Source organism: Mesorhizobium sp. Cs1299R1N3, from assembly GCF_037179625.1.
GTDB classification, from domain to species: domain Bacteria; phylum Pseudomonadota; class Alphaproteobacteria; order Rhizobiales; family Rhizobiaceae; genus Mesorhizobium; species Mesorhizobium salmacidum.
Genome location: NZ_JAPYKQ010000003.1, coordinates 108,106 through 220,545 on the forward strand (window position 1 = coordinate 108,106; position 112,440 = coordinate 220,545).

A 112,440-nucleotide genomic window follows, 5' to 3' on the forward strand; every position below is an offset into this window, starting at 1 on the left:
CTTCTGCTTCAGCCCTATTTGAGGCGCCTTTGCCGCCGTTGCCACGGCGTCAACGGGTCTTCTGCTTCAGCCCTATTTGAGGCGCCTTTGCCGCCGTTGCCACGGCGTCAACGGGTCTTCTGCTTCAGCCCTATTTGAGGCGCCTTTGCCGCCGTTGCCACGGCGTCAACGGGTCTTCTGCTTCAACCCTATTTGAGGCGCCTTCGCTGCCGTTGCCACGGCGTCAGCGGGTGTTCTGCCGCAACCCTATTTGAGGCGCCTTCGCTGCCGTTGCCACGGCGTCAGCGGGTGTTCTGCCGCAACCATTTATTCCAGGCGGCTTCCGAGCCGTTGAAGACGTTGATGTCGGACTTGCCGGTCATGCCGGGGACGATGCCGGTTCCGGTGTACTGCCAGAAGGTGAAGGGGTGGCTGCCATATTTCTCGCGCGGGTGCCCGGCGACGGAGCGCAGCCAGTAGGGATAGCCGCGGAAGCTCGACAGTTCGTTGTCCTCGAAGAAATCGACCGAGGTGTAGATGATCGGCTTCTTGCCGTAACGCCGCTCGACGATCTCAAGGAAGGTGGTCATCTCAGTGCGCACCGTGGCCGCGTCGGGGCGCAGGTGGCAGGTCGGCGAGTTCGGGTTCCATTCCATGTCGAGAACCGGAGGCAATGCGGAGCGGTCGACGGGGACATTCTGGATGAACCAGCGCGCCTGCACGGCGGCGGGCGTGCAGAAATAGAAGAAATGATATGCCGCGCGTGGAATTCCGTTGGCTTTCGTGCGCGCCCAGTGCTCGCTGAAATATTCATCGAATCGGTCGCCGCCTTCGGTCGCCTTGATGAAGGCGAAGGAGATACCGCTGGCCTTGGCGGTCGGCCAGTCGATAGATGTCTGGTATTTGGAGACGTCGGTGCCGTGGACTGCATAGTTCCACGGCGCGCCGCTGTCCCACTCATGCGGCTTGGAATCGGCAAAGCGCGGCGCGCGCACGGCCACCGTCGGACTGCTCGACGCGGACGGCGACAGCGGCGAGAGATCGTCCACGGTCGAGCAGGCGCCGAGCAGCGTCAGCATGAAAAGGACCGCAAGACGGCGCATCGCAACTTCCAAGCCGGAATCAGCCGGTCGCTGATGGGTCTGTGCACTTGATGGCCGAAGTTGGTCTGGCCCCCTCCAGGCGATCGCCCCACGCATCGCCCAGCCTATTCGCTTTTCGTGCATGTCGTTGTCGCAAAAATGCTGCGCACTTTTGGGCGACATGCATCCCTGTGATCGCCGATCATGGTTGATATCTGGTTTATGGCGCTCGACAAGAAGCCCGATTTTGCGGAAGCAATGGCGGCAATTCGATGACATAAACGTCAGGCGAGTGCCTGGGAGGCAATGGATGCGGATCATCGTCAAGATCGTCAAATGGCTGCTTGGCCTGATCGTGCTGGCTATCGCCGCGCTGGTTGCCTGGCTCTATATCGCGCCCCCGGAACTTATCCGCGTCGGCTCGGGCTATTCGGCCAAGATCGTCTGCTCCAACGTCTTCATCGCCGGGCGTGACGCCAACGAGGTGCTGGCCGTCGATGTGCAGGCGCCCGGCCACCCGCTGCTGCGCTTGATGCGGGTCTCCGTCGACAAGAACCGAGGGACGGTGTCGGCCGGCCTGCTCGGTTTCCTCGGCAAGAGCGAGGCGGTTGCCCGCGACGGGCTGGGCTGCGTCTCGGTTCCCGACGGCGATGTCGGCAAGGCGCGGCGCACGACAGTTCATGCCGAGCCTGCGGCGACAAGCCAGGATGCGCTGTGGCCCGAGGGCGAACGGGTCGATGCCTCGCAGAACCCTGAAGTCTCGAAGATCATCGCGGACGACGCGATGGCCGGCACCGGCATGCGCGCGATCGTCGTGGTCAAGAACGGGCGGGTCGTCGCGGAACGCTATGGCGACGGCTTTTCGGTCAAGACGCCATTGCTCGGCTGGTCGATGACCAAGACGGTGAACGCCGCCATCGTCGGCACACTGATCAGGGACGGCAAGCTGGCGGTCGACAACAAGGGCCTGTTCACGCCCTGGAAGGTGGATGGCCGCGCCGCGATCAGCCTTGCCGACATGATGGCGATGTCGAGCGGTCTGGAGTTCAACGAAGACTATGGCGACGTCGCCGATGTGACGCGCATGCTCTACCTCGAACCCGACATGGCGGGTTTTGCCGGCTCCAAACCCCTCACCGGCGAGGTCGGCAAGGTGTTTTCCTATTCCAGCGGCACGGCGGTGATGCTGTCGCGCGTCTGGCAGGACGCGATCGGCGACAAGGCGAAGGCATTGAGGTGGCCGCGCATGGCGCTGTTCGAGCCGCTCGGCATGTACAGCGCGGTGCTCGAAACCGACGAGCAGGGCACTTTCGTCGGCTCGTCCTATCTCTACGCCACCGCGCATGACTGGGCCCGGTTCGGCCAGTTCCTGCTGCAGGGCGGGGTATGGAACGGCAACCAGGTCCTGCCGGCCGGCTTCGTCGACTGGATGCGCGAGCCGGCATCCGCCTCGAAAGTCTACGGCAAGGGCCAGTTGTGGATCGAAGCGCCGGGCGACGAGGAAAATCCCGGTGCCGGCGTCGCCGCCGGCCTGCCGAAGGACACTTACTGGATGGAAGGCCATGACGGGCAGACCGTCGCCATCATTCCATCCGAGCAATTGGTGGTGGTGCGGCTCGGGCTAACGCCGGCCAAGCTCAATTATCGGCCGCAAGCGTTGGTGGGGGCGCTGGTGAAGGCGCTGCATTGAGCGGCAGTCGAGTGCTGCAAGTTTTCTTCTATGCCGCAGTCGCCAAAGGCTTGGCGCGATCGACACGCGCGCGCTCGTCGGGCGAATTCATGACCGCCCAAAGATCGGCACGGCGCTGCACGTTCAGCCAGAAATCCGGGCTGTTGCCAAAGACCCGCGCCAGAATGAGCGCAGTGGCAGCCGTCACGTTGCGGCGGTCGTTGCACAATTCGTTCACATGCTTGCGCTGGACCCCCATCGCTTCGGCCAAAGCAGCCTGTGTCAGGCCTAGCGGCTGCATGAATTCTTCCGTGAGGATTTCGCCCACCGTTGCGGGCTTGCGTGTCGTCATCAACATGTGTCACCTCATCTGTAACTGTGGCCGTCGAGATAAGTATCCGACGCTTCACCACGTCCGCCGTCCCACCGGAAGATCAGCCGCCATTGGCCATTGACGCGGATCGAATGGAAGCCATCGAGATTGCCACGCAACTTTTCGAAATGATTGCTCGGCGGCACACGCAAATCCCGATCGGTCATCGCGTCATCGATCATCTGGAGTTTGCGGAACAACCGGCTTTCAAGATCGGACGGAATGTTGCGGGAGTGAATGTCTTCCACGAAGAAGGCCCGTAGCCATCCGTCCCGAAACCCGACGATCACTTTCTACCTCCTGCATGGAGATAGTGTACCGCCCCCTGGGTCGTTCTGCAACTGCCATGGATGGTTTTACGGCCGCAATATCTGCGATGTCACATGCCGAGCCCGATGACCGCCAGCCAGGCATAGCCACGATAAAGCGTGCGAAAACGGAAGGTTGCGCCGGTTCGCTCGGCTTCCGATTCCAGAACGTCGCGCAGGGATTCGCGCGGCGTGACGTGGAATTTTTTCAGCCAGCCGCGCAGCAAGGTGCGGAACCAGCCCGGCAGACCTTCCTGCTGACCGAAATCGACTATGTGCAGCGAGCCCGTCGGGGCCAGCGCGGCAAGTGCTGCCGAGACCGTCTTCTCCCAGCCCGGGATCATCGACAGCGAATAGGATACGAAGATGCGGTCGAACCGTTCGACGCCATAAAGGGCCTCTGCATCGAAATCGGTGGCGTCGCCCCTTGCCAGCGTGACGCGATCCGAGAGGCCTTCGCGGTCGATTGCCTTGCCGGCCGTTTCCAGCATTTCGGCCGAAATATCGAGGCCGAAGAAACGGGCGTCGGGATAGGCGCGGGCGGCGAGAATGATGTTGCGGCCGGTGCCGCAGCCGAGCTCCAGAACGGTGCCGCCCGGCGGCACGTCCAGCCCCGCGATCATCCGGTCGCGGCCGAGCAGGTAGTATTTGCGGGTCAGGTCGTAGATATGGCGCTGCCAGCGGTAGACGCCGTCCATCAGTTCGGCGTGGCTGGCCGGCAGCTCCGTCGTGCTCATGCCGCGCGCTTCACATAGAGGTGGAAGCCGCCATAGATGGCGGAGCGGTCGCGGGCCGAGAATTCGCGCGATGCTTCGTTCTGATAATCCCACTGATCGAGCAGCGAGGTCGAGACGCGCCCCGGCAGCAGACTGGGCTCGGCGGCGGTGCGGAAGATGACGCGGGCCCCGGCGGAGGCGGTGCGGGTGATCGCCAACCACAGCGCATTGAGCTGGTCGTCAGTCATCCAGTCCTGTGCGTCGAGCAGGATGAAGCGGTCGACGGCGCCGGCATCCTTGCCGGCGAGGAATTCGATCAGGTTGGCATGGTGGATGGCGACGCGGTCGATATTGCCGCGGATGGTCTCGTAGTTGCGCTTTTCCAGATAGGCGGGCAAGGCGGCCTCGCCGGGCTCGGGATAGCGGCGGGCGAAAGCCTGCCAAGCGAAGTAGTTGTTTTCCAAGGGGAAATCGCAGGCGAGCTTTTCCAGCCGGGCCTTCAGCACGCTGGCCATGGTGCCGTCGCCGGAGGTGATCAGCGAGTCATACTGCGCCGGAGGGATGCCGAGACCGAACAGCGAGGCTTTTCGCGACGTCGCCCATTTCAGAAGCTTCTTGTCGAAGACCGGCGCCAGCTCCTCGTTGAAGAAGCGGCGCTGTTCGCCGATGTTCCTGGCTTCCATCATGCGGGCCGGGTTGACGCCGAAGAATTTCGCCGTGCGGTGGCCCATGGCGATGAACAGGCCGAGCAGGCCGGTCTGGTAGAAATTGCGGTCGAAAACGCCAATGCGCCTGTTGCCGCGCCAGTTGCGTCGCTCCCAGTAATGACGGCTGACCGGATCGAGATGCGGAGCGATGAAGCGGTCGTAGGCTTCGGAATTGTGGCTCGTGTCCGCCGCACCGAAGAAACGGAACAGGTCGCCTTGCGAAGGCAGATGGCGAACCGCCTCCAGCTTCATGCGGTTCAGCGCGATGTGGGCCGCGTTGAGATCGACGGCGTCGATCTGTGCCGGCGAGCGGGTGAGATAGGCGAGGATGTTGCAGCCGCCCGAGGCGATGGTGACGACGCGGTGGCCCTGGCCAAGCTGCATCGCGTCCATGTCGACGTCGGGGTCTTCCCAGATCTGCGGATAGACGAGGCCGGAAAACAGGAAGGCGAACAGCCGCTCGGAGATGCCGGCTTTCGAAAGCGGGCGGTTCTGGTAAACGGCCTTTCCAACTTCCTTGCCGCGGCGAAAAACCAGATCTGCGGAGACGTCCGTCATGGCAAAGTGATTCCCCATTTGCTTTGGCGCAAGCGGGTAACGCAGGGTCATGACAGGCCGGTGACAGCCTGTTGACGCCTTCTTTACAGCCTACCGAACCCGCCCGGCGTCGGCGTGGTCACGATGACGGCCTCACCGGCGTCGAGCACGGTCTGATCGCAAGCTTTCAGCACGTCGACCGTGCCGTCGTTGCGGCGCACCTTTGTGGAGCCGACTTCGCCGTCGCCGCCGCCGTCCAGCCCTTGCGGCGGGCGGTTGCGGTGCGAGGACAGGATCGCGCATTCCATCTTCTCGAGGAAGCGAATGGTGCGTTTGGTGCCGTCGCCGGCGTTCCATTTGCCCTTGCCGCCGGATCCTTGGCGGATGTGAAAATCCTCCAGCACCACGGGGAAGCGCAGCTCCAGCACTTCAGGGTCGGTGAGGCGCGAATTGGTCATGTGGGTGTGGACGCCGGAGGTACCGGCAAAGCCGCGGCCGGAGTTCATATGGCCGGCCGGCGAGCCGGAGCAGATCGTCTCGTAATACTGATACTTCTTGTTACCGAAGGTCAGGTTGTTCATCGTGCCCTGCGCGTTGGCCATCGCGCTCATGGCGCCGAACAGCGCGTTGGTGACATGCTGGGAAGTCTCGACATTGCCGGCGACGACGGCGGCAGGGTAGGTGGGCTTGAGCATGCAGCCGTCGGGAATGACGATATTGATCGGCCTGAGGCAGCCGGCATTCATCGGGATCATGTCCTCGACCATGACGCGGAAGGCGTAGAGCACGGCGGCACGGGCGACCGGCTCGGGCGCATTGAAGTTGTTCTTCTCGACCTTCGATGTGCCGGTGAAGTCGACGGTCGCCTCGCGCTTTTGCCGATCGACGGTGATCTTCACCTTGATGGCCTGGCCGGTGTCGGTCGGATATTCATACTCCGACGTGTCCGGCAGCCGCTCCAGCACGCGGCGCACGCTCTCGGCCGCGTTGTCCTGCACATGGCCCATATAGGCTTCGACGACGTCGAGGCCGAAATGCCCCACCATCTTGCGAAGTTCCGCCACGCCTTTCTCGTTGGCGGCGATCTGTGCCTTCAGGTCGGCGATGTTCTGATGCGGGTTGCGGGCCGGGTAGCGATGGTCCGTGAGCAGCGTGTGCAGCTCCTTTTCGCGGAATTTTCCGCGGTCGACGATGCGGAAATTGTCGAACAGCACGCCTTCCTCGTCGACCGTGGTGGCGAGCGGCGTCATCGAGCCCGGCGCGGTGCCGCCAATGTCGGCATGGTGGCCGCGCGAAGCCGCCCAGAACAGGATGTTTTTCCGGGCATCGTCGAAGACCGGCGTCACCACGGTGATGTCTGGCAGATGCGTGCCGCCGTTGTAGGGGGCGTTCAGGGCAAAGACGTCGCCAGGGTGGATGTCGCCGGAGTTCAGCCGGATGATGGTTTCGACCGAACGGTCCATGGAGCCGAGATGCACCGGCATGTGCGGCGCATTGGCGACCAGCGCCCCGGTGTGGTCGAAGACGGCGCAGGAAAAATCGAGCCTTTCCTTGATGTTGACGGAGTAGGCGGTGTTCTGCAGCGTCACGCCCATTTGCTCCGCGATGGACATGAAGAGATTGTTGAAGACTTCGAGCATCACCGGATCGGCTTTAGTGCCAAGGGCAGCGGCGCGCGCTTTCTTTTCCGTACGGCGTATGACGACGTGATTGAGGTTGGTGATTTCGGCTTGCCAGCCCGGCTCGACGACGATGGTCTGGTTCGGCTCGATGATCAAGGCGGGCCCGGCGACCAGATTGGACGGTCCGAGGGTCTCGCGACGGTAGACGCCAGCTTCATGCCACCGGCCTTCCGTGTAGATGCGCCTGGTCTCGGAAGTGGCTGACTTGACAGTTGCAGGTCCGGCAGGCGCATAGGCCTCGGCGCTGGTCTGGCCGGTTTCGGTGCCTTCGACACCGACGGTCTCGACGATCATTGGCTTGTCGTCATAGACGAAGCCGAATTGTGCCTTGTGGGCGATTTCGAAATCGCGCCTGGCCTGGAAGATCGAGTCTGCCTCGAAATTCACCGGCAGTGCCGTGTCGGTGCCGTCATAGCGAATGTGCAGTACCGGCCTGGTGGAAACCGAGCCCTCGGCGATGCCTTGCGCCGCCAACTCCGCGATCACTGCCTTTTTCAAGGTGGCGATGAGGCCGCCGATTTCCGTTCTGGATTCCTCGGCGAGAGGCTTCAGCAGCGCCTGCTGGCGCGAGGCAAAGACCGAGGCCAGGCCGATGCCGTAGGCCGAAAGCAGGCCGGAGAAGGGATGGATCAGCACCGCCTCCATGCCGAGCGCGTCGGCGACCAGGCAGGCGTGCTGTCCGCCGGCGCCGCCGAAACAGTTCAGGAGATATTCGGTGACGTCGTAGCCGCGCTGCACCGAAATCTTCTTGATCGCATTGGCCATGTTCTCGACCGCGATGGTGACGAAGCCTTCGGCGACCGCTTCCGGCGAGCGGCCGTCACCGATCCCGGCGGCAAGAGCCGTGAATTTCGCGCGCACGGTTTCCGCGTCGAGCGGCGCGTCCTGGCCAGGGCCGAAGATCGACGGGAAGAAATCGGGCCGCAGCTTGCCCAACATGACGTTGGCGTCGGTGACGGCCAGCGGGCCGCCGCGCCGGTAGGCGGCGGGGCCGGGATTGGCGCCAGCGGAGTCCGGTCCGACGCGGAAGCGGCCGGCCTCGTAGTGCAGGATCGAGCCGCCGCCGGCGGCGACGGTGTGGATGCGCATCATCGGCGCGCGGACACGCACGCCGGCGACCTCGGTGTCGAAGGCACGCTCATACTCGCCGTCGTAATGGGCGACGTCCGTGGACGTGCCGCCCATGTCGAAGCCGATAACCTTGTCGAAACCGGCGAGCTTCGCCGTCTCGACCATGCCGACCACGCCGCCGGCCGGGCCCGACAGCAGCGCGTCCTTGCCCTGGAACATGTCGGCGGCGGTGAGGCCGCCAGAAGACATCATGAACATGAGGCGAGGGGATTCGTCGTTTTCTCCCGCCGCACCCAGTTCTCCCGCCACCCGTTGTACGTAGCGTGAGAGGATGGGCGACAGATAAGCATCCACCACCGCGGTGTCGCCGCGGCCGACCAGTTTGATCAGCGGCGAGACCTCGTGGCTGACCGAGACCTGGCCGAAACCAAGCTTGCGGCAGACCTTGGCCACCGCCTTCTCGTGATCGGGATATTTCCAGGCATGCATGAAGACGATGGCAACGGCATCGATGCCATCGGCTTTCGCCTGTTCAATGGCCGGCCGGCAAGCCGATATGTCGAGCAGCCGTTCGACGCAGCCGTCGGCGAGCACACGCTCGTCGATCTCGATGACGCGCTCGTAGAGTTGCTCGGGGAGGATGATCTCCTTGGCGAAAATGTCGGGTCGCGCCTGGTAGGCGATCCTGAGCGCATCGCGAAACCCCTTGGTGATGAGCAACAAGACGCGGTCGCCCTTGCGCTCCAGAAGGGCGTTGGTGGCCACCGTGGTTCCCATCTTGATGTCGCCGATCAGGCCGGACGGGATCGCGGCGACTGTGTCAAGGCCGAGCAGGTCGCGAATGCCCTGAATGGCGGCATCGGCATAGGCTTCGGGATTTTCAGACAGCAGCTTGCGCGGATGCAGCCCGCCTTGCGGGTCACGGCCGATAATATCGGTGAAGGTGCCGCCGCGATCGATCCAGAAATCCCATTTCGCGGTCATGCGGCTGTCTCCGGTATTTCGATTCCGGTGTCGTTGTTAAAGCGCCAAAGCGCCGGCAGCAATAACGCTTGCATGCCATTGATGTTACAGGTGGAAACGCAACGTTACGAAACCCAAGGCCATCTCGGGCATTTGTGTCTCGACCGTCCACCGCAACGTGAACGTGTGTCGAAGGAGAGATGTTATGAAAAAGCTCATTCTTGCTTCCCTGTCCGCCCTTGCCCTGCTGGGCGTCGCGGCCTGCAGCGACAGCGGCACAGGCACCGACAACACCACAACGCAGAGCACCAATCCGCCGCCTGCCGAGCAGCCGATGAAGCCCGCGGCTCCGGCTGACAATTCGACCAAGCCTGCCGAGCCGGCTCCGGCAACGCCTGCTCCTGCGCCCGCGCAGTAGTTTGTAACCAGTAAGTGCCTTGGGAGGAAGGCCGGCTCTACGCCGGCCTTTCTCGTATAGGCACCAGCAATGCGCCTCTCGTTCACAGACCCGACAGATGGCTGTTATTGACTTGATAGCGGGGATCGGTTGGCTCTATGAAGCGGGCCATGTCGATTTGGGACCGCCTCGGCGACTTCATCACGCGGGTTTCGTCTTCAACCACCTCTGGCGTCGCCGATGTGGTCGAGGCTGTGCGCACGGTTTTTTCCGGCGACGCCGACTTGCGCCGCCGCGTCGCCTTCTCGGTGGCGATGATCGCGCTTTCGGCCAAGATGGCCAAGGCCGACGGCATCGTCACCCAGGATGAGGTACGCGCCTTCCAGGAAATCTTCGAAGTGCCGCCGAAGGAGACGCGCAACGTTGCGCGGCTGTTCGATCTCGCCCAGCGGGACGTGGCCGGTTTCGAAACCTATGCCGAGCGCATGGCGCAACTCTGCGGCTCCGGGCACTCCAATTGCGTGATGCTGGAAGACATACTCGACGGCCTGTTCCATATCGCCAAGGCCGATGGGCTGGTGCATGAGCGCGAAGGCATCTTCCTGCACCGTATCGCCGAGATCTTCCGCATCGATGAGACGCATTACGAATCGATCTTGGCGCGGCACGTCAGTCTTGGCGCCGGCGACCCCTATGTCGTGCTCGGCATCGAGCGCGGCAAGCCGTTCGAGGAGGTTAGAAAACGCTATCGCAAGCTGGTGTCGGACAACCATCCGGACCGGTTGATCGCGCGCGGGTTGCCGCAGGAATTCATCAAGATCGCGACGACCAGGGTCGCGGCGATCAACGCCGCCTATGAGATGATCGAGCGGGGCCTGCGGCACGCATGACCGGCTTCCTGCCCGACGAGCCGAGGGCCGAGGTCAGGGTATCGCCGAATTTCGGGCCAAGGCGCGACGCGCAGAAGCCCGACATGATCGTGCTGCACTATACCGGTATGGCGAGTGGTACCGGGGCCGAAGCCTGGCTGTGCGACCCGGCGAGTGAAGTCTCGTCGCATTATCTTGTCCATGAGAATGGCCACATCGTGCAGATGGTCCGGGAAAGCGACCGCGCCTGGCACGCCGGCCAGAGTTCCTGGTTCGGACGCACCGACATCAATTCCTGCTCGGTCGGCATTGAAATCGTCAATCCGGGCCATTCACTGGGCTATCCCGGCTTTCCGAAACGTCAGATCACGGCGGTCATCGAGCTGTGCAAAGGGATTGCCGCGCGGCATGGGATCGGCGCCGAGCGGGTGCTGGCGCACTCCGACGTGGCGCCGGGCCGCAAGATTGATCCCGGCGAGAAGTTTCCATGGGCAGCGCTGTTCAAGGCCGGGGTCGGGCATCTCGTGCCAGCCGCTCCCGTCAGGCGCGGAGCCGCGCTGAAGCCCGGCGACCGCGGTGCCGATGTCGAGACACTGCAGTCGATGCTGTCGCTCTATGGCTATGGTGTCGAGATATCGGGCGTTTTCGACGATCGGACACGGGTCGTAGTCGAGGCCTTCCAACGGCATTTCCGGCCGCGCCGGATCGACGGAGTTGCCGACGGCTCGACGATGCGCACACTGCAGAAGCTGCTTGCTTCCGTCAGGAATTGACCCAGGGTCAATTCCTGATTCAAGTAATCCTCCCTGGCCCTAAAGTTACAAACTGTCACTTAAAGTGACTTGCCCCGCCTTTATTGGCGCCAAATCGGGCTTCAAAGGGCTTTTCGTACAGTTTGTCGGACGTCCAGCCCCCCGGGTGTTCCGATATTGATCAAGCGATGCCACGCGAAAATCTTCGCGCGGTCCCAACAGAACAGGATCACATGCAGAAATTGACGGTTTTAACGGCAGCTCTTGCTGCCGGCGTAATGAGTTTTGCCTTCAGTGCGGCCGACGCCGCGCCGTTCAGCCCGCGGGCCGACCAGGGCTTCGTCGCGGCACCCGCCAAAGGCAAGGCCATTTCGGCCAAAAGCAGCAAGAGTGCCAAGGCGACGACGAAGCAGGCTTCCGCGAAAGTGGAAAAGGCAAGCTGGACCAAGGCAAGGAAATCCTCTGCCAAGAGGCAGACAAAGCGCGGTCGCAAAATCGTGGACATGACGACGACGGCATCGATCGGTCTCAGCAACGTCGCTGCGGCGACCGCGGCAGTGACGAGCGGCGGCCAGTATTCCGCGATTGTCGCCCGCTACGCGGCGAGCTACGGCGTTCCGGTGTCGCTGGCCAACGCCGTGATCCAGATCGAAAGCAACTACCGGCCGAACATGGTCGGCGGCGCCGGCGAGATCGGCCTGATGCAGATCAAGCCGGCAACCGCGCGCATGATGGGTTACAGCGGATCGGCCAAAGGCCTGTTCGATCCCGACACCAACATCAAATACGGCATGAAGTACCTCGCCATGGCGCGCGACCTCGGCGGTGGCACGACCTGCGGCACGATCCTGAAATACAATGCCGGCCATGGCGCCACCCGGATGAACCCGGTTTCGGCGGCTTACTGCAGCAAGGTCAAGGTTCAGTTGGCGGCTGTCGGCGCGCCGGCTTGACAAGAACCGGCACGAGCGGCTTTTTCGGTTGCGTTTTGTGGTGTGAACCCCTTTATACGCCCTGCCAGCTGGCCGGGCGGCCGCACCCGCAAACGCCGAAAGGCCGCGGGTGAGGAAAGTCCGGGCTCCATGGAGACACGGTGCCGGTTAATGGCCGGCGGGGGCGACCCCAGGGAAAGTGCCACAGAAAGCAAACCGCCACGACTTTGTCGGGGTAAGGGTGAAAGGGTGGGGTAAGAGCCCACCGCGCGACTGGCAACAGGAGCGGCACGGTAAACCCCACCGGGAGCAAGACCGAATAGGGGCGGTGCGAGGGGAAACCCTCGAGGGCTGTTTCCGGCTCACCGTCCGGGTAGGTTGCGTGAGGCGCATGGCAACATGCGCCCAAGATGAATGGCCGCCACGTTCTCGCCTCGCAAGGGGCGAGGGCCATACAAAACCCGGCTTACAGGCCAGCTGGCAGTTTCTCTCCGCTACATCAAGGATTAAGTCTTTCGTATCAGAAGGTTGCACCCAATGGGTGCAGCTTCTTATCCAAGGGCGCGGCGCTGCTTTGCATCGCCACAAGACAGAGATTTCGCCGACTTTCTTGAAATTGGTGCGATTAAATCGTACCATCACGGCTCATTATCGGGAGCCTATCATGGGTCAAGTCGACAAACGCAGCATCACACTTTCGCCGGAACTGGCGCAGGCGGTCGACGATGTGGTCGCGGCTGGAGAATACGCCTCGGCGAGCGAGGTGATCCGCGATGCATTGAGGCAATGGAAGGACCGTCGCGACCTGATGGGCTACACGGTCGAGGAACTGCGCAAGCTGGTGCAGGAGGGGATCGACAGCGGGCCCGCGCAAGACGGCCAGCCAATCATGGAACGATTGCGCGCGAAATACCTGAAGATGGCTGAGGCCAAAGGCTTCCAGGAGTGAAATACCGACTGCTTCCTCAAGCCACCGTCGATCTCGAAAGCATCGGCGATTACATCGCCAGCCACGATCCGCGCGCTGCCGTTCGCCTCGTGGATGCACTGGAAAGACGTTGGGATTTGCTGACCTTGCATCCCTTTTCAGGTGCGCCACGCGACGACATAGCGCCGGGTATCCGCCACCTGATTGTCGGCGAATATCTCACCTTGTACCGGGTCGGCGGTGATGCGATCGAAATTCTTCGCGTGCTGCATGGTCGTCGCAACATCGAAGCCGATGACCTCGGCTCGTAGAGCAATTCCAGGAAAGTGGTAGCAGTTTTTCCCGGGAAAAGCGCGTAGCGCTTTCCCTTGCGAACGTAAAAACAAAGAGTTAGAGCGGTTCGGCGATTCCATCAACGCTGAACCGCTAGTCGATCTGTCAGCCGCTGATCCTGGCCAGCGAGGCCTCGATCGCATTCCAGAGTTCTTCCACGGGCTCGCAGCCTACCGACAAGCGAACGAAGCCGGCCGGAACCGCGTCACCTCGCTTCAAACGCCGCTCGGCCGAGGTGTGGACGCCACCGAAAGAGGTCGCGGCCTGCATCAGACTGCAATTGTTGATGAAATCCTCGGCTTTCTGCTCTGAAGCGAGTTCGAAGGAGATGAGGAAGCCGAAGCGCTCCATCTGGGCGCGGGCAAGGTTGTGCGAGGGATCGCCTTCCAGTCCGGGATAGCGCAGGCCGCTTATCGCCGGGTGCCCCTGCAGGCGCCGCGCGATCACTTCCGCCGACGAACACATGCGGTCGAAGCGCACGTCCAATGTTTCCAGACCGCGATGCACCAGCCAGGCTTCGAACGGCCCGGGGATGCTGCCCGAGACCTCGCGCCAGCCGGTCACGGCGGCGATGATATCCGGATTGCGGCTGGCGACATGGCCGAACAGCACGTCGGAATGGCCATTGGGCGCCTTGGTGTCGGCGGCGACAACGATATCGGCGCCGTGGTCGAGAGGGCGCTGGCCGAAGGGCGTCATCGTCGTGTTGTCGACCACCAGCAGCGCGCCCGCCTTGTGAACGGCTTCGGCGACAGCGGCGATATCGCAGATGTCCAGCCCCGGATTGGCGGGCGTTTCGACAAAGGCCAGGCGGTAGCCATCGAAACCGCCGTCGAGGAAGGTCGATGTCGGCCTGACATCGTGGGTGACGCCGAGCGGCTTCAGGAAGCGATCGGCCAGCGCCCTGGTGGTGTGATAGCCGTCCGAAGGCAGCAGGATATGGTCGTCGGCCTTGAGCACGGCAAAGAATGCCGCCGAGATCGCCGCCATCCCCGAGGGAAAACCGACGCAAGGCGCGTCTTCCAAATGGGACAACATGTGTTCGACGGCATCCCAGGTCGGGTTGCTGAAGCGGCCGTACTGGTTGAAGCCGGTGGCATCACCCGGAGCATGGAAGATGGCGGCCATGGTCAGGGGCAGGGGAATGGAATCGCCCATGGCAAACCCGCCGCGACGCAAATGGGGAAGGGCTGCAGCGCGCGACTTCGCAGTTTCAGACATCGATTTCAAATCCCTTGGCGATCGGTGAGATGGACGAGACGCTATGCCCGGCGGCGGCTCGCGGCAAGGCGCCTCAAGTTGGGCCAGGCAGGCTCTAAACGCTTCGTTAGGCTTAATAGACCATAAAGACGAGACGTGCTGTCAAAGCCTTTCTCGTCGGCATGATGCGCGTGTTTGAGCAGCCTATTCCCGTTGACGCCCATAGTGCCCCATGCTATCCCATCCAGACATCAAAGCCTTCGTTCCGCGTCAGGGTAGAGCGTACGCCAATCGGGCAGCCGCGGCGGCTGCGCGTTTGCCGGTTTTCGCCCGTGTGGACGAGGTGGGTGCGGGGCAGGCAATGCGCGGCGGTGGCGCGTGCGACACGATGAAGAGGGGTGCGGCGGCGCAAGCGGCCGCAACGTGTGATGGACCGGTTTCTGTCGAACACGGTGAGCAGGATCGATGCGAAGGGGCGGGTGTCCGTTCCCGCGCATTTTCGTGCCGTGGTGCAGAAGCGCGGCTATTCGGAACTCTATGCGCTGCGCTGCCTGGACCTGCCGGCGATGGATGTCGGCGGGCTCGATCTGCTCGACCGGTACGAGCAGCGCATCGCGCGGGAAGACCCGTTCCTGCAGGCTGCGGACGACATGTCGTTCTTCTGCCATGGCGACGGCGCATTCCTGAAACTCGACCAGGACGGCCGCATCACCATGACCGATTTCATTCGCGAGCATGCCGGCATCTCGGCGGAGGTGGCCTTTGTCGGGCGCGGCAATTTCTTTCAGATCTGGGAGCCGGGACGGCTTGCGACCTATGGGGCGCAGGCGCGGGCCAGGCTTTTGCAGCTTCGGCAGGGGACGAAGGCTCACGAGGCCAAGGCTGGGGAGCGACCGGAATGACGGTGGGCCACGGCGATGATATCAACGCCGTTGGCGGATCGGTCCGCCACATTCCGGTCCTCCTTGGCGAAGTGCTGGAAGCGCTGGCGCCGGCAGAGGGCGACATCATCATCGACGGTACGTTCGGCGCCGGCGGCTACACCAAGGCCATCCTTGCGGCCGGCGCGTCCGTCGTTGCCATCGACCGCGATCCGGATGCCATCGCGGCCGGCCGCGACCTCGAGGCGCGGTCCGGGGGCCGGCTGCGGCTCGTGCAGGCGCCGTTCTCGACGCTCGACGAGCACGTCGAAAGCGCCGATGGCGTCGTGCTCGACATCGGCGTCTCCTCGATGCAGCTCGATCAGGCCGAGCGCGGCTTTTCCTTCCGCAACGACGGACCGCTCGACATGCGCATGGCGCAGGCGGGACTGAGCGCCGCCGATGTCGTCAACAGTTTCAAGCCGGGCGACCTTGCCCGCATCTTCGGCTTCCTCGGCGAGGAACGTCACGCCGGCCGTATTGCCCGCATGATCGAGGCGCGCCGGGAAAAACGTCCGTTCGAGCGCACGCTGGAACTCGCTGACGCAATCGAGACGCATATCGGCCGCGCGCCGAAGGACAAGATCCATCCGGCGACGCGCGTCTTCCAGGCGCTGCGCATCTTCGTCAATGACGAGCTCGGTGAATTGGCCAGGGCACTGTTCGCGGCCGAACGCGCGCTGAAGCCTGGCGGCCGCCTTGTCGTGGTGACGTTCCATTCGCTGGAAGACCGCATCGTCAAGCGTTTCATCGCCGACCGCGCCGACGCCATGACCGGCTCGCGCCACATGCCGGAGGCGCAGGCGCGCACCGCGACCTTCCTCAAGGCCGGTGGCGGCGTGACGGCAGGCGACGCCGAGGTTGCGGCCAACCCGCGCGCCCGCTCGGCCAGGCTGCGTGCCGCGATCCGCACCGAGGCTCCGGCGCGCAGCGGCGATTTCTCGATCTTCGGCCTTCCAAAACTTCCTGGCATCGACCGGCCGGGGGAGAGGTAAGCACGTGTTTCGTACCAGCGATATCATCCTGATCGCCGTCATGGTTTCGGCCGCCGCCCTGACCTACAAGGCAAAGCGCGAGGCCGAGGACCAGTTGGCGGCCGTGCAGAAGATCCATGCCGAGATACGTTACGAGGAGGACACGATCGACCTTCTCAAGGCCGACTGGAGCCTGCTCACCCAGCCGTCGCGGCTGCAGAAGCTCGCCGAGCTCTACAAATCGCAGCTCGCTTTGGAGCCGGTCAGTGCCCGGCAGATCGTGGGCCTGGGCGACCTGCCGGCCAAGGCCCTCGACATCCAGGACATCCTGAACGGGCGCCAGGGCGCCATGGCCGACAATTCCGACAAGGCGCCTTTGGGCGACAAGGATCCCGTCGTGACCGGAGACATCGCCCAATGATCGGCAAACTGCTGAAACGCTTCGCCACGGTAGGCCGCGCCAGGACGGGCGAGGACGGGTCGATCGTGGTCGAAGGCGCCCGCAAGGCGACCGGCGGCAAGGGCAAGGCGCGCATCGTGATGACGATGGCGGTATTCTTCGGCATTTTCTCGACTATATCCGGGCGGCTGGTCTATCTCGGTTTCCAGACACCCGACCTATCGGGCGGTCCGCAAAGCCGGGTGACCGCGTCACGTCCCGACATTGTCGATCGCAACGGCGAAGTGCTGGCCACCGACATCAAGACAGCGTCGCTGTTCGCCGAGCCGCGCCGCATCGTCGATGCCGATGAGGCGATCGAGAAGCTGTCGACGGTGCTGCCCGAAATCGACTACGAGCAGACCTATCACAAGCTGAAGAGCGGCGCCGGCTTCGTCTGGCTGCAGCGGCAGCTGACGCCCAAGCAGCAGGCCGACATCATGCAGCTCGGCATTCCCGGTTTTGGCTTCCGCACCGAAAAGCGCCGTTTTTATCCGAGCGGCGAAACCTCATCCTACATTGTCGGCCTGACCAACATCGACAACCAGGGCATCTCTGGCATGGAGAAATATATCGATGAGCAGGGCCTGAGCGACCTGCAGGCGTCGGGCCTGGCGGTGGCGAAGGATCTCAGGCCGGTCAAGCTTTCGATCGATCTGCGCGTCCAGCATGTGGTGCGCGACGAGATCGCCGCCGGCCTGGAACGCTATCGCGCCATGGGCGCTGGCGCCGTCGTGCTCAACGTCAAGACCGGCGAAGTGGTCGCCATGGCCTCGGTGCCGGATTTCGATCCGAACAATCCCTACAATGCGCAGGACAAGGACCGGCTCAACCGGATGTCGGCGGGGCTCTATGAGATGGGCTCGACGTTCAAGAGCTTCACCTCGGCCATGGCGCTCGATTCCGGCAAGGCGACGATGTCGAGCCGCTTCGACGCTTCGCATCCAATCCGGGTCGGCCACCAGGCCATTCACGATTTCCACGGCAAGAACCGCGTGCTGTCGTTGCCGGAGGTGTTCCTCTATTCCTCCAATATCGGGTCGGCCAGGGAGGCCGAGCTGGTCGGCATCGAGGCGCATCGCGAATTTCTGCATCGCCTCGGCATTCTGGAGAAGATGCAGACCGAACTGCCCGAAGTCGCCCGCCCGACCGAGCCGAAGGTCTGGAAGCAGGTCAATTCGTTCACCATCGCCTTCGGCCATGGTGTGTCGACGACGCCGCTGCAAGCGGCTGTCGGCTGCGCGGCGCTGGTCAATGGCGGATTCCTGATGCAGCCGACATTCCTGGTCCGCAGCCAGGAGGATGCGATGGCGGCGGCCAAGAAAGTGGTTGCCGAAAAAACTGTCGAGGGCATGCGCTACCTCTATTCGCTCAACGCCGAGAAGGGTTCGGCCAGAAACGCCCGGGTTCCCGGCTACCGCGTCGGCGGCAAGACCGGAACGGCCGAGAAGGTCATCAATGGCCGTTACTCGAAGGAGTTGAATTTCAACACCTTTGTCGCCGCCTTCCCGATGGACGATCCGCAATATCTGGTGTTCACGATCGCCGACGCCCCGCATCCGGAAAAGCCCGGGATGACCGACGTCGCGGCCAACAATGCAGGGGTAATGGCAGGCAATATCATCAGGCGTGCAGCGGCAATGCTTGGCGTGAAGCCAGATTTCAGCCATGAAAATGGTGCAACGCTGGTTTCCTATCAGTGATTCTTGGGGCGCGCCGGCAACTGCGCGCTATTTTGTTGCGGTGAACGGGACTCGATGAAGCTCAAAGATCTAGCCGGTATCCTGCCAGTCGAAGGAACAGCTTCCGCCGATCTGGAGGTTTCCGGCATCTCGTCGGATTCCCGCCAGGTAAAACCGGGCGTCCTCTTTTTCGCGCTTGCCGGCACCAGGGCCGATGGCGCCAGCTACGCCGCCGACGCGGCCCGGCGTGGCGCTGCCGCGATCGTCGCGGGCAGCGCCCTTGCCGATTTGCCGGTTCCGGTGCTGGCGGTCGATGATCCGCGCCTGGCACTGGCGTTGAGTGCCGCCCGCTACTTCGGCAGACAGCCGCAAACCATGGTCGCCGTGACCGGTACCAGCGGCAAGACGTCGGTCGCCGCCTTCACCAGGCAGATATGGGAGCAGGCGGGATACGCAGCCGCCTCGATCGGCACCACCGGCGTGGTTGCGCCCGGCCGCAACGAATGTGGTTCGCTGACGACACCCGATCCGGTCGCCCTGCACCAGTTGCTGAGGGAACTGGCCGATGCCGGCGTTACCCACGCCTCGATGGAGGCCTCCAGCCACGGGCTCGACCAGCGCCGCCTCGATGGGGTGAAGCTCTCGGCCGGCGGCTTCACCAATCTCGGCCGCGACCACATGGATTACCATCCGACGATCGAGGATTATCATCGCGCCAAATTGCGCCTGTTCGACACGCTGCTGCCGAAGGGCGCACCGGCCGTTGTCTTCGCCGACGATCCGTGGTCGGCACCGACGATAAAGGCGGCGCGGGCCGCTGGGCTCGACGTGCTGACGGTCGGCCGCCATGGCGATTTCCTCAGGCTGAAGCGGGTCGAGCATGAGCGTCATCGCCAGCGTGCCGAGGTCGAGGCGGACGGTGTGATCCACGAGATCGACCTGCCGCTCGCCGGCGATTTCCAGATAGCGAATGCGCTGGTTTCGGCGGGGCTTGCCATTTCCACAGGAACACCTGTCGCCAAAGCCTTGGCGGCATTGGAGAAATTGAAAGGCGCGCCGGGCCGGCTAGACCTGGTCGGCACCACGGCGAGCGGCGCGCCGGTCTATGTCGATTACGCTCACAAGCCCGATGCGCTGGAGAATGTTCTGTCCTCGGTGCGTCCGTTCACCACCGGTCGCGTGATGGTCGTGTTCGGCTGCGGCGGCGACCGTGACCGGGGGAAACGACCGATCATGGGCGAGATCGCGACCCGGCTCGCCGATGTCGTCATCGTCACCGACGACAATCCGCGCTCCGAAGTGCCCGAGACCATCCGCGCCGCCATTCTCGCCGCCGCGCCCGGTGCCATCGAGATCGGCGACCGGCGCAAGGCAATCCACGAGGCTGTCGGCATGCTGCATGCCGGCGACACGCTGATCGTGGCCGGCAAGGGCCATGAGGAAGGCCAGACGATCGGCTCTGAAACCCTGCATTTCTCCGACCATGAGGAAGTGCGCGCCGCTCTCAGGGAGCGTGCCGCATGAGTTTGCTGTGGACATCGGAAGCGCTGGTTGCCGCCACGGACGGGCGGCCGCTCGGCCCCATGCCCGAGGGCATATCGGGCATTTCGATCGACAGCCGCAGCCTGCAGCCGGGCGAGGCCTTCTTCGCCATCAAGGGCGAGGCGATGGACGGCCATGACTTCGTCACCGCCGCCATCAAGGCCGGCGCCGGCGTGCTGGTGGTGGCGGAAGGCAAGTTGCCGTCTCTTGGCCGGCTGACGGCGCCGATCATCGTCGTCGAGGACGTGCTGGTTGCGCTGGAAAAGCTCGGCGTCGCGGCGCGCGCCCGCTCGCAAGCCAGGATCATCGCGGTAACCGGCTCCGCGGGAAAGACCACAACCAAGGAGGCGCTTCGCCACGTGCTTTCGGCCGTTGGCAAGGTGCATGCCTCGGCGCAGTCCTTCAACAATCATTGGGGGGTGCCGCTGACCCTGGCGCGCATGCCGGCTGACTGCGACTATGCGGTGTTCGAGATCGGCATGAACCATCCCGGCGAGATACGGCCGCTGGTGAAGATGGTGCGGCCGCATGTCGCCATCGTCACCATGATCGCGGCCGCGCATCTTGGCTTCTTTCGCAATCTGGACGAGATCGCCAAGGCCAAGGCCGAGATTTTCGAGGGTCTGGTGCCCAACGGTGCCGCGGTGCTCAACCGCGACGATGCGCGTTTCAAGCTGCTGGACAAGATGGCACAGGCTGCCGGCGTCGAGCATGTCTATGGCTTCGGCGAGAATGCTCGCTCGACCTTCAAGCTGGTCAAGTGCGAGTTGCATGCCGATCATTCCGACATCGCCGCCAGGATCAGTGGCCACGATATGATCGCCCGCATCGGAGCTCCCGGCCGGCACATGGTGCAGAACGTGCTGGCGGTGCTTGGCGCCGCGCATCTGGTTGGCGCCGATCTCGACAAGGTTGCATTGGCGCTGGCCGATCTCTCGGCCGAGCGCGGGCGCGGCAAGCGCCACGTGCTGCGGCACCCCGGTGGCCCGATTTCGGGCCAGCCCGGCGGCTCGACTTCGGACCAGCCCAGTGGCCAAATCACGCTGATCGACGAGAGCTACAACGCCAATCCGGCCTCGATGGCGGCTGCCATGGCGCTGCTCAATGCGACGCCGGTGACGGGCGAGGGCAGGCGCATCGCCGTGCTTGGCGACATGCTGGAGCTCGGCGACCACTCGGCCAAGCTGCATGCCGCTCTTGCCGATCTCATCGTCGGCACGGGCACGCGGACAGTCTTTCTCGGCGGGCCGGAAATGCGGTCGCTGGCGGAAGCGCTGCCGGACGATATCAGGACGGAATATCGCGCCGGCGTCGAGGAGTTGAAGCCGGTGCTGCTCGCCGCGCTGAAGCCGGGCGACGTGGTGATGATCAAATCGTCGAAGGGCATCGGTTTTGCAAAACTGGTCGATGCGCTGCTGGGCAAATTCCCGGCCAAGACAACAACCAGTAACCAGACCTAGTCGGGGGACGAAAGCGCATGTTCACACTGCTGGTCGATTTCGCGGACAAGGTATCTGTCTTCAATGTCTTCCGCTACATCACGTTCCGCACCGGCGGCGCGCTGATCACCTCGGCGCTGATTGTCTTCATCTTTGGGCCGACCATCATCAATTCGCTGCGGCTCAGGCAAGGCAAGGGCCAACCGATCCGCGCCGACGGGCCGCAGACCCATTTCAAGAAGGCGGGCACGCCGACCATGGGCGGACTGATGATCCTGTCCGGCATCATCGGCTCGTCGCTTTTATGGGCGAACCTGTCGAGCATCTATGTCTGGGTGGTGCTGCTGGTGACACTCGGCTTCGGCTCGATCGGCTTCTACGACGATTATCTGAAGGTGACGAAGCAGTCGCATCTCGGCTTCTCCGGCAAGGCGCGGCTTGCGTTGGAGTTCGTTATCGCCGGCATCGCCGCCTGGGCGATCATGCACAATGGCCAGGCGCCGTTCTCGTCGTCGCTGACCTTCCCCTTCGCCAAGGAATTCATCATCAATCTCGGCTGGTTCTTCGTTCCGTTCTCCTGCTTCGTCATCGTCGGCGCCGGCAATGCTGTGAACCTGACCGACGGCCTCGACGGTCTGGCGATCGTGCCAATCATGATCGCGGCGGCGTCCTTCGGCGTCATCGCCTATCTCTCGGGCAACGCGGTGTTCGCCGAATATTTGCAGATCCATTTCGTGCCCGGCACCGGTGAACTGGCGGTCGTGCTTGGCGCGGTCATCGGCGCCGGCCTCGGCTTCCTCTGGTTCAACGCGCCGCCTGCGGCGATCTTCATGGGCGACACCGGGTCGCTCGCCATGGGCGGCCTGATCGGCACGGTCGCGGTCGCCACCAAGCACGAGATCGTGCTGGTCATCGTCGGCGGCCTGTTCGTGGTCGAAATCCTCTCGGTCATCATCCAGGTCGGCTACTTCAAGATGACCGGCAAGCGCGTGTTCCTGATGGCGCCGATCCATCATCATTTTGAAAAGCTCGGCTGGACCGAAAGCCAGGTGGTGATCCGCTTCTGGATCATTGCCGTCATCCTGGCGCTGGTCGGCCTCTCCACCCTCAAGCTCAGATAGGCCGCCATTTGATCCCCGCCGCATCCTTCGCAGGCAAGCGTGTTTCGCTCTTCGGGCTCGGCGGCTCGGGGATCGCCACGGCGCGCGCGCTGATCGAGGGCGGCGCTGAGGTGCTGGCCTGGGACGACAATCCCGACAGTGTCGCCAAGGCGGCCGCCACCGGTATCGCCACCGGCGATCTGCGTGGCGCCGACTGGTCTGGGTTTTCCGCCTTCGTGCTGTCGCCCGGCGTGCCGCTGACCCATCCCAAGCCGCACTGGACCGTGGAATTGGCGCGCGGGGCGGGCGTCGAGGTCATCGGCGATATCGAGTTGTTCTGCAGGGAGCGGACGCAGCGTTCGCCGGATGCTCCCTTCATCGCCATCACCGGCACCAACGGCAAGTCGACAACGACCGCGCTGACAGCGCATATTCTCAAGGCCTCTGGACGCGACACGCAGATGGGCGGCAATATCGGCCGCGCGGTGATGACGCTCGATCCGCCGAAGCCCGATCGCCACTACGTGGTCGAATGCTCGTCCTACCAGATCGACCTTGCGCCCTCGATCAATCCGACGGCCGGTATCCTGCTCAATCTGACGCCCGACCATCTCGACCGCCACGGCACCATGCAGCACTACGCCTCGATCAAGGAGCAGCTGGTGGCAGGCAGCGAGACGGCGATCATCGGCATCGACGATTCCTGGTGCGCACAGATCGCCGATCGGCTGGAGCGGGCAGGGCGGCAGGTCATCCGCATTTCCAAGCGCCTGCCGCTGACCGACGGCTATTTCGCCGACGGCACCAACATGATGGAAGCCGTGCATGGCCGCTACAGCCGGGTCGCCTTCCTCGAAGGCATCGGCTCGCTGCGCGGCCAGCACAATGCGCAGAACGCGCTGGCCGCCGTCGCCGCCTGCCTCAAGGTTGGGCTCGACCTCGGCGAGATCCAGTCGGGACTGGAAAGCTTCCCGGGTCTCGCCCATCGCATGGAGCAGGTTGGCCGCAAGGACCATGTGCTGTTCGTCAACGATTCCAAGGCGACCAATGCCGATGCCGCGGCACCCGCGCTGTCCAGCTTCAGCCGCATCTACTGGATCGCCGGTGGCCTGCCGAAGGAAGGTGGCATCGAGCCGCTGCGTGGCTTCTTCCCGCGCATCGCCAAGGCCTATCTGATCGGCGAGGCCGCACCCGCCTTTTCGGCGACGCTCGGCGAGGCCGTGCCTTACGAGATCTCGGGCACGCTGGCCGCCGCGGTCGAGCATGCCGCGCATGACGCAGCCAAAGACGACAGCGGCGAGGCAGTGGTGCTGTTGTCGCCGGCCTGCGCCAGTTTCGACCAGTTCAAGAATTTCGAGGTCCGCGGCGAAGCCTTCAGGCAAGCTGCGAGCGCTATAGATGGCGTCAAACCCATCGGAGGGGCACGATAATGCAGAGCCGTCTCGACAAAAGTCCGGTCGCAACCTGGTGGTGGACCATCGATCGCTGGTTCCTGGCGGCGTTCCTGTCGCTGATGGGGCTCGGCATCGTGTTGTCCTTCGCGGCAAGCCCCGCGGTCGCCGAACGCATCGGCCTCGACAGTTTCCATTTCGCCACCCGACAGATCATCTTCACCGTGCCTGCGCTCGGCGTGATGCTGGCGGTCTCCTTCCTCGATTCCAGGCAGATCCGGCGCATGTCGCTGATCATGCTGTGCCTCATGCTGGTGCTGATGGTGGCGGTGCTCTATGTCGGCGTCGAGGTGAAGGGCGCGCGCCGCTGGGTGTCGCTCGCCGGCCTGTCGATCCAGCCTTCGGAATTCCTCAAACCGGCCTTCGTCATCATGTGCGCCTGGCTGTTCGCCGAACACAAGCGCCAGCCCGACATTCCCGGCAATCTGTTCGCCATGCTGCTCCTGGTCTTGGTCGTGTCGCTGCTGGTAGCGCAGCCGGACCTTGGTCAGACCATGCTGACCACCGGCACCTGGGGCATTATGTTCTTCATGGCGGGACTGCCATGGCTTTGGATCATCGTGCTGGGAGCCGCCGGCGTCGGCGGCGTCTTCGCCGCCTATACGGTGTTTCCGCACGTCGCGCTGCGCATCGACAAGTTCCTCACCGGCGAAGGCGACACGTTCCAGGTCGACATGGGCCGCGATGCGTTGATCAATGGCGGCTGGTTCGGCGTCGGGCCGGGCGAAGGCACCGTCAAGCGGGTCATCCCCGACAGCCATGCCGACTTCGTCTTCTCGGTCGCTGGCGAGGAGTTCGGGCTGATCATGTGCTTCTTCATCATGTCGATCTTCGCTTTCATCGTGCTGCGCGGTCTCAACACGGCGCTCAAGGAGCATGACGACTTCACCCGCTATGCCGTCGGCGGTCTGGTCACCGTGTTCGGCCTGCAGGCCGTCATCAACATGTGCGTCAACCTGCAACTGGTGCCGGCCAAGGGCATGACGCTGCCCTTCATCTCCTATGGCGGCTCCTCGCAGATCGCCATCGCCATCTCGATGGGCATGGTGCTGGCGCTGACACGCAAGCGGCCGGAAAAGCGCAAGCAGATGGGCTTTGCGCTGCCGCAGCGCGCCATGCCGGCGGAGTGACATGGCCAGAGGCGTTATCCTTCTCGCGGCGGGTGGAACCGGCGGACATCTGTTTCCAGCCGAAGCGCTGGCGCACGAACTGATCGAACGCGGCTGGGCGGTGCATCTGGCGACCGACACCCGGGCCGAGCGGTTTGCCGCCCATTTCCCGGCGGCGGCCGTCCACCCGATCCAGTCGGCGACGTTAGGCTCGAAAAATCCCTTCACCCTGCTTGGCGCCTTCTGGAAAATCTGGAGCGGCGTGCGTCAGGCCTCCGCCATCATCGGCAGGATCAGGCCGGAGGCCGTCGTGGGCTTTGGCGGCTATCCGACCTTGCCGCCGCTCTATGCGGCGACGCGGCGCAAGGTTCCGACGCTGATCCATGAGCAGAACGCGGTGATGGGGCGCGCCAACCGGGCGCTGTCGGGCCGTGTCGATGCGATAGCCGGCGGCTTCCTGCCGCAGGATGAGAGTGCGGCCGGCGCCAAGACGGTGACGACCGGCAATCCGGTCAGGCCGGCCGTGCTCGAAGCAGCCAGGACACCTTACGTCGCTTCAACCGGGGATGAGCCTTTCCGCCTGCTGGTGTTCGGCGGCAGCCAGGGCGCGCAATTCTTTTCCGATGCGATGCCGGGGGCAGTCGCGCTGCTTTCCGATGCACAGCGCAGACGCCTTGTCATTACCCAACAAGCTCGCGCGGACGACGTGGCGCGGGTGAAGGCGGCCTATGCCGCGCTCGGCATCGCCGTCGAGGTCTCGCCGTTTTTTACCGACATGGCGGCGCGCATTGCGGCGGCGCATCTGGTGATCTCGCGTTCCGGCGCCTCGACTGTCTCGGAGATCGCCGTTATCGGCCGGCCGGCGCTGCTGGTGCCCTATCCCTTCGCGCTCGACCACGATCAGGCGGCCAATGCGGCAGCGCTCGCCGCCGCCGGCGGCGGCGAAGTGCATGTGCAATCGTCGCTTTCGTCCGAGCGTATCGCGGCACTGCTCGGCGCCCTGATGGACCAACCGGAGCGGCTAGCGACGATGGCTGCAGCAGCCAAGTCGGTCGGCAGGCCCGACGCGGCACGGTTGCTCGCCGACCTCACAGAGGCTATTGCGTCCCGCAAAACAGTATCGGATTTCAGGAAGGGAACGCACCCATGAAGATGCCGCAGACCATTGGCCTCGTGCATTTCATCGGCATTGGCGGCATCGGCATGAGCGGCATCGCCGAGGTGCTGCACAATCTCGGCTACAAGGTGCAGGGGTCCGACCAGGCCGACAGCGCCAATGTGCAGCGGCTGCGCGACAAGGGCATCGAATGCTTCGTCGGCCACAAGGCCGAGAATCTCGGTGACGCCGAGGTCATCGTCGTCTCGACCGCGATCAAGAAGTCGAATCCCGAACTGAAGGCGGCGCGTGAAAAGCTGTTGCCGATCGTGCGCCGCGCCGAGATGCTGGCCGAGCTGATGCGTTTCCGCCAGGCTGTCGCCATCGGCGGCACGCATGGCAAGACGACGACCACCTCGATGGTGGCGACACTGCTTGAAGCCGGTGGGCTCGACCCGACCGTCATCAATGGCGGCATCATCAATGCCTATGGCACCAACGCGCGCATGGGCGACGGCGAGTGGATGGTGGTCGAAGCCGACGAAAGCGACGGAACCTTCCTCAAGCTGCCGGCCGACATCGCGGTCGTCACCAACATCGATCCCGAGCATCTCGATCATTATGGCAATTTCGACAATGTGCGCGAAGCGTTCCGCCAGTTCGTCGAGAACGTGCCTTTCTATGGCTTCGGCGTGATGTGCACCGATCACCCGGAAGTGCAGGCGCTGGTCGGCCGCATCGAGGACCGGCGCGTCATCACCTATGGCGAGAACGCACAGGCCGATGTGCGCTTCACCAACCACCGCATGGCGGGGGCGACCTCGGAGTTCGATGTCATCATCCGCGACCGCAAGGGGCGCGGCCAGACAACGATAGCGGGCCTGCGCCTGCCGATGCCTGGTCACCACAATGTGTCCAACGCCACGGCCGCGATCGCGGTCGCGCACGAACTCGGCCTGTCGGCCGAGGCGATCAAGAAGGGCCTGTCGTCCTTCGCCGGCGTCAAGCGCCGCTTCACGCATACCGGTTCCTGGAATGGTGTCGACGTGTTCGACGACTACGGCCACCACCCGGTCGAGATTTCGGCGGTACTGAAGGCGGCGCGCAGCGCCACCAATGGGCGTGTCATTGCCATCGCCCAGCCGCACCGCTTCACCCGGCTGCACGATCTGTTCAACGAGTTCTCCGCCTGCTTCAATGATGCCGACACGGTGATGGTCGCCCCGGTCTACGCCGCCGGCGAAGAGCCGATCGACGGCGTGACCTCGGATGCGCTGGTGTCGCGTATCCGCGCCGGTGGCCATCGCGATGCCCGCTACATCGAGGGGCCGGCTGATATCGCGCCTGTCATCCGCGACATCGCCAAGCCAGGCGACTTCGTCGTCTTCCTGGGCGCCGGCAATATCACCCAATGGGCTTATGCCTTGCCGAAGGAGCTTGCCGCCTCATGATGAACGGCCAGGCCCTGATCGACAGACTTGGCGACCGGCTGGCCGGCCTGCGCGGTCGTATCACGCCGAATGCCGAGATGGACAAGATCACCTGGTTCCGCGCAGGCGGCCTTGCCGAGGCGCTGTTCCAGCCGGCGGACGAGGAGGACCTTGCGGCGTTCCTCAGGGCGGTTCCCGAAGAGATCCCCTTGACGATCGTCGGCGTCGGTTCGAACCTTCTGGTCCGCGACGGCGGCATCCCGGGTTTTGTCGTCAGGCTTTCCGCGAAGGGTTTCGGTCAGATTGAAAGAACACAAGCTGGCGGAATTAACGCGGGTGCTGCCGCCCCTGACAAACGCCTCGCGGCGTTTGCCTTGGAAGAAGGCATTGGCGGTTTCCATTTCTACCACGGCATTCCCGGCGCCATCGGGGGCGCGCTTGTCATGAATGCCGGTGCCAACGGCGTGGAGACACGCGAACGGGTTGTCGAGTTGCGGGGGCTCACTCGCAAGGGGGAAATCACGACGTTCCTGGTCGAAGATATGGACTATTCCTATCGCCATTCGGCGGTGCCGGCTGGCGTGATCTTCACCTCGGCGGTTTTCGAGGGCTATCCAGAGGACAAAGCGGTGATCAAGACGGCGATGGATGCGGTGCAGAACCATCGCGAGACCGTGCAGCCGATCCGCGAGAAGACCGGCGGCTCGACTTTCAAGAATCCGGAAGGCACCTCGGCCTGGAAGGAAATCGACAAGGCGGGCTGCCGCGGCCTGATGATCGGCGGCGCGCAGATGTCGCCGATGCATTGCAATTTCATGATCAACACCGGCACCGCGACCGGCTACGATCTCGAATATCTCGGCGAGACGGTGCGCGCGCGGGTGCTCGAGCATTCCGGCATCCGGTTGCAGTGGGAGATCAAGCGCATCGGCGATTTCCGCTCCGGGCATGCCGTGCAGGAGTTCCTCGGGCAGCTCCTTTAGCGCATCTTGAAGTTCACGTGATGCGTGAACTTCAACGGGATCGAAATGCCGTGAAATCGTTGCTGCAAAGACTCAGCGACACGGTTTTCGCATCCATTTTCTCAGAAAGTGAATCTCTCGGAATCATAAGTACTTGCCAGTGAATCAACTCTCTGATTCTCTGCCCTAAAGCGTTTCCTGATTTGAGTCGTTCGACGCGTTACCCGCGTTTTCCGTCTGGGGGGCAACCTGCCGGGAGACTCGGACTCAATGTTGCGGAAATCTTGGATTTTGGTCCGCCGTGAGAGGGGATGACGGGGAATGAAAAACAAGCATGTGGCCGTATTGCTGGGAGGTTTCTCGTCCGAGCGGCCCGTGTCCTTGTCTTCCGGAAAGGCCTGTGCCGATGCGCTGGACCAGGAGGGGTATCAGGTCACTCGTGTCGATGTCGGGCGCGATGTCGGCTCGGTGCTTGCCGAACTCAAGCCCGACGTCGTCTTCAATGCGCTGCATGGACCCTTTGGCGAGGACGGTACCATCCAGGGCATCCTCGAATATCTCGGCATTCCCTACACCCATTCCGGCGTGCTCGCCTCGGCGCTTGCCATGAACAAGGAACAGGCGAAGAAGATCGTCAAATCGGTCGGCGTTCCCGTTGCCGAGTCGAAGGTCGCCAATCGCTTCTCTATCCAGAACAAGCACCCGATGAAGCCGCCCTACGTGGTCAAGCCGGTCAGCGAAGGGTCGAGCTTCGGCGTCGTCATCGTGTCGGAGGGGCAGTCGCACCCACCGCAGGTGATCGGGTCATCCGAGTGGAAATATGGCGATACCGTCATGGTTGAGCGCTACATCCATGGGCGCGAGCTGACCTGCGCCGTCATGGGCGATGTGGCGCTTGGCGTCTGCGAGATCATCCCGACGGGCCATTCGTTCTACGACTATGATTCAAAATATGTCGCGGGCGGATCAAAACACGAATGCCCCGCAAAAGTTTCACCGAATATTTACCAAAAAATACAGACACTGGCGCTCAAGGCTCACCAAGCTGTCGGCTGTCGGGGCGTTTCCCGGTCGGACTTCCGTTATGACGATCGTCACTCCGAAAATGGCGAGGTTGTATGGCTCGAGGTCAACACTCAGCCGGGCATGACGCCGACGTCTCTGGTGCCTGAAATTGCCGCCCATGCTGGGCATTCGTTTGGTGAACTGTTGAGTTGGATGGTGGAGGACGCTTCGTGTCTGCGTTGAAATGGGGACAGGGTAAGGTGAGGGGCGCGGCCGGGCTGTCGCTGTTCGGCCTGCCATTGTCGTTGGACCATTTCGTCCTGCCGCGCGTGCTTCGCCGCCCGGTGCGCATCCTGACGCGCCTTGGTGATGGTGAATTCCAGGCGCCGCGGTTCTCCGTCGCGATCATGTCGTCGGTGCTGCTGGCTTCGAGCGGGGCCTATGGCGCCTACCTGGGCGGTCATGCCGACGGCATCATTCAAAGCATCACCGCCCGCACCGGCTTTGCCGTCGATCAGGTCAAGGTGGTCGGCAACCGCCAGACTTCGGAGATCGACATCCTCGACAGGCTCGAACTCGATGGTTGGACGTCGCTGATCGGCTTCGATGCCGAGGCCGCGCGGGAGCGCATCGCGACCTTGCCGTGGATCCAGGTCGCCGCGGTGCGCAAGGTCTATCCGCATACGCTCGAAGTGCGCGTCGAGGAGCGCGCGGCTTTCGCGCTCTGGCAGCAAGGCAACGACCTCTCCGTCATCGAAAAGGATGGCGCTGTCATCGCGCCGTTCTCGGGCGGCAAGCAGGTGCTCCTGCCGCTGTTGATCGGTACCGGCGCGCCCGCCAAGGCGCCTGATTTCCTGGCCAGGATCGAACAGTATCCCGACCTTGCCAGCCGCATCAAAGGCTATGTCCGCGTCGGCGAGCGGCGCTGGGACCTGAAGCTGGACAACGGCATCACCATCAAGTTGCCCGAGGATGATGAGGATCAGGCGCTCGCCGAACTCGTCAAGATGGACCATGACAAGGGCCTGTTGTCGCGCGACATCGCCGCCGTCGACATGCGCCTGACGGACCGGCTGGTCGTTGAGTTGACGCCACAGGCGGCGACGCAGCGCGAAGCCGCGCTCAACGAAAAACCAAAGACCCTCAAGCGCAAGCCGGAGACGAAGATATGAGCTGGCTTGGCGGTTCTGGCGATGCCTCGTCGCGCCGGTCGGGCACCCTGACGGTGCTGGATGTCGGCTCGAACAAGGTCTGCTGCATGGTGGCCAAGCTCAAGCCGAACGATGACGGCAAGCTCCTGCGCGGCCGCTCGCACCGCATCCAGGTCATCGGCATCGGTCACCAGAAATCGCAAGGCGTGAAGTCGGGTGTCATCGTCGATCTCGATCGTGCCGAGCATGCTATCCGCCTGTCCGTCGACGCCGCCGAGCGCATGGCCGGGCTGACCGTCGATTCGCTGATCGTCAACATGACCGCCGGACGGCTGAAGAGCGAAACCTTCTCGGCCACCATCAATCTTGGCGGCCACGAGGCCGACGAGGCCGACATCAAGCGCGTGCTCGGCGCCGGCGCCAAGCAGGCGCTGAAGGCCGAGCGCGAGGTGGTCCATTCGCTGCCCGTCGGCTTCTCGCTGGATGCCGAACGCGGCGTGCGCGATCCGCGCGGCATGGTCGGTGACGCGCTTGGCGTCGACATGCATGTGCTGACCGGTGACGCGGCACCGATGCGCAATTTGGAGCTCTCCATCAACCGCTCGCACCTGTCGGTCGAGCGTATGGTGGCGACGCCCTATGCCAGCGGGCTGGCGGCACTCGTCGACGACGAGCTGGAACTCGGAGCCGCCTGCATCGACATGGGCGGCGGCACGACGACGATCTCGGTGTTTTCGGAAGGCAAGTTCGTTCATGGCGACGCCATTGCCATCGGCGGCAACCATGTCACGCTCGACATGGCCAAGGGACTTTCGACCTCGCTCGATGCCGCCGAACGGCTGAAGGTGATGCACGGCTCGGCGCTGCCGGGCAGTGCCGACGATCGCGACCTGGTCTCGATCCAGCCGATCGGCGACGATGGCGACGTGCCGCTGCAGATCCCGCGTTCGGTGATGACGCGCATCGTGCGCGCCCGCATCGACGAGACGCTCGAACTCCTGCGCGACCGGTTGAACAAGTCCGGCTACGGCAATGCGGTCGGCAAGCGCGTCGTGCTCACCGGCGGCGCCAGCCAGCTGGCCGGCCTGCCGGAGGCGGCGCGCCGCATCCTGGGGCGCAATGTACGCATCGGTCGCCCGCTCGGCGTGGCGGGCCTGCCCGAAGCGGCGAAAGGCCCTGCTTTCTCGGCCGCTGTCGGGCTTCTGATCTATCCGCAGATGGCGAGCTTCGAGAGCCATCCGGCGAAAGGCATTTCCGGTCTCAGGATGACCGGAACTGGTGGAAAACTGCATCGCATGAGTCAGTGGTTGAGAGACAGTTTCTAATTGACGGGGACAGCCCCATAGGCGGCCGCGGCGGCGAAGCGGCGTGAAAGGCAAAGGACGGAGACAATGACCATCAATCTGCAGAAGCCGGACATCACCGAGCTCAAGCCGCGCATCACCGTGTTCGGTGTCGGCGGCGGCGGCGGCAATGCCGTGAACAACATGATCACCGCCGGACTGCGCGGTGTCGAGTTCGTCGTGGCCAACACCGACGCGCAGGCGCTGACCATGTCGAAGGCCTCTCGGCTGATCCAGCTTGGCGCGCATGTCACCGAGGGGCTCGGTGCCGGATCGCAGCCGGAAGTCGGCCGCGCCGCGGCGGAAGAGTGCATCGACGAGATCCTTGACCATCTCACCAACACCCACATGTGCTTCGTAACCGCCGGCATGGGCGGCGGCACCGGTACGGGTGCTGCTCCGGTTGTCGCCCGCGCGGCCCGCGAGAAAGGCATCCTGACCGTCGGCGTCGTCACCAAGCCGTTCCACTTCGAAGGCCAGCGCCGCATGAAAACGGCCGACTTCGGCATCGAGGAGTTGCAGAAATGCGTCGACACCTTGATCGTCATCCCCAACCAGAACCTTTTCCGGCTGGCCAATGACAAGACCACCTTTGCCGACGCCTTCGCGATGGCCGACCAGGTGCTCTACTCCGGTGTCGCCTGCATCACCGACCTGATGGTCAAGGAAGGCCTGATCAACCTCGACTTCGCCGACGTGCGTTCGGTGATGCGCGAGATGGGCAAGGCGATGATGGGCACCGGCGAGGCTTCGGGCGAGGGCCGTGCGATGGCGGCGGCGGAAGCCGCGATCGCCAACCCGCTGCTCGACGAGACCTCGATGAAGGGCGCCAAGGGCCTGCTGATCTCGATCACCGGCGGCCGCGACCTGACCCTGTTCGAAGTCGACGAAGCGGCGACCCGCATCCGCGAGGAAGTCGACCAGGACGCCAACATCATCCTGGGCGCCACTTTCGACGAGGAACTCGAAGGCGTCATCCGCGTCTCGGTGGTCGCCACCGGTATCGACAAGTCGGCGGCTGAAATCGCCGCCGCGCCGATTTCGATCCGCACCGCTCCGCCGAAGCCGGCTGCCCGGCCGGCCGTCGCCCCGATGGAAAGCCGCCCGGCACCGGTCCAGCAGGCGGTGTATGAACCACGCGCCGCCGATCCGGTTGCCGAAGCCATCCAGTTGGCCGAAGCGAATGCCGCGGCCATGGCGCAGGCTCGTCCGGCTCCGGTCGCCCATGCGGACGATTTCCGCCCGCAGAGCAAGATCTTCCAGGCGCCGCCCGCACAGCCGCAGCCGATGGTGCAGCCGGTCGTCCAGCAGATGATGCAGCCGGCTCCGCAGCCGCGCGAAATCCTGCGTGAGGTCCAGCAGCCGGTCGCGATGGCGCCGCAGCGCATGCCGCGCGTCGAGGACTTTCCGCCGGTCGTGAAGGCCGAGGTCGACGCCAAGAGCCGTCCGGTGGACCATGAGAACAGCGGCCCGATGGGTCTCCTGAAGCGTCTGACCAATGGCCTGACCCGTCGCGAAGAGGAACCTGCACGGCTGCAGCCGGCGCAACCGCGCGAGCCCAAGCTGCGCCAGGCCGCACCGGAAGTGCGCCGCCTCGCCAGCCAGGACGCGCAGCTCTACGCCCCGCGCCGCGGTCAGCTGGACGATCAGGGCCGCCTGACGCCGCAGACCAGGGCGACTCAGGACGACGATCAGTTGGAGATTCCGGCGTTCCTGCGCCGCCAGGCCAACTGAGCCGTTAACGGACTGTAACAATTGTTAACAGGCAGGCAAGGAATTGCTTGCCTGTTAACGTTTAAAACACAGCATAATCAATTGGTTATGGTGCCGTACATGTTCCAGTTCGCGGTTACAAAGAGTAAGAAACCGTGATTTGGAGTCTCCTTGCCGGGACATTATCTTCGCTGCCTACCATAGTCGGTATGCCGGGATTTCGGGGGAAGTAGCCCTGCCTGCCGACTTCACAAGAGCCGCGCCCTCGGGCTGGAGAAGCGGACCTAGGCATTACGGGCTCATGGGGATTGTCTTGCACGACCACCAGACGACAGTGAAGACGCGCGCGTCGCTTACAGGCACCGGCGTTCACAGCGGCAAAGAAGTTTCCATCAATTTCCTGCCCGCGGATGCCGATACCGGCATCGTGTTCCAGCTCCTTAATGGCGATGGACAGGGCCGCGAATTCCGAGCCCTGTTTTCCGAGATCGGCGCCACCGATCTTTGCACCATGCTCGGCGATCCCTCTGGCGAGCACATCGCCACGGTCGAGCACATCATGGCGGCCCTGTTCGGGCTCGGCATCGACAATGTCGTCATCGAGATCGACGGCCACGAGGTTCCAATCCTTGATGGCAGCGCCATGGCGTTCGTCGAAGCCATCGACGAGGCCGGCATCGAGGTGTTGGCCGTCAAGCGGCGCTATATCAGGGTGGTCAAGCCGGTCCGCATCGAGAACGGCGCCTCCTGGGCGGAGTTCAGGCCCTATGACGGTACCCGTTTCGAGGTCGAGATTGATTTCGAAAGCCCGGCGATCGGCCGTCAGCTCTTCGCATCGGACATCAATGCCGATATTTTCCGCCGCGACATCGCGCGGGCCCGCACCTTCGGCTTCATGAAGGACGTCGAGCGGCTGTGGGCCGCCGGTTATGCGCTGGGATCCTCGCTGGAAAATTCCGTGGTGATCGGTGATGACAACCGCGTCATCAATATGGGCGGCCTGCGCTATCCCAACGAATTCGTGCGCCACAAGACGCTCGACGCCATGGGCGACCTGGCGCTGGCCGGTGCGCGCTTCATCGGCTGTTTCCGCTCCTATCGCGGCGGTCACCGGCTGAACGCCGCCGCGCTGCGGCGCCTGCTGTCGGACCGCACGGCCTTCGAGATCGTCGAGACGACACGCCGGGAGCGTGGCCGGGCCGCCGAGATGAATGCCGTCAACGCGCCTCTCTATGCGCCCTGGATGATCTGATTTTCTTAATCTTTTTCGGATTCCATGGCGGTATGGTGTTGCAAGAATGCATCATCCATCAGTGAAATTGCATAGATTTTTATGCCACGGTCCGCCGCCACAAAAATGTGCGATTGGCTGGACATAGCGTTGCCGGGCAAGGCGGTAATGGTTTATGGCTGCTGCCGTCGATTAGTGCATGTCGCTCAAAAGTGGGGACCAGTTTTGGGACAACAGCATGCAAGAGGCATTGAAATAACGCCGAAAGGGCGCAATCCAATCATGTTCTTCAAGCGAGTCGGTCAATCGAAAGCGCCGCAGCGGTCTGTTTTCCTGGCGCTTTCGGTGGTTGTTCCATCGCTCTTTCTGTCGGCCTGCATGTCGTCGGAGAAAGATATCGACCTGTCGACCTATGTCGACCAGACCGAGCCGGCCGACGTTCTCTACAATCAGGGCCTCGCCAACATGAATGCGGGACGCCTGGACGAGGCGAGCAAGAAGTTCGACGCCGTCGATCGCCAGCATCCCTATTCGGAGTGGGCGCGCAAATCGATGGTGATGGGCGCGTTCGCCGACTATCGAAAGGGCAGCTACGACGACGCGATCCAGTCGGCAAAGCGGTACCTGGCCCTTTATCCCTCCACGGATGACGCCGCCTACGCCCAGTACATCATTGGTCTCAGCTACTATCGCCAGATCAAGGACGTGACGCAGGACCAGAAGGAAGCACGCCAGACCCTGCAGACCATGCAAGACCTGGTGACGCGCTGGCCGACGTCGGAATATGTAGACGACGCCAAGGAAAAGATCCGCTTCGCCAACGACCAGCTCGCCGGCAAGGAAATGCAGATCGGACGCTATTATCTGGAGCGCCGCGAATACATCGCCGCCGTCAAGCGCTTCCGCACCGTGGTCGAAAACTATTCCAATACCCGCCATGTCGAGGAAGCGCTCGCGCGCCTCACCGAAAGCTATTATGCGATGGGGTTGACCTCGGAGGCCCAGACGGCCGCCGCGGTGCTTGGCACCAACTATCCCGACAGCTCGTGGTACAAGGATTCCTACAAGCTGCTGCAGAGCAATGGGCTGGCGCCGCGCGAAAATGCCGGATCGTGGATATCCAAAGCCGGGAAGCTGATTACCGGCGCCTGACCGCAGAGCCTCCGAGCGAAGCGCGCAGCGCGCTTTTTCGGATTGATCCGAAGCTCAAACAAAAAGATAGTGCGGCGCTGCGACTCCAACTGTCGGGTGCCGCCTTAAATTTTTTGTTTCGTGCCTGTCGTTATCCCGAAACCGGGTCCACTTTTTGGGCGGCATGCAATAGGTCCGGTTTCTCATGCTTTCCAGACTGTCGATCCGAGATATCGTCCTGATCGAAAAACTGGACATCGACTTCCAGCCGGGTCTTTCCGTGCTGACCGGCGAAACCGGCGCCGGCAAATCCATCCTGCTCGACGCCCTGTCGCTGGCACTCGGCGCGCGCGGCGATGCCTCGCTGGTGCGCCATGGCGCATCGCAGGGCCAGGTCATCGCCGTGTTCGATGTTCCGCGCAACCATCCGGTGCGCGCGCTGCTCGCCGAAAACGCCATCGAGGATGACGGCGACGTCATCCTGCGCCGCGTGCAGACGGCGGACGGCCGTACCCGTGTGTTCGTCAACGACCAGCCGTCCAGTGTGACGCTGATGCGCGATGTCGGCCGCGCACTGGTCGAGATCCATGGCCAGCATGATGAACGCGCTTTGGTCGATCCCGGCGCACACCGCGATGTGCTCGATGCTTTCGGCGGCCATCTGGGTGCCGTCCGCTCGACCGGCGAGGCATGGCGGCACTGGCGCGCCTGCGAGCAGGAGCTGACGCGCCATCGCGCCAAGGTGGCGGCCGCCGCGCGCGAGGCTGATTATCTGCGCGCCGCGGTTGCCGAACTGACCAAGCTCGATCCGCAGCCCGGCGAGGAAACCGAACTTGCGGAGCTGCGCGCCCACATGATGCGCGCCGAGAAGATCGCCTCCGAAATCCACGACGCGCAGGATGTGCTGTCGGGTCCGTCCTCGCCCTTGCCGCAACTGGCCAGTTTGCTGAGGCGGTTGCAGCGCAAGGCGACGGAGGCGCCCGGCCTGCTCGAGGACGTGGTCAAGTCGCTGGATGAAGCGATGTTGTCGCTCGATGCGGCGCAATCGGGCGTCGAGGCTGCGCTTCGGGCCACCGAATATGATCCGCAACGGCTGGAGAAAGCCGAAGAGCGGCTGTTTTCGCTGCGCGCGGCGTCGCGCAAGCACAGCGTCGCCGTCGACGATTTGGCGCAGCTGCGCGACACGATGGTTGCCGATCTTGCCGACCTCGATGCCGGCGAGGAGCGCCTGCACGGCCTGGAAAGGCAGGTGGCCGCCGCGCGCGAAACCTACGACATCGCCGCCGCACAGTTGTCCTCGCTTCGCCATGCCGCGGCGGTCGGTCTGACCAAGGCTGTGATGGCCGAATTGCCGGCGCTGAAGCTCGAGCGCGCGGCCTTCATCGTCGAGATGAAGAGCGAGGCCGAGACGCGCATGGAGGAGGGCATCGACCAGATTGAGTTCTGGGTGCGCACCAATCCCGGCACGCGGCCCGGGCCGATGATGAAGGTCGCGTCCGGCGGCGAGCTGTCACGCTTCCTGCTGGCGCTGAAAGTGGCGCTTGCCGATCGTGGTTCGGCGCCGACACTGGTTTTCGACGAAATCGACACCGGCGTGGGCGGCGCGGTGGCCGACGCCATCGGCCAGCGGCTGGCGCGGCTGTCGAAGCGCGTCCAGGTGCTTTCCGTCACCCACGCGCCGCAAGTTGCGGCGCGCGCGGCGACACATTTCCTGATCTCCAAATCGGGCAGCACCGACCGGGTTGCGACAGGGATTGCCGAGATGGACAGGACGGCGCGGCAGGAGGAGATCGCCCGCATGCTGGCCGGTGCCACGATCACCGACGAGGCGCGCGCCGCCGCGGAGCGGCTGCTGCGCGAGAATACAAACGCGGCGTGAGACTATCGGGCGTCATGGGGCGAGTCAGGATATGGCTCCATCCTGCTGTTCAGGAATGATCTTTTCCGAAAACCGGTTCCCACTTTTCGGGATCATGCTCTATGGTGACGCGCCACCGTTCAGGGACAAAAAGCATGGCCGAAAAACCTGTCGATTCGCTCAGCGAGAGCGAGGCTGAAGCCGAACTCCAGCGCCTTGCCGAGGAGATCGCCGGTCACGACCGGCGCTACCATGCCGAGGACGCGCCTGTTATCACGGACGCGGAGTATGACGCGTTGCGGCGGCGTAATCTTGCCATCGAGGAGCGCTTTCCCGGGCTGGTGCGTGAGGATTCGCCCTCGCTCAGGGTGGGTGCCGCACCGGCGGAAGGCTTCACCAAGGTGCGCCATGCCGTGCCGATGCTCAGCCTCGCCAAGGCCTATACCGACACTGACGTTGCCGATTTCATCGAGCGCGGCCGGCGCTTCTTCGACCGCGACAAGGATCTCGACATCGCCTTCACCGCCGAACCGAAGATCGACGGGCTGTCGGCGTCGTTGCGTTACGACAAGGGCGTGTTCGTGCAGGGGGCGACGCGCGGCGACGGTGCCGTCGGCGAGGACATCACCGCCAATCTCAGGACCATCGCCGACATCCCGGCAAGGCTGAAAGGTTCGGGCTGGCCCGAGATCATTGAGATACGCGGCGAGGTCTACATGACCTATGCGGAATTCGAGGCGCTCAAGGCGCGCTCGGCGGCTGTCGGTGGCCAGGACTACGTCAATCCGCGCAATACGGCGGCCGGGTCACTGCGCCAGAAGGATCCATCCGTCACCGCCAGCCGCAATCTCAAATTCTTTGCCTATGCGTGGGGTTACACGACGGCGGATCCGGCACCAACGCAGTACGAAGCGGTGCAAAAATTCGCCGATTGGGGTTTCAAGATCAGTCCGCTGATGGTGCGGGCGAAGTCGGTCGAGGAGCTGGTCGCGCATTATCACCGGATCGAGGAGCAGCGCTCGTCGCTCGGCTATGACATAGACGGCGTCGTCTACAAGGTCGACCAGCTGGAGTTGCAGCGCCGCTGGGGCTTCGTCACCGGTGAGCCGCGCTGGGCCGTCGCGCACAAATTCCCGGCCGAACAGGCGATGACGACCGTGCAGAGGATAGACATTCAGGTCGGCCGGACCGGCACGCTGGCGCCGGTGGCGCGGCTGGCGCCGGTGACGGTCGGCGGCGTGGTGGTGGAAAACGTCACGCTGCACAATGAGGACTATATCAAGGGCCTGGACAGCACCGGCCAGCCGATCCGCGACGGCATCGACGTGCGCATCGGCGACACGGTCGTGATCCAGCGAGCGGGCGATGTCATCCCGCAGATCGTCAGTGTCGTCGTCGACAAGCGTCCGCCCGATGCCGTGCCGTACGAATTCCCGCACACCTGCCCGATCTGCGGTTCGCCGGCGACACGCGAGATCAACGAAAAGACCGGCAAGGAGGATTCACGGCGCCGTTGTACCGGCGAATTGATCTGCCCGGCGCAAGCAGTGGAAGGGCTGCGCCACTTCGTGTCGCGCGGCGCCCTGGATATCGAGGGGCTGGGCGCGGAGAACATCGATACTTTCTTCAATGCCGGGTTGATCAAGACCGCCGCCGATATCTTCACGCTCAGGGAGCGCCGGCCCGCCGTGACCAAGGCGCTGGCCGAGCGGCGCGAGGAGCAGGCCAGGCAGCGAGAGGCAGCGTCCGGCAAGACCCGCAAGAACGTGCGCAGCGTCGAGGACCGCAACTATGAGGGGCTCGACAAGCTGTTCGCGGCCATCGATTCGCGCCGAGTGCCGGAGCTCGACCGCTTCATTTTCGCGCTCGGCATCCGCCATATCGGCGAGACGACGGCTGCCGTATTGGCCCGGACATTTTCGACCATCGAGGAGTTGATCCGCGTGGGCAAGGAGACGGCGGCGGCGGAGGATCCGCATGCCGTCTTCCCATCGATAAACGGCATTGGCGATACGGTGATCGATGCGCTGCGCGATTTCTTCGGCAATGAGCGCAATGACGACGTGCTCGAGAAGCTGCTGGAGCAGGTCAAACCGAAGCCGTACATCGTCACCGTCTCGGCCGACAGCGAGGTCGCCGGCAAGACGATCGTCTTTACCGGCTCGCTGGAAAAGATGACGCGCTCCGAAGCCAAGGCAATGGCCGAGCGTCTCGGCGCCAAGGTGGCCGGCTCGGTTTCGGCCAAGACCGATCTGCTGGTGGCGGGACCGGGTGCGGGCTCCAAGCTCAAGCTTGCCGGTGAACTCGGCGTCGAAGTGATCGACGAGGACACCTGGCTGCAGCGGGTCGGCAAGTCGTGACGGGCGAAGCGTTCAAGGGGTTCGGCTCCAAGGCCATTCCGTTCCTGAAGGCATTGGATTTCCACCAGAGTCGCGAGTGGTTCCTGGAGAATCGCGACTTGTTCGAAAAGGAATTGCGCGATCCGCTGGGCGATCTCGTCGACACGCTTACGCAGCGTTTTGCGGAAGCCGGCCTCGGCCTGCGCGGCGATCGCAAGAAATCGCTGTTCCGCATCAACCGCGATGTGCGCTTCGCCAAGGACAAGCGCCCCTATAACCGACATCTTTCGGCCATCCTGTCGCCGGATGGCACCAAGATGGAGCAGGGCGTGTTTTTCGTCCATATCGGGCTCGAGCGCTGCTTTGCCGGCGTCGCCTGGTGGCAGCCGGCACCGGAACTGCTGACGGCCATGCGCAAGGCCATCGCGAGCCATCCCGATACGTTTCGTGCCGTGGTGGCGGCGCTGAGGAAAAATGGCCTCGAACTCGATGCCGAAGGCGGCATGAAACGCACGCCGCGCGGCTTCGAAGAGGTCGCCGACAAGGATCTTGTCGCTGCCATCCGCAACCGGCATTTCGCCGTCCGCCACGCGATCGATCCGGCTGGTATCCACAGGCCGGAGCTGGTCGAGGAACTTGTCGATTTCACCTTGCGCGCCAAGCCGCTGCTCGACTGGGGCAGGGCGATCGAGGGCAAGACCGCGAAGGACTGAGCTTCCACGCAAGCGTCGACGATCATTTCCGCTGATCGTTTGGCTCAAGCGAATTCGTGTGACACGGCAGGCCATGCCACCTAAATACCGCCACTCCCTTTGTTGTCGTGCATGTCGTTGTCCCAAAATCGCCAGGCAGTTTTGGGCGACATGCATCAGGAGTGGCCGATGGCGACGGACGTGATTTCAGAGAGCGGCGGCAAAAGCGATTTCTGGCAGGGCGTGCGGCTCTCCATGCCGGTCGTGGTGGCGTCGGCGCCGTTCGCCGTGCTGTTCGGCGCGCTCGCCGTCGACAATGGCTTCTCGGTCCTTGAAGCCTTCCTGATGAGCGCGCTGGTCTATGGCGGCGCCAGCCAGATGGTCGGCATCCAGCTGTTTGGCCAGCATGTCGCGCCATGGTTGGTCGTGCTGTCGATCTTCGCGGTCAACTTCCGCCATGTGCTCTATTCCGCCGGCATCGGGCGGCGCATCGCGCACTGGCCTATCATCAGCCAAGCTCTCGGCTATTTCATCCTCACCGATCCGCAATTCGCGGTCGCGGAGGCGCGGGCGCAGTCCGGACAAACGGTCGGCTTCGCCTGGTATCTGGGGCTTGGCCTGCCGGTCTATCTGTTCTGGATCGTTGAAAGCGCGCTCGGCGCGCTGTTCGGCAAGCTCATCCCGGACACCCATGCGCTGGGCATCGATTTCCTGCTGCCGATCTATTTCCTCGGCCTCGTGATGGGCTTTCGCAAGCGGCCGCTGTGGTTGCCGGTGGTCGTCGCCAGCGCCTGCGCCTCGATCGTCGCCTACAAGACGGTGGGTTCGCCCTGGCACGTGTCGATCGGCGCCATTGCCGGCGTGCTGCTCGCCGTCATTCTGCCGCCGCACCACAGCGGCGTGGAGGCAAGGTCATGAGCACGACATTCTGGATCATCATCGCCGGCGCGATCGCCACCTATCTCACGCGCATCGGTGGCCATCTGGTCATCTCTCGCTTCGATCACATCCATCCGCGCGTGGAAGCCGGTCTCAACGCCGTGCCGGCTGCCGTGTTGACCACGCTGGTGGCGCCGGAATTGTTGAATGCCGGACCGGCGGAGTGGGCAGCCCTGGTCGTCACGGCGGTGGTTTCGCTGCGCGGCGGGCTGATGGCGATGTTTCTGGCCGGGGCGGTGGTGCTGATCCTGGCACGGCAGTTCGTGGGGTAGCTTGTCTTGCGACCGCGGTCTCTTCTTCGGTACAGCGATCTATTTTCCTACAGACATGTGCCTGCTGATCACCGCAGCACCGAAGATCCCGGCGAACAGAACAACAGCCCCAATAGTGCGCCGTGATTTCTTGAGCATCGAGGCGTGCCGTGCCGCGCTGCCTCGGATCGCGTCCGATCTCTCCAGGTGGGCGCGACGCACGGCGTCGGCATACAAGTTGTCGCGCTGCACTGCCGTCAATGCGCCAAGGTCGATCGGCCCGATGTCGAAAGGTTCTGGTTTGTGGATCATCCCAATCCCTTTTGCTCGGTCGCGTTGGCATGAATGACAGGCGATTTACGCGACGTAGGTCATGAGATAAAATGAATAATTAAGATGTCTTTGTTCTCCAGGAGAGATGATTGGATCTGACCGATCTGCGCATTTTCAGCATGGTGGTGCGCGAAGGCGGGATCACCAGAGCAGCTAAAAAACTATTTCGCGTCCAGTCAAACGTGACCACACGCATCCGGCAACTTGAAGAGGATCTGGATGTGCGGCTGTTCTTCCGCGAGGGCAAGCGACTGCGCCTGTCGCCTGCTGGGCACGTGTTGATCGACTATGCCGACCGGCTGCTGGCGCTTGCGGAGGAAGCGCGAGAGGCCATGCGTGACCCGCGCCCCCGCGGCACGTTACGCCTAGGCGCTGTGGAGAGTACCGCAGCGGTTCGCCTTCCCGGCCTGCTCAGCGAGTATCACGCTCGTCACCCCGAGGTGGAGATCGAGTTGCGAACGGGCAACCCGAGGGTTCTCGGGGCTGCCGTGCTCGCCGGCGAACTCGATGCCGCGCTCGCAGCCGAGCCGATTGCCGATGCGACGTTCGAAAAGCAATTCGCATTTCACGAGCAGTTGGTAATTGTCTCGGCGGCCTCTCGTGTTTCGGTGGACGATCGCGATGACATGCCCAAGACCATGCTCGCCTTCGAGCACGGCTGTCCGCATCGCAGGCGGCTGGAGGAATGGTATGCGCGCCGAGGATTCATGGCTGAGAAAACCGTCGAACTCGGCTCATACCATGCCATGCTCGGCTGCGTGGCGGCAGGCATGGGAATAGCGCTGATGCCGAAAAGCGTGCTGTCGGGTTTTCCTGAAAGCAGCAGGCTGCGGCTGCACGAACTGCCGTCCGGCGACGACAGTTTGCTCACCGTGTTGTTCTGGCGCAGAGGAGCGAATTCTTCCAATGTTCAGGCATTGCGGAACCTGCTTCCGCAGCAGGTTTTCCCGATTGCGAGCGGCGCTGCCACGGATGTTATTGCTTGACGTCGTGCGGCAGCGGTGCTGTCGCCTTTTCCAGCCAGGCCAGTGTTTCGCCGTCGAGCATCGGACCGATCTCGGCCAGCACGCGAGCGTGGTAGGTGTCGAGCCAGTGCAGTTCGTCACGTGTCAGCAGGTCCGATCGCACCAGCCTGACGTCGATCGGCGCCAGCGTCAGCGTCTCGAAACCGTGCATGGCGATGTCGCCGCCCTCGATCTGTTCGGCCGGCGTCACCAGGATGAGGTTCTCGATGCGGATGCCGTAGGCGCCTTCCTTGTAATAGCCGGGCTCGTTGGACAGCATCATGCCTTCGAGCAGCTTTTCGGTGCCGGTGCGGGCGATGCGCTGCGGACCCTCATGCACGGCCAGGTACGAGCCGACGCCATGGCCGGTGCCATGGGCGAAGTCGCAGCCATGCTTCCACAACGCCATGCGGGCGACGGCGTCGATCTCGGAGCCGCGCGTGCCGGCGGGGAAGCGCAGCGTCGAAATGCCGATCATGCCTTTCAGCACCAGCGTGAAGCGCTCGCGCATCTCCTCGGTAGGCTGGCCGATCGGTACGGTGCGGGTGATGTCTGTGGTGCCATCCTGGTATTGCGCGCCGGAATCGAGCAGGAACAGCTCACCAGCCTGCAGCTTGCGGCTGGTGGCGCGCGAGACGCGGTAATGCATGATGGCGCCGTTCGGGCCGGCGCCGGAAATGGTATCGAAGGAGACGTCGCGCAGCGGCATCTGGGTTTCCTCGCCGGTCTGCCGGCGGGTCTCTTCGAGCCTGGTGACGACCGCGATCTCGTCGAGGGTGCCGGGCTGCTGCCGGTCGAGCCAGCACAAAAGCTTGGCCACCGCAGCGCCGTCGCGGCGATGCGCGGCGCGTGAGCCGTTGATCTCGGCCTGGTTCTTGGTGGCGCGCGGAATACGGGCGGGATCGGGCGCGGCAATGACCGTGCCGCCATTGTCCTCGACCAGCATGCGCAGACGGTCGGCCGCCAGCACCGGATCGAGCGCGATTTTCGCGCCGCTTTTGGCAAGCGCCACGATCGCGGCGTCGAATTCGCCGGGCTCGTGCGGATCGGCGAGCTGGGTGAGGTAGGCCGCCACCTGACGCGAGAACTTGCGTCGCTCCATGAAAAGCTGGTGCGATCCGTCGGCGGCGAGAATGGCGAAGCCGAGCGCCAGCGGCGTATGCGGGACGTCGCCGCCACGAATGTTGAAGGCCCAGGCGATGGAGGAGGGGTCGGTCAGCACCGCATGGGTGGCGCCGTCCTTGCCGATCGCCGTTGCCAGCCGCGCCAGCTTGTCCTTGGCGAGCTCGCCGGCAAAGCCGATCGGGTGCAGTTCGACGGGGGTTACGGGTGCGGCGGGCTGATCCTTCCAGATGATGTCGATCGGGTTCCTGTCTAGCGGCGTGAGCACCGCGCCGGTCTTATCGGCGGAGGCCTGCAGCGCCTTGACCTCGCTGATCGTGTGCAGCCAGGGATCGAAGCCCAGCCGCGCCCCTTTGCCGATGTTGTCCCTGAGCCAGACAGCGGGCGGATTGTCGACCAGGCTCTCGATCGAAAAGATGCCGAGGTCGACTTCGCCCCGCACCTGCAGCGTGTAGCGCCCGTCGACAAAAACGAAGGCGCGGTCGCGCAGCACGACGGCGACGCCGGCCGAGCCGCTGAAGCCGGTCAGCCATTTCAGCCGTGCAGAACGATCGGCGACGTATTCGCCCTGGTGCTCGTCGGCGCGCGGAACGATGAAGCCATCGAGGCCATTGTCGCTGAGCCATTGGCGCAGCAGCGCCACGCGTGGCTTGCCGACTGCCGGATCGCCCGCGGAATCGAAGGTCTGGAACATGATGGGCCTCTTGATATCAGCTTGACCGTAGCGCATGGGCCTGGAAATCGGAATCGATTTCCGGCTGGCGCAACCTGCTACAGCATTGCCTGGCTGACAACCAAATGGGGCTGGTCCAGCCGAGGCCTGAAGCGGACGGCGCCGGCATTCTCTTGGCGATGCCTTGCCGACAACCATTGATCGGCAATGGCTTTGCCGGCCTCAGCGCTTGAGGTGGATCGTCACCCAGCCTTCGCGGTGCAAGGTGCTGATATGGCGGAAATTCTGGCCGACATAGGCCGATACCACCGCATCGCGCTGGCGGTCTAGGATGCCTGACAGCACGATCGAGCCGCCAAGCGCGATATGGCCTGCCATTTGCCGCGCGAGCCGCATCAGCGGCCGCGCCAATATGTTGGCGACGATGAGGTCGAAGGGCGCGCGCCTGGCGAAGATCGGGTGATGAAAGCCCGGCGCGGTCACCGTCTCGATGAGCGCCTTGACGTGGTTCAGCCGCGCATTGGCGGCGGCGACCTTGACCGCCACCGGATCGATGTCGGTGGCCAGCACCGGAATATGCGCCAGCTTGGCGACGGCGATCGCCAGCACCGCACTGCCTGTGCCGAGGTCGAGCGCGTTGCGCGGGTGCTCGCGCCGCACGACTTTCTCCAGCATTTCGAGGCATCCGGCGGTGGTGCCGTGATGGCCGGTGCCGAAGGCAAGGCCCGCCTCGATCTCGATGGCGAGCTCGCCGCTGTGACGCTTCCTGCTGTCATGCGCGCCATGGACGAAGAACCGGCCGGCGCGCACCGGCTTCAGGCCTTCCAGGGAACGTGCCACCCAGTCGATGTCGGGCAGCGCCTCGCGCTCGACGGGTCTCGACAAAGCAAGGCCGGCGAGAACGTCCTTCAGCCGCGCCTCGACCGCGTCGACGTCGCCATCGGCATAGAGCGAGACCTCATGGATGTCGGCGTCTTCATCGACCTCCAGCACGGCGATCGGCAGGCCTTCATCCTCGAAGGCCGTTTCGAGCGCCGCGAAGATGCGCTCCGCCTCGATCTTTCCGGTGGTGAAGTGGAGCCGCGTCTGGGTCATGTGAATTCTGGTCAGCCGTTCGCGGCGAGGCGCTTCAGCTTCTCCACGGCGGTGTCGGCGCTCTCGCCATAGGCGATTGTGCCGGCAAAGTCGCCCTTGGCGTTGAGCAGCAGCACCGAGGCGGTGTGGTCCATGGTGTAGTCGCCGTCGCCGGTGTCGACCTTCTTCCAGTAGATGCCGAACGCCTTGGCCATGGCATGGACCTCGTCCGGGTCGCCGGTGATGCCGGTGATGCGGTCGGAGAAATTGCTGACATAGGCGTTCATGACCTGCGGTGTATCGCGCTCCGGATCGACCGAGACGAAATAGGCGTGCAGGTTCTTGCCGTTGTCGCCGAGCGTCTTCAGCCAGCCGGAGAGTTCGAACAGCGTGGTCGGGCAGACTTCGGGGCAATGGGTGAAGCCGAAGAAGACGACGCTGGGCTGGCCCCGGAAAGCGGCCTCGGTAATCGGTGCGCCTTTCTGGTCGACCAGGGTGAAGGCAGCGCCGAAAGGCTCGCCGCCATAATGGCCGCGATACCAGTCGAAGGTCAGCCAGCCGATGCCGGCGGCCATGAGGACGAGAATGCCGACCAGGATAGAACGCATCATCAGAAAAGTCCGTCTGTAATGTCATGGGGCGCGCCGGCCAAAGCCGTGCGCCCTTGTTCGGCCACAGTCTTAGCGGTTCAGCCTCGCACAGGCAAAGTGCCGCGTTGCCGCAACCGCTGTGGTGTTGCCACATCTGCTTGCAAAGCCGCACAGCCCGCCCCACCTGAGACCGGCAACTCGAACCGAGGAGGCTTCTTTGCTCGAACTGATTGGGCTCGAACTGGCTGGGCGGAAACTGATCGGCGGCGCGTTGGCGGCATTCATTGCGCTTGGCGCCGGTAGCGCCGCTGCCGAGGAAGTCGGCAAGGTCGGCGTCGACTGGGTCGGCAACGACATCATCATCGACGCGATCAAGGACCCGAAGGTGGATGGCGTGACCTGCCATGTCTCCTATTTCGACCGAAGCGTCATCGACCGCCTGCACAAGGGCAATTGGTTCGAGGATCCCAGCGACTCCTCGATCTCGTGCCGCCAAACCGGGCCAATCACCATCGGCGACATCGACATGAGCGAGGGCGGCGAGGAGGTGTTCAAGCAAGGCCTCAGCCTGATCTGGAAGAAGCAGGTGGTGAACCGAATCTACGACAAGAAGAACGAGACGCTGATTTATCTGTCGCACTCGCGCCAGGTGCAAAACGGCTCGGCCAAGATGTCGGTTACGACGGTGCCGCTCTACGGCCAGAACGTGGTGTGGAGCAACAGCAAGCCGAAATAGGCGGGCGAACTCTTCCTGGTGCTACTCTGGCGATGACCGGCTCCTGCTTGCGGGACCAATCGCTCTGACGTAAAGCCGCCGGCATGAACCGTTCCGAAGATCTCGTCGCGAAGGACCCCGAGCCGCGCATCCATCCAACGGCGGAGATGAAGGGCTGCAAGCTTGGCCGCTACGCCTCGATCGGCGAACGCGTCGTGCTGCGCGAGGTCATCGTCGGCGATTTCTCCTATTTCGAACGCCATGCCGAGGCGATCTATACGACGATCGGCAAATTCTGCTCCATCGCCGCCAACAGCCGCATCAATGCGCTGGAGCATCCGATCGAGCGGCTGACCCAGCACAAGGTCAGCTATCGGCCGAACGAATATTTCCGCTGGCTGGGTGTCGATGCCGCGTTTCGCGACCGGCGGCGGTCGAAGGCCGTGACCATCGGCAATGATGTCTGGGTCGGCCACGGCGCGGTCATCTTGCCAGGCATCGCCATCGGCAATGGCGCGGTCATCGGCGCCAATGCGGTGGTGACGCGGGACGTGCCGTCCTACACGATCGTCGCCGGCGTGCCGGCGAAGCCGGTCAGGCTGCGCTTTGCCCCTGAAATAGCGGCACGCATCGAGGCTCTCGCCTGGTGGGACTGGCCGGTCGAGAAACTCGCCAGGGCGGTTCCCGACATGCAGGCAATGCCGATCGAAGCCTTCCTCGACCGCTGGGAAAACGACGCCGTTTAATCTCCCGCGGAGAACGGTTTAGGCCTCGCCGTCACGGCTGCGCAGGGAACTGTTCTTGGCGCTCTGCGGAATGAAACCCCTTCCGCCATGCGGGGGTGGCGCGGCGGAAGGGGCTGGAGGTAAACCGCTGTGAAGCGGAAGGAACAGGCTCTTGCCTGCGCGATTACCATGACATTGAACCGATAAGGTGTGTTTTCCTCCCTGCGCGCTCCATGCGTGCATTCGATTGCATCGGTTGTATTTTTTTGCCCGCGGGAACCTGAAATGGCTGCTGGTTGTTTTCTCTTGTGCCCGCACGGAGTTGCGCTGTCTGAGGGAGTTCATGATCGAGAAGCTTTTCACCAAAATCGCCAACCGGGTGGCTCACCTTGCTGGCCTGTCGCCCACGTTCGCACTCTGTTGCCTGATCGTCATCGTCTGGGGAGTAAGTGGGCCACTCTTCGCCTTCTCGGACACCTGGCAACTGGTGATCAACACCGGGACGACGATCATCACCTTCCTGATGGTGTTTCTCATCCAGAACACCCAGAATCGCGACGGCGCGGCGATCCAGGCCAAGCTCGACGAACTGATACGGGTCAGCGCGGCCAAAAACACCTTCATCGGCATCGAGCACCTGACCGAAGCCGAGGTCCAGGAGATCCGCGCCAAATGCGAGCGGGCGGCTAAGCGGCACGACGAGAAGATCGCCACCATGGCGGCCAAGAAGGCGGTTGCTCCGAAGCGAGGTGCGAAGAAGACCGCGGCTTGAGGCTCAGCCTTTCATGAACGCCGCGAACGCATCCTTGTGGTCGGGGTGCCAGCGCGACAAGGCAGGGCGGTTTTCGATAATGTCGCCGATCGCCCAGGCCATGCGCTTTTCGTCCAGAGGCCGCGCGGCCTCATTGTCGGGACACAGGATGTAGAAGTCACCCCTGACCAGCGATTCCAGCATGAAATCAATCACCTGCTCACCGGTCCACGCTCCCGCCGGCTTTTCGGTCGCGCCTTCGGTCAGGCCGGTATAGGTGAAGCCGGGGATGAGCAGATGCGCCGACAGGCGGGCGCCGGGCTCGTTGCGCAGCGCATGTGCCAGGCCCTCGGTAAAGGTCTTCACGCCAGCTTTGGAAACGTTGTAGGCGAGGTTGCCGGGAGGCGTGGTGATGCCTTGCTTGGAGCCGGTGTTGACGATCAGGCCCGGCTTGGCCGACGCCAGCATGCGTGGCGTGAAAGCTTCGACGCCATGCACGATGCCCCAGAAATTGATGTCGAGCAGCCGTTTCCAACCGTCGCGGTTGTCCCAGGGTTTTCCCGGGTTGTCGCCGACGCCGGCATTGTTCATCAGCAGCGAGACGGCGCCGAAGGCGCCGAATGCCCGGTCGGCCAAACGATCCACCTCATCGGCATTCGACACGTCCGATGCAACGGCAAGCACGGCGTCGTCGCCGGCAATCGCGGCAACGGCTCGCGAGGCATCGTCGAGGCGCGGGCCGCCAATGTCGGCGAGCACGATCTTCATGCCCATCAGCGCCAGCCGTTTGGCCGCCGCAAGACCAATGCCGCTGGCGGCACCGGTGATGACGGCGGTATTGCCTTGGCCAAGCGCGGGCAAGGCGGTCTGGATCTCGGTATCGGGGATCATCGGCGATGGTTTCCTTTTTCGATGGCGCCGAACTTAGCGCCGGAACGGGCTTGTGCAAGCCGCCATCGGGGCTTGTCGGGTTGACCAGTCCGGTCGTGGCTGCGCATGCTGCGACGCCAATAGGGAGATTTCCGATTGACGGATTGGGTTGCAATTCTGAAGGAGCAGACCGCCACCGGCGACCAGATGGGGCGCGAGGTGCCACAGATGCTGGCCAACCCGGATATCAGCGAAGCCCAGGTGAAAACCTTGTTCTCCGCATTGGAAAAGCAAGCGGAGTTCGTCGAGAAGCTGCGCATGGCGCTGGAGAAGTTCGGCCATGATTTCTCGATTATCAAGGCGGCGGAACGGCTGGAAGAGCGCTATGCTGACCTTGCCGCTTCTGTGGCGGAGAAGCTGAAGGCGATGCGCGGTTAAGCAATTCCAGGAGAGGCATGAGGCGGTTTTCCCGGGAAAAGCGCATAGCGCTTTCCCTAGGGACAAAGAGTTATTTTTCGAGAACGCGCGAAAAACGCGTGTCCGGCACCAGCCAGACCAGCGCGACGGCGACATAGAGCGCGACGCCGATCCACCGGTCGAGGAAGGTCAGCCCAACAGCCACCACATAGACGGCAAGCGAAATCCTTCCCTTACGGTCGCGGCCGATGGCCTTGGCGAATGCGGTATCCGGCCCATGCAGCCGATGCAGCGCAATGACCAGGATGCTGTAGGCGGTCGCACACATCACAAGGTCGAAACCGTAAACCGCGACGGGAACCGTGGCGAAATGGTTCTCGCCCATGAAGGCGGTCGTCACCGGCATCAGGGACAACCAGAACAACAGATGCAGGTTCGCCCACAGCACGTGGCCGTCGACACGCTGCACGGTGTGGAACATGTTGTGCAGATTGTTCCAGTAGATGCCGACATTGATGAAGGAGAGCACGTAGCATAGGAAGATCGGCCACTGCGGCAGCAGCGCCGAAAAATCCTCGCCTTCCGGCACCTTCAGGTCCAGCACCATGATGGTGATGATGATCGCCACCACGCCGTCGGTGAATGCCTCGACCCTGCCTTTGCCCATGATCACCACCCGGTCCGCGACGAATTGCCGAAAGATAGTAAATCGTTAGCGGATGTTGGCGCGCCGATAAACAGTGTGAGGAAAATTCCTCAACTATACCAGGGGAAACTTCCACGCAGGACCGGTGATCGTGGTGATCGGCCCCGGCAGCTTGTTGACTTTTCTCGCCGCGGCCTCTCCCGTTGCGATGCTGTCCCGGCCGAAGCAGTCGAACGGCCGGCACTCGATGGAGGGACTGATGAGATTTCGATTTCTGCTTGCGATAGCGACCATCCTGGCCGCAGTCTTCGGGACGTCCGCCGCGGCCTTCGCCTACGGCGCCCATACCACGACCAGCCTCAACGTTCGTACCGGGCCTGGCGCGGAATACGCCAAGGTCGGGACGCTGCCGGCCGGCTTCCGGGTTGACGTGACCGGCTGCCAGCCTGGCTGGTGCAGGATCCATGGCGGCGGTGTCAGCGGCTGGGCCAGCTCCGGCTATCTCTCGCGGGCCCAAGTCGTGCATCCGCCGGTTATCATCGTGCGCCCGCCGCATCGGCCGCCATACTGGCACCATCGGCCCCATCACCGCCCTCCGCACCATCGCCCACCGCACAAGCCGCGTCCCGGCAAGTGCAAGATCGCGCCCGGTTTTTCCTGCAAGTAGGCCCGGTTTCCTGCAAGGGGACTGATTGCACCTGATACGGCACCAGGGATGCCGCGATGGATCGGGGCCGCTGGCCCCGATCCGCCTTTGTGCGATCATCGGCCTAGTCAGGGCAAGGCCCACCGTGGTGTCAGGAGCATGGCCGTTCACCGGAACGCCGGCGCGAAGGGCGCGTTAACGTCGCTATCCCTGAAACTGATGACGAGGTTGGCCATGGCCTTTCGTGATTTGGCGCAAACTCAGAACGAGGCCGGCGACGTCCTCGCGATCCCGACTGTCGCGGCGATGATCGCGGTGCTGTTTGCCGGCAGCACGGCGCTGACGCCGCTCTATATCATCTACAAGCAGCAGTTCGGCTTTTCGCAGATTACCTTGACGCTGATCTACGCTGTCTATGTTGTCGGCAATCTCGGCGCCCTGCTGGTGTTCGGTGGCGTGTCGGACGTTGTCGGGCGCCGGCCCGCAGCGCTGGCGGCGATGATCGTGGCCATTGTCAGCGCGCTTATCTTCCTGTTCGCCGGAAATGTCGTCTCGCTCGACGTGGCGCGCATCCTGAGCGGGCTTGGCATCGGCGTTGGCGCCGGAACGGGAACCGCCTGGATTGCCGAGCTTCTCCCCGCCGCCGACAAATCGCGTGCCAGCGTCATCACCACCAGCACCAATTTCCTCGGTCTCGGTTTCGGGTCGCTGATATCGGGCCTATTGGCTCAATACGAGCCCTGGCCCCTGCGGCTGGTGTTCGTCGTCTATCTCGTGGCACTCGCGGTGGTGGCGGTCCTGGTCTGGCGCACCCGTGAAACGGTGGCGAAGCCGGGTGGCCTCGGGCGGATTTCGATGCGGCCGCGCCTCTCCGTGCCTCAGAAGATACGCACGCGCTTCGTCGCACCGGCGGTGACCGGTTTCGGCGCGATGGCGCTGGTCGGCTTCTATGCCGCGTTGGCGCCGAGCATCCTGGCGCAGCAGCTGAACGAAACGAACCATGCCGTTGCCGGCGCACTGTTCTTTGAACTGGCGATCGTCGCGGCGGCCAGCATCGTGTTGCTGATGCGGGTGCAGAGCAGCAAGGCCATGCTGGCCGCCCTGGCCCTGATGATCCCAAGCGTGCTGGTGGTGGTGGCGGCGCAGATGCTGGCCTCGATGACGCTGATGATCGTGGCGACGGCCTGCTGCGGTGTCGCGGCCGCGCTTGGCTACCGGGGCGGCCTGCAGGTGGTGAACGAGATCGCACCACAGGATCGCCGTGCCGAAGTGGTGTCGAGCTTCTTCGTCTGCTGCTTTGTCGGCAACGCCTTGCCTGTCATCGGCATCGGCGTCGTGTCGACCTATGCCAGCCCCGTCGCCGCGAGCCTGGCCTTCGCGGCCATGATCATCGCGTTCGCGCTGGTGGCGCTCGCCTTCGGGCTCAGACAGAGGCGTTGAGCAGCCGCGCCAGCAGCCGTGCTTCAGCCGTTCGGCGTTTCAGGCGTCATGTTCGCGCGCTGGCGCGGCACGCCAAGCCCGGTGTCGGGTGGCTCGCCGGCAGCCGGCCTGTTCTCGATCATGTGCAAGGTGCGCCAGCCGCCGAAGCGGTAGTAGGCCGCGGCCAGGACCAGCGAGGCGATCGAACCGGCCGGGAAACTCCACCACAGCGCTTCCTCGCCGATCACGCCGCGCATGTAATAGGCAAAGCCGGTGCGCACGATGAGCACAGAGATCACCAGGATGATCAGCGGCGGCATCACGGCTCCCGTGGCGCGCACCGTGGCGAACAGCACGATGGTGATGCCGAACAGGATGAACGACCAGGATGCTACGGTGTTGATGTGGGCGGCGATATCGATCGCGGCGCTGTCACTGCTCAGGAACAGGCCCAGGATCGAGCGATCGAAGACCCATAGCAGCGCGACGAGGGCGCCGGTCAGGACGAGGTTGAAGCCGACGCCGGAGGCGGCAACGCGGCCGATCCGGTCCCAGCGGCCGGCGCCGACATTCTGCGCCGCCATGGAAGAAACCGCGGCGCCGATCGCGAGCGCCGGCATCTGGATGTAGGTCCAGAGCTGCGCGGCGATGCCGTAGGCAGCGGCGACCTGCGAACCGTACGAGTTGACGATGCCCATCACCGTCAGTGCCGCCGCCGAGATGACGATCATCTGCAGGCCCATCGGCACGCCCTTGAAGACGACGATGCGCAGCAGCGCCGGATCCGGGCGCAGCAGGGCGAGATTGGTGCCGGCCAACCGCAACGGATGCTTGCGCGCGTAGAGTACGACGAGGATGGCGATAACGCTCACGGTCTGGCCGATCAGCGTCGAGGTGGCGGAACCGGCGATGCCGAGTTCGGGAAACGGGCCGATGCCGCGGATGAGCAGCGGATTGAGCACGATGTCGAGCACGACCGCCAGCGCCATGAAGATGAAGGGCGTGCGGGAATCGCCGGCACCCCGCAGCACGGTCATGACGAAGGACAGAAGGTTCATCATCGGCACGGCGACGAAGATGATGCGCAGGTAGGAGCGTGCGAGCGGCAAGGCGTCGGCCGGCGTGCCAAGCGCGCCCAGGATGGCGTCGACCCAGATCCAGCCGCAGACCGCGAAGACCACCGAAACGAGGAAGAAGAAAGTGGCGCTGGTGCCGACGATGCGGCGCGCCTCGGGCAGGTCGCGGGCGCCGACCGACTGCGCCACCAGGATGGTGGCCGCCATGCCGATGCCGAACACCGTGCCGAGGATCAGGAACAGGACGAGGTTGGCGTTGGAGGTCGCCGTCAGCGCCGATTCGCCGAGGAAGCGGCCAACCCAAACGGCATTGACCGAGCCGTTCAGCGATTGCAGCACGTTGGAGCCGAGCACCGGCAAGGCGAAGAGCAGCAGCGTGCGTGGGATCGGGCCGCTGGTCAGGTCGCCGGTGCGCCGACGCGCGGGCATTTTTTCGTTCATGGCCGACAAAGCCTATCTCGAGTCCGGTGCGCGATGATTGCAGATTCAACCCGACAGGTCGATGCGGGGGCGCGAACGGTCCACGGTGCTCACGCCATGATCCATCCTGTTCTCAAAGCTTGCGGAATGGGATATTGATCCCAGGCGCGTTGGGCCGCGTTTCTCACCGGGGGGTTCATGTCCGATATTCCGCTTGTTCCTGAGCGCCTGAGCCGGCGCGCGTTTCTTGGCGCGTCCGCTTTGGGCTGCGCTTCCGTCGTTCTCTCGGCGTGCACCACGACCGATGTGGCGCCGCCGGCAGTGGCGCCGGTCCCGCCGTCGGCCGCGCCAAGCGAGCCGGCTGTCGGCGATACCGCAACCATGTATGCGGCGCGCACCGACGAGGGTTATCAACTGCCGGCCATCCCGGTTGCCAAGCTCGATCCGAAGTTCGTGCGGCAGATCGTGGCCGATCCGACCGGAGAAAAGCCTGGCACGATCGTCGTCGATGTTTCCGAGCATTTCCTCTATCTGGTGCGCGACGGCGGAAAGGCGATGCGCTACGGCGTCAGCCTCGGCAAGGCCGGTTTCGGATGGACTGGCAGCGCCGTGGTCCAGGCGCGCAAGAAGTGGCCGGTGTGGACGCCGCCGCCCGAAATGATCCTGCGCCGGCCGGAACTGGCGAAATACAAGGACGGCATGCCGCCAGGACCGCAGAGCCCGCTGGGCGCCCGCGCGCTCTATCTCTTCCGCGACGGCAAGGACACGATGTACCGGCTGCACGGCACGCCGGAATGGGATTCCATCGGCAAGAACGCGTCGTCCGGCTGCGTGCGCTTCATGAACCAGGACATCATCGACCTCTACAGCCGCGTCAACGGCCCCGCCCAGGTCTTCGTGCGGCCCAACCTGTCTGCCGCCGGCAAGATCATGGCCGTGTCGAGCAGGACGGCCGAGCCGATCGATGCGGGCGTGCCGAAGGACGCCGAGTTCTTGAAGTAAGCCTTCACGACCTGCACAGGCGGACGCGCCAGGCGCGCCCGCTTGTGCAGTGATCGTTACTTCTTGCCGAGACCTGGCAGCGTGACCTGATAGACCAGGAACATGGTGTCGACATCGGCGCCGTCATCGGCCTTGTAGGATGCGCCGACCTGGAAGCCGTCCTGGGCGAGGAAGTCGTTGTCGTTGCCGACGAACAGGAAATAGTCGTCGGGCAGCTTCGGGTCGAGGACGCTGGCCAACGACATCGCTTCCCACTTCTCCGAAAGCTCGTTGTGGTCCTTCGCCCCACCATTATGCAGGCCGAAGCGGCCAAGCTCGGCGGCTGCGTTGATGTCGATGAACGGCGTCAGCTTGGCCGGCGTCACCGAGGGATCAAGCACGCCCTTGGGCGCGACCGGCTTGTCGGCCGAGTCGAAGGCGCCGCCCGCGATGTCGGTCGCGCCGGACACGTCGACGATGTTGATCTGACGGTAGAGCGACGCGTCACCCTTCTTCAGGCCCTGGCCGTTGCCGCTGTCGCGCGCCAGCATCAGGAAGGATGTGTCCGAAAGCGCAACGATCTCGCTCTGCGCGGCGACCTTGGTCTTGCCCTTGGCATCCTTGAACACCGGCAGCGGCACGACGTATTCATGCGCGAGCTTCAGATGGGCGAGGTCGGAGGCATCATAGACCAACGCCCGGGTGTTCTGGCGCGTCGAGGGTGAATCGCCGCCGTCCTGCCTCGGCGCCGACTGCAGCACGGCGATCAGGAACTTGCCGTCCGGCGTCATCGCCATGCCTTCGAGGCCCTGGTTGTTCTGGCGCCCGGTTTCGGGATCCTTCGGATCAGGGTCGGCGGCACCCGGACCGGGATTGTCGGAGGAGAAGTTCGGTGCTCCCTTGCGCATCGGCACGAGGGCTGCCGGCGGCTGGGTCGCCGACATCAGGCGGCCTTGCGCGGAGAACCTGTAGATGTTGGGGCCGTACTCGTCGGAGATGAACATCGAACCGTCGGGCAGCCGCACGATGGCCTCATTGTCGAGAGCGAGCTTGCCGTTGGTGGCGACGGGCAGCATCGGCATGTCGCCGGCGGCAGGGCGTACATCCGACAGCGGATCGAGGCCGGTGGCATCGGCGCCCTTGTCGTCGGTGAGAAGCATGGTGTCGGCAAGCGTCGCCTTGACGCCCGTCTGCTCCTGGCCGGCGGCGGGAGCCGCACCCGGCGCGACAGGCGTGAACTCGATGCCGATGGTGTTGAGCCGCGGCCGGTAGTCGGTGGTGCCGGCGACATTGTAGCCACGGTCGGGCAGGAGCCAGAGCGATCCCTTGTAGGTGCCGGCATCATGCGTCCAGCCTGTAGTGTCGATTGCCATGCCGGAGCCCGAGCCGAAGGTCTCGCCGAACTTGTCGCGCTGAGCAGCCGGCATGCGGCCGACGCCGACCAGGCCCTTGTTGATGTAGGCCACGCCGTCGGCAAGCGCCGGTGTCAGGGCGGTGAACAAGGCCAGCGCGACGCCGAGCGAGGCGGTTCGGTGCAGGTGTTTCATGGACAATCCTCTTTGTGACGAAGCATGCCGGAGCGGCCGAAGGACAAAAAACGGAAAGAGGTGCCGCATCGACGATGCCGCGCGCGCCTCCCCAAAAGCGATCTAAGGCGTGAACATGATGCTTGCGTGACAGTGCGCGATGCCGGTCCGCCGGCGTACTGGACACATATGTCTAGCACATATAGAGTACCGGCTTCGAACTGACCGGAAGGGAAGCCTTGAGGCCGCCGCGTAGGCTTCGTCACCTCGGGCGGATTGGCTACACGATCGGCAAGAGCGTCGCGCTGGCGTTGGTGGGCGACGATTTCGCCGGGGAGGGGACGCAGCTTTGCGTGCACATTGTCGGCGTCGAACGGCCGGCACTGGTCAGCGCGGCCTCGCCCCATGATCCCCAGGGCAAGGCGATGCGGCAATGAGGAGGGAATTCGCGATGATCGATGACGCGGCACGAGACAGCAGGCGCGAACGCCGGCGCGGACGCACGGGCGAGGCCGGCAGTGAATCAAGCCGCAAGCCCAATTACCGCTCGCTGAGGAATCCATTCCTGCCGCAGCCGATCTTTTCCGACGACCAGGTGGCGTCGATCCACGACACGGCGCTGCGCGTGCTGGAAGAACTGGGCATCAAGGTGCTGCTGCCTGAGGCGCGCGAGGTGCTCGCCCGCGCCGGCGCCCTGGTCGATCCCGAAACCGACATGGTGCGCATCGGCCGCGACATGGTGGTGGCAGCCTTAGCCTCGGCGCCGCGATCGATCCACGCCAATGCAGGCGCGCGCGCTCGCGATCTGGCGCTCGAACTGGGCTCCATGACATTCCTGGCGGGCTCCGGCGCGCCCAACGTCACCGATCTCGACCGCGGCCGGCGGCCCGGAACGCTGGTCGCCTTCGAGGAGCTCATCAAGCTGGTGCAGCATTTCGATGTCTTGCACATGCTGGGGCCGTGTATCGAGCCGCAGGACATCGACAATCGCTTGCGCCACTATGCCGTCAATCGGGCGCAGCTGACACTGTCCGACAAATTCCCATTCGTGTTCGCGCGCGGCACGCCGCAGGTCGATGACAGTTTCGAGATGATCAGGCTGGCCCGTGGGTTGTCCGAAAACGAGTTCCGCTCGGGCGCGCATTGCTACACCGTCATCAACACCAACTCGCCGCGCCAGCTCGATATTCCGATGGCGCAAGGCATCATCGACTTCGCCAAGGCGGGCCAGGTCCTGATCATCACGCCGTTCTGCCTGGCCGGTGCGATGGCGCCGATCACGGTGGCCGGCGCCCTGACTTTGCAGCATGCCGAAGCGCTGGCAGGGCTGACGCTGGCGCAGATCGTGCGGCTGGGCGCGCCGGTGGTCTACGGTTCCTTCTCCTCCAATGTCGACATGAAATCGGGAGCACCGGCCTTCGGCACGCCGGAGCACGTCAAGGCCACACTGGGTGCAGGCCAACTGGCGCGCTACACCGGTCTGCCCTGGCGCTCGGGCGGCGGCAGCGCTGCCAACATTTCGGACGCGCAGGCCGCGCACGAGACGCAGTTCGCGCTGTGGGGCTCGGTGCTTTCGGGCGCCACCGTCTGCATCCATGCGGCCGGCTGGCTGGAAGGGGGCTTGAGTGTTTCCCTGGAAAAGCTGGTCACCGACATCGAAGCGCTGCAGACGATCGCGGAACTTTGTACAGCAACGCCCGGCGACGACGACGCAATCGGCTTCGAGGCCATCGCCGAAGTGCAGCCGGGCGGCCACTTCTTCTCGGCCAGCCACACCATGGCACGCTACCGCACCGCCTTCTACGAGCCGCTGGTGGCCGACTGGTCGAATTTCGGCAACTGGACGCAAAGCGGGTCGAAGAACGCCACCGAACGCGCCACCGGCGTCTGGAAACGCATCCTCGCCGATTTCGAGCCGCCGGCAACGGCCGCCGCCACGTCAGGCGTGCTCGACGCATTCATCGCGCGGCGCACGGAAGAGGGCGGCGCGGCGCCGGTGTCGTGAGATAGCTCGCGGATCCACCGTCCTGAATTGTGGCCGTTGTCCCGGAACCCGCGGCGCTTCCCACGCATTCATGGAAGCGGGCCAATGCCTGGCTCCATTTGCGAGCCGTTGAGGGAGGACGACATGGGTTTCGACCAGTATCACGAACCGCCGGAAGAACTGTCGCAGGAGGTGCGGACCTTTGCCCGCATGATCGCCTCGCTGATCGAGGAGGCGGAAGCCATCAGCTGGTACGAACAGCGCATGTCGGTCGAAAAGGACCCGCAGGCCAAGGCGATCATGAAGAACGCGCAGAGCGAGGAGTTCAAGCATTTCGGCATGGACCTCGAATTCCTGCTGCGCCAGAAGACGGACTGGCGCGTGGAACTGAAGGAAATCCTGTTTACGACAGGGGATATCGTGAAGGCCGGGGAGAAGGGCGAGAAGAAGGTGGATTGAGGTGGAAAGCCGGCCTTGCGAGGCTAGCCGCATTCAACTCACACCGCCGCCACAAATCCATCCAGCACGCGTTTCTGGCCGGCCTTGTCGAAGTCGATGGTCAGCTTGTTGCCTTCGATGGCTGAAATATTGCCGTTGCCGAATTTCTGGTGGAACACGCGGTCGCCGACGCTGAAGGCCGACGGCGTGTCGGAGACGGATTTGGCGACCAGTTCGCCGTCGATGGTGCGGCCCTTTACGCTGGTGCGGCCGGCGCCGTAGCCGGAGTCTGTCTCGCCATAGCCGATGCGTTCGACCTGATGGCCCGAGCGCGTGCCCCAGTTGCGGTCGGTCGCTTCGGTGCGGTTGGCCTGCGCGCGCTGCCAGCCCGGCGTCGAATAGGTGTTGGAGAAGGCGCCGGACTTTTCCCCGCCACCCGAATTGGCGCCGATATTGTCGAAGCGCGAGGCGCCATACGGGTTCTGTCTTCCTGCCCCTTGGCCGCCGCCACGGCCGGACGCGAACGAGCCGCCGCCATAGGGATTGCCGTAGCCGCCGTAGGAATTGCCGGCTTCGGCGACCTCGACATGGGCTTCCGGGAGTTCCTCGAGGAAGCGTGACGGGATGGTCGATTGCCACAGGCCGTGGATCAGGCGGTTGGAGACGAACCAGATATGCAGGTTCTTCTTGGCCCGCGTCAGGCCGACATAGGCGAGCCGCCGCTCTTCCTCAAGCCCCGAACGGCCGCCTTCGTCCAGCGCACGCTGGTGGGGAAAGAGGCCTTCCTCCCAGCCGGGCAGGAAGACGGTCTCGAATTCGAGGCCCTTGGCCGAGTGCAGCGTCATGATGGAAACGGCATCGAGCCCTGCATTCTGCTCGGCATCCATGACCAGGGCGACATGTTCGAGGAAGGAGCGCAGCGACTCGTACTCCTCCATGGAGCGGATCAGCTCCTTCAGGTTCTCGAGCCGTCCGGGCGCTTCGACGGAGCGGTCGTTCTTCCACATGTCGGTGTAGCCGCTCTCTTCGAGAATGGTCTCGGCGAGCTCGGTGTGCGGCGTGGTTTCCAGCGCCTTCTTCCAGCGTTCGAAATTGGCCGCGACCTCGCGCAGCGCGGCGCGGGGTTTCGGCTTCAGCTCGTCGCTTTCGGCGAGTGTGCCCGCCGCCTCCAGCATCGGGATGCGCAGGCTGCGCGCCGTGTCGTGGATCTGGCGGATGGTCGCTTCGCCCAGGCCGCGCTTGGGCACGTTGACGATGCGCTCGAAGGCGAGGTCGTCGGTGCTGTTGGCGACAACGCGGAAGAAGGCCAGCGCGTCGCGGATTTCCATGCGCTCGTAGAAACGCGGGCCGCCGATGACGCGGTAGTTGAGGCCGAGCGTGATGAAGCGGTCCTCGAAGGCGCGCATCTGGAAGGACGCGCGGACAAGGATCGCCATGTCGTTGAGATTATGCTTCTGGCGCTGGTAGGCCTCGATGGTCTCGCCGATGGCGCGGGCTTCCTCCTCCGAATCCCAGGCGGCGTGGACATTGACCTTGCCGTCCTCGGGATCGTTGCGATCGGTGAACAGCGTCTTGCCGAAACGGCCCTCATTGTAGGCGATGAGGTGGGAGGCGGCGCCCAGTATGTGCGCGGTCGAGCGGTAATTGCGCTCCAGCCGGATGATGGTGGCGCCGGGAAAATCCTTGTCGAAGCGCAGGATGTTGTCGACCTCGGCGCCGCGCCAGCCATAGATGGACTGGTCGTCGTCCCCGACGCAGCAGATGTTTACGGTGGATTTGCCTCCGCCCTCGGATGAAGAGCGCCCAATCTCCCCCACATGGGGGGAGATCGGCTTGCCTTCGGGCCTTTGCGCCAGCAGGCGCAGCCACATGTACTGGGCGGTGTTGGTGTCCTGGTATTCGTCGACGAGGATGTATTTGAAGCGCCGGTGATAGTCCTTCAGCACATCGGGATTGGCGCGGAAGATGCGGATCGGGTGGCAGAGCAGGTCGCCGAAATCGCAGGCGTTCAGTGTCTGCAGGCGCTCCTGATAGGCCTTGTAGAGCTCGCGGCCCTTGCCGTTGGCGAAGCTGCGCGCATCGCCCTCGGCGATGTCGGCCGGGCCTTGGCCCTTGTTCTTCCAGCCGTCGATCATCTGGGCGAACTGTTTCGCGGGCCAGCGCTTGTCGTCCAGGCCCTCGGCCTGGATGAGCTGCTTGATCAGCCGCACGACGTCGTCGGTGTCGAGGATGGTGAAGTCGGATCTCAGGCCGGCAAGCTCGGCATGGCGGCGCAGCAGCTTCACGCCGATCGAGTGGAAGGTGCCGAGCCACGGCATGCCCTCGACATTGCCTTCGCTGATCAGGATGCCGATGCGCTGCTTCATTTCGCGCGCGGCCTTGTTGGTGAAGGTCACGGCCAGGATCTGCGACGGGAACGCCCTGCCGGTGGCGAGGATGTGGGCGATGCGGGTGGTCAGCACGCGGGTCTTGCCGGTGCCGGCGCCGGCCAGCACCAGAACCGGGCCTTCGGTGGTCTCCACCGCAAGCCGCTGCTCGGGGTTAAGCCCCCTCAGATAGTCCGGCGCATTGTTTTGGCCGCCGCGCGCAGCCATGGCGCGCGCGGCAATGCCCGACGGGGCCGTGGGCCGCGCATCGGGTTCGTCAAAAAAGGGCATGTCTTCGGAAAAGCCGGACATCTCCCCCGAATGTAGTGATTCGGTAGCGAAAGACCAGAACTGTCTACGTTTTGTTCCGGTAAAGTGCCCGATACGGCCACTTGAGCGACATGGCGGCCGGCGTTGTGAACAAACGAGGTTGCCGCCGCGGACCCATGACCCACGCTTGACAGGCGCGGCGGTCGGGAGAAAGTTGCGCAGGGGCCAGCACACAATGCCGGGTTGCCCAAGGCCGCCTCATGCGCGCAACAGTCGAAGGAGTATCATCTTGGCTGTCACCATCACCTCCCTCATCCTCTTCCTCATCGGCCTGGCGGTCGGCGCCGGCGGTATCTGGTTGGTCTCGCTGGGCGGCAGCTGGTACTACATCATTGTCGGTCTCGCCTTCCTGATCGCCGCCTGGCTGCTCTACCGGCGCCGTTCCACGGCGCTCTGGCTCTATGCGGCAATCGTGATCGGCACGCTGGCCTGGGCGGTCTGGGAAACCGGCTTCGACTGGTGGGAGCTCGGCCCGCGCGGCGGCATCATCGTGCTGGTGGCGCTGTGGCTGCTGACGCCGTGGGCGCGGCGGGGCCTCGCCGGTCCGGACGGCCGCGCGCCTCTGATCCTTGCCGTGCTGGCATCGCTGGCGGTGGCCGGCTATTCGATGACAGCGGACCCTAAGGACATCGGCGGCGCGCTCGACACCGACAAGGTGATCCCCAACGCCAATCTCGGCGGCGATGTGCCGGCGGGCGAATGGCACTATTACGGGCGCACGCAGTTCGGCCAGCGCTATTCGCCGCTCGACCAGATCACGCCGGACAATGTCGCCAATCTGCAGCCGGCCTGGACCTACCGCACCGGTGACGTGAAGGGCCCGGACGATGTCGGCGAGACCACCTACCAGGTGACACCGCTCAAAATTGGCGACACGCTCTATATCTGCACGCCGCACAACTTCGCCATCGCCATCGATGCGGCGACCGGCAAGGAGAAGTGGCGCTACGACCCCAAGGTCAAGCTCGACAAGGACCGCCAGCACCAGACCTGCCGCGGCGTTTCCTATTATGCCGATGCCGCGGGCGCCGCCGGTCAGCCCTGCGCTGCGCGCGTCTACCTGCCGACCTCGGATGCCCGGCTGATCGCGCTCGACGCCGCCAACGGGCAGGTTTGCCCGGCCTTCGCCGAGGGCGGCACGCTCAATTTGTTGGCCAACATGCCGTATCCGAAGTCGGGCTATTACTACTCGACTTCGGCGCCGCTGATCGCGGGCGGCAAGATCATCGTCGGCGGCGCAGTCAACGACAATTATTCGACGCAGGAGCCGTCCGGCGTCATCCGCGCCTATGATGCGAGCACCGGTAAACTGCTGTGGAACTGGGATTCCGGCAATCCGGACCAGACGACGCCGCTGGCGGCCGACCAGACCTACACCGCCAACTCGCCCAATATGTGGTCGACCCCGAGCGCCGACGAGAAGCTCGGCCTGCTCTACGTGCCGCTCGGCAACCAGACGCCGGACCAGCTCGGCATGGGCCGCAGCGCCAATGTGGAGAAATTCTCCTCCTCGATCACCGCGCTCGACCTCAACACCGGGCAGTTGAAATGGGTGCGCCAGACCGTGCACCATGACCTGTGGGACATGGACGTGCCGGCGCAGCCGAGCCTGGTCGACATCACCAAGGCTGACGGCTCCGTCGTGCCCGCACTCGTCGGGCCGACCAAGCAGGGCGACCTCTATGTGCTCGACCGGCGTACCGGCGAGCCGGTCATCCCCGTCAAGGACGTGCCGGCGCCGGGCGGCGCCATCGAAGGAGATCACACATCGCCGACGCAGCCGGCATCCGACCTTTCCTTCAGCCCGCCGCCGCTGACCGAGGCCGATATGTGGGGCATCACCATGTTCGACCAGCTGGCCTGCCGGATCGCGCTCCATAAATTGCGCTATGAAGGCCGCTACACGCCGCCCTCGCTACAGGGATCGCTGGTCTACCCCGGCAATTTCGGCACTTTCAACTGGGGCGGCGTGGCGGTCGATCCGGTGCGGCAGGTGATGTTCGGCATGCCGACTTATCTCGCCTTCACGTCCAGGCTGATCCCCCGCGCCGACGTGCCGCCGCCGGGCGACACCAAGGGCAGCGAGCAGGGGCTGAACCGCAATGACGGCGCGCCCTATGCGGTGGTGATGGGACCGTTCCTGTCGCCGCTCGGCATTCCGTGCCAGGCGCCGCCCTGGGGCTATGTCGCTGGCGTCGATCTTCGGACCGGCACCATTGCCTACAAGCACCGCAACGGCACCGTCTACGACATGACGCCACTGCCGTTGCCGCTGAAGGTCGGGGTGCCCGGCATTGGCGGACCGATGATCACGGCCGGCGGTGTTGCCTTCCTGGGTGCCGCCGTCGACGACTATCTGCGCGCCTACGACCTGACATCGGGCAAGCAGCTCTGGCGGGCGCGGCTGCCGGCCGGAGGGCAATCGACGCCGATGACCTATACGGTCGCCGACGGACGCCAGTTCGTGGTCATCGTCGCCGGCGGCCACGGCTCGGTCGGCACCAAGCCGGGCGATTATGTGATGGCCTACGCGCTGCCGAAATAGGCGGTGCCGGGGTTCGGCGATCCGACGATCAGCCGAGCCCCAGATGGGCCTTCAGGCTGGGCACCGAACCGAGCACCTGGTTGGTCAAATCGGGGCCGGCGGCGGCCTCGGCCTGCTGGACAAGCGTCTCGCCGGCCTTCTGGATCTGCGCCATGTCGAGGCCGGATGCCTTGAGCGCGGCGAGGCCGTTGACCAGTGCGCCGGCTTTCTCGCCGAGAACGCCGCCAAGCGCGCCTTGCAGCGACGACAGGAAGCCGCCGCCGCCGGCCGGCGCGGCGGCCATGACGTCATATCGGTGCGCAAGATCGTCGGCGCCGGGGATCTTGGCGAAAAACGAAGACGCGCTGGTGCCTTCGGCCTCGTGCTCCAGCACCGAGAGGATGGTGCCGACGACCTTTTCGGTCGTAGCCTGGTCGAGACCGGCCTTCTGCGAGACGGTGTTCACGATGTCCTGGACGTCCATGACTTCACCTCAACCTTGGGATTTCGTGTTTGCGCGCTGACGCCGGCGGCTGCGAACCTTGACCATGGACTTGCGGCTCGCCGCGACAACAGCCGCGCGCATCGCCAGAACGGCCGCCACTGCTGCCACGAAGGCGGTTGCCAGGATCGGCGAGGTCATGGTCATCGGTATTGTTCCTTTCAGATCGGGCCTATAGGACCGTGGCCGCCAAAGGCGGCCGGCAAGCCAGTTTCCCCCACTATTGTGGCAGCGCCATCAAGATTTGTCACCGATGACAAAAACGTGATGATCTTCCAGCCGACCGACTGGCGGCCGGGAGGACAGCGAGATGTCACGGTCCGGTGACTGGACGATGAGAGGCTCGCTCCTATCTTGCGACCGGCAAGGACACCGAAGTCGAGAGAGCGAGGAAGCCGATGGCCAACGTCACCACCAAACCCGTCATCACCCAGGCGATGATCGACGCCTATGACGAATACACGCATCTGACGCTGGATCGCCGCCGCTTCATGGAGCAGTTGACCAGGCTTGCCGGATCAGGTGCCGCGGCCGCCGCGATCGTGCCGATGCTGGCGGCGAACTCCGCCCAGGCGGCGATCGTGGCCGAAAACGATCCCCGCGTGAAAGGCGAGGACATCGCCTATCCCGGCAGCGGCGGCGAGATGAAAGGCTATCTGGTCAAACCGGCAAACCAGACCGGCAAGCTCGGCACCGTCATCGTCATCCATGAAAACAGGGGGCTCAACCCGCATATCCGCGACGTCGCCCGGCGCGTGGCGCTGGAGGGCTTCGTGGCGCTCGCGCCCGATTTCCTGTCGCCGCTCGGCGGCACGCCCACTGATGAGGACAAGGCCCGCGACATGTTCACGAAACTCGACGCGGCGCAGACCGTGGCCGACGGCGTGGCGACGGTCACCTTCCTCAAGGCCGACAAGGATGGCAATGGCAAGGTCGGCGCCATCGGCTTCTGCTGGGGCGGCGGCACCGCCAACATGCTGGCCGTCAACGCGCCCGATCTCTCGGCCAGCGTCGCTTATTACGGCATGCAGCCCAAGGCCGCCGACGCGTCGAAGATCAAGGCTGCGCTGCTGCTGCATTATGCGGGCTTGGACGAGCGCACGAATGCCGGCATCGATGCTTTCAAGAAGGAACTCGACGCCGCGCATGTCGAATACACGGTCTATGTCTATGAAGGCGCCAACCATGCCTTCAACAACGACACCTCGGCGGCGCGCTACGACAAGAAGGCGGCCGACCTCGCCTGGGGCAGGACGATCGCCTTCCTCAAGCAGAAGCTGGCCTAGGCGCGATCGGCCACTGGTTTGTGGAAGGCAACGCCGGCCACGACCAGCGCGATGCCGAGGCAATCGGTCGGGCCGGGAATCTGGCGCAGCACGACGATGCCGATCAGCGTCGCGGTGACCGGCAACAGCGACAGCATCAGCGCAAAGCTCGCGCGCGGCAACCGCGCCATGGCGAGCTGATCGCAGATATACGGAATGACCGAAGAACAGATGCCGACGCCTATGGCCGCGACGAGCAGCGGCGGCGCGAAAAAGGCGGGCAGCGCGTCGGTGACACCGATCGGAAGCACGACGATAAAAGCGACCGCCATGGCGGCACCAAGGCCGGCGATGCCGTCGCCGGCGCCCGCGCGGGCGACACGGTGGCCAAGCACGATGTAGCCGACAAAGAGCGCGCCGTTGAGGAAAGCCCAGAACAGCCCGACCGGGTCGCTGGACCATTTGACGTCAATCAACAGCAAGGTGCCGGTGACGGCGATGGCGAGAGCGGCCAGATTGCGGGCGCTCCTTAGGCCGACCAGCGCAATGCCGATGGTGCCGACGAACTCGATCGCCGCCACCAGCGAGATCGGCAGGCGGTCAAGCGCCAGGTAGAACGAGCAGTTCATCACCGCCAGGCAAGCGCCGAAGGCGATGAGCAGGAGCCGCGTCCGAGGGCCGGCACGGGCGAAGGTTCGCCAAGGGCGGGTCAGCGGCGCGAAGATCAGCGCCGCGGTGGCGATGCGCAGCCAAGCCATGCCGAACACGCCGACATGCGGGAAAAGCAGAACGGCGAAGGCCGGCCCGAGATAGTGGAAGACCGCGCTGACCGCGAACCAGAGATGGGGCGGCAGTCTTGTCGCCAGCCCGGTGAGTGCGGGGCCGACAAGGGCAGCCCTGATGGCGTCGGGACCTGCAGCTGAGACTTGCGTCTGGTCATCCATGCGATCAGTATCGCAGTCGATATCTCCGTTTCATATGGATGATGAGAGGTATATCAGGTGGGTTCTGTTCCGGAAGCAAGGAGCTTTCCATGAAACGCCTTCGAAGCGAAAACATCGACCTCGATGCGGCCGACATGAAGATCCTGCGCCTGCTGGAAAAGGATGGGCGCGCCAGCACGGCGGAACTGGCGCGCTCGGTCGGCCTGTCGGCGCCGAGCGTGGCCGAGCGCATCAAGCGGCTGCAGGAAAACGGGGTGATCGAAGCCTATTCGGTCAGAATCAATCCCGCGGCGCTTGGCCTGAAACTATCGGCATGGCTGCGCATCCGGCCGGTGCCGGGGCAATTGGCCGTCGTGGCTGAGATCATCCGAGACCTGCCGGAAATCGCGCAATGCGACCGGGTGACCGGCGAGGACTGTTTCATCGCGCTGGCGCATGTCGGCTCGGTCGCCGAACTCGAACGGGTGATCGACCGCATCATCCCCCATGCGATGACCAATACGGCGATCATCCAGTCATCGCCGGTGATCGCGCGCTCGCCGCTGGAGGCGATCAGGCGGCAGCCGTGAAACTGGGGATTTGATCCTTCCGCCTTATGCGTGCGCAATCTCTGGGGCAAGCGATGTATCGGCCCCAGGCGCTATGCATGGCCGCGCTTCAGGCGGGCGCGCTTCAGGATGCTGCGCCAGCGGATCATGTCGAACGGAATCGGTTCGTTGTTGTTGGCGATGTGAAAGATCTCGTTGTCGACATTCTTGAGCGAACGCCAGAAATCGTAGTCTGATATGCGCGGATCGGCGGCCAGCCTGTCCACCTCGACCTTGATGTCCGTTTTCATGCACGTTCCTCGAACCGGCTTCGCCCCGCCGCCCGCTAAAACAACCCTTGTGCGGACGTTTTCGACCGCTCCGCTGAGTCGTTCAACGGCTCAAATGGCTTGTTCCCGTTAAAACCTCGGTAAGGTTAATGCGGCCGCGAAGGCGCTTCAAGCACTGGTGCTACCTGATATCCGAGGTTCTGCGATTTTGAGTTTCGGGTGTGGCTTTGAAGCCAGGCCGGTCTCCCGCTAATGGGGCGAGATGGATGCCGGCTTCGCCCTACTTGCGCTTGATTCCGATCGAGCGGCCGGCGCGCTCGGGCATCGGCAGTACCGAATGGGCGGCGCGCATGGCCTCGATCCTGGCCAGCACATCGGCCGGGAAGGGCGCCACCTTCGGCCCCGACATGTCGACATGCAATGACAAGGTCTCGGACGTGGCGGCGAGCCAGCCATCGACATGGCGGATTTCCTGGTAGGCCCGCAGCCGCTTCTCGTCATGATCGATGAGCTGGAAAGAGACCGTGACCTTGTGGTCAAGGTGCAGTTCCTGCACGTAACAGACATGGACTTCGGCGGTGTAGATGGTGAGCCGCCGCTCTTTCACATAATCCAGCCCCATGCCCATCGCCTCGAATGCCTCGTCCGAGCAGCGGTCGAACAGCACGTTGTAATAGGCCATGTTGAGATGGCCGTTATAATCGATCCAGTCCTTCTCGATGTCCATGGGCCTGGAGACGAAGGGGGCTGAGATGGACATCGAAACTTCCTTGTTCTGGTGCTGGACAGAGCGTGGTTGCGGAGACTACGCATCCATAGTCGCATAACAAGCATGCATGCTGGTCCATTCGCGGAGGATTTCATGGCCCTGAGCGACCTCAATCCGGTCGAACGCAACGAGGAAGGCATTACCGCCGTGCTCGGCATCCTCAAGCAGCGGCTGGGCGAGCGCTTTCAGACCGGCCAAGCCATCCGCTCGCAGCACGCGCATACGACGACCTACATTCCGACGCAGGCGCCCGATGGCGTGGCTTTCCCGGAGACCACGGCCGAGGTGCAGGAGATCGTGCGCGCCTGCGCCGCGCATCGCGTGCCGGTGATCGCGTTTGGCGTCGGCTCATCGCTGGAAGGCCACACCAACGCACCGGGTGGCGGCATCTCGGTCGATACGTCGCGGATGAACCGCATTCTTTCGGTCAATCCACAGGATCTCGACTGCACCGTCGAACCCGGCGTGACGCGGGAGGACCTGAACCGGCATCTGCGCGACACCGGCCTGTTCTTCCCGATCGATCCGGGCGCCAATGCCTCGCTCGGCGGCATGGCGGCGACGCGGGCGTCCGGCACCAATGCGGTGCGCTACGGGACGATGCGCGAGAACGTGCTGTCGCTGACCGCCGTCATGGCCGACGGAGAGGCGGTGACGACCGGCAAACGGGCGAAGAAGAGTTCGGCGGGCTATGATCTGACCCGGCTGCTGGTCGGCTCGGAAGGCACGCTCGGCATCATCACCGCGCTAACCTTGAAGCTGCAGGGTATTCCGCAGGCGATCTCGGGCGGCGTCTGTCCGTTTCCGAGCGTCGAGGCGGCCTGCAACGCGGTCATCGCGACGATCCAGATGGGCATTCCGGTGGCGCGCATCGAACTGGTCAACGCGCTGCAGATGCGGGCGATGAAGACTTATTCCAAGCTCGATTTTCCCGAGAGCCCGTGCCTGTTCGTCGAGTTCCATGGCAGCGATGCCGGTGTCGCCGAGCAGGCCGAGACCTTCGGCATGATCGCGGAAGAAAATGGCGGCGGGCCGTTCCTGTGGACCAGCGTCGCCGAGGAGCGGACGAAATTGTGGAAGGCGAGGCACGACGCCTACTGGGCCTCGCTGACCTTGCGGCCTGGCGCCAAGGGCCTGTCGACCGATGTCTGTGTGCCGATATCGCGCTTTGCCGAATGCGTCATGGAAACCGAGGCCGATATCGCAGAGATGGGGCTGATCGCGCCGATCGTCGGCCATGCCGGCGACGGCAATTTCCACGTGCTGGTGCTGATGGATGTGAACGATCCCAAGGAAATCGCGCTGTCGGAAAAATTCGTCGCGCGGCTCAACATGAGGGCGATCGCCATGGAGGGCACCTGCACCGGCGAGCACGGCATCGGCCAGGGCAAGATCGGCTTCCTGCGCCATGAACTCGGCCGCGGCGTCGACGTCATGCGCACCATCAAGCAGGCGCTCGATCCGCTTGATATCATGAATCCCGGTAAGATATTGCCGGGCCCGTCGCAGCACTAGCTAGAGAGCCGGCACGGGGCCGGCATCACCACGCCCGGATACCCCTGCTCACATTGATGCGCGGCGTGCGGGCTCGGCTTGGTGGAGATAGCCCGTGAACGTGTCAGGGGAAGACGGCTTCGATAGCTGGGTTACCATGCGGCCAACCTCGCCACGATGATAGCCACCGTGGGTTATGACGTGCGCGAGCATCTCTTCGCGCGACATTTGTCCCGAGGCGCCGTCAGTAAAGCTGAAGTTGATCGTCTCCGCCAGTTCTTCCGGTTCCACCTGTTCGACATAGCGGAGGTACCAGCGGTCGGTTTCGGTGATCGCCTCGGACAATTCGGCGAGCTTCGGCGTGCTGCTGGTGCCCGTGTCCCGATAGCCGTGCGTCCTCTTCTGGATGTTCGACATAAAGATCCTGTCGACGACATGCGCGTGATTGACGGTTTCAAGGATCGCGACGAGTTGCTCGTCGGTCACGTCGTTTTCGACCTCGGCCAAAAGAGCGAGGAGTTCATCATCGGCCCAGGATTTGTAGGCGAACAGGGATAGAAGCAGTGTCTTGCTGCTCATAGTGGCCTCTCATTGACTTGCCTGTCACGCTTCTTGAATAAATGTGAGCGGACATTCGCATTTTGGTGAAAAAGCCTGAGCATGGCTACTCGCGTTCCCTTACGGCATGAAAGCGTGCGCAAAGCACCACGGCAGCAGCGTTCCCGCGCGACAGTGGATACCATCGTCGAGGCCGCGGCTCGCGTTCTGGCGCGGCGCGGCTGGGCGCATTTCACCACCAATGAGACGGCTTCGGCCGCCGGTGTCAGCGTCGGCTCGCTCTATCAGTATTTCCCCAACAAGCTGGCGCTGGCGGAGGAGATCCGCAAACGCCACCTCGATGCAGTGCTCGCCGCCATATCCAGTTCGGATGAGCGCGACGGAGCGGGCATGCTCGAGCAGCGCGTGGCGAAGCTGATCGACGGGGTCGTCGCTGCTCACAGTGTCGATCAGCAGCTACACCGCGTCCTGCTCGACGAAGTGCCACTTGCCGCCCGCTCGACGCAGGATCAGTTCGAAGCGGAATATCTGCGTCGCTACCAGGCCGTGATTGCATCCGCCTCAGGCAAGCCCGATCCCGAGCGCGATGACATCGCCGGGCGCGTGCTGTCGGGCGCGGTCGAAGGGGTTGTGCATGCCGCGGCGCGACATGGCGAACTTGATTCGCCGGCATTGCGAGCGGAGCTCATAGACTTGGTCTGCGGATACCTGCGCCGCCGAACCGCGAGTTGATCGGCGCGGCATCGGCGTCGTGCGGGCGCATCGGAAGGCTTCTTGACCGCTGCAGTTTTGGGGCAGAGACTCAGCGCTCAATAGGCTTGGAGCCAACAAGGCGTGCCGGCTGAGGAGGACTGTCATGGCTATTTCACGCAAGGAAGAAGCGCGCGCGCTGAGCGCCGACGAACACGAGATGGTGGAGAAGTCGCACCATCCGGCGGTGCAGGAGCTTTCCGATACCGACCTTTCCGGCCTGGTCAAGCTGCTGCGGGATCGGCGCGACAAGGCGCAGACCGAAGCACATCGCCGGCGGCGTGAAATACGCGGCAAGGGCGTGGCGAAAGGTGCGGCACCCTCGAAGGCCGATGGCGGTTCACAAGTGAAGCTCGCGGTGCTGGCGATGGCGATGCGGCGGCTGAACGGCGAGGCCGAACGGCGCCGCCAACTGGCGGCCCGCATTTCGCTGGTCGACAATGCGCGCAAGGCGCTGGCCTTGAAGCAGAAAGCTCCGGACGGTCCCGCGCACAATTCGCGCACGGCGCACAAGGGCATGCGGGCCGTGGCCAACCAGAAGGTTCCAAGTCTGGTTCGACCGGCGGAACTCGGCCGCCAGCGCAAGGCGGCCAAGGTGGCGCAGGCAAAGCGCGACGCACGTTGAGGGACCGCGGATAGAAGCCGCCAGCCGCTGCACTACCGTGCGGTGGGGCAGCTTATCTTACTTCGCCTGCACAAGCGTCTGCAGCATGGGGCGGGTCGGGGCGAAGAAGGTCGTGCCGGTGTGCGGCGACGGTGACGACAAGGAAAATCGCCGACTGCGATAGCGGGGCATCGACACTCTGTGCATCGATCGGCACGCGATCCCAGTTCTTGCCCGACATCCAAGAATCTCCGCTTTTTCCAGAATTTGTTTCAGATCGTCCGACGTGACGCAACACAGGATGAATTGCCTCTTTATCGACACGCGGATGCGGGTAGAGTGCGGCAGAATTTCAATCAACCTGTTCGGAGCGGATGCTCGCACGCCTGTTCGTGATCTTCGGTGGCCTGTTCGTGCTGGTGCTGCTTGCGGCGCTGGTGGTGCCGTACTTCGTCGACTGGACCGGCTGCCGCGCCGAGTTCGAGCGCGAGGCAAGCGCCATCCTCGGCCGCAAGGTGACCGTGCAGGGCGATGCCACGGCAAGGCTGCTGCCGTTCCCCTCGGTGACCTTTTCCAACGTCGCCGTCGCCGGTGGCCCGAACGGCCAGCCGGCCATGACCGTGGAGACGTTTTCGATGGATGCGGAGCTGGCGCCATTCCTGCGCGGCGAGGTGCTGATCTTCGACATGCGGCTGGTGCGGCCGAAGGCGACTATAGACATCGCGGCCAATGGTACCGTCGACTGGGCGATGCGCCCGTCCTCGCCCTTCGACCCCGGCCAGATCTCGATCGAAAAGCTGACGGTGACGGAAGGGCAGGTCGAACTGCGCCATGCCGCAGGCGGCCGCAGCCACATCTTTTCCGAGATCAACTCGACCATTTCGGCCAAGTCGCTGGCCGGCCCCTGGCGCATGGACGGCACGTTGCGGCTGGACGGGTTGCGGACGGCGGTCGCGGCGTCGACCGGCAAAGCCGAACCCTCCGGGCAGATGCGGTTACGGGTGAAGGCGGACCCCGATGCCTATCCGCTGGTCATCGAGACCGACGGCAATGCCGGCATCGTCAACGGTGCCGCCGTCTATTCCGGCCAGTTCAAGATTTCGGGTGCCGACAAGGATGGTGCTGGCAAGAATTCAGCCGAGCTGCGCGGCACGGATGGCGAGACGGTCAAGGTCAGCGCCGGCAAGCCCGATCCGGGATTCCGGCTGAACGGCAAGTTCTCGCTCGACCACCAGAAGCTTGGCGTCGATGAATTCCGTTTCGAGACCGGTCCGGTCGAGAATCCCTACACCGCCGACGGCAAGGCCTCGGTCGATCTCGGCCAGAAACCGAGCTTCGCCATCGAAGCCAATGGCGCGCAGGTGCAGTTCGACGAGGCGGTGGGTGCGCCAGCCGGCGCGGGCCTGACGCTGGACCAGCGTATCGCCGGGCTCGAACAGGCGCTGCTCGATCTGCCGAAGCCGACCATTCCCGGCACGGTCGAGGTCAAGCTGCCGGCGGTGGTGGCCGGCGACACCACGGTGCGCGACGTTCATCTTTCCGCCGAGCCGGTCGGTGACGGCTGGTCGGTGAAATCACTGGCCGCGACCTTGCCGGGCCGCACCAAGCTGGAAGCCGATGGCAAGGTCATGCTCAACGTGCAGGGCCATTTCGGCTTCACCGGCTCGTTGCTGCTGGCCGTGGCGCAACCTTCGGGGTTCGCAGCCTGGCTGTCGAAGGATGTCGACGAAGCGATCCGCCGTCTGCCTGCCGCCGGGTTCAAGGCCAAGGTCGATCTCTCGGAAAACCATCAATCCTTCAGCGATCTCGAATTGATCCTGGGCAAGGCGAAGTTTTCCGGCCGCATCGATTCCAGCCAGCCTGACGACGCAAAGCCCTCGGTGCTGATGCGGCTCGAGGGCGGTGACCTCGATGTCGACGGGCTGGCGGCCTTCGCCTCGATCTTCGTCAGCGACAAGGGCGCCAACCGTTTTGCCAGCAGCGACCTCGATTTCCAGATCAAGGCCGGCCCGGTCAGCGCCGGTGGCTTGACCGCCGACACGGTCGATACCGCGCTCAGGCTGCGGGACGGGCTGCTCGAAATCGACAGGCTTTCGGTCGGCGGACTGGCCGGTTCCTCGATCAGCGCCACGGGCCGGATCAAGGATTTTCCGGCGAGCCCGACCGGCAAGCTCGACGCCTCGGTGGTCGCGGTCGACCTTAAACCACTGATCGACGTCGCCGCGCAGCATTATCCTGACAATGCCGTGCTGAAGGGGCTCGCGGGCCGCGCCGCCGCTTATCCCGACCTGTTCCAGGATGCGCGCATCGACCTCGTGGCGAGTGCGGCCGACAATGGCGATGGCACCACCGGCCTTGCGGTGAGCGGGCAAGGCAAGGCCGGCGGCTCGGCGTTTTCGGCGTCGCTGTCGGGAAGGGGCGCGGTGGACAAGCTTACAGACGCGCCGGTGACGCTGACTTTCAATGCCAGGAACCCGGACGCAACCGCCTTGCTGGCACTCTACGGCCTGCCGGCGCTGCCGCTCGGCATGCTGGGCGAAGCAAGCACCGATATCCAGGCCAAGGGCACGTTTGGCGGCGGCCTGGCGACGAGCTTCAGCCTTGCGGGCAACGACTTCAAGGCCGGCTTCGAGGGTACGGTCGCCGACACGTCGCAAGGTCCGACGGCCAAGGGCAAGGTCAATCTCGACGCCTCCGACATCGAACCTTGGCTGATGACGACGGGCATTGGCCTGCCCGGCATGGGCGCCGGCATGTCGACATCGCTGGCCGCGCAGGCCGATTACGGCAATGGCCTGCTGGTGCTCTCCGGGCTCAGCGGCGCCATCAACGAGGCGGCTGTGTCCGGCGACATCAACCTCGATATCAAGCAGGGGGTCGACGGCAAGGATGGCGTGCCGCATCTGGCCGGTGCGCTGGCGCTCGACGAACTCGACCTCGATCCGATGGCGGTGGCACTGTTTGGCGATTCCGCTTTTCTCGCGGACAAGAACCGCGCCGGCAAGAGGGACAATGCCGACAAGAGTGAGGCCGGCAAGAATGAGAAGGCCGGTGCATGGCCGTCCGCCCCGTTCAGCCAGAAGTCCAGCCTGCCGTTCACCGCAGACCTCGACCTGACCACGGCTTCGCTGGCCGCCGGCCCGTTGGCCACTGCCTATGACGCGGCCTTCTCGCTCAAGCTCGACCCGGAAGGCATTCGGGTGGCCGATCTCAAAGCCAAATTCCTCGGCGGGGCGCTCTCCGGCCTGTTCGAGCTGAAGAACAATGAGGGCACCGGGCTTTTCACCGGACAGATGAAACTGGCGGGTGCCGACCTGGCCGATGTGTTGCCGAATGCGGGCATCGGCGGCAGTGGCGATTTCTCGACGACGCTATCGACCAGCGGCAAGTCGGTCGACGCGATGATCGCCGCTCTGTCGGGATCCGGCACCGCGACTCTGAAGGGCTTGCGGATCGCCGGCGTCAATCCCGACGCGTTCGGCGCATTCCTCGCCAAGGCGGATGCGATCGGCCGCGATATCGACGCGGCCAAGACCGCTGGCTTCGCGCCTGACATCGCAGCCGACGGCAGCTTCGCCGCAAAGGACGCCGAGGTCGCCTTCACGATTGCCGGCGGCACGCTCAGGGCGCCCCCGATCAGCCTTGAAAATCCGGCGGCGACCTTGTCGGCCGACATTTCGGCCGACCTTAACGCCAGCACGGTTTCGGCCAAGGGCGCGATCACCTATCGGCCCGGCGACGAAGCGCTGGTCGGCTCCGAGCCGGTCGTGAATTTCACCGCCGAGGGGGCGTTCGGTGCCGTGAAACGGCAGTTCGACAGTGAGCCGCTGGCGCAGTTCCTGACCCAGCGCGCGCTGGAAAAAGAACAGCAACGCGTCGAGGCGATGCAGGCCGCGCTGCTTGAGAAACAGCGGCTGCGGCGCGAGGTGCGCTACTACGCGGCACTTCAGGATGCCCGCGACAAGGCCGCGGAAGAATTGCGCCAGCAGGAGGAAGCGGCGCGCCTGAAAGCAGAAGCCGACGCCAAGGCGAAAGCGGAAGCCGACGCTCAGGCCCAGGCTGAAGCGGATGCCAAGGCGAAGGCCGACGCGGAAGCAAAAGCCAAGGCGGACGCAGACGCGAAAGCCAAGGCCGATGCCGATGCGAAGGCGGCGGCGGAACAGCAGGCAGCGGACGAGGCGGCCAGGGCGCAGGCCGAGCAGGAGCGCCAGAAGGCGGAGGAGGCGATGCGCATTGCCTCTCAGGAAAAAGCCAGGCTCGAAGCCGAGCGCAAGGCGGCGGAACAGGCGCCCAAGGCCGAGCGGGTGCCCGCCAACGACAATCCGCCTCCAGCCAAGCCGAAAGCCAATCCGTTCACTGTCGACAATCTGCTGAAGTCGCTGCAGTAGGCGGTAGGACTGGGCTTTCCGGTTGCTCGCCGTATGGCAATCGTCTCAAAGAAGAAACGTTTCGGCGCCGTCAGCGACGTATCTGGCGTGGCGGAAGTCGCGGATGGTGGCAAGCTTGTCGCCCCGCCAACCCAGCAGGATGAAGTATGTCGGCGCTGCCGCAGGGTCGTTGGGATCGCGCACGAGGATTGCCGGACGGTCTTCGACGAAACCAGGCGCGAAATGCCAGTCCCGCACACGGGAATAATTGCCGAAATAGGTTGCCACCTCCTTGCGGCCGTTCAGCCTTGCCCTGCCAACCAGTTCCAGCCGCACTTCGTCGGCCAGCATATCCCGCACGGCGTCGAAATCGCGGGCGTTGAAGCGATCGACATAGGCGTCGAGCAACAGGCGCTTCGATGCACTCAGCCTGGGAACAGGACGATCGTCCTGTTCGTCGGCGATCTCACGCAACCGGCCTCGGCCACGGTGCAGCGCGGCCTTGACCGCGGGGATGCTGATGTCGAGCAAGGTGCTGATCTCCTGCAGCGAATAGCCCAGGACATCCATCATGATGACGCTGCTTCGTTGAGCGACGGGAAGGCGCATGAAGCTGTGCAGTCCGGCTGCCGCGGCCTGCCGGTCGGCGATGAAATTTGCCGGGTCGGCGATCATGTCCGGCTCCTCGTCGGAGAAGGCCCTCTCGCGGGCGCGGCGGCGCAGGAAATCGAGCGCCGCATTGTGGGCGATGCGGAACAGCCAGCCTTCGGGATTGGCGATCGGGCCGGTATTGGGCAAGGCCTCGAATGCCTTGGCCAGCGCCTCCTGCAAGACGTCCTCGCCATCGACGACCGAGCCTGTCATGCGGGCGCAATAGCGGTGCAGCTTGGGGCGCAATTCGCCGAACAAGCGGTCGAAAGGCTCGCGGACTTCGCCTTGACTGTTCATGCACCGGCCGTTCTTGACGTGGTTCTATTCAGGCTGCTCGTCCAGCATCCGATAATGGCCCACCACTGTCATCACGTCACGATGCGGCGGTTCGATGCAGCGATCCCTGATGCCATTTTGGAAGGCCTCGAAAGCGGCAAGCCCGGGGATGACGTCGGCATGCTCGTCGGTTTCGATCTCGACGAGATGGACGAAAGTGCCGTCGCCGGAGCGCCAGGTCATGTAACGAACGCCTTCCGGCGATTTGCCGCGCAGTTCCTCGAACACGGCCTTGACCAGGCGCTCGTTCTCGTCGGCCCGGTCCGGCTTCGTCTTGTAGCGTATCAAATGGTGTTTCATCGCGTCGGCTCCTTGGCTGTCACCTGTCCAAGACGCCGCGGCCAGGCCAAAGGATTCGGATTCGAAAAAATAGTTCGGTATCGGCCCGCACGGACGCCGGGCGTCAGTCTTGGCCCCGATCGAGCAGGCGCCGCAGCATGGGTTCTATGCGCGAGAGCTCGTCGAGATGCGCGGCAGACAACTCGGCCAGGCAATCGTCGGCGCGCTCGGTCAGCCGCAGCAGTACGCGGCGATGATCGTCCTTGTCCTGATCTCGTGCGACCAGTCCCGCCTCGCCGAGGCGGTTGACCAGTTCGACGGCACTGTGGTGGCGGATGCGCAGGCGTTCCGCAAGGTCGCCCACCGTCGCCGGCCCGCCGCCCGGATATCCCTTGATCGCCAGCAGCGCCTGGTGCTGGCGCGGGGTCAGGCCGGCATCCTCGGCCTGCACCTGGCTGAATTCGAGGAAGCGGCGGATCAGGTAGCGGAATTCGGACAGCCGCTCGTAGTCGGATTGCCTGATGGCGGGGCGTGGTGTCTTGGGTGGCTGCGTCATATCGGAGATGTCTTCGTTTTCCGGTGAAAGCTCAAACGAAATTTCGGGCGGAACGAGCTTGAACAGATATATCGTGTTACGATAGATAGCCGATTGACAACCGGCTGGCCACTTCGACCGTGCCGCAGAACCAGACACGGCCGCCGCCAGGAAGCAACGCCACCATGAAGACCCACAACTCCAATCCCGATCATCTCAGGGATTTCACCACGGATGCCAGAGTGCTGCTCGTCGCCGCTATAGCGGTGGTGGTGGCGACCGCCGGGCTGTTTGCCGGCATCGTGCTTCTGAAGCTGATCCGGCTGGCCACCAACATCGCCTATTTCGGTCAGTTCTCGCTTGCCGAGCTGAAGCTGCAGGATACGCCGCTCGGGCTTGCCGCCGTCATCGTTCCGGTCATCGGCGCGCTGATCATCGGCCTGATGGCGCGCTATGGCAGCGAGAAGATCCGCGGCCACGGCATTCCCGAGGCGATCGAGGCGATCCTGCTCGGGCGCTCCAGACTGGACGCGAAGGTGGCAATCCTAAAGCCGCTGTCGTCGGCGATCTCGATCGGCTCCGGCGGGCCGTTCGGCGCCGAGGGGCCGATCATCATGACCGGCGGCGCCATCGGCTCGCTGATCGCGCAGATGCTGCCGGTCTCAGACACCGAGCGCAAGACGCTGCTGGTGGCGGGAGCGGCGGCCGGCATGACCACCGTGTTCGGCACGCCGATCGCGGCCATCATGCTGGCGGTGGAGCTGCTTTTGTTCGAATGGACGCCGCGCAGCTTCATTCCCGTGGCGGTGGCGGCCATCGTGGCGGAGGTGGAGCGCACGATGCTGCACATGCCGGGGCCGATTTTTCCGTTCCAGGGCGGCATGGCGGTTTCCTTCCTCGGCCTTGGCGGCTGGGTGCTGGTCGGCATCTGCGCCGGTCTGTTGTCCGGACTGCTGACGCAGATGGTCTATGCGTGCGAGGACGGCTTCCAGAAGCTGCCCATCCACTGGATGTGGTGGCCGATGCTCGGCGGCCTGGTGGTCGGCATAGGCGGATTGATCGACCCACGGGCGCTTGGCGTGGGGTATGACAACATCGCCGACATGCTGGACGGCCGCACGATCGCGACCGCGGCGCTCCTGCTGCTGTTGGTCAAGGCCGTGATCTGGTCGGTGGCGCTCGGCTCGGGAACATCGGGCGGCGTGCTGGCGCCGCTGTTGATCATGGGTGGCGCAATGGGCGCGGTGCTTGCCGGGATCCTGCCGGCGGCGGACCCGGGCTTCTGGGCGCTGCTGGCCATGGCCGCCACCATGGGCGGCACGATGCGCGCGCCGCTGACAGCCACTTTCTTCGCCGTCGAGCTGACCGGCAACACGCATGTGCTGGTGCCGTTGATCGCGGCTTGTGCGGCGGCGCATGCCGTTACCGTGCTCCTGATGAAGCGTTCGATCCTGACCGAGAAGATCGCCAGGCGAGGGCACCACCTCGTGCGCGAATATCGCGTCGATCCATTCGCGCTCACCAGGGTGCGCGAGGTGATGACATCGGAAGTCGAGAGCGTGCCGGCGACGATGACGCTGCATGGCGCGGCCGCCTTCCTGACCGCGCCGGAAACCCGGCATCCGAGTTTTCCCGTGGTCGATGAAAACAGGCAGGTGCTCGGCCTCATCGATCCGCCGGCGATCCTGCGCTGGCGCCGCGCCGGCAAGCACCGGACGACGACGCTTGGCGAGCTGCTGGCCGGAAGCAAGGTGACGCTGGCCTATCCCGACGAATATCTGGAAGGCCTGTCGGACAAACTGCTGATGGCCAACGTCTCGCATCTGCCGGTCGTGGCGCGGGAGGACGGGAGCCTGGTCGGCTATGTCGGCTGGAAGGATCTGATGCGCGTGCGCTCGCGCAAGCAGGCCGAGGAGCGTGAGCGCTCGACCTTGCTCGGCTTCGGACGCGGGAAAAAGGCGGATGCGGCTGAAAGTGCCTAGTTCAGGCGTTCGTCCCGCGCTTCGCCCACTCCAGGACATAGAGCCTCAGCGCCGAGGACAGGTTGGCATCGCGCGGCCGGGTCTCGTCAATTTCGGCGACAAGGGCGGCGAGTGTCAGCTTTCTCGCCGCCGCGATGGCGACGAGATCGTCATAGAAGGGCTTTTCGAGGGAATAGCTGGTGCGATGGCCGCGAATGGTCACCGAGCGCTTTTCGACGGCGCTCATTGCCCGTCAGATTGGTTGGAATCGTCCGGTTCGCCGGATTTTTCGCGGTGATGGCCCGCGACGAACCTTTCGCTCTTGTCGGCGATCAGGTGGTCGCGTTGCTTTTCGGCCTTGGTGCGGCCGTGCAAGGCGCGATTCTGACTGGCCGTTTGTTCCTTGTCGGCCCGCGCCTTCTGTTTGCGGAGCTGACGAAGGTTGACGATGTCGGCCATGGACCGCGAGCCTATTTTTTGCGGAAGGCGTCGAGCGAGACCACTTCTGCGCCCTTGGTTCCGGCATCGGCGGCCGCGGGCTTCTTCTCCGCTTCGGCGGCGGCCTTCTTCTCGGCCTTCGGCTTCTTCTCGGAGACGATGGTCAGCGGCTCGGGGGCCGGTGCTGCCGGTTCCTCGTCGGGCTGCGCATCTGACTTGACGTCGAATTCGAGTTCGAAATTGACCGAGGGATCGTAGAAGCCGCGCACGGCCGAGAACGGGATCTCGAGTTTCTCCGGCACGTCGGAGAAAGAGAGACCGACCTCGAAGCCGGTGTCGGTCACCTTCAGGTCCCAATACTGGAACTGGATGACGATGGTCATCTGCTCGGGATAGCGCTCGCGCAGGCGCGACGACACGCGCACGCCGGGCGCGCCGGTCAGGAAGGTGATGAAGAAATGATGGTTGCCGGGGAGGCCGGTGCGCGCGACCTCGGCCAGGACCTTGCGCATGACGCCGCGCAACGCCTCCTGGGCCAGAATGTCGTAGCGGATGTGGTCGTCGGCCATGAGTTGGGTCGGGTTCCGTTGAATCGTCCGCATAGCTGTAATCAAGCTTGGGCGCGGCGTAAACCTGATATAGACCGCCGCCGCGCCGAAGCGAAGACTATTGCCACCGATTTGAACGGCAAGGCGGCTTCGCCGCAACCGCAAATGTTATGCGTTAGCCAGCGCAGTGTGCTTTTTCGCGCCGGCCGGGGAAGGGCGCTTGCCGAAAGCGCGCAGGAAGGTGCGCACGCCGTTCGTTGCCGATTGCACCACCTCGTCCGCGCGCGGCGTACCGCCAAGCATGAAGGTGGTCTGCAATTCGGCATTGACGAGGCCGAGGAACTGGCGTGCCGCGACGTCGGGATCGTCGATCGTGAGGTGGCCGCCATAGGCGAGGCGTGCGAAGCGGGCGGCGATTGCCGGCCATGTCCGGCCCGGGCCCTGTTCACGCCACTCGGCAAAGAGCTCGGGATAGCGCTCGCCTTCGGTCTGGATCAGCTTGCGCAGGAATTTTCCGTCGCGGTTGCAGATGCAATTCTGGTTCAGGCGCACGGCAAAACCGACCAGGTCCGCTTCGAGATCCCCGGGCTGATCGGGGAAGGTGGCAATGGTGGCGAAGATGCCGGCATTGCAGCGCTCGGTCAGGTCGCGCACGACGGCGATGAACAGCTTTTCCTTGTCGCCATGGTGGTTGTAAACGGTCTGGCGTGACACGCCCGCCTCAATCGCGATCAGGTCGATGTTGGCACCGGCGAAGCCTTCTCGGCAGAACACGCCGGCGGCGGCGTCGACGATCGACAGGCGCTTGGCCTCGTGGCCGCGTGGCGGGAAAGTGTCAGGAGAAACGCCCGGTCTCATGAAAATCTATATAGAGGTGATTGACGATTTAGACAAGGCTGTCTAAATTTGTGGACACGACATAAGGAGATTTCACTCCAGAGGGACGAATAAATTCGCTCCAGGAGTCGGAATCCCACGGGATGGAACGTCCTGGGGTAGACGTCGCCTGGCGGCGATAACCAGATTCGAAAGATGCCAATATCATGAGTCCCAAATTCCTCCGCATCGCGGTCGTGCTCGGCCTGTTGTCCGCCATCGGCCCGTTCGCCATCGACATGTATCTGCCCGCGCTGCCGTCGATCGGCACCGATCTGCATGCCGGCACCGCCGCCGTGCAGATGAGCCTTTTGATCTTCTTCCTGTCGATGGGCTTCGGCCAGATCGTCGTTGGGCCGATCTCCGACATGGTCGGCCGCAAGCTGCCGCTCTATGGCGGCCTGGCGCTGTTCATGGTCGGCGGCATCGGATCGGCAATGGCGCCGACCATCGAGTGGCTGATCGCCTTCCGCTTCCTGCAGGGGCTTGGCGCCAGCGCCGGCATGGCCATTCCGCGCGCCATCGTGCGCGACCTGCACACCGGCAATGAGGCCGCCAAGCTGATGTCGCTGCTGATGCTGGTGTTTTCGGTGTCGCCGATCCTGGCGCCGCTGACCGGCAGCCAGATCATCGAGAATTTCGGCTGGCGCGCCGTATTCTGGACGGTGACCGGCGCGGCGGTGCTTGCCACCATTCTCCTGGCCACCTCGCTGAAAGAGACGCGGCCGGCGGAAGAACGGGTCGGTTCCTCCTTCGGAACCGCGCTCGCCGGCTACCGCTTCCTGATGGGCGACCGTAATTTCCTCGGCCTGGTGGCGATCGCCGGCTTCGGCATTGCGAGCTTCTTCGTCTACCTGTCGAGCTCGTCCTTCATCCTGATCGACCATTATGGGCTGTCGCCTTCGGTCTATAGCGTGTTCTTCTCGATCAATGCGGTTGCCTTCATCGGCATGTCGCAACTGACCGGCCTGCTTTCCGAACGTTTCGGGCTGAAGCGCGTGGTGTGGGTGGCGGTGACCGGCTACGCCACGACGATGGTTGTGCTGTTCGCCATCATGGCGACGGGCGTCGACCGGCTCGATGTGATGGCGGCCCTGCTGTTCGTCGGCTACGGCTTCCTCGGCCTGGTCATCCCGACCACATCGGTGCTGGCGATGGAAGAGCATGGCGAGATCGCCGGCACGGCGTCAGCACTGATGGGCACGCTGCACTTTGCCATCGGCGCGCTTGCCATGGGCGTTGCCGGCGTGTTCTTCGACGGCACGCCGTTTCCGATGGTCGCCGGCATCACGCTCTGCGCGGTGATATCGTTCGCGCTGGCGAAGGTCACGCTTGGCCGCTCGCGGGAAGCGGTCGAAGCGCCGGCGGAATAGGCAACCCTCGATGAATCAGGAAGGCCGGGTCGATCCCGGCCTTTTTTGTGCCGGAGGCATTGCGGACGACACAAGCTGCAGTCGTTTATCCCGGCGCAAAACCGGCGTTTGCCCGGGGTTCACGACTGCTCTCTGGCGCTCAGCTGAGTTCCTGGGCGAGTCCGATGAGAAGCCCTTCGGGCCCACGGATGTAGCAGAGCCGATACACATTCTTGTACTGTACCACTTCACCCACGAGCTGCGCGCCGCGCGCGCGGAGCCGTTCAAGCGTGTCGTCGATGTCGTCCACGGTGAACATAACGCGGAGGTAGCCCAGGGCGTTGACCGGGGCGTTCCGGTGATCCGCGACGACAGGCGGCGTGAGGAAGCGGGAGAGCTCCAGCCGGCTATGACCGTCCGGTGTGCGCATCATGGCAATCTCGACATGCTGATCGCCCAGTCCGGTGACACGCCCGGCCCATTCTCCTTCAATCGTCGCCCGCCCTTCGAGCTCGAGGCCGAGTTCGCGAAAGAAATCGATCGTCACTCCGAGGTCTTCGACGACGATTCCTACATTGTCCATCCGCTTGAGCGCCATGTTTCCGATCTCCAAGATGTCGGTTCAATCCACAATGTTTCGCCGGGTTCCAACAACGCGCATGAAAGGCCGGGCCGGTGGTCCGGCCGCTTTATGCTCGCGATGCCAGCGACAATCCAGCAGCGTCGAGGAGGACGCGCATGCGCTCCTCGACTGGCGCAAGCGGCAAGGTCACCAATTCGTAGCCAAGTTCGGCACAGACGCCGGCCACTGATTGGCAGGTGCGCTCGGCCTCGTCGAGCGTTTGCGCGCGCTCTTCCTCCTAGGTGAAGACGCGAAGTTTCGTCGGCGGGAGCCTGCGTGACGCAAATTGAAGGGGGGAGAAGTGGAGGTTTCTGTTGCCAGGTACCTCCGAACCCCGCCTAGAAGTGCGAACCCCTAGGGCTTGATTTGAAGCTATCGCACTGCATTAAGCAGCGAGACGTGCTTCCGCATAGTTGTCGTTGGCAACTATAAGTTTAGCCCGATAACGGTGGTACAATGCCGGGCAAAAGTACGATCTTTACACCTTCGTCGATCCTATTTCGCCCCCAGCAAAAACCGCTCTATCGTCGACAGCGGCTTTTGGTGGAGGCGCCGGGTACCGCCCCCGGGTCCGAACGGCTTATTTCATCGCCCATTTATCGCCATAGTCGGTCAAGCCGACAAAGCGAATATAGGGGGCGCCGCGTGGAAATGAAAGGCCGCAATGGTGGTTTGTCCCTGTGTCAATTTGCGCGCCACGGGTTGACTTGGGCGTGGTCTCAACCGAAGCTTTGCGAGCGGTGAGGAGTTACCGACCTAGCGCACAAGTTGCCAAGCGCGCCACAGCCCTCATCGATCGGATCCGTGGCGCCGACGAGGGGAATTTTGATGGCCGATTATCTTGCGGATGTGAAGAAATATGACGCCGCGGCAAACGCCGATGCGGTCGAAAAGATCGTCAAGCATCTGGGCATTGCGCTGAGGAACCGCGACTCCTCCCTGGTGTCCTGTACGGACCCGAAGGAATTGGCGCGGGTCAAGGAGAGCTGGGTGGCCAAGAAGCTCGGCGTCAGCGACGGGGCGAAAGCCGACGCTGCGATCGAGAAGACCTGCAAGGCGATGCACGCCGACAACACCAAGAACCGCGTGACCTTCTACTATCTGGTGGCCAAGGATCTGGGCAAGCTCGGCTCTCTCTAGGACCTTTTTGGGTCACTCCCTCTGGCGGCCGGCTGGCGACTTTCCGCGTTTCCGGTTCGCCAGAGCAAGCGCTGAAACAGTTTCTCCCCTGGATGGGGAAACTTCAGACAAACGTGGCGTCAGCGCCTACATGCGCTATGATCGGCAAATCTCGAATCGAGCCCGAAACCGATGCGCCAGTATCTCGACCTCTTGCAGCATGTGCTGGACAACGGCGCCGATCGCGGCGACCGCACCGGCACCGGCACGCGCTCCGTCTTCGGCTACCAGATGCGCTTCGATCTGGCGCGTGGCTTTCCGGTCACCACCACCAAGAAGCTGCACCTGAAGTCGATCATCCATGAACTGCTGTGGTTCCTGGCCGGCGACACCAACATCAAGTACCTGACGGACAACGGCGTTTCGATCTGGGACGAATGGGCCGACGAGAATGGCGACCTTGGTCCGGTCTACGGCAAGCAGTGGCGGTCCTGGCCGGACGGCCACGGCGGTTCGATCGACCAGATCGCCAATCTTCTCAAGGAGATCCGCCGCAATCCTCAATCGCGGCGACTGATCGTCTCGGCCTGGAATCCCGCCGAGGTGGAAGCCATGGCGCTGCCGCCTTGCCACTGCCTGTTCCAATTCTACGTGTCCGAGGGCCGGCTTTCCTGCCAGCTCTACCAGCGCTCCGCCGACATCTTCCTCGGCGTGCCATTCAACATCGCGTCCTATGCGCTGTTGACGCTGATGGTGGCGCGGGTGACCGGGCTGAAGCCAGGCGATTTCGTCCACACGCTCGGCGACGCGCATCTCTACTCCAACCATTTCGAGCAGGCGCGCGAACAGTTGCAGCGCACGCCGAGGGCGCTGCCGACGATGTGGATCAATCCGGAGGTGAAGGATCTGTTCGCCTTCCGCTTCGAGGATTTCCGGCTGGAAAACTATGTCGCCGATGCCTCGATCAAGGCGCCGATAGCGGTCTGAGCCGCGGCTTTTCAGTCGATGCCGACCATCACGTCCGAAGCCTTGACCACGGCATAGGCCTCCTTACCCTTTTTTCGAGGTTGAGGTCGGCGACGGCTTCGTTGGTGATCGAAGGTCTTAGCATAACAACCCTCGAACAGGTGCATTCCGGCAATGCCAGGCCTTCCCTTGTTATATCCATGCGGATATATCGGTCTGCGGGCTTCGAGCCGATCGGATTTTTGAACCCGGGGAGAGTTTTCGATGACGCGCAAGGGTTTCGGGTTGAGGACGATCGCCATTAGCGGTTTTGCGGCGGCGTTGATGGCGGCAATGTCGGCAGCGCACGCGGAAGACAAGGTCGTGGTGTTCGCGGCAGCCAGCCTCAAGGACGCGCTCGACGCGGTGAACAAGGCCTGCGAAGCCGATGTCGGCGAGGCCGCGACCGTCTCCTATGCCGCGAGTTCGGCGCTGGCCAAGCAGATCGAGGGCGGGGCACCGGCCGACGTCTTCATCTCAGCCGATCTCGACTGGATGAAATATCTCTCCGACAAGAAGCTGATTAAGCCCGATACGGAAGTGAAGTTGCTCGGCAACAAGATCGTGCTGGTGGCGCCGAAGGATTCGACTGTCGAAGCCAAGATCGAGAAGGGCTTCGATCTCGCCAAGCTGGTCGGCGACGGCAAACTCGCCATGGGCGACTTCAAGGCCGTGCCGGCCGGCAAATACGGCAAGGCGGCACTCGAATCGCTCGGCGTCTGGTCCTCGGTCGAGGGCAAGGTGGCGCAGGCCGAGAATGTCCGTGCGGCCCTGAAGCTGGTTTCGACCGGCGAAGCGGCCCTCGGTATCGTCTATGCCACCGACGCGCACGCCGAAAAGGGCGTCAAGGTGGTCGGCACCTTCCCAGAGGATTCACACCCGCCGATCATCTATCCGGTTGCCCAGACCGCCGATTCGAAGGACAAGGATACACCGGCCTTCCTGAAGTGCCTGCAATCCGCCAAGGCCGGCGCACTCTTCAGGGAACAGGGTTTTACCGTGCTCACGCCGAGCAACTGAGTTCGAAAAGGCCCCGATACCGCAATATGACCTGGCTGCTGGACCTCACTCCCGACGAATGGAATGCGGTCCGGCTGTCCATCAAGGTGGCGACGGCTGCGATGCTGGCCAGTCTGCCGCCGGGCATAGCGATCGCGCTGCTGCTTGCCCGGGGGAAATTCTGGGGCAAGACACTGCTCAACGGGCTGGTGCATCTGCCGCTGATCCTGCCCCCCGTGGTGACCGGTTATCTCTTGCTTTTGACTTTCGGCAGGCGCGGCCCGGCCGGTGCATTCCTCGCCGAACATTTCGGCATCGTCTTCTCGTTTCGCTGGACGGGTGCCGCCCTTGCCTGCGGCGTCATGGGCTTTCCCCTGATGGTGCGCGCGATTCGGCTGTCGATCGAGGCAGTGGACCGCAAGATGGAGGCGGCCGCGGGCACGCTCGGCGCCAACCCTCTGTGGGTGTTCGGCACCATCACGCTGCCGCTGATCCTGCCCGGGCTGATCGCCGGCGCCATCCTGTCCTTCGCCAAGGCGATGGGCGAGTTCGGCGCTACGATCACTTTTGTCTCCAACATCCCCAACGAGACGCAGACGCTGCCGACGGCAATCTACACCTTTACCCAGGTGCCGGGCGGCGATGAAGGGGCGCTGCGGCTGACGCTGATTTCCATCATCATATCGATGGCGGCACTGGTCGCCTCGGAAGTGCTGGCGCGGCGGGTCGGCCGGCGGATGGACATCGAATGAGCGTCCTTGTCGACATTGGACATCGGCTTGGCGATTTCGCCATCGACGCCCACTTCGAGAGCGCCGGACGGCTGACGGCGCTGTTCGGGCCATCCGGTTCGGGCAAGACGACGCTGATCAACATGATTGCCGGGCTGATCCGGCCCGACAAGGGGCGCATCGTGGTCGACGGCCGGGTGCTGGTCGATACCGGTGCCGGCATTTTCGTGCCAAGGCACAAGCGCCGCATCGGCATGGTATTCCAGGACGCGCGCCTGTTTCCGCATATGAGCGTACTGAGTAATCTGCGCTACGGCCGTTGGTTCACGCCCGCGGCGGAACGCTACGCGGACATGGATGCCGTTGTAGAATTGCTGGGCATCGGCCCGCTGCTTGGGCGACGGCCGGCAAAACTCTCGGGCGGCGAGAAACAACGCGTGGCGATCGGCAGGGCGCTGCTTGCCAGCCCCAGGCTGCTGCTCATGGATGAGCCGCTGGCCTCGCTCGACGAAGCCCGCAAGGCCGAGATCCTGCCCTATATCGAGCGGCTGCGCGACGAAACGAAGATCCCGATCGTCTATGTCAGCCATTCGGTTGCCGAGGTGGCGCGGCTGGCCAGCGATGTGGTGATGCTGGCGCAGGGCAAGGTCATCACCAGCGGGCCGACCGAGGCAGTCATGCAAAGGCTCGACCTGTTGCCGGCCGAAGAGCGCGGCGAGGGTGGCGCCGTGCTGGATACGAAGGTGCTGCGTCACGACGAGACTTTCGGCATGACCGTGCTCGGTTCGGCCGCCGGCGAGATCCGCGTGCCGCGCCTTGAGATGAAGCCCGGGGCTCCCGTGCGCATCCGCATTCGCGCTCGCGACGTGATGATCGCCACGGAGAAACCGACCGGCCTCAGCGCGCTCAACATCCTGCCGGGCACGATCGTCGCGATCAGCCCGGGCGAGGGACCGACGGTCGAGATCGGCATCGACTGCGATGGCGCAACCGTGCTGGCTCGCATCACGGAACAGTCGCGGCAGGCGCTGAAGCTGCGGCTTGGCGGCAAGGTCTTCGCGGTGGTCAAGACCGTGAGCTTCGACCGGGCGAACACCGGCGCCGGCTTGCCGCTCGAGGTTGACGGCTGACAGGGGTGGTGATCGGCGCTATATTGTTTTGGAATAACGGTCGCCGAAGCTGAAGCGATCGCGGAGGAGCAAAAATGCCGTCGCTGAGCTTGCGGATAAATCTCGATCCGGACGGACGGATAGGCCCTGGCAAGATCGAGCTTCTGGAGCACATCGCCACGTTCGGTTCGATCTCGGCCGCCGCGCGCGGCATGGAGATGTCCTACAAGCACGCCTGGGATCTGGTCGAGGACATGAACCGGGTGTTCGGCAAGCCGCTGGTTTCGGCGCAGACCGGCGGCCGCAAGGGTGGCGGGGCGCAGCTGACGACGGTCGGCCTGGCGGTGGTCAGCCGCTTTCGCGCCATCGAGCGCGCGGCGTCCGCCGCGGCGGCGACGCATATGGATGCGCTGCAGGCCGAGATTGAAGCGGGGTAGGGAATGGTCAGCAGTCAGTAGTCAGTAGTCAGTAGTCAGTATTTGGTTGGCTTCACTACTCACTACTCACTACTCACTACTACTCCTGCTTTCGCAGCAAATACGTGTCCATGATCCAGCCTTTTTCCCGGCGGGCTTCGTCGCGGCGCTTTTCAATCTCGGCGCCGACATCGCCCAGGCGGCCGGAGATGATGATCTCGTCCGGCGTGCCGAGATAGGCGCCCCATTGGATGAAAAGGTCCTGGTCGGCCAGCGTGTTGAAGGCGCATTTGCCGTCGAGCATGACGACGGCGCTGCCGGCATTGTCAGGCATGCCTTCCTCGGTCAGGCGGCGGCCGGTGGTGATCAGCACGGGATCGCCGATGCGGTTCAGCGCCGTTTTGTGGCTGGCGGCCAGCGCCTGGATGGCAGTTATGCCAGGGATGACTTCCAGCTCGAAGGCGACACTGCCCCTCAGGCGCACGCGCTCCAGGATGCGCAGGGCGCTGTCGTAGAGCGAGGGGTCACCCCAAATCAGGAAGGCGCCGCAACCGTCCCCGGCGATCTCGTCGCGGATCAGCCCCTCGTAGATGGCGGCGATCGCCTCATGCCAGTCGTCTACCGTCGAGCGATAGGAAGACGTTGGTTCGGTGCGCACCGGCACGTCGAACTCAACCCGGCGTGAGGTCGGGTTGGTGACGAAGCGGTCGCAGATCCCGCGCCGCAGGTCGGCAAGGTCTGTCTTGTCGGCGCCCTTGTCGGGAATAAACAGGACGTCCGCCCGGTTCAGGCCCGATATGGCCTGAACCGTCATGTGGTCGGGATTGCCGGCGCCGATGCCGATGACGAGAAGCTTGCGCATGCGGCGAACTCCTGCCCGATCGTAACCTGTTAGTCCAGACCGCATGCGTGTCCAGCCCGCATGCGTGTCCAGACCGCGTGCGTGTCCAGACCGCATGCGTGTCCAGACCGCATGCGTGAGCACTGACGCGGAAGGGCTTTGAAACGCCGCATTGAAAGGGCTAGGGTCCCGCGGGCATTCTCGCCGAGGGGGCTTTCATGCTGCGATATGTTTTGACCACCGTACTGGCCCTATCGGCGGCGCCTGCATTGGCCAATGATTCGGTTGCCGAGCTTGGTACCGGCGGCCTGATCCTGTCGCGCAACGATGCCGTGGCGATGCAAAGTGAGGATCTTTTCATCTCGCCCGAAAAGGTGACGGTGGATTACGTCTTCCACAACAACACCAACAAGGATGTCGACGCGATCGTGGCCTTCCCGATGCCCGACATTTCGGGCGATCCCGAAGAAATGCCGGCAATCCCAGAAAACCAGAGCGACAACTTCCTCGGCTTCGAGGTGACGATCGACGGCGCGCCGGCAAAGCCGCAACTCGAGCAGAAGGTGCTCGCGCTCGGCATCGACATCAGCGCCGATTTGATGGCGCAAAACGTGCCCTTCAATCCGTTCGGCGATGCCGCCAAGGCGGCGCTGGCGAAGCTGCCGCAAGCGGTGGCTGACGACTGGGTCAACCGCGGCATCATCATCGAGGATGCGGAGGCCGACAGTGGCCAAAAACCCGGCTATTTGCCGTTCTGGCAATTGCGCTCGACCTATTGGTGGCGCTCGGCCTTCCCGGCTAACAAGGACGTTCACGTCTCGCACCGCTACAAGCCGAGCGTCGGCGGCACGTCGTCGGTCAGTTTTTTCAATGAGGGCCAGTTCCAGGGCTCATACGCAGCCTACAAGACCCGCTACTGCATGGACGGCACCTTCGAGAATGCGGTGCGCAAGGCGGCGAAGGACAATGCGGACGGTTATCCCAAATTCTACGAAAGCCGCATCGCCTATATCCTGACCACCGGCGGCAACTGGGCGGCGGGCACCATCGGCAAGTTCAAGCTGACCGTCGACAAGGGCAACCCGAGAGCCCTGGTCTCGTTCTGCGGCGACAACGTCAAAAAGGTCGGGCCGACGAGTTTCGAGATGACGGCGCACGATTTCTATCCCGAGCACGACATCGATATCCTCCTGCTCGAACCATCGGACAGCAATGGCGGGGACGCAAATTGATGCATGTCGCGATCTACGTGGCCATTGCCGAGAACGGCGTGATCGGGCGGGACGGTGGGTTGCCCTGGCGGCTCTCCACCGACCTCAAGCGCTTCAAGGCCGACACGATGGGCAAGCCCATCATCATGGGCCGCAAGACCTATGAAGGCATCGGCCGGCCGCTGCCGGGCAGGCTGAATATCGTCGTCACCCGCGACAAGGCGTGGCGCGCCGAGGGCGTCGAGGTGGCGCATACGCTGGAAGCCGCGATCCAACTGGCGACCGTGCGCGGACGCTGCATGACAGGCGTCGACGAGGTCTGCATCATCGGCGGCGGCGAGATCTATGCCCAGGCGCTGCCGCTGGCGGACCGCCTGCACGTCACCCATGTGCTGGCCGCCGTCGACGGCGACGCGTATTTCCCGCCGATCGACCCTGATATATGGCACGTGGTCAGTTCGCAGGAGGTTCCGTCAGGAGAAAAGGACAGCCATGCGACGCGCTGTACGGTTTACGAGCGCCGCCGCGAGATGGTTTGAAGACAAAAACGGCATTTAAGGACGACAAAGGGTCGCTACCGGCCCAAAACGGATGAAGTCGGCGGGCATCGCGTTGAAAGCGTGCCGTGGCGTCCCTATAGAAGAACGACACTGGATTTGCGCCGTACCCGCGGCGCTTGAGGGAATTGCAAGCGAAAGGACATTCATGCCCTGGAACGACAAAGGTGGCGGAGGCGGCGGCCCGTGGGGTGGCGGCGGCAACAACCAGGGGCCCTGGGGGCAGGGACCCAAGGGGCCGAGCGGCCCGCAGGGGTCGCCTCCCGACCTCGAAGACATCATTCGCCGTGGCCAGGATCGGCTGAGGCGCGCGCTGCCCGGCGGCGGTGGCGCCAGTCCGGCCGTGTTCGGGCTGATCGCCGCGGTGCTGGTGGTCCTGTGGGCCTTCCAGGCGGTCTATACCGTTCAGCCCGACGAAGTCGCGGTCGAACTGCGCTTCGGCAAGCCGAAGGCCGAGCTTTCCCAGCCTGGCCTGCACTTCCATTGGTGGCCGCTTGAAACCGTCGAGACGGCCAAGATTTCAGAGCAGCTCGTCGACATTGGCGGTGGCAACACCAGCGGCAACGGCCTGATGCTCTCGGGCGACCAGAACATCGTCAATGTACAGTTTTCGGTGGCCTACCAGGTCTCCGACCCCCGCGCTTACCTGTTCGACGTTTCCGACCCGGACGGCATGCTGCGGCAGGTTGCCGAGAGCGCCATGCGCGAAGCCGTCGGCCGCCGGCCGGCACAGGACATTTTCCGCGACGACCGCCAGGGCATAGCGGCCTCGGTGCGCGAGATCATCCAGACGACGCTGGACGGCTACAAGGCCGGCCTCAACGTCAACGCCGTCTCCATCGAGGATGCAGCGCCGCCACGCGAGGTGGCAGATGCGTTCGACGAGGTGCAGCGTGCCGAGCAGGACGAGGACAAGTTCGTCGAGCAGGCCAATCAGTATTCCAACCAGAAGCTCGGCCAGGCACGCGGCGAGGCAGCCCAGGTCCGCGAAGACGCGGCCGCCTACAAGAACCGTGTGGTGCAGGAAGCCGAAGGTGAGGCCCAGCGCTTCATCTCGGTCTACGACGAATATGCCAAGGCCCCCGATGTCACGCGCAAGCGCCTTTATCTGGAAACCATGGAGAGGGTTCTGAAGGACTCGAGCAAGGTCATCGTCGAGCAGGGCAACGGACAAGGTGTCCTGCCCTATCTGCCGCTGCCCGCATTGCAGCCGAAACCGCCGGCGCCGGCTGCCCCCGCCGCGAGCACGGGAGGTACCCAGTGATGATGGCCAACCGTCTTCCCATCTTCGTCGTCGTAGCGGCGGTCATCCTGTTCCTGATCTATTCCTCGGTCTTCGTGGTCAATGCGCGCCAACAGGCGCTGGTGCTCCGTTTCGGCGAGATCGTTGACGTCAAGAGCGAGCCAGGCATCTACTTCAAGGCGCCGTTCTCGTTCTTCGACGCCGACACGGTGCAGCTGATCGAGAACAGGGTGCTGCGCTTCGATCTCGACAACATTCGCGTCCAGGTGTCGGGCGGCAAGTTCTATGAGGTCGATGCCTTCATCGCCTACCGCATCTCGGATCCGCGCGTCTTCCGTGCGGCGGTGTCGGGTCAGATCGAACTGGCCGAAGCGCGGCTCAGGACGCGTCTCGACGCTGCCTTGCGCCGCGTCTACGGCCTGCGCGATTTCGAGGCCGCGCTCTCCGAAGAGCGTGCCGTGATGATGCGCGAAGTTCGCGATCAGCTCAGGCCCGACGCCACGTCGCTCGGCTTGCAGATCGAGGACGTCCGCATCCGCCGCACCGATCTGACGGCCGAAGTTTCACAGCAGACCTACGACCGCATGAAGGCGGAACGCCTGGCGGAGGCCGCGCGGCTGAGGGCACGCGGCAACGAAGCGGCACAGCGCATTACGGCACGCGCCGATCGTGAAGTGGTCGAGATCGTTGCCGAAGCGCGGAAGGAGTCCGAAATCCTGCGCGGCGAGGGCGAAGCCCAGCGCAGCGCCACCTTCGCGGGAGCCTATCAGCGTGATCCGGCCTTCTTCGACTTCTACCGGTCGATGAATGCCTATGGCACCGCGCTGGACAGCACCGGGACCACCATGGTGCTGTCGCCAAGCTCGGAGTTCTTCCGCTACTTCCGCGATCCCGACGGCAAGGAAGGGCCGGCGAAGCCGACATCGCCGGCACCCGCCGCGCCGGCGGCGGCACCTGCCGCGCCGACGACACAACCCAGCACCGGCCAGTAACGGCCGGTGCAGGACTTCTTCGCGGCGATAGGCCTGGTCCTTGTCATAGAGGGCCTGGTCTATGGCGGCTTCCCCCGCTTTGCGAGGAAGCTCGCGGGCGAAGTGCTGTCGATGCCGGAGAATGCACTGCGGATTGGCGGGCTGGCCGCGATCGCCATCGGTGTCGGCATCGTCTGGCTGGTGCGGGGCGGGTAAAGGCGTCCGGTTTGCGGAATAACGCTCGATTTACACTCCGCCGATAGCCATAGCCGCAAACGTGCCGTATTTCTTGCCATCATGGCGCGACACGGCGTTTTCGTCGAAGCGCTTTTCTCTTTCAGAAATGCCGGGAGGCTTCTCGATGACATCCAACACCCTTTTGCGCGCCGCTCGACGGACGTTGGTCGCCGGTACGGCAGCGCTTGTCCTGGGCACTGCCGCCATCCCGTCCTTCGTGACGCCGACATTCGCCGCCGATGGGCCTGCCTCGGTCGCCGACCTGGCGCAAGGCGTCCTCGGCGCGGTGGTCAACATCTCGACCTCGCAGACGGTGAAGGGCACCGAAGGGCCGGGCGCCGTGCCGATGCCGCAGCTGCCCGAAGGCTCGCCCTTCCAGGACTTCTTCGACGACTTCTTCAAGAACCGCGGTGGCGACAAGGACAATGGGTCCCAGAAGGTGCAGTCGCTCGGTTCGGGTTTCGTCATCGACGCCGAGCAAGGCATCGTCGTCACCAACAACCATGTGATCGCCGATGCCGACGACATCGAGGTCAATTTTTCCGATGGCGTGACCTTGAAGGCGACGCTGGTCGGCACCGACACCAAGACCGACGTCGCGGTGCTGAAGGTCGATCCGAAAGGCCACAAGCTGACGGCGGTGAAATTCGGCGATTCCACCAAGATGCGCGTCGGCGACTGGGTGATGGCGGTCGGCAATCCGTTCGGTCTCGGCGGCACCGTCACCGTCGGCATCGTCTCGGCGCGCAATCGCGACATCAATTCGGGCCCCTATGACGATTTCATCCAGACCGATGCGGCGATCAACCGCGGCAATTCGGGCGGACCGCTGTTCAACAGCGCCGGCGAGGTCATCGGCATGAACACCGCGATCATTTCGCCGTCCGGCGGCTCGATCGGCATCGGCTTCTCCATTCCCTCGCAGCTCGCGTCGGGCGTCGTCGAGCAGTTGCGCCAATATGGCGAGACGCGGCGCGGCTGGCTCGGCGTGCGCATCCAGCCGGTGACGGACGACATCGCGGAAAGCCTGGGCATGGCGACCGCCAAGGGCGCGCTGGTGGCCGGCGTCATCAAGGGCGGACCAGTCGACAACGGCACCATCCAGGCCGGCGACGTCGTCATCAAGTTCGACGGCAAGGACATCCATGAAATGCGCGACCTGCCGCGCGTCGTCGCCGAAAGCCCCGTGGGCAAGGCCGTCGATGTGCTGATCGTGCGCAAGGGCGTCGAGCAGACGGTGAAGGTGACGCTCGGCCGGCTCGAGGATGGCGAGAAGCTCGCCAGCGGCGAGAATGGCAACACCGACCAGAACAAGGGCGGCGATAAGGCTCCGGCTGTCTCGACCGCCGCGGTGCTTGGCATGACGGTCGGCGAACTCAATGACGAGACGCGCAAGAAGTTCAGCATCGCCGGCGATGTTTCCGGCGTCGTCATCACCGATGTGGCGAAGGACTCCGCCGCCGCCGAACGCGGTATCCAGCCGGGCGAAGTGATCACCGAGATCGCGCAGGAATCGGTTGCCACGCCCAAGGACGTCATGGACAGGATCGGCGCGCTGAAGGAGCAGGGGCGCAAGAACGCGCTGCTGATGCTGGCTTCGAAGACCGGTGAGCTCAGGTTCGTGACGATCCGGATGGATTGATGTCCGGCAGGACCTGAAAAACCTGATTTTGACGGAAAGGGCGGTTAGACTAGAGAGCCGCCCTTTTTCTTGCCTGCCAGTCTTGGCGAGACAGCCGGTAGAACACATTCCGCTTGAGCGCGGGATGGCTGTCGGGAATGCCGGGATGATCGAAATCGGCGGAGGGATCGGCTGTCATGCCGAGACGTTCCATGACGGCAGTCGAGCGGCGGTTGTCGGCGACGGCGAAGGAAACGATTTCGTCCAGGGCCAATGTCTCGAAACCGTAGGCCAGCCATGCCTCGGCGGCCTCGGTGACATAGCCCTTGCCCCAGAATTCGGGCGCCAGCCGCCAGCCGATCTCGATCATGCTGGCCGGCAGGAACGGCAGGTGATCAGTTCCGGTTATGCCGACAAAGCCGATGCATTCGCCGGTGGCCGCGATCTCAGCGGCGGCAAAGCCATAGCCGTCGCGATCAATGGCGGCGCGGAACTCATTCATCTTGGCGTCGGCGGCGGCGCGGTCGCGGCGAAACGGGAAGAACTCCATCACGCGTTCATCGGAATTGATGCGATGGAACAATTGGCGGTCGCGATCCTCCCAATTGCGCAGGATCAGTCGTTTGGTACGGATTGGTTTCATTGCACGAATTCTTCCTGCCGGTAGCCCTGCAGATAGAGCAGCGCGGTCAGGTCGGCATGGTCGATCCGGACTTTTGCCTGCGCCGCGACGCTAGGCTTGGCATGGAGCGCGACACCGGTGCCGGCCAGGCGGATCATGTCGAGATCGTTGGCGCCGTCGCCGACGGCGATGGCATCGGCCGGCGTCAAGCCAAGGCGCGCACAGATTTCGAGCAGCGCCTCGGCCTTGGCGGCGCGGCCGAGGATCGGCTCGCCGACCAGCCCGGTGAAGCGTCCATCCTGGTCGAGCAGGCTGTTGGCGCGGTTTTCCTGAAAGCCAAGCATCGCAGCGATGCGCGTGGTGAAGACCTCGAAACCGCCCGAGACGAGTGCAGTCCAGGCGCCGTTGGCGCGCATGGTCTGGACCAGCGCGCGGCCGCCCGAGGCCAGCGTCAGCCGATTGGCGACGATATGCTCGACCACGGCGGCATCGAGACCCTTGAGCAGCGCCACGCGCTCGCGCAGCGCCGGCTCGAAGGCGATCTCGCCATTCATCGACCGCGCGGTGATGGCCGCCACGTGATCCTTGACGCCGATCTCGTCGGCCAGTTCGTCGATGCACTCCTGGTCGATCATGGTCGAATCCATATCGGCGAGAAGGATTTTCTTGCGGCGTGTTTCAGCCTGCTGGACGATCACATCGATGGGCTCAACGGCCAATGCGGCACGAAGCCTTGCAGTCGTTTCATCAGCCTGCGCCTCTGGCGGCAGGGAAAGATCACAGGCAATGCCTTGGGCCAGCCAGACGACAGCGCTTGCGCCCACCGACCGTGAGGCCATATTCGCAAGCGACGGCGACAGAGCGCGGTCAGCGGGATGGGAAACAAGCGTGGCAATGAGCGGCATCGAGGATTCCGGCGCGGATGCGGGCGAAGGCCGCGTGAAGAACGCAATCCTGATAGCCGGGCCAACCGCCAGCGGCAAGTCAGCGCTGGCGCTCGAACTGGCCGAACGCACAGGTGGCGTCATCGTCAACACCGATTCCATGCAGGGCTATTCGGTTCTCGACGTCCTGACCGCCCGGCCGGAGGCGGTTGAGCTCGCAAGAGCGCCGCATTTTCTCTATGGGCATGTCCATCCCCGCTCCGCCTACTCGACCGGCGCCTGGCTGCGCGACGTGATGAAACTGATCGACGACGGCACGTTCTTCGAACGGCCTGACGGAACACTCTCGCGGCGGCCAATCTTCGTCGGCGGCACCGGCCTTTATTTTCGCGCGCTGACCGAGGGTATTTCGGAAATGCCCGACATTCCGCAGCGGATCCGCGATCGCTGGCGCTATGAGTTGAAGGAGCAAGGCGCGGTCAAGCTGCACGCCCTGTTGTTGCGTGAGGATTCGAGAGCCGCCATGCAGCTGAAGCCAACCGACAGCCAGCGCATCGTGCGGGCGCTCGAGGTGCTCGACGCGTCCGGCCGATCGATCCTGGAATGGCAGGCCGAGCGCGGCCGGCCGCTGATCGACAGGCAGAGCGCGCATTTCCTGGTCATCGAGCCGGATCGGGCGGCATTGGTCGACCGCATCGAAAGACGTTTCGACCGGATGCTGGACAAGGGCGCGCTGGAGGAAGTCAAGCAGCTTGCGGCCCTTCATCTGGACCCAGACCTGCCGGCGATGAAAGCGATCGGCGTTCGCGAACTGCAGGCTGCGATGGCAGGACAATCGAGCTTTCCCGAGGCGATCGAGCGCGCCAAGATCGCGACAAGGCAATATGCCAAGCGGCAGGCGACCTGGTTTCGCCATCAACTGGGGCCGGAATGGCAGAGACTGCGCCCCGGTGACGATCTCGAAACCACGATCCAAACACTTGCTGCTAATGCAACTTAAAAAGTTGATCTTGAGGGCGAGGTTCCCGCCGAAGTTGCCGGAATTAACGCTCCGTAAGGCGGTCGGTGCCATAAGGTCGGTGGGCACTTTTCCATCGGGGAGCAGATGCGTTTCCATAAGGCGGAATCCGCTTTTTTCGTCTTTATTTTCGTGATCCTCGCTGCTGGCCTGGTGACGCTGCACGCCTATGGGCTCTTGCAATCCTTCGCCACCGAGCTCCATACGCCTTCGGGCCTGGACAAGGTCATCTACCTCAACAAGCTGTTGTTCGCGACAGGCGTTCTGCTCGCGACCGCGCTGTTTTTCGGCATCTTCTTCATCTACCCGCTGATCCGCAAACAGGCGACGGAAGAAGGCAAGCTGCGCGCCATGACGGTTTCGCTCAGTGCCCGCTCGGAGACGTTCGAGCATGCCGCCCTGACGGACGGTCTGACAGGCATGCAGAATCGCCGCTATTTCGACGACGCGCTGAAGGAATATCTCGAGGAGTTCCGGCGCATCGAAAAGCCGGTCGGGCTGATGATCCTCGATCTCGACCATTTCAAGCAGGTCAACGACACGCATGGCCACGACGTCGGCGACGAGGTGCTCAGGGCTGTCGCCAGATGCCTCAAGGACATGACACGTTTCCACGACGTGGTGGCGCGCCTGGGCGGTGAGGAATTCGCCGTTGTCACGCCCAACATGGAGGCGGACCTCCTGGCCAAATTCGCCGAGCGCATCCGCAAGGCGATCGCCAACATGTCGATCCTCTCCGGCAACAATGTCCGGCTCAAGATCACGACCAGCGTCGGCCTCGCCGTCTGGGACCGCAAGGAAACCGCCGAGGAATTCTACCGCCGCGCCGACCGCCAGCTCTACGAAGCCAAGAGGCAAGGCCGCAATCGCGTCTGCGCCTAAAATCCCGTCACTGAATTCGTGAGGCCGGCCGTCTGCTGCCGTTTTCTGCGCTTCCGGTGCTCACGGACTGAATGTCCGCTCCGCTCCGGTTCTCGAAAACGACACCAGCCGACTCAGCCTGACGAATTCCCTGACGGAATTTACCCAAGCTGTCCAACGAAGATGGATCGTCCGCTTGCACGGATTCTCAGGAATTTTCGTAGACGGGGCGGGGCGGTTAAGCTCAATCGTTCTGCGGACGCAGGCCGAAGGTCGCCGGCTTGAGGCCGTAGCGCGTGTCGAAATCTTCGTCCGACTGCACGCGCGCCGCCGCTGGCGGTTTGCGGTAATCGGGGTCGCCGGCCTGCCGGCCGGAATCGACCACCTCGGCGAAAGCCATTGCCTGGCTCTGCGGTTTCGGCACGTTGCGCAGCCGCTCGACGATCGCCACCAGATCGACCTCACCGGCCTTCGACGTCACTTCTTCCTCGCGCTTCGCCGTGCCCGGAAGCAGGTGAGCGGGCAATCTCTCGAACTTCAGCCGCATGGTCGTCGCCACGCCTTCGCCGAAAGCGATCGCTTCGCGCTGGCCCATGGAAGACAGGAACGCGAGCGTGGAGGCGGACGAGTCGGCGATTGCCGAGCGGATGATCGCCTGGTCCTGCTCGTTGGCGAGCCGCATGGCGAAGAAGGTCGAGCATTGCGACAGAATGGTCGGGTCCAGCTCGCCTGGGCGCTGGGTGACGACGCCGAGATAGCAGCCATATTTGCGGCCTTCCTTGGCGATGCGCGACAGCGCATGCCTGGTCGGCGCGAAGCCGAGGCGCGGATCGGCAGGCATATAGCGATGCGCTTCCTCGCATAAAAACAGGAGCTGCAGCTTGCCTTCACTCCACAAGGCGAGGTCGAAAGCCAGGCGCGCCAGCACCGAACAGACGGAATTGACCACTTCCGAGGGCATGCCGGCCATCTCGAAGCAGGTTACCGGGCGGCCATGATGCGGCACGCGGAAGATGTTGCCGATCGTCTCGTGGATGGTGTCCTCGATCAGGCGCGAATTGAACATGAAGCGGTAGCGCGGATCGGCAGCCGCCGATTCGATGCGCGTCTTCAGCGATTTGAGGGTCGGACGATCGGTCTTGCTTTCGAGCATGCCCATGCGCTCGTCGATCTGCTTGAGCAGGTCGGCGATGCGGTAGGGTACCGGCGTATCGGCGGTCAGCGCATCGCTGCCGCGCCTCAGGTAGGCGCCTGAACCGGGGTTGCGATAGAGGTTCTTGGCGAGCGGAACGAGGTCGCGAAGGGCGTCGATCTCTTCCGGCTCCGTTTCGCGTCCGCGAAACAGCACTTCGGCGAATTCCTCCAGCGTGAACATCCAGAACGGCAGGTCGAGCGTCTTGGAATCGACCTTTACGCAATATTCGGGCAGCGAGGCCGCGAACTCATTGTGCGGATCGAGGATCAGGATGCGCAGGTCCGGTCGCGCCGCGATCGACTTGCGCAGCAGCAGCGACACGGCGGTCGACTTGCCGACGCCGGTCGTGCCGACAATGGCGAAATGGCGCGCCAGCGTGTCGTCGATCGCGATGTTGGCGGCGATCGCCTCGTCCTGCGCCAGCGAGCCGATGGTGATGGAATGGCGGCCGGCCAGATCATAGACCGCCTGCAGGTCGCGGGTGCGGATGCGGTGCGCGACGGCGCCGATATGCGGATAGCTGGTGATGCCGCGGTCGAAGATCGGCTTGGCGCCGGGTTCGGCGCCGTCGCGCACTTCGCCGATCAGTTCGATGCTGACCTCGATGGCGTTCTGACCCTCATTGCTCCAGGCGCGATCCGACTTGCCGATCGCATAGACCAGGCCAACGGTGCGCGTCGTGCCCAGATTGATGGAGATCATCTTGCCGACCGTCCACAGGCCGGTGATAGCGCCGTCGACGTCGTCGGCATAGGCGCTGATGGTGGCGCGCGCGCCGTCGCATTGCACGACGTTGCCCAGGATGCGCCGATCGTTCTGCTCTGCGTTGCGGCGCTCCTGCGATGTCGGTTCTCCGACGGAAGCCTCGCGTTCGACATACATGGACAGGCCAATCCCCATTTCCCTGGAGACCGGACGCTACAGGAACGGGGTTAAGGTCGGATGAGGTCGGATGGTGTAGAGAGGATTAAAGCCTTGGTGAAAATTATCGTGAGATGGCTCTTCACTCGCGTTCTTGTTCCGTTATAATGGACGAATGGATGATATAGCGAACGATATTTCCTCGACCATCGGCAGGCGCATTCACGCCGAGAGGATCATGCGGGATTGGTCGCTGGCCGAACTCGCAGAACGGTCGGGCGTTTCCAAGGCGATGCTGAGCACGATCGAGCGCGGCATGACCAGCCCGACGGCCGCGCTTCTGGTGCGCATTGCGGCGGCCTTCGGCATGACGCTGTCGACCCTTATCGCGCGCGCGGAATTGCAAGGCGGCGGGCTGCTGCGCGCGGCCGACCAGCCGGTTTGGCGCGACCCCGATACAGGCTATGTCAGGCGGCATCTGTCGCCGGCCTGCGACATGCCGCTCGAAATGATCAAGGTCCATCTGCCGGCGGGCGCGAAAGTCAGCTTGCCCGCGGCATCCTACGCCTTCATCAAACAGCAGATCTGGCTGATCTCGGGACAACTCGAATTCACGGAAGGCGATCAGGTGCACAGGCTCGAACCGGGCGACTGCCTGGCGCTCGGGGCACCGTCGGACTGCACCTTCCATGCGCTGGGGCCGGGCGCCGACTATCTCGTCGCTCTGGTCAGGGGCTGACATCATGGCAAGACGGCCAAAGCGCTCCCACAATGGGGGCCGCCTCTTGACGACTACAAGGGGCCGCCATGGGGCAAGGGCGATCCTTACATCTTCCTGGCCTGGCAGGCGGCGCACGCCAAGGCATGGAAGGCGCCGAGCCGCGAAGTGATGCTGATGCGCATGGACAAGGCTGAACGGCTGGGCCTGACCTATGAGGAATACACGCTCGAAATCCTCGAGCGCGGTCGGCATCTCAGGGAAGAGGACACCGAACGCATCAGCGCCATCAAAGCCGCGCGCAAGCGGCGGCGTGCCAGCCATCTCGACTGACCCCAGCGCTACTGATCCCAGCAAATCGTTTCCAGAGGACCAGATATGAATGCCATAGAAATCGGACCGTTGACCGCCAGCCAGGAAACACTCGCACTGCTGAAGGATCTGCTGGTCGAAACGGTTGCCGCCGGCGGATCGGTCAGTTTCATGCATCCGCTGGCGCCGGAGGCGGCAAGGGCATTCTGGGAGACGTCGCTGGCCGCGGCGGCACGAGGGCAAAGAGTGGTGCTTGGGGCATGGGACGGCGGGGCTCTGGTCGGCACCGTCACGCTGCTGCTCGACTGTCCGCCCAACCAGCCGCATCGGGCCGAGATCGCCAAGCTGATGACATCAGTCGAGCAGCGGGGCAGGGGCGTCGGGACCCGCCTGATGCGGGCCGCCGAACGCCTCGCGGCGGAGAAGGGGCGCACGCTGCTGGTTCTGGATACGGCGACGGAGGAGGGTGCTTCAGGACTTTATGAGAAGCTCGGCTTCACCCTGGCCGGCGAGGTACCGGATTATGCGCTGAAGCCGCATGGCGGGCTGACGGGCACGCTGATCTACTGGAAACGTATCGGCACAGCGTTGCGGTAGCCAGTCAGGTCCGCGCCTTTCCGGCAAGGCGCTTTAGCAGCCAGTGACGGAAATCCTGCTCGGCACTGGTCAGTTGCGCGGTCGACGGCCTGGTCAGAAAATGCCCCGATGTGCTGGGGAGCTCAAAATCGGAAAGCGGGACCAGCGCCCCGCGCTCGAGCGCCGCGTCGATCAAGGGACGGGACCCCAGCAGCACGCCGGCGCCTGCGCTCGCCGCCTCCAGGGCGGCGACGAAACTGTCGAAGCGGTGCGACCGCTGGGGATGGCCGGCCAATCCGGCCGCCGCGAACCATTCCGCCCACATCTCGCGCGCGCCGGCCACGAGAAGCAGCGGCAGCGATGTCCAGTCGGCGGCACTGGCGAGGGCCGGACTTGCCACCGGCACAAGCCGCTCGGCGGTCAGCCTCTCGGCCTCGCGACCAGGAAAGGATCCGTTACCGAACCGGATGTCGAGCGCCGAGCCCGGCAGATCGTAGTCGGTCGGGCGGTGGATCGTCACCAGATCGAGTTGGACGCGCGGCAGCGCCTCGGCGAGATCGGGCAGCGCCGGGACCAATGCCAGCAAGGCAAACGAGATCGGCACCCGGATCGAAACGGTCCGGACGGCGCGCGGTTCGAACAATTCCGTGGTGCTGCTGCCAATGGTGGCGAAGGCCGATTGGATGTGCGGCAGGTAGGCGGCGCCCTCGGGCGACAGCGCGACCCCACGCGCCAGCCGCGAGAACAGCCGCGTCTTCAGCCGTTCCTCGAGCAGCCGGATATGCTGGCTGACGGCCGCCTGGGTCAGGCCGAGTTCGGCAGCCGCCGCGGTGAAATTGGACAGCCGTGCCGCAGCCTCGAAACTGCGCAGCCAGTCGAGTGGAGGCAGCGTGGGGATAAGTTTCCGAGCCATTACGAAATTTCGGCCTTTGGCTAAAAAATGATAATTTGAGTTATGCCTGTGGCGTGCTCAACATGCAATCGAAGCCCCGGATCTGGCCGTGGGCGGATAGACACAGGACCTGATCCCCATGTTGACCCACGCGCTGATCGGCGACGAAGGCAGAACAATCGAACTTGGCTGGCAGGACGGAAGGCGCACCCGCTTTCACGCCATCTGGCTGCGCGACAATGCGGTCGACGACAAGACGCGCAGCGCCGGCAATCGCCAGCGGCTCGTCACCATCCTCGACATTCCGGCCGGCACGAGAATTGGCGCTGCTTCGGTCAAGGCCGGAGCACTGGAGATCAGCTTCGAACCGGAGGGAAAGACGGTCAGCTTTCCCGCCCAATGGCTGCGTGCAAACGCCTATGATCGCGACGAGACACGCCAGCCCGGTTGGACAGGCGATGTCATTCAGCGCTGGACCAGGGCGACGATGCAGAACTCGGTGCCGCGCGCCAGCTATCCGGCGGCCTTCCATGGCCGCGGTGTCCTGCGCGAATGGCTTTCGGCGGTGAGGACTTACGGCTTTGCGGTGATGGACGGGTTGCCGGCCGAATCCGGGGCGCTGTGCAAGGTGTCCGACCTGTTCGGCTACATCAGGGAGACCAATTACGGGCGCTGGTTCGAGGTGCGCGCCGAAGTCAATCCGAACAACCTCGCCTACACCAATCTCGGCCTGCAGGCGCACACCGACAATCCCTATCGCGATCCGGTACCGACGCTGCAGATCCTGTCCTGCATCGAGAACACGGTGGAGGGCGGCGAATCCAGCGTCGTCGACGGCTTTGCCGTCGCCGCTGCCTTGCAAGCGGAAAACCCCGAAGGTTTTCGGCTGTTGAGCTCCCATGCGGCGCGGTTCGAATATGCAGGTTCATCCGGCGTGCGGCTGCAGTCCAAACGGCCGATGATCGAGCTTGGACCCGACGGCGAACTGATCTGCATCCGCTTCAACAACCGCTCGCTGGCGCCGACCGTCGATGTGCCGTTCGCCGACATGGATCGTTACTACGCCGCCTACCGCCGCTTTGCCGAGCTGATCGAGGATACCTCCTTCGAAGTGACCTTCAAGCTTGAACCGGGCCAGGCCTTCATCGTCGACAACACTCGCGTCATGCATGCCCGCAAGGCGTTTTCGGGCACCGGCAAGCGCTGGCTGCAGGGATGCTACGCAGACAAGGACGGCCTTTTGTCGACGCTTGCGGCGATCGAACACGGCTTCAAGGAGGCCGCGGAATGAGCAGCCAGGATCTGAACGCGGACACCATCGTCGAGTTCATAGCCGACATTTTCGAGCGCCGGGGTGCCGAATCCTATCTCGGCGAGCCGGTGACGATGTCCGAGCACATGCTGCAGGGAGCTTGGCTGGCGGAACAGGATCGAGCGCCCGAGGTGCTGGTGGCCGCCGCGCTGCTGCACGACATCGGCCATTACACCAGCGAGTTCGGCACCTATTCGCCCGACGACATCGAGGACAAACACCATGACGAGGCCGGCGGCGAGGTGCTGGCGCCGTTCTTCCCGCCGGTCATCGTCGAATGCGTCCGGCTGCATGTCGCCGCCAAGCGCTATCTCTGCGCCACGGATCCGACCTATTTCTCCAGGCTGTCGCCGGCTTCGGTTCACACCTTGTCGCTGCAGGGCGGACCGATGAGTGCCGACGAGGTGGCCGAGTTCCGCAAGAACCCGTTCCACGAAGAGGCGGTGCGGGTTCGTATCTGGGACGAGGGCGGCAAGGTCGCCAATATGCGGACGCGGGCGTTTCGCGACTATGTGCCGTTGCTGCAGCGCGTCGTGCACGACTTCGCCAATCGCGCCTGACCAATCACCGGGAGGAGACAGCCATCTGCTTCTGCTTCGATGGCGGAAGCGCGGTAGCCAGCGGTGAGCCCGGCGGGCTCACTGCTGCCGTTTCGTTCGGCGTCGCCGAAGGCTCACCATCGTGATGCGGGGGATACGGGCTATCCCTTGTGATGGACCTTCTGCAATCCGTAGACCGGTGTGGGCAAGCCAACCTGCCTGGCCTTCAGTTGCAGCGCCAGATATTGCGAATAGTGGCGCGACTGATGGAGGTTGCCGCCATGGAACCACAGCGCCTCCTGCTGGGTCGGCTTCCACATGTTGCGCTGCTCGCCTTCCCAGGGGCCGGGATCCTTGGCGGTGTCGGAGCCAAGGCCCCAGACCTTGCCGACCTTGTCCGCCACCTCCTGCGAGATGAGGTCCGCGGCCCAGCCGTTCATCGAGCCGTAGCCTGTGGCGTAGATCACGAGATCGGCGGGCAATTCGGTTCCATCGGCGAATTTGACCCCGGTTTGCGTCAGCTCCTCCACCGCCGCGCCTGGTCCGCTCTTGAGCTTGATCGAGCCGTCGATGACGAGGTCGCAGGCGCCGACATCGATATAGTAGCCTGAACCGCGGCGCAGATATTTCATGAACAGACCCGAGCCGTCATCGCCCCAGTCGAGCAAGAAGCCGGCGTTTTCCAGATCCGCGTAGAACTTGGCGTCGCGTTCCTTCATCTGCTGGTAAAGCGGGATCTGGAATTCGTGCAGGATGCGGTAGGGCAGGGAGGCGAAGATCAGGTCGGCCTTGCGCGTCGTCATACCGTTCTCGACCGCCTGCTCCGAATAGAGCGCGCCGAGCCCGATATCCATAAGCGTGTCGGACTTGACGATGTGGGTGGAGGAACGCTGCACCATGGTGACGTCCGCGCCACCCTCCCAGAGAGCCGCGCAGATGTCGTGGGCGGAGTTGTTGGAGCCGATGACCACGACCTTCTTGCCGCGGTATTTGTCCGGGCCGGGATGGGTCGAGGAATGCTGCTGCTCGCCCTTGAAGATGTCCTGGCCCTTGTATTTCGGCCAGTTCGCCTTGCCGGACATGCCGGTGGCCAGCACCAACTGCTTGGGCTTGAGCACGATCTCTTCGCCGTCGCGTTCGACCACGACGGTCCATTCCTTGGCCTTCTCGTCGTATTTCGCGGATTTCGCCGAGGTGGAGGACCAGTAGTTCAGCTCCATCACCTTCGTGTACATCTCGAGCCAGTCGCCGATCTTGTCCTTCGGCGCGAAGACCGGCCAGTTCTTGGGGAAGTCGATATAGGGCAGATGGTCGTACCAGACCGGATCGTGCAGGCAGAGCGACTTGTAGCGCTTGCGCCAGGAATCGCCGGGGCGCTCGTTCTTCTCGATGATGATGGCTGGAACGCCGAGCTGGCGCAGGCGCGCGCCGAGCGCGATGCCGCCCTGGCCGCCGCCGATGATCACGACATAAGGCTGCTTGCTGCGGCCGAGTTCGGCGAGTTCATCGTCACGCTCCTCGCGCCAGGATTTCCTGTCCTTGCCGTGGCCATGCTTGGCGCCGAGCGGGCGGGTGAAGCCGGCCTTCTCCTCATGGCCCTTGAGTTCGGCCATGCTGGTGAGCAAGGTCCAGATCAGCTCGCCCTTGAACCGCACCAGGCCGAAACCGCGCGCCACCTCGGTCTCGAAGGTGATCCAGGCGGTGATGACGCCGTCCGCCTCGGTCGCCTCCTCGCCTTCGGCCACTTTCCAGTCGCTCGGCCGGGTCTCAGCCAGCGTTGCCTTCAGCATGTCACGGACCTGGTCCTGGCCCTCCATCGTCCTCAGGTTCCAGGTGAAGGTGACGAGGTCGCGCCAGTAGCAATCCGCCTGGAAGCAGTTGACCGCCGCGTCGATGTCGCCGGTATCCAGCGCCTTGCCAAACTTGTCGAGCAGCGCTTGCGCCTTCGTTGTGGGTGTTCTCTCGAGCATGGTTTCTCCTCCGGTTGTCGGTTTCCAAGAACGCCTGTTCAGGCTTCCACTGGAACAGCAAGCGGCCGGCCAGGACCTCCCTACCTGGGGGTGGGACTCCCATTCGCCGGCAACGCGTCTCCTCCCAGGCACGTAGTCAGCCCGGCATAGTGGTGCGTCGATGGGATGGGCTCAACTATACTATGGTAGCGCGTAGCGAAGCCCCGTCTCACAGGCGAGTGAATTCGCATCATCCCCCATTGACGACCCCGCGAGTTCGCCTTTATGGTCCGCCACCATGAAAACGGCACTCATTCTCGTAGGAAGGCGCGTGGGCAAGGCGGTGTAACCGCCGGGCGAAGACCTCCCATGCGCACCACACAGGCTCCCTCGGGGGCCTTTTTTATTGCCTGAAACACGACTAAACGACCAGCAACGCCCAAATGGCGACAGTACGGGATCAGACCGATGAGCAATGGACAAAGTGAGCGGCGCGAAATGGCAAGTAGGGAAATGACTGGCGCCGAAATGGTGGTGCAGGCGCTGAAGGACAATGGCGTCAAGCATGTCTTCGGCTATCCGGGCGGCGCCGTTCTCCCGATCTACGACGAGATTTTCCAGCAGGACGAGGTCGAGCACATTCTCGTGCGGCACGAACAGGGCGCCGGCCACGCCGCCGAGGGCTATGCGCGGTCGACCGGCAAGGCCGGCGTCATGCTGGTGACATCAGGCCCCGGCGCCACCAATGCGGTGACACCGCTGCAGGACGCGCTGATGGACTCGATCCCGCTGGTCTGCCTGACCGGCCAGGTGCCGACTTCGCTGATCGGCTCCGACGCGTTCCAGGAATGCGACACGGTCGGCATCACGCGGCCCTGCACCAAGCACAACTGGCTGGTGAAGGACGTCAACGAACTCGCCGCGACCATCCATGAGGCCTTCCATGTCGCGACGACTGGCCGTCCCGGCCCGGTCGTGGTCGACATCCCGAAGGACGTGCAGTTCGCCAAGGGCTTTTATGTCCCGCCGCAGATCGCGCCGCGCACCAGCTACCAGCCGAAGGTCCAGGGCGACCTGGAGAAGATCAAGGCCGCGGTCGAACTGATGGCCACCGCCAGGAAGCCGGTCATCTATTCGGGTGGCGGCGTCATCAATTCCGGCGCGGAAGCGAGCCATCTCCTGCGCGAACTGGTGGACCTGACAGGTTTCCCGATCACCTCGACGCTGATGGGTCTCGGCGCCTATCCGGCTTCGGGCAAGAACTGGCTGGGCATGCTGGGCATGCACGGCACCTACGAAGCCAACATGGCCATGCATGATTGCGACGTGATGCTCTGCATCGGCGCGCGTTTCGACGACCGTATCACCGGCAGGCTGAATGCCTTCTCGCCGAATTCGCGAAAAATCCATATCGATATCGATCCGTCCTCGATCAACAAGAACGTCCACACCGAAGTGCCTATCATCGGCGATGTCGGCCGGGTGCTGGAAGACATGGTGCGGCTGTGGCGGGCAACCGCCAAGACCGACAAGAAGGCGCTCTATCCCTGGTGGGAGCAGATCGCCAAATGGCGCGCGCGCGATTCACTCGCCTTCAAGATGAACAACGACGTGATCATGCCGCAATACGCCATCCAGCGGCTCTATGAACTGACCAAGAACATGGACACCTATATCACCACCGAGGTCGGCCAGCATCAGATGTGGGCGGCGCAGCACTATCATTTCGAGAAGCCGAACCGCTGGATGACGTCGGGCGGGCTCGGCACGATGGGTTACGGCTTGCCGGCCGCGCTCGGCGTGCAGATCGCGCATCCCGATGCACTGGTCGTCGACATCGCCGGCGACGCCTCGGTGCAGATGACGATGCAGGAGATGAGTGCCGCCGTGCAGCACGACGCACCGATCAAGATCTTCATCCTCAACAACCAGTATATGGGCATGGTGCGGCAGTGGCAGCAGCTGCTGCACGGCAACCGGCTGTCGCATTCCTACACCGAGGCGATGCCGGACTTCGTCAAGCTGGCCGAGGCCTATGGCGGCCACGGCATTCGCTGCGACAAGCCCGACGAACTGGACGACGCGATCAAGGAGATGATCTCGGTCAGGAAGCCGGTGCTGTTCGACTGCCGCGTGGCGACACTCGCCAACTGCTTTCCGATGATCCCTTCGGGCAAGGCGCACAACGAGATGCTTTTGCCCGACGAGGCGACCGACGAGGCCGTGGCCAATGCCATCGACGCTAAAGGCCGGGAACTGGTGTAGACATCGAGCCAAGGCAGGGCTTGTCAAAAAAAGCCGTGCGAAAACAGATAATTAGATCCAGAATTTGAGATTCATGTCATGAACGCACAGCACCTTCAACCCACCGGTTCCGCCTACTTCATCGCCAAGGAAACGGAACGGCCGGAAAACCACACGCTTTCCGTGCTGGTCGATAACGAACCGGGCGTGCTTGCCCGGGTCATCGGCCTGTTTTCCGGGCGTGGCTACAACATCGAGAGCCTGACCGTCTCGGAGACCGAGCATGAAAAACACCTGTCGCGCATCACTATCGTGACGCGCGGCACGCCGCATGTGCTGGAGCAGATCAAGCATCAGCTCGAGCGCATCGTGCCGGTGCACCGCGTGGTCGATCTCACCGTGCGTTCGCACGAGTTCGGGCAGGAGCGGCCGCTGGAGCGGGAACTAGCGCTGGTCAAGGTTGCCGGTACCGGCGAGGCCCGGGTCGAGGCGCTGCGCCTCGCCGACGCCTTCCGCGCCAGCGTCATCGACGCCAACACCGAGCATTTCATCTTCGAGATCACCGGCAAGGGGTCGAAGCTCGACCAGTTCATCGCCATCATGAAGCCGCTCGGCCTGGTCGAGATCTGCCGTACCGGCGTGGCGGCGATGAACCGCGGCCCGCAGGGGATGTAGGCCGACTTAATCCATCCGAATTTTCCACGAGTGTAGGTCTGGCGTGACCGACGGTCGGCACTGGCTTTTGTGCAGCCGTCGGAAAGAGACAATAGTACTGACGTATCTGGGAGGATATCATGTCCCTCGACGCATTCCTCGCACTGCTTGTCTACGCCTTCGTGACCTCGATCACGCCAGGGCCGAACAACCTTATGCTTCTGGCATCAGGCGTGAATTTTGGACTGGTCAGAAGCGTGCCGCACATGCTGGGCATCAGCATCGGCTTTCTTGTGCTGCTCCTGGCGGTCGGACTCGGCCTGGGGGCGGTGCTGACGGCATTCCCGGCGCTGCACAACGGGCTGAAGATCGCCGGTGCCGTCTATCTGCTCTACCTTGCCTGGAAGATCGCCATGTCGCGCTCACTCAGCGGCAAAGGCGAGACGGATGCGCGGCCGATGCGGTTCATCGATGCAGCGGCTTTCCAATGGGTCAATCCCAAGGCCTGGGTGATGGCGATCACCGCGATGGCCGTCTACACCAATCCCGAACGACCATTCCTGTCCGTCATTCTGATTGGCGTGGCTTTCACCGTGGTCAACCTTCCCAGCGTCTCGGTTTGGGCTGGATTCGGTACGGCGTTGCGCGGTTTCCTTTCGGATCCGGTGCGGCTGAAATGGTTCAACATCGCCATGGGCGCGCTGCTGGCGGCGACGCTTTGGCCGATGTTACGTTAGACCATACAGCTCGATCCGCCGCTGTTAGAGGTTATTTTTCGAAGCCTATCCGCCCTTTGGCTCTGAGCGATAGCCGGCTGCCTAGTCATTGTGCAGTGCACATTAAATCTTCGTAATGCCGTGTTTTGGCCCTTTTCCGACAAACCCGCGTCCTATCTATTCGGCGAAATCGCGGCAATGAGCCGTGAATTGCGCTAGAATACGACCACCTGGCTATGGCGTGTCGAACGGAGAGGTCTTTTGTCGATGCGTGGAAAAGTCATTCTGTCGTTGCTGGCGGTCGCCTGTGCGGGTGCGGCCTGGCTCTATCTGTCGCCGGACGCGCTGAACAAGGCTCAGCAGATCATCGGCACAAAGCAGGTCGCCGCGACAGACAAGCCGGCGGCCGACAAGGCGGCAGGCGGCAAACAGGC

Annotated in this window: 109 protein-coding genes, 2 other RNA genes and 2 pseudogenes (1 of these 113 only partly in view); 74 read left to right on the forward strand and 39 right to left on the reverse strand. The window is 63.8% G+C overall.

The window, feature by feature from the left end; genetic code table 11:
* Positions 1-281 precede the first annotated feature (281 nt).
* A complete protein-coding gene (locus O7B34_RS09030; RefSeq protein ID WP_337145719.1) occupies positions 282-1,082 on the reverse strand; it encodes a glycoside hydrolase family 25 protein in 801 nt (266 codons plus the stop codon).
* Between the two features lie 289 nt (positions 1,083-1,371).
* On the opposite strand from O7B34_RS09030, the gene O7B34_RS09035 reads away from it, so the two are divergent.
* Complete coding sequence (locus O7B34_RS09035; RefSeq protein ID WP_337145720.1) at positions 1,372-2,751, forward strand: serine hydrolase domain-containing protein; 1,380 nt, start codon at positions 1,372-1,374, stop codon at positions 2,749-2,751.
* A 28-nt stretch (positions 2,752-2,779) separates the two neighbouring features.
* Here the strand turns inward: O7B34_RS09035 and O7B34_RS09040 are convergent, their stop codons facing one another.
* The 5 genes from O7B34_RS09040 to O7B34_RS09060 form a co-directional block, all read right to left on the reverse strand.
* On the reverse strand, positions 2,780-3,088 hold the full coding sequence (locus O7B34_RS09040; RefSeq protein ID WP_337104986.1) for a HigA family addiction module antitoxin: 309 nt from the start codon (positions 3,086-3,088) through the stop codon (positions 2,780-2,782).
* 8 nt (positions 3,089-3,096) lie between these two features.
* Complete coding sequence (locus O7B34_RS09045) at positions 3,097-3,393, reverse strand: type II toxin-antitoxin system RelE/ParE family toxin (protein ID WP_337145721.1); 297 nt, start codon at positions 3,391-3,393, stop codon at positions 3,097-3,099.
* Positions 3,394-3,482: 89 nt separating this feature from the next.
* Positions 3,483-4,148: a class I SAM-dependent methyltransferase gene (locus O7B34_RS09050; RefSeq protein ID WP_337145722.1), complete on the reverse strand. Its 666-nt coding sequence runs from the start codon at positions 4,146-4,148 to the stop codon at positions 3,483-3,485.
* Positions 4,145-5,443, reverse strand: coding sequence for a DUF3419 family protein (locus tag O7B34_RS09055; RefSeq protein WP_337145723.1), 1,299 nt, complete (start codon positions 5,441-5,443; stop codon positions 4,145-4,147). The genes O7B34_RS09050 and O7B34_RS09055 overlap by 4 nt, the downstream gene beginning before the upstream one ends.
* Before the next feature lie 32 nt (positions 5,444-5,475).
* Entirely contained in the window at positions 5,476-9,108 is a 3,633-nt protein-coding gene (locus O7B34_RS09060; RefSeq protein ID WP_337145724.1) for a hydantoinase B/oxoprolinase family protein, read from the reverse strand.
* 184 nt (positions 9,109-9,292) lie between these two features.
* On the opposite strand from O7B34_RS09060, the gene O7B34_RS09065 reads away from it, so the two are divergent.
* The 7 genes from O7B34_RS09065 to O7B34_RS09095 all read left to right on the forward strand — a co-directional run bounded on the left by O7B34_RS09065 (position 9,293) and on the right by O7B34_RS09095 (position 13,276).
* Entirely contained in the window at positions 9,293-9,505 is a 213-nt protein-coding gene (locus O7B34_RS09065) for a hypothetical protein (protein WP_337145725.1), read from the forward strand.
* Positions 9,506-9,654: 149 nt separating this feature from the next.
* Complete coding sequence (locus O7B34_RS09070) at positions 9,655-10,374, forward strand: DnaJ family molecular chaperone (RefSeq protein ID WP_337145726.1); 720 nt, start codon at positions 9,655-9,657, stop codon at positions 10,372-10,374.
* Positions 10,371-11,126, forward strand: coding sequence for an N-acetylmuramoyl-L-alanine amidase (locus O7B34_RS09075; RefSeq protein WP_337145727.1), 756 nt, complete (start codon positions 10,371-10,373; stop codon positions 11,124-11,126). The genes O7B34_RS09070 and O7B34_RS09075 overlap by 4 nt, the downstream gene beginning before the upstream one ends.
* Positions 11,127-11,338: 212 nt before the next feature.
* Entirely contained in the window at positions 11,339-12,058 is a 720-nt protein-coding gene (locus O7B34_RS09080; protein WP_337145728.1) for a lytic transglycosylase domain-containing protein, read from the forward strand.
* A gap of 64 nt (positions 12,059-12,122) precedes the next feature.
* Positions 12,123-12,522, forward strand: an RNA gene (rnpB, locus tag O7B34_RS09085) — RNase P RNA component class A.
* Between the two features lie 179 nt (positions 12,523-12,701).
* Positions 12,702-12,986: a type II toxin-antitoxin system ParD family antitoxin gene (locus tag O7B34_RS09090; protein ID WP_140701926.1), complete on the forward strand. Its 285-nt coding sequence runs from the start codon at positions 12,702-12,704 to the stop codon at positions 12,984-12,986.
* On the forward strand, positions 12,983-13,276 hold the full coding sequence (locus O7B34_RS09095; protein ID WP_140812653.1) for a type II toxin-antitoxin system RelE/ParE family toxin: 294 nt from the start codon (positions 12,983-12,985) through the stop codon (positions 13,274-13,276). Before O7B34_RS09090 ends, O7B34_RS09095 begins: the two co-directional genes overlap by 4 nt.
* Before the next feature lie 127 nt (positions 13,277-13,403).
* On the opposite strand, the gene O7B34_RS09100 is transcribed toward O7B34_RS09095, so the two are convergent.
* Positions 13,404-14,519: a cystathionine gamma-lyase gene (locus tag O7B34_RS09100; RefSeq protein WP_337145729.1), complete on the reverse strand. Its 1,116-nt coding sequence runs from the start codon at positions 14,517-14,519 to the stop codon at positions 13,404-13,406.
* Between the two features lie 407 nt (positions 14,520-14,926).
* On the opposite strand from O7B34_RS09100, the gene mraZ reads away from it, so the two are divergent.
* The 23 genes from mraZ (at position 14,927) to O7B34_RS09215 (ending at position 42,316) form a co-directional block, all read left to right on the forward strand.
* Positions 14,927-15,400, forward strand: coding sequence for a division/cell wall cluster transcriptional repressor MraZ (gene mraZ, locus O7B34_RS09105; protein ID WP_337142802.1), 474 nt, complete (start codon positions 14,927-14,929; stop codon positions 15,398-15,400).
* Positions 15,397-16,413 carry a 16S rRNA (cytosine(1402)-N(4))-methyltransferase RsmH gene (gene rsmH / locus O7B34_RS09110; RefSeq protein ID WP_337145730.1) on the forward strand — a complete coding sequence of 339 codons (1,017 nt, stop codon included), beginning with the start codon at positions 15,397-15,399 and terminating at the stop codon, positions 16,411-16,413. Before mraZ ends, rsmH begins: the two co-directional genes overlap by 4 nt.
* Positions 16,414-16,417: 4 nt before the next feature.
* Positions 16,418-16,813, forward strand: coding sequence for a cell division protein FtsL (gene ftsL / locus O7B34_RS09115; RefSeq protein WP_027141642.1), 396 nt, complete (start codon positions 16,418-16,420; stop codon positions 16,811-16,813).
* Complete coding sequence (locus O7B34_RS09120; RefSeq protein WP_140502413.1) at positions 16,810-18,534, forward strand: peptidoglycan D,D-transpeptidase FtsI family protein; 1,725 nt, start codon at positions 16,810-16,812, stop codon at positions 18,532-18,534. The genes ftsL and O7B34_RS09120 overlap by 4 nt, the downstream gene beginning before the upstream one ends.
* A 54-nt stretch (positions 18,535-18,588) precedes the next feature.
* Positions 18,589-20,037, forward strand: coding sequence for a UDP-N-acetylmuramoyl-L-alanyl-D-glutamate--2,6-diaminopimelate ligase (locus tag O7B34_RS09125; RefSeq protein ID WP_337145731.1), 1,449 nt, complete (start codon positions 18,589-18,591; stop codon positions 20,035-20,037).
* Entirely contained in the window at positions 20,034-21,515 is a 1,482-nt protein-coding gene (locus O7B34_RS09130) for a UDP-N-acetylmuramoylalanyl-D-glutamyl-2,6-diaminopimelate--D-alanyl-D-alanine ligase (protein WP_337145732.1), read from the forward strand. The genes O7B34_RS09125 and O7B34_RS09130 overlap by 4 nt, the downstream gene beginning before the upstream one ends.
* 17 nt (positions 21,516-21,532) lie before the next feature.
* Positions 21,533-22,615 carry a phospho-N-acetylmuramoyl-pentapeptide-transferase gene (mraY, locus tag O7B34_RS09135; RefSeq protein ID WP_140615627.1) on the forward strand — a complete coding sequence of 361 codons (1,083 nt, stop codon included), beginning with the start codon at positions 21,533-21,535 and terminating at the stop codon, positions 22,613-22,615.
* A gap of 8 nt (positions 22,616-22,623) precedes the next feature.
* A complete protein-coding gene (gene murD, locus O7B34_RS09140; protein ID WP_337145733.1) occupies positions 22,624-24,024 on the forward strand; it encodes a UDP-N-acetylmuramoyl-L-alanine--D-glutamate ligase in 1,401 nt (466 codons plus the stop codon).
* Positions 24,024-25,175 (forward strand): putative lipid II flippase FtsW, encoded by a 1,152-nt coding sequence (gene ftsW / locus O7B34_RS09145; RefSeq protein ID WP_027051103.1) that lies wholly within the window; start codon positions 24,024-24,026, stop codon positions 25,173-25,175. The genes murD and ftsW overlap by 1 nt, the downstream gene beginning before the upstream one ends.
* Before the next feature lies 1 nt (position 25,176).
* Positions 25,177-26,304: an undecaprenyldiphospho-muramoylpentapeptide beta-N-acetylglucosaminyltransferase gene (murG, locus tag O7B34_RS09150; protein WP_337145734.1), complete on the forward strand. Its 1,128-nt coding sequence runs from the start codon at positions 25,177-25,179 to the stop codon at positions 26,302-26,304.
* The gene (gene murC / locus O7B34_RS09155; protein ID WP_027141649.1) at positions 26,301-27,701 is read left to right on the forward strand and encodes a UDP-N-acetylmuramate--L-alanine ligase; all 1,401 of its coding nucleotides are present in this window, start codon (positions 26,301-26,303) and stop codon (positions 27,699-27,701) included. Before murG ends, murC begins: the two co-directional genes overlap by 4 nt.
* Positions 27,698-28,663, forward strand: a complete 966-nt coding sequence (murB, locus tag O7B34_RS09160) for a UDP-N-acetylmuramate dehydrogenase (protein WP_337145735.1) — start codon at positions 27,698-27,700, stop codon at positions 28,661-28,663. Before murC ends, murB begins: the two co-directional genes overlap by 4 nt.
* A 300-nt stretch (positions 28,664-28,963) precedes the next feature.
* On the forward strand, positions 28,964-29,890 hold the full coding sequence (locus tag O7B34_RS09165; protein WP_337145736.1) for a D-alanine--D-alanine ligase: 927 nt from the start codon (positions 28,964-28,966) through the stop codon (positions 29,888-29,890).
* Positions 29,878-30,819 (forward strand): cell division protein FtsQ/DivIB, encoded by a 942-nt coding sequence (locus tag O7B34_RS09170; protein WP_337145737.1) that lies wholly within the window; start codon positions 29,878-29,880, stop codon positions 30,817-30,819. The genes O7B34_RS09165 and O7B34_RS09170 overlap by 13 nt, the downstream gene beginning before the upstream one ends.
* Complete coding sequence (ftsA, locus tag O7B34_RS09175) at positions 30,816-32,123, forward strand: cell division protein FtsA (protein ID WP_337142813.1); 1,308 nt, start codon at positions 30,816-30,818, stop codon at positions 32,121-32,123. The genes O7B34_RS09170 and ftsA overlap by 4 nt, the downstream gene beginning before the upstream one ends.
* 66 nt (positions 32,124-32,189) lie before the next feature.
* Positions 32,190-33,875 (forward strand): cell division protein FtsZ, encoded by a 1,686-nt coding sequence (gene ftsZ, locus O7B34_RS09180; protein ID WP_337145738.1) that lies wholly within the window; start codon positions 32,190-32,192, stop codon positions 33,873-33,875.
* Between the two features lie 280 nt (positions 33,876-34,155).
* Entirely contained in the window at positions 34,156-35,106 is a 951-nt protein-coding gene (lpxC, locus tag O7B34_RS09185) for a UDP-3-O-acyl-N-acetylglucosamine deacetylase (protein ID WP_337145739.1), read from the forward strand.
* A gap of 261 nt (positions 35,107-35,367) precedes the next feature.
* Complete coding sequence (locus O7B34_RS09190; protein ID WP_027141655.1) at positions 35,368-36,237, forward strand: outer membrane protein assembly factor BamD; 870 nt, start codon at positions 35,368-35,370, stop codon at positions 36,235-36,237.
* 184 nt (positions 36,238-36,421) lie between these two features.
* Positions 36,422-38,095, forward strand: a complete 1,674-nt coding sequence (gene recN, locus O7B34_RS09195; RefSeq protein WP_337145740.1) for a DNA repair protein RecN — start codon at positions 36,422-36,424, stop codon at positions 38,093-38,095.
* 134 nt (positions 38,096-38,229) lie between these two features.
* Positions 38,230-40,434 (forward strand): NAD-dependent DNA ligase LigA, encoded by a 2,205-nt coding sequence (gene ligA / locus O7B34_RS09200; protein ID WP_337145741.1) that lies wholly within the window; start codon positions 38,230-38,232, stop codon positions 40,432-40,434.
* The gene (locus tag O7B34_RS09205; RefSeq protein WP_337145742.1) at positions 40,431-41,126 is read left to right on the forward strand and encodes a DUF2461 domain-containing protein; all 696 of its coding nucleotides are present in this window, start codon (positions 40,431-40,433) and stop codon (positions 41,124-41,126) included. The genes ligA and O7B34_RS09205 overlap by 4 nt, the downstream gene beginning before the upstream one ends.
* A 168-nt stretch (positions 41,127-41,294) precedes the next feature.
* A complete protein-coding gene (locus O7B34_RS09210; RefSeq protein ID WP_337145743.1) occupies positions 41,295-42,023 on the forward strand; it encodes an AzlC family ABC transporter permease in 729 nt (242 codons plus the stop codon).
* The gene (locus O7B34_RS09215; protein WP_027141660.1) at positions 42,020-42,316 is read left to right on the forward strand and encodes an AzlD family protein; all 297 of its coding nucleotides are present in this window, start codon (positions 42,020-42,022) and stop codon (positions 42,314-42,316) included. The genes O7B34_RS09210 and O7B34_RS09215 overlap by 4 nt, the downstream gene beginning before the upstream one ends.
* A gap of 39 nt (positions 42,317-42,355) precedes the next feature.
* Here the strand turns inward: O7B34_RS09215 and O7B34_RS09220 are convergent, their stop codons facing one another.
* On the reverse strand, positions 42,356-42,607 hold the full coding sequence (locus O7B34_RS09220; protein WP_337145744.1) for a hypothetical protein: 252 nt from the start codon (positions 42,605-42,607) through the stop codon (positions 42,356-42,358).
* 110 nt (positions 42,608-42,717) lie between these two features.
* On the opposite strand from O7B34_RS09220, the gene O7B34_RS09225 reads away from it, so the two are divergent.
* Positions 42,718-43,614, forward strand: coding sequence for a LysR family transcriptional regulator (locus O7B34_RS09225; RefSeq protein ID WP_337145745.1), 897 nt, complete (start codon positions 42,718-42,720; stop codon positions 43,612-43,614).
* On the opposite strand, the gene O7B34_RS09230 is transcribed toward O7B34_RS09225, so the two are convergent.
* The 3 genes from O7B34_RS09230 to O7B34_RS09240 form a co-directional block, all read right to left on the reverse strand.
* Positions 43,604-45,448: an aminopeptidase P family protein gene (locus O7B34_RS09230; protein WP_337145746.1), complete on the reverse strand. Its 1,845-nt coding sequence runs from the start codon at positions 45,446-45,448 to the stop codon at positions 43,604-43,606. The two genes, O7B34_RS09225 and O7B34_RS09230, sit on opposite strands and share 11 nt — an antisense overlap.
* A 201-nt stretch (positions 45,449-45,649) precedes the next feature.
* On the reverse strand, positions 45,650-46,522 hold the full coding sequence (locus O7B34_RS09235) for a 50S ribosomal protein L11 methyltransferase (protein ID WP_337145747.1): 873 nt from the start codon (positions 46,520-46,522) through the stop codon (positions 45,650-45,652).
* A gap of 11 nt (positions 46,523-46,533) precedes the next feature.
* Positions 46,534-47,112, reverse strand: coding sequence for an SCO family protein (locus O7B34_RS09240; RefSeq protein ID WP_337145748.1), 579 nt, complete (start codon positions 47,110-47,112; stop codon positions 46,534-46,536).
* Between the two features lie 196 nt (positions 47,113-47,308).
* Between O7B34_RS09240 and O7B34_RS09245 the strand changes: the two genes are divergently transcribed.
* The 3 genes from O7B34_RS09245 to O7B34_RS09255 all read left to right on the forward strand — a co-directional run bounded on the left by O7B34_RS09245 (position 47,309) and on the right by O7B34_RS09255 (position 49,303).
* A complete protein-coding gene (locus tag O7B34_RS09245; RefSeq protein WP_337145749.1) occupies positions 47,309-47,827 on the forward strand; it encodes a CreA family protein in 519 nt (172 codons plus the stop codon).
* Between the two features lie 83 nt (positions 47,828-47,910).
* Positions 47,911-48,552, forward strand: coding sequence for a DapH/DapD/GlmU-related protein (locus O7B34_RS09250; RefSeq protein WP_337145751.1), 642 nt, complete (start codon positions 47,911-47,913; stop codon positions 48,550-48,552).
* A 322-nt stretch (positions 48,553-48,874) separates the two neighbouring features.
* A complete protein-coding gene (locus O7B34_RS09255; RefSeq protein WP_337142851.1) occupies positions 48,875-49,303 on the forward strand; it encodes a low affinity iron permease family protein in 429 nt (142 codons plus the stop codon).
* 3 nt (positions 49,304-49,306) lie between these two features.
* On the opposite strand, the gene O7B34_RS09260 is transcribed toward O7B34_RS09255, so the two are convergent.
* A complete protein-coding gene (locus O7B34_RS09260; RefSeq protein WP_337145752.1) occupies positions 49,307-50,173 on the reverse strand; it encodes an SDR family NAD(P)-dependent oxidoreductase in 867 nt (288 codons plus the stop codon).
* A gap of 135 nt (positions 50,174-50,308) precedes the next feature.
* Here O7B34_RS09260 and O7B34_RS09265 point away from each other — a divergent pair, with 135 nt between their 5' ends.
* Entirely contained in the window at positions 50,309-50,590 is a 282-nt protein-coding gene (locus O7B34_RS09265; protein WP_023792142.1) for a hypothetical protein, read from the forward strand.
* Between the two features lie 70 nt (positions 50,591-50,660).
* Here O7B34_RS09265 and O7B34_RS09270 read toward each other — a convergent pair whose 3' ends face one another.
* A complete protein-coding gene (locus O7B34_RS09270; protein ID WP_337145753.1) occupies positions 50,661-51,236 on the reverse strand; it encodes a TMEM175 family protein in 576 nt (191 codons plus the stop codon).
* A gap of 238 nt (positions 51,237-51,474) precedes the next feature.
* On the opposite strand from O7B34_RS09270, the gene O7B34_RS09275 reads away from it, so the two are divergent.
* Both O7B34_RS09275 and O7B34_RS09280 read left to right on the forward strand, forming a co-directional pair.
* On the forward strand, positions 51,475-51,882 hold the full coding sequence (locus O7B34_RS09275; protein WP_337142828.1) for an SH3 domain-containing protein: 408 nt from the start codon (positions 51,475-51,477) through the stop codon (positions 51,880-51,882).
* A 213-nt stretch (positions 51,883-52,095) separates the two neighbouring features.
* The gene (locus O7B34_RS09280; RefSeq protein WP_337145754.1) at positions 52,096-53,301 is read left to right on the forward strand and encodes an MFS transporter; all 1,206 of its coding nucleotides are present in this window, start codon (positions 52,096-52,098) and stop codon (positions 53,299-53,301) included.
* Between the two features lie 23 nt (positions 53,302-53,324).
* Here O7B34_RS09280 and O7B34_RS09285 read toward each other — a convergent pair whose 3' ends face one another.
* Positions 53,325-54,797 (reverse strand): MATE family efflux transporter, encoded by a 1,473-nt coding sequence (locus O7B34_RS09285; RefSeq protein ID WP_337145755.1) that lies wholly within the window; start codon positions 54,795-54,797, stop codon positions 53,325-53,327.
* 177 nt (positions 54,798-54,974) lie between these two features.
* On the opposite strand from O7B34_RS09285, the gene O7B34_RS09290 reads away from it, so the two are divergent.
* Positions 54,975-55,778, forward strand: coding sequence for a L,D-transpeptidase (locus O7B34_RS09290; protein WP_337142831.1), 804 nt, complete (start codon positions 54,975-54,977; stop codon positions 55,776-55,778).
* 56 nt (positions 55,779-55,834) lie between these two features.
* Here O7B34_RS09290 and O7B34_RS09295 read toward each other — a convergent pair whose 3' ends face one another.
* Positions 55,835-57,304: an esterase-like activity of phytase family protein gene (locus O7B34_RS09295; protein WP_337145756.1), complete on the reverse strand. Its 1,470-nt coding sequence runs from the start codon at positions 57,302-57,304 to the stop codon at positions 55,835-55,837.
* Positions 57,305-57,522: 218 nt separating this feature from the next.
* Here O7B34_RS09295 and O7B34_RS09300 point away from each other — a divergent pair, with 218 nt between their 5' ends.
* From O7B34_RS09300 to O7B34_RS09310, 3 genes are all read left to right on the forward strand, one after another.
* Positions 57,523-57,720, forward strand: a complete 198-nt coding sequence (locus O7B34_RS09300) for a glycine cleavage T C-terminal barrel domain-containing protein (protein ID WP_442920957.1) — start codon at positions 57,523-57,525, stop codon at positions 57,718-57,720.
* A 14-nt stretch (positions 57,721-57,734) separates the two neighbouring features.
* The gene (locus O7B34_RS09305) at positions 57,735-59,288 is read left to right on the forward strand and encodes a trimethylamine methyltransferase family protein (RefSeq protein ID WP_337146122.1); all 1,554 of its coding nucleotides are present in this window, start codon (positions 57,735-57,737) and stop codon (positions 59,286-59,288) included.
* A 123-nt stretch (positions 59,289-59,411) separates the two neighbouring features.
* A complete protein-coding gene (locus O7B34_RS09310; RefSeq protein WP_337146123.1) occupies positions 59,412-59,726 on the forward strand; it encodes a ferritin family protein in 315 nt (104 codons plus the stop codon).
* 38 nt (positions 59,727-59,764) lie between these two features.
* Here the strand turns inward: O7B34_RS09310 and O7B34_RS09315 are convergent, their stop codons facing one another.
* The gene (locus O7B34_RS09315; protein WP_337145757.1) at positions 59,765-62,383 is read right to left on the reverse strand and encodes an ATP-dependent helicase; all 2,619 of its coding nucleotides are present in this window, start codon (positions 62,381-62,383) and stop codon (positions 59,765-59,767) included.
* A gap of 247 nt (positions 62,384-62,630) precedes the next feature.
* On the opposite strand from O7B34_RS09315, the gene O7B34_RS09320 reads away from it, so the two are divergent.
* Positions 62,631-64,946, forward strand: a complete 2,316-nt coding sequence (locus O7B34_RS09320) for a glucose/quinate/shikimate family membrane-bound PQQ-dependent dehydrogenase (protein ID WP_337145758.1) — start codon at positions 62,631-62,633, stop codon at positions 64,944-64,946.
* 28 nt (positions 64,947-64,974) lie between these two features.
* On the opposite strand, the gene O7B34_RS09325 is transcribed toward O7B34_RS09320, so the two are convergent.
* Both O7B34_RS09325 and O7B34_RS09330 read right to left on the reverse strand, forming a co-directional pair.
* Entirely contained in the window at positions 64,975-65,409 is a 435-nt protein-coding gene (locus O7B34_RS09325) for a hypothetical protein (protein ID WP_337145759.1), read from the reverse strand.
* A gap of 9 nt (positions 65,410-65,418) precedes the next feature.
* A complete protein-coding gene (locus O7B34_RS09330) occupies positions 65,419-65,574 on the reverse strand; it encodes a hypothetical protein (RefSeq protein ID WP_337145760.1) in 156 nt (51 codons plus the stop codon).
* A gap of 251 nt (positions 65,575-65,825) precedes the next feature.
* On the opposite strand from O7B34_RS09330, the gene O7B34_RS09335 reads away from it, so the two are divergent.
* Entirely contained in the window at positions 65,826-66,713 is an 888-nt protein-coding gene (locus O7B34_RS09335; protein WP_337145761.1) for a dienelactone hydrolase family protein, read from the forward strand.
* Here the strand turns inward: O7B34_RS09335 and O7B34_RS09340 are convergent.
* Positions 66,710-67,636, reverse strand: a complete 927-nt coding sequence (locus O7B34_RS09340; protein WP_337145762.1) for an EamA family transporter — start codon at positions 67,634-67,636, stop codon at positions 66,710-66,712. The genes O7B34_RS09335 and O7B34_RS09340 overlap by 4 nt on opposite strands.
* Positions 67,637-67,725: 89 nt before the next feature.
* On the opposite strand from O7B34_RS09340, the gene O7B34_RS09345 reads away from it, so the two are divergent.
* The gene (locus O7B34_RS09345) at positions 67,726-68,205 is read left to right on the forward strand and encodes an Lrp/AsnC family transcriptional regulator (protein WP_337145763.1); all 480 of its coding nucleotides are present in this window, start codon (positions 67,726-67,728) and stop codon (positions 68,203-68,205) included.
* A gap of 71 nt (positions 68,206-68,276) precedes the next feature.
* On the opposite strand, the gene O7B34_RS09350 is transcribed toward O7B34_RS09345, so the two are convergent.
* Together O7B34_RS09350 and O7B34_RS09355 are read right to left on the reverse strand one after the other, a co-directional pair.
* Positions 68,277-68,474, reverse strand: a complete 198-nt coding sequence (locus O7B34_RS09350; protein WP_015317249.1) for a hypothetical protein — start codon at positions 68,472-68,474, stop codon at positions 68,277-68,279.
* A 259-nt stretch (positions 68,475-68,733) separates the two neighbouring features.
* On the reverse strand, positions 68,734-69,213 hold the full coding sequence (locus O7B34_RS09355; RefSeq protein WP_027141684.1) for a thioesterase family protein: 480 nt from the start codon (positions 69,211-69,213) through the stop codon (positions 68,734-68,736).
* 102 nt (positions 69,214-69,315) lie between these two features.
* On the opposite strand from O7B34_RS09355, the gene O7B34_RS09360 reads away from it, so the two are divergent.
* The gene (locus O7B34_RS09360; RefSeq protein ID WP_337145764.1) at positions 69,316-70,737 is read left to right on the forward strand and encodes an FAD-binding oxidoreductase; all 1,422 of its coding nucleotides are present in this window, start codon (positions 69,316-69,318) and stop codon (positions 70,735-70,737) included.
* Between the two features lie 48 nt (positions 70,738-70,785).
* Here the strand turns inward: O7B34_RS09360 and O7B34_RS09365 are convergent, their stop codons facing one another.
* Positions 70,786-71,295 (reverse strand): DinB family protein, encoded by a 510-nt coding sequence (locus O7B34_RS09365; protein ID WP_337145765.1) that lies wholly within the window; start codon positions 71,293-71,295, stop codon positions 70,786-70,788.
* A gap of 114 nt (positions 71,296-71,409) precedes the next feature.
* Here O7B34_RS09365 and O7B34_RS09370 point away from each other — a divergent pair, with 114 nt between their 5' ends.
* Together O7B34_RS09370 and O7B34_RS09375 are read left to right on the forward strand one after the other, a co-directional pair.
* The gene (locus O7B34_RS09370; protein ID WP_337145767.1) at positions 71,410-72,006 is read left to right on the forward strand and encodes a TetR/AcrR family transcriptional regulator; all 597 of its coding nucleotides are present in this window, start codon (positions 71,410-71,412) and stop codon (positions 72,004-72,006) included.
* 124 nt (positions 72,007-72,130) lie between these two features.
* Entirely contained in the window at positions 72,131-72,649 is a 519-nt protein-coding gene (locus O7B34_RS09375; protein ID WP_337145769.1) for a hypothetical protein, read from the forward strand.
* A 115-nt stretch (positions 72,650-72,764) separates the two neighbouring features.
* Here O7B34_RS09375 and O7B34_RS32160 read toward each other — a convergent pair.
* Positions 72,765-72,869, reverse strand: a pseudogene (locus O7B34_RS32160) (Dyp-type peroxidase); the annotation flags it as partial.
* Between the two features lie 133 nt (positions 72,870-73,002).
* Here O7B34_RS32160 and O7B34_RS09380 point away from each other — a divergent pair.
* A complete protein-coding gene (locus tag O7B34_RS09380; RefSeq protein WP_337145771.1) occupies positions 73,003-77,016 on the forward strand; it encodes an AsmA family protein in 4,014 nt (1,337 codons plus the stop codon).
* A gap of 45 nt (positions 77,017-77,061) precedes the next feature.
* Here the strand turns inward: O7B34_RS09380 and O7B34_RS09385 are convergent, their stop codons facing one another.
* The 3 genes from O7B34_RS09385 to O7B34_RS09395 form a co-directional block, all read right to left on the reverse strand.
* On the reverse strand, positions 77,062-77,943 hold the full coding sequence (locus tag O7B34_RS09385; RefSeq protein WP_337145772.1) for a sigma-70 family RNA polymerase sigma factor: 882 nt from the start codon (positions 77,941-77,943) through the stop codon (positions 77,062-77,064).
* A 24-nt stretch (positions 77,944-77,967) separates the two neighbouring features.
* Positions 77,968-78,282: a hypothetical protein gene (locus tag O7B34_RS09390; protein WP_337104934.1), complete on the reverse strand. Its 315-nt coding sequence runs from the start codon at positions 78,280-78,282 to the stop codon at positions 77,968-77,970.
* Between the two features lie 103 nt (positions 78,283-78,385).
* Positions 78,386-78,817, reverse strand: coding sequence for a MarR family winged helix-turn-helix transcriptional regulator (locus O7B34_RS09395; protein ID WP_337145773.1), 432 nt, complete (start codon positions 78,815-78,817; stop codon positions 78,386-78,388).
* Positions 78,818-78,981: 164 nt separating this feature from the next.
* Between O7B34_RS09395 and O7B34_RS09400 the strand changes: the two genes are divergently transcribed.
* Entirely contained in the window at positions 78,982-80,778 is a 1,797-nt protein-coding gene (locus O7B34_RS09400; RefSeq protein ID WP_337145774.1) for a chloride channel protein, read from the forward strand.
* Position 80,779: 1 nt separating this feature from the next.
* On the opposite strand, the gene O7B34_RS09405 is transcribed toward O7B34_RS09400, so the two are convergent.
* From O7B34_RS09405 to O7B34_RS09420, 4 genes are all read right to left on the reverse strand, one after another.
* Positions 80,780-81,004, reverse strand: a complete 225-nt coding sequence (locus O7B34_RS09405) for a ribbon-helix-helix domain-containing protein (protein WP_337143702.1) — start codon at positions 81,002-81,004, stop codon at positions 80,780-80,782.
* Complete coding sequence (locus O7B34_RS09410; protein WP_337145775.1) at positions 81,001-81,216, reverse strand: DUF4169 family protein; 216 nt, start codon at positions 81,214-81,216, stop codon at positions 81,001-81,003. Before O7B34_RS09410 ends, O7B34_RS09405 begins: the two co-directional genes overlap by 4 nt.
* 11 nt (positions 81,217-81,227) lie before the next feature.
* The gene (locus tag O7B34_RS09415; RefSeq protein ID WP_337145776.1) at positions 81,228-81,764 is read right to left on the reverse strand and encodes an SspB family protein; all 537 of its coding nucleotides are present in this window, start codon (positions 81,762-81,764) and stop codon (positions 81,228-81,230) included.
* A 147-nt stretch (positions 81,765-81,911) separates the two neighbouring features.
* Positions 81,912-82,601, reverse strand: a complete 690-nt coding sequence (locus tag O7B34_RS09420) for a TetR/AcrR family transcriptional regulator (RefSeq protein ID WP_337145778.1) — start codon at positions 82,599-82,601, stop codon at positions 81,912-81,914.
* A gap of 185 nt (positions 82,602-82,786) precedes the next feature.
* Here O7B34_RS09420 and O7B34_RS09425 point away from each other — a divergent pair, with 185 nt between their 5' ends.
* Positions 82,787-83,992 (forward strand): multidrug effflux MFS transporter, encoded by a 1,206-nt coding sequence (locus O7B34_RS09425; RefSeq protein WP_140747385.1) that lies wholly within the window; start codon positions 82,787-82,789, stop codon positions 83,990-83,992.
* A 139-nt stretch (positions 83,993-84,131) separates the two neighbouring features.
* Here the strand turns inward: O7B34_RS09425 and O7B34_RS09430 are convergent, their stop codons facing one another.
* Together O7B34_RS09430 and ssrA are read right to left on the reverse strand one after the other, a co-directional pair.
* Positions 84,132-84,569 carry a VOC family protein gene (locus O7B34_RS09430; RefSeq protein WP_337145779.1) on the reverse strand — a complete coding sequence of 146 codons (438 nt, stop codon included), beginning with the start codon at positions 84,567-84,569 and terminating at the stop codon, positions 84,132-84,134.
* A gap of 324 nt (positions 84,570-84,893) precedes the next feature.
* Positions 84,894-85,254: a transfer-messenger RNA gene (gene ssrA / locus O7B34_RS09435) on the reverse strand.
* Between the two features lie 167 nt (positions 85,255-85,421).
* On the opposite strand from ssrA, the gene O7B34_RS09440 reads away from it, so the two are divergent.
* The 6 genes from O7B34_RS09440 to O7B34_RS09465 all read left to right on the forward strand — a co-directional run bounded on the left by O7B34_RS09440 (position 85,422) and on the right by O7B34_RS09465 (position 89,993).
* Positions 85,422-85,733 (forward strand): DUF2853 family protein, encoded by a 312-nt coding sequence (locus O7B34_RS09440; RefSeq protein WP_149902293.1) that lies wholly within the window; start codon positions 85,422-85,424, stop codon positions 85,731-85,733.
* Between the two features lie 171 nt (positions 85,734-85,904).
* On the forward strand, positions 85,905-86,699 hold the full coding sequence (locus O7B34_RS09445) for a thymidylate synthase (protein WP_337145780.1): 795 nt from the start codon (positions 85,905-85,907) through the stop codon (positions 86,697-86,699).
* A gap of 243 nt (positions 86,700-86,942) precedes the next feature.
* Positions 86,943-87,737: a molybdate ABC transporter substrate-binding protein gene (gene modA, locus O7B34_RS09450; RefSeq protein WP_337145782.1), complete on the forward strand. Its 795-nt coding sequence runs from the start codon at positions 86,943-86,945 to the stop codon at positions 87,735-87,737.
* A 26-nt stretch (positions 87,738-87,763) separates the two neighbouring features.
* Positions 87,764-88,468, forward strand: coding sequence for a molybdate ABC transporter permease subunit (gene modB, locus O7B34_RS09455; protein ID WP_027141703.1), 705 nt, complete (start codon positions 87,764-87,766; stop codon positions 88,466-88,468).
* Positions 88,465-89,577 (forward strand): molybdenum ABC transporter ATP-binding protein, encoded by a 1,113-nt coding sequence (gene modC, locus O7B34_RS09460; RefSeq protein WP_337145783.1) that lies wholly within the window; start codon positions 88,465-88,467, stop codon positions 89,575-89,577. The genes modB and modC overlap by 4 nt, the downstream gene beginning before the upstream one ends.
* Before the next feature lie 74 nt (positions 89,578-89,651).
* On the forward strand, positions 89,652-89,993 hold the full coding sequence (locus tag O7B34_RS09465; RefSeq protein ID WP_127279684.1) for a winged helix-turn-helix domain-containing protein: 342 nt from the start codon (positions 89,652-89,654) through the stop codon (positions 89,991-89,993).
* A gap of 79 nt (positions 89,994-90,072) precedes the next feature.
* Here the strand turns inward: O7B34_RS09465 and cobF are convergent, their stop codons facing one another.
* A complete protein-coding gene (cobF, locus tag O7B34_RS09470) occupies positions 90,073-90,834 on the reverse strand; it encodes a precorrin-6A synthase (deacetylating) (protein WP_337145784.1) in 762 nt (253 codons plus the stop codon).
* 197 nt (positions 90,835-91,031) lie between these two features.
* Here cobF and O7B34_RS09475 point away from each other — a divergent pair, with 197 nt between their 5' ends.
* The 5 genes from O7B34_RS09475 (at position 91,032) to O7B34_RS09495 (ending at position 95,011) form a co-directional block, all read left to right on the forward strand.
* A complete protein-coding gene (locus O7B34_RS09475) occupies positions 91,032-92,045 on the forward strand; it encodes a DUF4424 domain-containing protein (protein ID WP_337145785.1) in 1,014 nt (337 codons plus the stop codon).
* On the forward strand, positions 92,045-92,563 hold the full coding sequence (locus tag O7B34_RS09480) for a dihydrofolate reductase (RefSeq protein WP_337145786.1): 519 nt from the start codon (positions 92,045-92,047) through the stop codon (positions 92,561-92,563). The genes O7B34_RS09475 and O7B34_RS09480 overlap by 1 nt, the downstream gene beginning before the upstream one ends.
* 166 nt (positions 92,564-92,729) lie before the next feature.
* Entirely contained in the window at positions 92,730-93,845 is a 1,116-nt protein-coding gene (gene hflK / locus O7B34_RS09485) for an FtsH protease activity modulator HflK (protein WP_337104917.1), read from the forward strand.
* Between the two features lie 2 nt (positions 93,846-93,847).
* Positions 93,848-94,816: a protease modulator HflC gene (gene hflC / locus O7B34_RS09490; RefSeq protein WP_337105194.1), complete on the forward strand. Its 969-nt coding sequence runs from the start codon at positions 93,848-93,850 to the stop codon at positions 94,814-94,816.
* Positions 94,817-94,822: 6 nt separating this feature from the next.
* Complete coding sequence (locus O7B34_RS09495; protein ID WP_027141711.1) at positions 94,823-95,011, forward strand: DUF2065 domain-containing protein; 189 nt, start codon at positions 94,823-94,825, stop codon at positions 95,009-95,011.
* A 30-nt stretch (positions 95,012-95,041) separates the two neighbouring features.
* Here O7B34_RS09495 and O7B34_RS09500 read toward each other — a convergent pair whose 3' ends face one another.
* Positions 95,042-95,167, reverse strand: a complete 126-nt coding sequence (locus O7B34_RS09500) for a hypothetical protein (RefSeq protein WP_281405555.1) — start codon at positions 95,165-95,167, stop codon at positions 95,042-95,044.
* Between O7B34_RS09500 and O7B34_RS09505 the strand changes: the two genes are divergently transcribed.
* A complete protein-coding gene (locus O7B34_RS09505) occupies positions 95,157-96,674 on the forward strand; it encodes a DegQ family serine endoprotease (RefSeq protein WP_337104916.1) in 1,518 nt (505 codons plus the stop codon). The genes O7B34_RS09500 and O7B34_RS09505 overlap by 11 nt on opposite strands.
* A gap of 49 nt (positions 96,675-96,723) precedes the next feature.
* Here the strand turns inward: O7B34_RS09505 and O7B34_RS09510 are convergent, their stop codons facing one another.
* A complete protein-coding gene (locus O7B34_RS09510; protein WP_337145788.1) occupies positions 96,724-97,296 on the reverse strand; it encodes a GNAT family N-acetyltransferase in 573 nt (190 codons plus the stop codon).
* Positions 97,293-98,180, reverse strand: coding sequence for a phosphoserine phosphatase SerB (serB, locus tag O7B34_RS09515; protein WP_337145790.1), 888 nt, complete (start codon positions 98,178-98,180; stop codon positions 97,293-97,295). Before serB ends, O7B34_RS09510 begins: the two co-directional genes overlap by 4 nt.
* On the opposite strand from serB, the gene miaA reads away from it, so the two are divergent.
* The gene (miaA, locus tag O7B34_RS09520) at positions 98,170-99,159 is read left to right on the forward strand and encodes a tRNA (adenosine(37)-N6)-dimethylallyltransferase MiaA (RefSeq protein ID WP_337145791.1); all 990 of its coding nucleotides are present in this window, start codon (positions 98,170-98,172) and stop codon (positions 99,157-99,159) included. The genes serB and miaA overlap by 11 nt on opposite strands.
* A 105-nt stretch (positions 99,160-99,264) precedes the next feature.
* Positions 99,265-100,059: a GGDEF domain-containing protein gene (locus O7B34_RS09525; RefSeq protein WP_337145792.1), complete on the forward strand. Its 795-nt coding sequence runs from the start codon at positions 99,265-99,267 to the stop codon at positions 100,057-100,059.
* A 223-nt stretch (positions 100,060-100,282) separates the two neighbouring features.
* Here the strand turns inward: O7B34_RS09525 and O7B34_RS09530 are convergent, their stop codons facing one another.
* Positions 100,283-102,115, reverse strand: a complete 1,833-nt coding sequence (locus O7B34_RS09530) for an ATP-binding protein (RefSeq protein ID WP_337145793.1) — start codon at positions 102,113-102,115, stop codon at positions 100,283-100,285.
* A gap of 154 nt (positions 102,116-102,269) precedes the next feature.
* Here O7B34_RS09530 and O7B34_RS09535 point away from each other — a divergent pair, with 154 nt between their 5' ends.
* The 3 genes and pseudogenes from O7B34_RS09535 (at position 102,270) to O7B34_RS09545 (ending at position 103,721) form a co-directional block, all read left to right on the forward strand.
* Positions 102,270-102,833 carry a helix-turn-helix domain-containing protein gene (locus O7B34_RS09535; protein ID WP_337145794.1) on the forward strand — a complete coding sequence of 188 codons (564 nt, stop codon included), beginning with the start codon at positions 102,270-102,272 and terminating at the stop codon, positions 102,831-102,833.
* A gap of 4 nt (positions 102,834-102,837) precedes the next feature.
* Positions 102,838-103,145: pseudogene (locus O7B34_RS09540) on the forward strand (hypothetical protein).
* A gap of 45 nt (positions 103,146-103,190) precedes the next feature.
* Complete coding sequence (locus tag O7B34_RS09545) at positions 103,191-103,721, forward strand: GNAT family N-acetyltransferase (protein WP_337145796.1); 531 nt, start codon at positions 103,191-103,193, stop codon at positions 103,719-103,721.
* A gap of 4 nt (positions 103,722-103,725) precedes the next feature.
* Here O7B34_RS09545 and O7B34_RS09550 read toward each other — a convergent pair whose 3' ends face one another.
* Positions 103,726-104,613, reverse strand: a complete 888-nt coding sequence (locus O7B34_RS09550) for a LysR substrate-binding domain-containing protein (protein ID WP_337145797.1) — start codon at positions 104,611-104,613, stop codon at positions 103,726-103,728.
* 118 nt (positions 104,614-104,731) lie between these two features.
* Between O7B34_RS09550 and tmpA the strand changes: the two genes are divergently transcribed.
* Entirely contained in the window at positions 104,732-105,883 is a 1,152-nt protein-coding gene (gene tmpA, locus O7B34_RS09555) for a 2-trimethylaminoethylphosphonate dioxygenase (protein WP_337145798.1), read from the forward strand.
* Positions 105,880-106,464: a (R)-1-hydroxy-2-trimethylaminoethylphosphonate oxygenase gene (gene tmpB, locus O7B34_RS09560; protein ID WP_337145799.1), complete on the forward strand. Its 585-nt coding sequence runs from the start codon at positions 105,880-105,882 to the stop codon at positions 106,462-106,464. Before tmpA ends, tmpB begins: the two co-directional genes overlap by 4 nt.
* 140 nt (positions 106,465-106,604) lie before the next feature.
* Here tmpB and O7B34_RS09565 read toward each other — a convergent pair whose 3' ends face one another.
* Positions 106,605-108,413, reverse strand: a complete 1,809-nt coding sequence (locus O7B34_RS09565) for an NAD(P)/FAD-dependent oxidoreductase (RefSeq protein ID WP_337145800.1) — start codon at positions 108,411-108,413, stop codon at positions 106,605-106,607.
* Positions 108,414-108,860: 447 nt separating this feature from the next.
* On the opposite strand from O7B34_RS09565, the gene O7B34_RS09570 reads away from it, so the two are divergent.
* The 4 genes from O7B34_RS09570 to O7B34_RS09585 all read left to right on the forward strand — a co-directional run.
* Positions 108,861-110,657, forward strand: coding sequence for an acetolactate synthase 3 large subunit (locus O7B34_RS09570; RefSeq protein ID WP_337141641.1), 1,797 nt, complete (start codon positions 108,861-108,863; stop codon positions 110,655-110,657).
* 78 nt (positions 110,658-110,735) lie between these two features.
* Positions 110,736-111,311: an acetolactate synthase small subunit gene (gene ilvN / locus O7B34_RS09575; protein ID WP_013894763.1), complete on the forward strand. Its 576-nt coding sequence runs from the start codon at positions 110,736-110,738 to the stop codon at positions 111,309-111,311.
* A 119-nt stretch (positions 111,312-111,430) separates the two neighbouring features.
* Positions 111,431-112,027, forward strand: a complete 597-nt coding sequence (locus O7B34_RS09580; RefSeq protein WP_337145801.1) for a LysE family translocator — start codon at positions 111,431-111,433, stop codon at positions 112,025-112,027.
* A 246-nt stretch (positions 112,028-112,273) separates the two neighbouring features.
* Positions 112,274-112,440 carry the 5' end (the start) of an efflux RND transporter periplasmic adaptor subunit gene (locus O7B34_RS09585; protein ID WP_337145803.1) on the forward strand. Its footprint extends 1,093 nt past the window's final position, so only the first 167 of its 1,260 coding nucleotides appear in the window; it begins with the start codon at positions 112,274-112,276; its stop codon lies off the right edge, out of view.

Bases quoted from the DNA above. Each gene is read 5' to 3' on its own strand.
- O7B34_RS09030 (WP_337145719.1), bottom strand. From the start codon at position 1,082: ATGCGCCGTCTTGCGGTCCTTTTCATGCTGACGCTGCTCGGCGCCTGC.
- O7B34_RS09035 (WP_337145720.1), top strand. From the start codon at position 1,372: ATGCGGATCATCGTCAAGATCGTCAAATGGCTGCTTGGCCTGATCGTG.
- O7B34_RS09040 (WP_337104986.1), bottom strand. From the start codon at position 3,088: ATGTTGATGACGACACGCAAGCCCGCAACGGTGGGCGAAATCCTCACG.
- O7B34_RS09050 (WP_337145722.1), bottom strand. From the start codon at position 4,148: ATGAGCACGACGGAGCTGCCGGCCAGCCACGCCGAACTGATGGACGGC.
- O7B34_RS09055 (WP_337145723.1), bottom strand. From the start codon at position 5,443: ATGACCCTGCGTTACCCGCTTGCGCCAAAGCAAATGGGGAATCACTTT.
- O7B34_RS09060 (WP_337145724.1), bottom strand. From the start codon at position 9,108: ATGACCGCGAAATGGGATTTCTGGATCGATCGCGGCGGCACCTTCACC.
- O7B34_RS09065 (WP_337145725.1), top strand. From the start codon at position 9,293: ATGAAAAAGCTCATTCTTGCTTCCCTGTCCGCCCTTGCCCTGCTGGGC.
- O7B34_RS09070 (WP_337145726.1), top strand. From the start codon at position 9,655: ATGTCGATTTGGGACCGCCTCGGCGACTTCATCACGCGGGTTTCGTCT.
- O7B34_RS09075 (WP_337145727.1), top strand. From the start codon at position 10,371: ATGACCGGCTTCCTGCCCGACGAGCCGAGGGCCGAGGTCAGGGTATCG.
- O7B34_RS09080 (WP_337145728.1), top strand. From the start codon at position 11,339: ATGCAGAAATTGACGGTTTTAACGGCAGCTCTTGCTGCCGGCGTAATG.
- O7B34_RS09090 (WP_140701926.1), top strand. From the start codon at position 12,702: ATGGGTCAAGTCGACAAACGCAGCATCACACTTTCGCCGGAACTGGCG.
- O7B34_RS09100 (WP_337145729.1), bottom strand. From the start codon at position 14,519: ATGTCTGAAACTGCGAAGTCGCGCGCTGCAGCCCTTCCCCATTTGCGT.
- mraZ (WP_337142802.1), top strand. From the start codon at position 14,927: ATGGACCGGTTTCTGTCGAACACGGTGAGCAGGATCGATGCGAAGGGG.
- rsmH (WP_337145730.1), top strand. From the start codon at position 15,397: ATGACGGTGGGCCACGGCGATGATATCAACGCCGTTGGCGGATCGGTC.
- O7B34_RS09120 (WP_140502413.1), top strand. From the start codon at position 16,810: ATGATCGGCAAACTGCTGAAACGCTTCGCCACGGTAGGCCGCGCCAGG.
- O7B34_RS09125 (WP_337145731.1), top strand. From the start codon at position 18,589: ATGAAGCTCAAAGATCTAGCCGGTATCCTGCCAGTCGAAGGAACAGCT.
- O7B34_RS09130 (WP_337145732.1), top strand. From the start codon at position 20,034: ATGAGTTTGCTGTGGACATCGGAAGCGCTGGTTGCCGCCACGGACGGG.
- mraY (WP_140615627.1), top strand. From the start codon at position 21,533: ATGTTCACACTGCTGGTCGATTTCGCGGACAAGGTATCTGTCTTCAAT.
- ftsW (WP_027051103.1), top strand. From the start codon at position 24,024: ATGCAGAGCCGTCTCGACAAAAGTCCGGTCGCAACCTGGTGGTGGACC.
- murG (WP_337145734.1), top strand. From the start codon at position 25,177: ATGGCCAGAGGCGTTATCCTTCTCGCGGCGGGTGGAACCGGCGGACAT.
- murC (WP_027141649.1), top strand. From the start codon at position 26,301: ATGAAGATGCCGCAGACCATTGGCCTCGTGCATTTCATCGGCATTGGC.
- murB (WP_337145735.1), top strand. From the start codon at position 27,698: ATGATGAACGGCCAGGCCCTGATCGACAGACTTGGCGACCGGCTGGCC.
- O7B34_RS09165 (WP_337145736.1), top strand. From the start codon at position 28,964: ATGAAAAACAAGCATGTGGCCGTATTGCTGGGAGGTTTCTCGTCCGAG.
- ftsA (WP_337142813.1), top strand. From the start codon at position 30,816: ATGAGCTGGCTTGGCGGTTCTGGCGATGCCTCGTCGCGCCGGTCGGGC.
- ftsZ (WP_337145738.1), top strand. From the start codon at position 32,190: ATGACCATCAATCTGCAGAAGCCGGACATCACCGAGCTCAAGCCGCGC.
- lpxC (WP_337145739.1), top strand. From the start codon at position 34,156: ATGGGGATTGTCTTGCACGACCACCAGACGACAGTGAAGACGCGCGCG.
- O7B34_RS09190 (WP_027141655.1), top strand. From the start codon at position 35,368: ATGTTCTTCAAGCGAGTCGGTCAATCGAAAGCGCCGCAGCGGTCTGTT.
- recN (WP_337145740.1), top strand. From the start codon at position 36,422: ATGCTTTCCAGACTGTCGATCCGAGATATCGTCCTGATCGAAAAACTG.
- ligA (WP_337145741.1), top strand. From the start codon at position 38,230: ATGGCCGAAAAACCTGTCGATTCGCTCAGCGAGAGCGAGGCTGAAGCC.
- O7B34_RS09210 (WP_337145743.1), top strand. From the start codon at position 41,295: ATGGCGACGGACGTGATTTCAGAGAGCGGCGGCAAAAGCGATTTCTGG.
- O7B34_RS09215 (WP_027141660.1), top strand. From the start codon at position 42,020: ATGAGCACGACATTCTGGATCATCATCGCCGGCGCGATCGCCACCTAT.
- O7B34_RS09220 (WP_337145744.1), bottom strand. From the start codon at position 42,607: ATGATCCACAAACCAGAACCTTTCGACATCGGGCCGATCGACCTTGGC.
- O7B34_RS09230 (WP_337145746.1), bottom strand. From the start codon at position 45,448: ATGTTCCAGACCTTCGATTCCGCGGGCGATCCGGCAGTCGGCAAGCCA.
- O7B34_RS09235 (WP_337145747.1), bottom strand. From the start codon at position 46,522: ATGACCCAGACGCGGCTCCACTTCACCACCGGAAAGATCGAGGCGGAG.
- O7B34_RS09240 (WP_337145748.1), bottom strand. From the start codon at position 47,112: ATGATGCGTTCTATCCTGGTCGGCATTCTCGTCCTCATGGCCGCCGGC.
- O7B34_RS09250 (WP_337145751.1), top strand. From the start codon at position 47,911: ATGAACCGTTCCGAAGATCTCGTCGCGAAGGACCCCGAGCCGCGCATC.
- O7B34_RS09255 (WP_337142851.1), top strand. From the start codon at position 48,875: ATGATCGAGAAGCTTTTCACCAAAATCGCCAACCGGGTGGCTCACCTT.
- O7B34_RS09260 (WP_337145752.1), bottom strand. From the start codon at position 50,173: ATGATCCCCGATACCGAGATCCAGACCGCCTTGCCCGCGCTTGGCCAA.
- O7B34_RS09270 (WP_337145753.1), bottom strand. From the start codon at position 51,236: ATGGGCAAAGGCAGGGTCGAGGCATTCACCGACGGCGTGGTGGCGATC.
- O7B34_RS09275 (WP_337142828.1), top strand. From the start codon at position 51,475: ATGAGATTTCGATTTCTGCTTGCGATAGCGACCATCCTGGCCGCAGTC.
- O7B34_RS09280 (WP_337145754.1), top strand. From the start codon at position 52,096: ATGGCCTTTCGTGATTTGGCGCAAACTCAGAACGAGGCCGGCGACGTC.
- O7B34_RS09285 (WP_337145755.1), bottom strand. From the start codon at position 54,797: ATGAACGAAAAAATGCCCGCGCGTCGGCGCACCGGCGACCTGACCAGC.
- O7B34_RS09290 (WP_337142831.1), top strand. From the start codon at position 54,975: ATGTCCGATATTCCGCTTGTTCCTGAGCGCCTGAGCCGGCGCGCGTTT.
- O7B34_RS09295 (WP_337145756.1), bottom strand. From the start codon at position 57,304: ATGAAACACCTGCACCGAACCGCCTCGCTCGGCGTCGCGCTGGCCTTG.
- O7B34_RS09305 (WP_337146122.1), top strand. From the start codon at position 57,735: ATGATCGATGACGCGGCACGAGACAGCAGGCGCGAACGCCGGCGCGGA.
- O7B34_RS09310 (WP_337146123.1), top strand. From the start codon at position 59,412: ATGGGTTTCGACCAGTATCACGAACCGCCGGAAGAACTGTCGCAGGAG.
- O7B34_RS09315 (WP_337145757.1), bottom strand. From the start codon at position 62,383: ATGTCCGGCTTTTCCGAAGACATGCCCTTTTTTGACGAACCCGATGCG.
- O7B34_RS09325 (WP_337145759.1), bottom strand. From the start codon at position 65,409: ATGGACGTCCAGGACATCGTGAACACCGTCTCGCAGAAGGCCGGTCTC.
- O7B34_RS09330 (WP_337145760.1), bottom strand. From the start codon at position 65,574: ATGACCATGACCTCGCCGATCCTGGCAACCGCCTTCGTGGCAGCAGTG.
- O7B34_RS09335 (WP_337145761.1), top strand. From the start codon at position 65,826: ATGGCCAACGTCACCACCAAACCCGTCATCACCCAGGCGATGATCGAC.
- O7B34_RS09340 (WP_337145762.1), bottom strand. From the start codon at position 67,636: ATGGATGACCAGACGCAAGTCTCAGCTGCAGGTCCCGACGCCATCAGG.
- O7B34_RS09345 (WP_337145763.1), top strand. From the start codon at position 67,726: ATGAAACGCCTTCGAAGCGAAAACATCGACCTCGATGCGGCCGACATG.
- O7B34_RS09350 (WP_015317249.1), bottom strand. From the start codon at position 68,474: ATGAAAACGGACATCAAGGTCGAGGTGGACAGGCTGGCCGCCGATCCG.
- O7B34_RS09355 (WP_027141684.1), bottom strand. From the start codon at position 69,213: ATGTCCATCTCAGCCCCCTTCGTCTCCAGGCCCATGGACATCGAGAAG.
- O7B34_RS09360 (WP_337145764.1), top strand. From the start codon at position 69,316: ATGGCCCTGAGCGACCTCAATCCGGTCGAACGCAACGAGGAAGGCATT.
- O7B34_RS09365 (WP_337145765.1), bottom strand. From the start codon at position 71,295: ATGAGCAGCAAGACACTGCTTCTATCCCTGTTCGCCTACAAATCCTGG.
- O7B34_RS09375 (WP_337145769.1), top strand. From the start codon at position 72,131: ATGGCTATTTCACGCAAGGAAGAAGCGCGCGCGCTGAGCGCCGACGAA.
- O7B34_RS09380 (WP_337145771.1), top strand. From the start codon at position 73,003: ATGCTCGCACGCCTGTTCGTGATCTTCGGTGGCCTGTTCGTGCTGGTG.
- O7B34_RS09385 (WP_337145772.1), bottom strand. From the start codon at position 77,943: ATGAACAGTCAAGGCGAAGTCCGCGAGCCTTTCGACCGCTTGTTCGGC.
- O7B34_RS09390 (WP_337104934.1), bottom strand. From the start codon at position 78,282: ATGAAACACCATTTGATACGCTACAAGACGAAGCCGGACCGGGCCGAC.
- O7B34_RS09395 (WP_337145773.1), bottom strand. From the start codon at position 78,817: ATGACGCAGCCACCCAAGACACCACGCCCCGCCATCAGGCAATCCGAC.
- O7B34_RS09400 (WP_337145774.1), top strand. From the start codon at position 78,982: ATGAAGACCCACAACTCCAATCCCGATCATCTCAGGGATTTCACCACG.
- O7B34_RS09405 (WP_337143702.1), bottom strand. From the start codon at position 81,004: ATGAGCGCCGTCGAAAAGCGCTCGGTGACCATTCGCGGCCATCGCACC.
- O7B34_RS09410 (WP_337145775.1), bottom strand. From the start codon at position 81,216: ATGGCCGACATCGTCAACCTTCGTCAGCTCCGCAAACAGAAGGCGCGG.
- O7B34_RS09415 (WP_337145776.1), bottom strand. From the start codon at position 81,764: ATGGCCGACGACCACATCCGCTACGACATTCTGGCCCAGGAGGCGTTG.
- O7B34_RS09420 (WP_337145778.1), bottom strand. From the start codon at position 82,601: ATGAGACCGGGCGTTTCTCCTGACACTTTCCCGCCACGCGGCCACGAG.
- O7B34_RS09425 (WP_140747385.1), top strand. From the start codon at position 82,787: ATGAGTCCCAAATTCCTCCGCATCGCGGTCGTGCTCGGCCTGTTGTCC.
- O7B34_RS09430 (WP_337145779.1), bottom strand. From the start codon at position 84,569: ATGGCGCTCAAGCGGATGGACAATGTAGGAATCGTCGTCGAAGACCTC.
- O7B34_RS09440 (WP_149902293.1), top strand. From the start codon at position 85,422: ATGGCCGATTATCTTGCGGATGTGAAGAAATATGACGCCGCGGCAAAC.
- O7B34_RS09445 (WP_337145780.1), top strand. From the start codon at position 85,905: ATGCGCCAGTATCTCGACCTCTTGCAGCATGTGCTGGACAACGGCGCC.
- modA (WP_337145782.1), top strand. From the start codon at position 86,943: ATGACGCGCAAGGGTTTCGGGTTGAGGACGATCGCCATTAGCGGTTTT.
- modB (WP_027141703.1), top strand. From the start codon at position 87,764: ATGACCTGGCTGCTGGACCTCACTCCCGACGAATGGAATGCGGTCCGG.
- modC (WP_337145783.1), top strand. From the start codon at position 88,465: ATGAGCGTCCTTGTCGACATTGGACATCGGCTTGGCGATTTCGCCATC.
- O7B34_RS09465 (WP_127279684.1), top strand. From the start codon at position 89,652: ATGCCGTCGCTGAGCTTGCGGATAAATCTCGATCCGGACGGACGGATA.
- cobF (WP_337145784.1), bottom strand. From the start codon at position 90,834: ATGCGCAAGCTTCTCGTCATCGGCATCGGCGCCGGCAATCCCGACCAC.
- O7B34_RS09475 (WP_337145785.1), top strand. From the start codon at position 91,032: ATGCTGCGATATGTTTTGACCACCGTACTGGCCCTATCGGCGGCGCCT.
- O7B34_RS09480 (WP_337145786.1), top strand. From the start codon at position 92,045: ATGCATGTCGCGATCTACGTGGCCATTGCCGAGAACGGCGTGATCGGG.
- hflK (WP_337104917.1), top strand. From the start codon at position 92,730: ATGCCCTGGAACGACAAAGGTGGCGGAGGCGGCGGCCCGTGGGGTGGC.
- hflC (WP_337105194.1), top strand. From the start codon at position 93,848: ATGGCCAACCGTCTTCCCATCTTCGTCGTCGTAGCGGCGGTCATCCTG.
- O7B34_RS09505 (WP_337104916.1), top strand. From the start codon at position 95,157: ATGACATCCAACACCCTTTTGCGCGCCGCTCGACGGACGTTGGTCGCC.
- O7B34_RS09510 (WP_337145788.1), bottom strand. From the start codon at position 97,296: ATGAAACCAATCCGTACCAAACGACTGATCCTGCGCAATTGGGAGGAT.
- miaA (WP_337145791.1), top strand. From the start codon at position 98,170: ATGAGCGGCATCGAGGATTCCGGCGCGGATGCGGGCGAAGGCCGCGTG.
- serB (WP_337145790.1), bottom strand. From the start codon at position 98,180: ATGCCGCTCATTGCCACGCTTGTTTCCCATCCCGCTGACCGCGCTCTG.
- O7B34_RS09525 (WP_337145792.1), top strand. From the start codon at position 99,265: ATGCGTTTCCATAAGGCGGAATCCGCTTTTTTCGTCTTTATTTTCGTG.
- O7B34_RS09530 (WP_337145793.1), bottom strand. From the start codon at position 102,115: ATGTATGTCGAACGCGAGGCTTCCGTCGGAGAACCGACATCGCAGGAG.
- O7B34_RS09535 (WP_337145794.1), top strand. From the start codon at position 102,270: ATGGATGATATAGCGAACGATATTTCCTCGACCATCGGCAGGCGCATT.
- O7B34_RS09545 (WP_337145796.1), top strand. From the start codon at position 103,191: ATGAATGCCATAGAAATCGGACCGTTGACCGCCAGCCAGGAAACACTC.
- O7B34_RS09550 (WP_337145797.1), bottom strand. From the start codon at position 104,613: ATGGCTCGGAAACTTATCCCCACGCTGCCTCCACTCGACTGGCTGCGC.
- tmpA (WP_337145798.1), top strand. From the start codon at position 104,732: ATGTTGACCCACGCGCTGATCGGCGACGAAGGCAGAACAATCGAACTT.
- tmpB (WP_337145799.1), top strand. From the start codon at position 105,880: ATGAGCAGCCAGGATCTGAACGCGGACACCATCGTCGAGTTCATAGCC.
- O7B34_RS09565 (WP_337145800.1), bottom strand. From the start codon at position 108,413: ATGCTCGAGAGAACACCCACAACGAAGGCGCAAGCGCTGCTCGACAAG.
- O7B34_RS09570 (WP_337141641.1), top strand. From the start codon at position 108,861: ATGAGCAATGGACAAAGTGAGCGGCGCGAAATGGCAAGTAGGGAAATG.
- ilvN (WP_013894763.1), top strand. From the start codon at position 110,736: ATGAACGCACAGCACCTTCAACCCACCGGTTCCGCCTACTTCATCGCC.
- O7B34_RS09580 (WP_337145801.1), top strand. From the start codon at position 111,431: ATGTCCCTCGACGCATTCCTCGCACTGCTTGTCTACGCCTTCGTGACC.